Here is a 115,343-nt window from a genome sequence, read left to right on the forward strand (position 1 = left end):
AGCGTCAAGGACTACCTCGGTGATGTCCCGATAGACCTGCTGCCCGTTCGGATGGAAGACCTCCCCGCCGACCTTGAAACCTTCGACACCACCTTTTCCATGGGGGTTCTCTATCATCGGCGCTCACCGCTCGATCATCTGCTTGAACTGAAGGGGACGCTTCGCAGGGGCGGGGAACTGGTGCTGGAAACACTTGTCGTTGAGGGCCCTGAGGGCTTCAGCCTGATGCCCGAGGATCGCTATGGGCAGATGCGGAACGTCTGGTTCCTCCCCTCCTCCGACACACTGCTGCGCTGGCTGGACCGCACCGGCTTCCGGAATGCCCGGGTGGTCGATGTCACCCCTACAACCACAGAAGAACAGCGAAGCACCGACTGGATGCGTTTCAACTCCCTCCAGGATTTTCTGGATCCGTTCGACCCCACAAAAACCGTGGAAGGATACCCGGGGCCGTTGCGTGCTACCGTGATTGCCGAGAAGCCCTGAACACAAAAAAACCGCCGTGCCTTTTGGGCAGGGCGGTTTTTTTAACGCTGGCGATTACTCGCCGAACGGGTGACGCAATGTAATCGTCTCGATACGATCCGGACCAGTGGATATCACATCGATCGGCGCCTCGATCTGCTCTTCCAGGAAACGGATGTAGGCCTTGGCGTTCTCCGGCAACTGATCAACGCTGGTCAGGCCAACGGTGCTTTCGCTCCAGCCGGGCAGTTCCTCATAAACCGGCTCGATGTCCTTGTAGCTGTCGCAGCCGATGGGCGGCCGGAAAATCTCGCCGTTAGGCGTCTTGTAGCCTACACACACCTTCACGGTTTCCAGTCCGTCCAGCACATCCAGCTTGGTCAGACAGATACCGGACACACTGTTGATCTGGATAGCGTGGCGCAGAGCCACCGCATCGAACCAGCCACAACGGCGGGCGCGCCCAGTTGTAGTGCCGACTTCGTTGCCCTTCACTGCAAGGTGGTTGCCCATATCGTCGAACAGTTCGGTCGGGAACGGTCCGGAGCCTACACGGGTGGTATACGCCTTGGTGATCCCCAGCACATAGTCGAGGAACAACGGGCCGAAGCCGGAACCGGTGGCCGTGCCGCCAGCGGTGGTGTTGGAAGAAGTCACGTACGGATAGGTGCCAAGATCGATATCCAGAAGCGAGCCCTGGGCACCCTCGAACAGGATATTCTCTCCACGCTTACGGAAATCATGCAGCATGTCAGTCACGTCTGCCGCCATGGGCAAAATTTCCTCGCCCATCTGCTTCAGCTCTTCCAGTGCGGCATCAATGTCCTCAGCCTCTTCCTTGAAGTACTCGGTCAGGATGAAGTTGTGGTACGACATGATCTCCCGGAGCTTCATTTCGAAGTCGGCGGGATTGCACAGATCGCCCAGGCGCAGGCCACGACGGGAAACCTTGTCTTCATAGGCCGGGCCAATACCGCGACCGGTTGTGCCGATCTTGTCGACGCCACGAGCCCTTTCACGGGCCTGATCAATTCGAACATGAGTACGCAAAATGATCGGGCACGCCAGGCTGATACGCAGGCGATCGCGAACCGCCACATCATTGGCTTCCAGCTCGCGCACTTCTTTCAGCAGAGCCTCGGGCGACAGGACAACACCGTTGCCGATGAGGCAATAGACGTGTTGCCGCAGAATGCCGGAAGGAATCAGGTGAAGCGCTGTTTTCTTGCTGTCAATTACCAGGGTATGACCGGCATTGTGCCCGCCCTGGAAGCGGACAACCGCTGCAACCTTGTCGGTCAGCAGGTCAACAATCTTACCCTTGCCTTCATCACCCCACTGGGTGCCCAGCACAACAACATTTTTACCCATGATTCTCTCTCAATGCGGCTGCCCCGCAGGACAGGCGTTTCGCAAATTTACCTGTAAATGAATTCACCGAGGCCCCGGGGGCATCAGCCCAGCTTCTGCACAACCCATTGGCCACCCTGTTTGACCAGCTCACGGTCACAGCCTCTGGCGGCAGGGTTAACGCCCTCGTCTTCGGGAAGGGCACGAACAACGGTTTCCGTCATTCTCAGACCGGAGATCACGCCTTCCAGGGCGGGGTCGTCATCCGCCGGCGCCCAGACAGCGCCGGCACTGCGAGTCACGCGCTCGCCAAGAGAGACGAGCGAGCGAATATCAAGACTGAATCCCGTTGCCGGGCGGGCGCGGCCAAAGTCACTTCCGATGGCATCATAACGGCCACCCTTGGCCACGGAATCGCCGTGGCCCGGCACGTAGGCTGCGAACACCAGGCCCGTGTGGTAGTTGTAGCCACGAAGCTCACAGAAATCGAATCCGAAGCTGATATCCGGGTAATCTCTTCCCAGCATGTCAGACACACGCCCAAGCTGGTCGAGTGCCGCGTCCAGGCTGTCAGAGGCACCCTGCAGGATCCGACGGGCCTCGTTCAAGGCTTCCGGGCCACCACTGACCCGGGCAAGCTCACGCAAACGAGCACCCGCAGAGCCTGGAGGGCAATGACCGAGCAGTTGATCAAGCTCCGGCACCGATTTACGGGCCATGGCATCAAAAATGGCGCTCTCCGTATCCCGATCAAAGTCCGCCTCGCCGATCAGACTCTCATAGATGGCAACGTGAGCCAGATCCAGATGGATACGGGGCAAGCCGGCAACCCTGAGGGTTTCCAGCATCAGGCTGATCACTTCCATATCCGCTGCTTCGGAGCCACTGCCAAACAGTTCGCAGCCGGCCTGAATCGGTGTTCGACCTGTCAGCATGTGCCTTGGGCGGGTGTGGAGTACGTGCCCGGCATAGCAAAGACGGGTGATCCCTTCCTGGCCCAGGGTATGAGCATCAATGCGCGCCGCCTGAGGCGTCATATCGGCGCGAACACCCATCATCCGCCCGGTCAACTGATCGGTGAGCTTGAAAGTCTGAAGCTCCAGATCGTTTCCGGTTCCGGTAAACAGGGATTCGAGATATTCAATGAGCGGTGGGATTACCAGCTGGTAGCCCCAGCGCTGGCAGGTATCCATTACATCCCGACGCAGGGATTCGATCCGTCCGGCCAGTGGGGGAAGAATGTCCTCTACCCCGTCTGGCAGTAACCAGCGATCAGATACTGTCATGAGATTCCGTTGTCCGTTATATCCGCTCCGGCACAGTCGGCTGGGGGATCACACAGGATTTAAGGCGGCACTCGGCAAAAGCCCGACACAAAACCGGCAGAATTTTACACGGTTGCCGGGCACAAAAAAACCGGAATACAGAGGTATTCCGGTTTTTGGTCTCAACGTGCAGGGTTAACGGGCACCCTGCGGATCGTTCAGGAACTTCATGAACGCGCTGTTGGAATCAATCACCATGATGTCATCCTTGCTCATGAAGGTATTGCGGTAAGCCTGCAGGCTTCGGTAGAAGCTGTAGAATTCCGCGTCGGAGCCGTAGGCATCGGCGTAAATTCTGGCCGCTTGACCGTCACCTTCACCCCGGGTTTCTTCTGACTGGGCAAAGGCTTCAGCCAAAATAACGGTTCTCTGACGATCCGCATCGGCCCGAATACCTTCGGCCAACTCCCTACCCCGCGAACGGAATTCCTGAGCCAGTTTCTCACGCTCGGTCGCCATCCGACGGTAGACGTTTTCGCTCACCTGACCCGGGAATTCGATAGCCTTGACACGAATGTCCAGGACCTCGATCCCGAATTCATTCTGGGCGGTCTGGTTTACGCGATCCCGCAGAGTGTGCATCAGCTCATCCCGCTGGCCCGAGACCACTTCGACCATGGTCCGGATACCAAACTCGTCCCGCAGGCCGTTATCAACACGGGAGGACAACAGAGACTGAGCGCGGAACTCGTCACCGCCGGTCGCCCGATAAAACTGGTCCACATCACGGATCTTCCAGGCAATATACGAATCCACATCCAGCGGTTTCTTCTCCACGGTCAGATACTGCCGTGAGGGCAGATCCATGGTGAGAACCCGGATGTCGAATTCACGAACCTGGTCGATAACCGGAACCTTGAAATGGATACCGGCCTGGATATCGGTCTCTACCAGCTCACCGAACCGGAGCAGAACACCCCGATGGGTTTCCGGAATGATGTACACACTGGACAGTACCAGCAGGACAACGATCAGGGCGCCTGCAAGGCCCACTACACCTTTAGGTCCCATAATTATCTGCTCCTCCGAACGGTAGTATCCTGCCTGCTTCGCAGTTCCTGAAGAACCTGATCAGTCAGGGTCTGGATGTCCACGTTGCCCTGGTTGTTGCCGGAGGATGATCCACCGGTATGGGGCAGCGAGCCCCGGGTCAGTCGATCAAGCGGCAGGTACATCATGTTGCCACTGCTCTCCGTGTCAACCAGGATCTTGCTGCTGTTAGCAAGGACTTCTTCGACCGTCTGTAGGTACAAACGTTCGCGAGTGACTGTCGGAGACATCTGATAGACGGCCAGAAGCTCAAGGAAACGCGAGGTCTCACCACGTGCCCGCTCGATCACCTCTTCCTTGTAGGCGTTGGCTTCTTCGATCATGCGCTGGGCCTCACCACGAGCCTCCGGAACGATCCGGTTGCGGTAGGTTTCAGCTTCTTCCTTCACCCGCTGCTCGTCCTCACGGGCCCTCTGGACTTCACGGAAGGCATCCTGGACCGCTGGTGGTGGCTGGGTGCTTTCAACGTTAACCCGCACCAATTCCAGGCCGGTGCCGTATTCCCGCAGGAACATCTGGAGCCTTTGCTCGACCCGCACGGCCAGTTCTGCACGACCTTCGGTCAGTACGTCGTCGAGTGTCGAGCTACCGACCTCGTGACGGATCGCACTATCCGTTGCAAAGGCCAGTGCCTGGTTGGAGTCACGCACATTCAGCACGTAGGCTTCTGCGTCGCCAACGCGGTACTGCACCTGGAGGTCAACCGTTACCAGGTTTTCGTCCTGGGTCAGCATCTGGCCACTGGACTCAGCGGTACGCACGTTAGTCACGCGGACCTTGGTGACGCTATCGATCAGCGGCACCTTGAATCTCAGGCCAGGATTCTCGGTCTGGTGGTATTCACCGAAACGGAGAACCACCGCCCGCTCCTGTTCGTCCACGGTATAGAAGGACTGGAAGATGACATAGCCGACCACCAGTATGGCTGCCAGTGCGAGAATCGCACCAAAACCACCGGCGCTGCCGCCGCTACTGCCACCGCTGCCGCCGGACTTGCCACCCTTGCCGCCCAGCATCTTGTTGAGCTTGTCGAGACCTTTTTTCAGCGCCTCATCGAGGTCTGGCGGCCCCTGATCATTGCCGCGTCGACCACCACCGGTACCCCAGGGGTCATTGTCGTTACGGTTTCCACCCGGTTCGTTCCAGGCCATAGTGCTCTCCGTTACTGACTTATAAATAGAATGGCTGCAAATACTAGGGATTTATCTCCGCCCCGGCAATAGCCGCTGCGGTTTCAGGCGTGACCCACGTCCAGCCTGACTGACTTTTCATTCACACCGGCGCGGCTCAACAGCTGATGCCAATCCCGGTTCTGCAGACGCACCTCAACCACCGTGTCGCCGGTATCCCGGTATTCCTCGCTGATCACCGATCCTGCCTCATGCAAAAGTGCACGCAGTTTGCCATCCGCGGGACCCAGCAGGACAAAGTGGTGAACGACGTCTTCGGCCACACGCTCCACGATCGCATCGAACAAGCCGTCCAGGCCTTCGCCAGTAACCGCGGAAACCCACGCTCTCACCGGGATACCCTCTTCGTTGCGCTCAACCCGAGGCGTGAAATTTTCAAGCAGATCAATCTTGTTGAACACCTGCAGCATGGGAATGTCGTCCGCCCCGATCTCCGCAAGCACTTCCTCAACCTGCTCAATGTTCTCCTCGCGGCGCGGGTCATGGCTGTCGATGATGTGAAGCAGCAGCGTCGCCTGTGTTGTTTCCTCAAGCGTCGCCCGGAACGCCTCAACCAGCTTGTGCGGCAGATGCCGGATGAAGCCCACGGTGTCGGCCATTACGACCGGCCCGACATCCGGAAGTTCCAGCCGCCGCAACGTCGGATCCAGCGTGGCGAACAGCTGGTCTGCAGCATATACGGAGGAAGTGGTAATACGGTTGAATAAAGTGGATTTACCGGCGTTGGTATATCCAACCAGCGATACGGTGGGAATGTCAGCCCGCTGTCGGGCCCTGCGGCCCTGGTTGCGCTGGCGACGAACCTTTTCCAGACGCTTGTGGATAGACTTGATGCGCTCCCGCAAGAGCCGGCGGTCGGTTTCCAGCTGGGTTTCACCAGGCCCGCGCAGCCCGATACCACCTTTCTGTCGCTCAAGGTGGGTCCAGCCCCGAACCAGTCGCGTGGACATATGCTCGAGCTGCGCCAACTCTACCTGAAGCTTACCTTCGTGAGTCCGTGCCCGCTGAGCGAAGATATCAAGAATCACACCGGTGCGGTCCAGCACACGGCACTTGAGCTCGTGCTCAATGTTGCGCTCCTGGCGTGGGCTCAGGGCATGGTTGAACAACACCACATCCGCTTCGTTCGCCGCTACTGCATCACGAATTTCTTCCAGCTTGCCCTCACCAACGAAAAATCTGGGGCTGGGCTGCTTGCGGGACCCGGTAACGGTTGAGACAGGCTCGACACCGGCAGAGGTGACCAGTTCCCGGAACTCACCGGGGTCTTCGGTACCATCGTGGGCAGTAAAATCGATGTGGACGAGGACCGCGCGCTCACCGACATCAGGACGTTCAAACAATTGGCATCAACTCCGGGGTAAACCCATGATGAGGGTCATAAAAACAAACACCCGCGGCCACAAGACCCCTTGTCGGGATCCTCTGGAACGCGGGTGGCAAGATCGGGAAACGGATGGATCAGTCTTCAGACTCGCCCTCTCCTCCCGGAGCCTGCTGCGGAATGCGGACATTTCGGGCAGGAACCACAGTGGAAATAGCGTGCTTGTAGACCATCTGGCTGACAGTATTTTTCAGCAAAATCACGAACTGGTCGAAAGACTCAATCTGGCCCTGAAGCTTGATACCGTTGACCAGAAAGATGGAAACCGGAATGCGTTCCTTGCGCAATGCATTGAGGTAAGGGTCTTGTAACGAATGCCCTTTTGACATGTGTTTTCTCCTGTTTTTAGTAAATGCAGATCGTCATTTGTCAAAATTAAATGTGGTGCGAAGTCGGATTTTTTCAAGGCTACCTCAGCGATATGTTTGTCGCCGCTGTCCAGCCAGTCCACATCTGACCACTTGCGCAACCAGGTCAACTGCCGCTTCGCCAGTTGGCGTGTTGCTGCCACTCCCTTGCTGACAAATGTCTCGTAGTCGTCTTCCCCGGACAAATAGCTCCAGGCCTGGCGATATCCGACACAACGCATGGAAGGGAGATCAGGGTGCAGGTCGTCCCGGATCATCAGAGCCCGAACTTCATCAACGAACCCCGACTCCAGCATTTTCAGAAACCGCAGGCGAATCCGCTCATGAAGCACCCGCCGCTCAGGCGGCGTCATGGCAAGTTGAATTACAGTATACGGAAGCAAAGATGTTTCGTCTGCCTGCCAGCGAGTGAAATAGGTGTAATCCTCAATGTCGCCGACCTGCGCCACTGCCGTCGTTTGCTCACAGGCACCCTGATCGGCTCGCCAGAACTCCGAAATCGGCTTGCCGGTAAGGCGCAATACCTCCAGGGCCCGCATCAGACGCTGCCGGTTGTTCGGATGGATCCGCTCGGCTGCCACCGGATCACTGGCCCGCAGCTCTTCATGCAAAGCCTCCCAACCCCGCTCCTCTGCCTCCTGCTCCAGCGCCCGTCGTACGTCGGGGCTGGCGGATGGCAGACCGGACATTCCATGCAGCAACGCTTTGAAATACATCATGGTGCCGCCGACTAGAAGCGGGATCCTGCCTGCGGCCGTTATTTCGGCCATGGCGGTCAGCGCGTCCCGACGGAAATCCGCAGCGGAGTATGTTTCCGCCGGATCGCAGATATCAATCAGCCTGTGGGGCGCCCGCGCGAGCTCTGCGGCCGTGGGTTTGGCCGTTCCGATATCCATACCCCGATAGATCATTGCGGAATCTACGCTGATGATGTCGCAAGGCAGGTGGTCGCAGAGCGCCATGGCCAGGTCGGTCTTTCCGGAAGCCGTGGGCCCCATCAGAAAGATGGCAGGAGGCAGTGGCACCTCAGCGCCCCCGGAGAAACAGCTTGTCCAGCTCAGACATGGTCACCAGGGTCCATGTCGGCCGGCCATGGTTGCACTGGCCACTGCGCTCGGTCGCCTCCATGTCCCTGAGCAGCGAATTCATCTCGGGAATGGTCAACTGCCGGTTGGCACGCACCGAACCATGGCATGCCATGGTGCCGAGCAGCTCATGCGTCACCGCCTCGACGCGATCACTCTGACCGTGCTCAATGAGATCCGCCAGAACGTCACGCACCAGCTGTTCTGTGTCAGCACCCCGCAGAAGCGCGGGCACCTGCCGCACGGCGAGGGTTTCCGGACCAATCCGCTCAATCTGGAGACCCAGCTTCTGCAGTTCTTCACCGTGACTCTCGGTCAGGGCGGCTTCTTTTGGCTGACCGCCAGCGACAGCGGCACCAGCAACGGCTGGCTTTTAAGGTCCTGCTCGGCAAGCGCCCGCTTCATTCGCTCATAGGTAATGCGCTCGTGGGCCGCGTGCATGTCCACAACAATGAGCCCCGCACGACCCTGGGCAAGAATATAGATCCCGTGCAGCTGGGCGATGGCATATCCGAGCGGCGGCTCCTGGTCACTGTCTGCAGGCGGTGTTGGCATTGGCGTGGCGGCGCGATCGCTTACGGGCATGGCCTGCTGTCCGTCGCTCCCGCCACCGGCATTCAGGGACTGATAAAACGCCATCTGATCGCTGGCGCGCCACTCCTGTTGGGGCTGCGACTGTCCGCCAAAGCCAGCGCCTGAGCCGCCGGGGTAACCATAGCTGGATACCGATGGCTGGCCGTTCCAGCCCGCCTCTGCAGAGGCACCGGTGGCCGGAACGGCTTCCTGACCCTGGGTGACTGCTTCGCGACCAAAGGACTGCGCCACCGCGCCGCGGAAATGATCGTCCGGCCGGACATCGGCCAGCGCCTTGTGCAGGGTTCTGAAGATGAAATCGTGAACCAGCCGACCATCCCGGAACCGGACCTCGTGCTTGGTCGGGTGGACGTTTACATCGACGGTGGCGGGGTCGACTTCCAGATACAATACAAACGCCGGGTGCCGGTTATTGTAGAGCACATCCCGATAGGCCTGGCGCACGGCATGAGCTACCAGGCGGTCACGAATAACGCGGCCGTTGACGAAGAAATACTGAAGATCGGCCTGGCTGCGCGAAAATGTGGGAAGAGCGACCCAACCCCACAGGCGCAGCCCGGTGGCCTCCGCATCAATAACCACCGCGTTATCGATAAACTGCTGGCCGCACAGGGATCCAATCCGACGCTCGCGATCGAGGGCCGATTCCGCTGGCCTGAGGCTTTGAACGACACGCTGGTTATGGCGCAACGTGAAGCCGGCATCGAAACGGCTCAGCGCTTGGCGCCGCACACATTCTTCGACGTGATTGAATTCTGTCTTTTCAGTACGCAGGAATTTGCGGCGAGCCGGGGTGTTAAAAAACAGGTCGCGCACTTCAACGGTCGTTCCGACAGGGTGCGCTGCCGGCGAAATTCTCGCGTCCATTTCCCGGCCCTCGACCTCGACCCGAGAGGCCGCTTCCTGCGACTCGGTCCTTGAGGTCAGGGTAAGACGAGAGACAGAGCTGATACTGGCAAGCGCTTCTCCCCGGAAACCCAGGGACGCCACGGCTTCCAGATCGTCCAGACTGGCAATCTTGCTGGTCGCATGGCGGCTTAGCGCCAGGGGAAGATCGTCTTCCTCAATACCACTGCCGTCATCCCGAACTCGAATCAGCTTGACGCCGCCCTGCTCCACCTCAACATCGACGCGGTTGGCGCCGGCATCCAGGGCATTTTCAACCAGTTCTTTGACGACAGACGCGGGGCGCTCAACCACCTCACCCGCGGCAATCTGGTTCGCGAGCCGTGGTGACAGCAATCGAATGGGGGGCATGTTACAGAAAAACCTCTTGATCAGGACGCGGGAATACGAATGGTTTGCCCTACCATAACACGGTCGTCCCGAAGGTCGTTAAACTGCATCAGCTCACTGACGGTCGTCTGATTTTTCCGGGCCACGCCGGATAGCGTGTCTCCACGCTGTATCCGGTAGTGACTGATGCTGTTTTCACCCTGGCGATTCTGTTTTTGCCACGCCAGCAGGGTTCCAGGCGGCGGCGTTTTCTGGAAGTAGTCATCAATGCCTTTCATGATGGCGCCGGCCAGCTTGTTGCGATACCACTCAGTGGCCAGGTTTTTCTCTTCCTGGGGATTCGATATGAAGCCCGCTTCCACGAGGATGGAGGGAATATCCGGTGATTTCAGAACCGCAAAAGCGGCCTGCTCCACGCCAGGCTTGTGCAACTTCGCCACGCCGCCCAATTTGCCCAGGACCGAACTGCCAACCCCCAGACTGGCGTTGATACTGGCCGTCATGGAGAGGTCCAGCAGAACACCGGCAAGCATGTCGTCACGGCCATCAAGGGACAGCCCGCCGGCACCGCCGATCAGATCCGACCGGTTCTCACTATTGGCCAGCCAACGGGCAGTTTCACTGGTGGCGCCGCGTTGGGAAAGGGCGAAGACCGAGGCACCTTTGGGTTGTGGTGTACGGAAGGCGTCGGCATGGACCGAGACGAACAGGTCAGCGCTGTATTTCCTGGCCAGAATCGTGCGATTGCGAAGGCCAATGTAGTAGTCCCCGGTTCTGGTCAGCTTGGCGGTATAACCCGGCCGATCATTGATGAGGTTGGCCAGGGTTTTCGCCATTTTCAGAACCACGTCCTTTTCACGGGTTCCCCGCGGACCAATAGCACCCGGATCTTCCCCGCCGTGCCCGGCATCAATGACCACAATAACGTCCCGCTTCCCGGATGAATCCTGGGTCACGGTGGGCGTTGTCGCCTTTTCCAGCCGGCTACCGCTTTCATCAATCAGGTCGACCACCAGTCTGTGGCCGTACTGCTGATTCGGCTCGAGCTGAAAACTCCGCGGTTTGATGTCAGCCTTGAGATCCAGAACGACGCGCAAATCGGTGCCGTTTCTGGGGGCACTGCGGATTCTCTTGATCGGACTGCCGGAAAGGTCCAGACCGGAAAAATCGGTCTTCAGGTTGGCATTCTTGAGATCGATCACCAGCCGCGCCGGGCCGCTCAGGGAGAAAATGTTGTGCTCCACCTGCCCGCCAGTGTCCAGCACCAGCCGGGTATGATCGGGCGCGGGCCAGATACGGGCACTCTCGACCTGTGTCGCCGCCGAACCGTGAAACGCCAATGTCACAAGCAATAGCGCAATCGGCCAAACCAGTTGTTTACTCAGCTTTGCACAATTCATAAAGCTTACCTGCCAGTTTATTCCCGGTTCCGAGCTCACTATGACGCCGGACCAATCAACTCCAGTTCGTTCAGCACCCCGGCGCCCAGCTCTGAGCGGGCCCTGAGGACTACAGAGCGCCCCTCTCCCCGGGTTTCGAGATGAACCTCCAGGTCCGGCTCGGGCAATATGCCCTTGCCTCTCTCGGGCCACTCGATCAGGCACAGGTTTTCGGCGGAAAAATAATCGCGGATGCCCATGTATTCCAGTTCTTCGGCGTCGCCCAGGCGATAAAGATCAAAATGGTATGTCGGTGGATTCAGAGTCTCGTAGGGCTCTACCAGGGTATAGGTCGGGCTCTTTACGGCCCCCTCATGACCCAATCCGCGCATGACGCCCCGACTGATGGTGGTTTTACCCATGCCAAGCTCACCATCCAGATAAACAACCAGGCCATGGCCAGACTCCACGACGGTCCTGGCCAGCTCCCGACCGAGATGCTCGGTTTCGGCCTCGTTCTCCAGAAAAACCCGACGCTCGTTACCCATTATGCTCATAACGATTCAGCCCCCGGACTCCTTTCAGATTCCCGAAACACCGACGGCAGCGCATCGATGACATCGGTCGGTATCAGCCCGATAAACCCCGTGGTTCTCGCAGCACGGTCAGCCGCAGCAAGGTGCACGGATGCGCCCAGCACGGCCGCTTTCTGTCCGTCGCCAATCTGAGCCAGAACAGCCGCAACAATACCTGAGAGCACATCTCCCATTCCGCCAGTCGCCATTCCGGGATTGCTGCCACTGATGATATCCAGGCCGCCGTCCTCAGACGCGACAACGGTGCCGGCGCCTTTCAAAAGCACCGTGCCGCCGTAAAGCGCCTGCAGCATTCTGGCGGCGGCCATCCTGTCTGCCTCAACCTCGGGTACCAGGCAATTCAGCAACCTGGCCGCCTCGCCCGGATGAGGAGTCAGGATGTGATTATCTGCCGGGATGGCTACCCGACCAGACAAAAGGTTCAGCGCATCCGCATCCAGCACCCTCGGCTTGCCGCTGGCAACCACCTGCTCGAGCATCTGCTGGCCCCAGGCGCTTCGCCCGATACCCGGGCCACACACGACAACCGAGGCAGCATCAAGCAACGTCGGCAACTCCGAGCCATGAATCAGTCCATGAACCATGACGGATGGACATCTTGCCAGGGCCGCTGTCACATGCTCGGGGCGGGTTGCCAACGACACGAGCCCGGCACCCGATCGCGCCGCAGCCTCTGCCGCCAGCAGACCTGCCCCGCCGAATCCGCGATCACCCGCAACCACCAGCACATGCCCGAATCTTCCCTTGTGAGCGTTGGCAGGCCGGGGTGGTAGCCAGGGCATCACAGAACCCCAGTCACGACGGCGGGCGATAGGCTTCTGGCCGCTATCGGCGATACCCTCGTCTGTATCCAGAGATTCGAAAACCACCTCGCCGCACGCTGCTGCACCTTGCCCCGTGAACAAGCCAGCCTTGAGCCCGATAAAGGTCACTGTCCTGGCCGCATTAACCACATCCCCCTCGGCCGCTCCCGTGGTCGCATTAAGCCCGGAGGGCAGATCCACCGCAAGGACAGGCGCTGAAGCGCTGTTACACCGGCTTATCAGAGTCGCAAAGGGTTCCCGGGGGGCACCGGACACGCCAGTACCGAGCATAGCATCAACAATCAGGCCCGCGCTGGCAAACAGATCACCCAGCGATGACTCGCCGAGAGCCTCGAGGTCAAGAACATCGACACCGTCCGCCAGGGCCTTTTGCCAGGCTTTACGGGCGTCGCCGGACAATTTGCCGGTTGGCGCAACCGCGACACAGCTGACGTCCAGACCGTGCCTTTTCGCACTTGCCGCGACCAGGTAACCGTCACCACCGTTGTTACCCGCACCGCACAGGACCAGCACCGAGCCGCAGTTTGGCCAATGCCGTACCAGGCAGCGAAAAACGGCGTGGGCGGCGGACTGCATCAGTTCAAAACCATCAACACCTTGCTGATCAATCACATAGCGATCGATCTGCCTCACCGCATCGGCGGAAAACAGTGCGTCTGGTAGACTGTGCCCAGCGGACGGCGGCATGAACCTTTGCTCCCGTTACAGAAACCGGTTTAAGAAAATTGGCCAGATACCTGTAAAGCATAGCAAAACAGTAGAAAAGGTCATAACTTAATCAGATTAAATATCCGTACACGGGTTCAGCACCGAATTCCAGCATCGGCAGTCACTATGAGCACCACAGCAACCTGTACCACGACACACCCGGAACTTGCGGATCTGCCGTCGCTCATCCGCCAGTGGGCAGCTGAATTCGGGTTTGCCGATGTGGGCATTACCAACGCGGACACGGGCGAGCACGCCGACCATCTGAAGGACTGGCTTGCGGCAGGTTACCAGGGCGAAATGGATTACATGGCCCACCACGGTGACAAGCGCTATACGCCTGCCTCTCTGGTGCCGGGCACCACGCGGGTTATATCCGTGAGAATGGACTATTTGCCCTCACCAGACAGTCCGAAAGAAGCGCTTACTAACCGTGAGAGTGCTTATGTCACCCGTTATGCGCTGGGTCGGGATTACCACAAACTGATCCGCAAGCGTCTTGCACAGCTGGCAGCCAAGATTGATGAGGCCGTTAGCGGATACGATTACCGGGCTTTTGTAGACAGCGCTCCGGTGCTGGAACGCGCACTGGCGCAGAGAGCGGGTCTCGGCTGGATCGGCAAGAACAATATGCTGATTCACCCGAAGGCCGGCTCGTTCTTTTTCCTCGGGGAAATCTTCACCAGCGCCCCCCTGCCCATTGATGAACCCTTTGAAACGGATCATTGCGGCAGCTGTTCGGCCTGCCTCGACCTTTGCCCGACGGACGCCTTTGTTGGCTCGCACAAGCTTGATGCCCGACGTTGCATCAGCTATCTCACCATCGAGCTGAAAGGGAGTATCCCAGAGGAGCTGCGACCGCTTATGGGCAACCGGGTTTTCGGTTGCGATGACTGCCAGCTGGTGTGTCCATGGCAGAAGTTCAGCAAACCGACCAGCGAAAAGGACTTTCAACCGAGGCACGGGCTGGACAACAGTTCCCTGGCAGAGCTTTTTCTCTGGACCGAGGAGCAGTTCCTTAAACGCACCGAGGGCTCTGCGATTCGGCGAACAGGCTACGAGGGCTGGCTCCGCAACCTGGCGGTCGGGCTGGGCAATGCGCCGTCAACCATTCCGGTAATTGAGGCCCTGAAAAAGCGCGCGGACCACCCTTCCGAGATGGTCCGCGAGCACGTCCAGTGGGCCCTGAAGCGGCATGGCCTATAGCTTGAAGAATTGTTCCCGGTAATGACGCAGTTCGTTGATGGAGTCCCGGATGTCGTCGAGTGCAAGGTGGCTACCTTTCTTTTTTACGCCGGCGAGGACATCCGGGCGCCAGCGGCGAGCAAGTTCTTTCACTGTGGATACGTCGAGATTCCGGTAATGGAAGAAGCCCTCCAGCTCGGGCATGTATTTGACGAGGAACCGGCGATCCTGGCCAATGCTGTTGCCGCACAGGGGTGACTGGCCTTTCTCTACGTGTTTTTTCAGGAATTCGATGGTCTGCTGTTCGGCTTGAGACTCGGAGATATCGCTTTCCTGAACGCGTTTGGTCAGTCCGCTTTCACCATGGGTACGGGTGCACCATTCGTCCATAGAGTCCAGAAAGGATTGTGGCTGATGGACGGCAATAACCGGTCCTTCCGCGACAATATTGAGTTCCGAATCGGTGATGATTGTGGCCATTTCGATGATCCGTTCTTTTTCCGGATCCAGGCCTGTCATTTCCAGATCGATCCATACGAGGCGATTGCTTTCTGCCATTTTGTTACCAGCCTTCTGAGTGCGGTGGTAGTGGTGCTGGGTCCGGCTTTCCGGAAACCGCTACGAGCACATCCATGTGCGCTTGGCGTCGGCCATCCATGGCCGCCGACATTTCCGGAAAGCCGGACCCAGCCCCACTGCGAAATCAGGTGATATACCCTCGACGTCTCGGCATTGCCCAAGCCGAGTAGCTACGATTGCAGTATGATGGCACATCAAAGGCGAAACTTTCATCTGGTTATCCGGGACATAAATGGCAAAACGGCGACTGAACAAACAGCAACAATTCCGTATCAAGAAAGTCCAGGAAGAGCGTGCGGCCCGGGCGGCGCGCAAGGAGAAGAAGGTTCAGGAGCAGGCCGACGCCGGCGAGCTCGGGCCAGAGCAGGAAGGGTTGGTCATCGCTCACTATGGGCAACAGCTGGATGTCGAAGCGCTTGAAGGCGACCAGGAAGGCGATGTGGTTCGCTGCTTTGTTCGGGCCAATATCGATAGCCTGGTAACTGGCGACAAGGTTGTCTGGCGGCCGGGTAAGAATGAGACGGGGGTTATCGTTGCCCGCAGTGAGCGCCGCAATCTGCTGCAGCGGCCGGATAATTTTGGTGCCCTGAAGCCGGTGGCCGCAAACATTGATCATATTATTCTTGTGATTGCGCCGGAGCCGGAACCTCACGATAACCTGATTGACCGGTATCTGGTTGCATCCGAGATCACAGACATTCCGGCAGTGATTCTGTTGAACAAGACCGATCTGATCACCGACAGCAACCGGGAGTACATCGACGCGCTTCTGGGCCGGTATGAGGCTCTGGGCTATGAGGTGGTTCGAACGTCTGCGGCTGAGTCCGGTGATAAACCTTCGCCAGAGGTTGAGGCACTGGTGAAGGATCAGACCAGTGTGTTTGTGGGGCAATCCGGGGTGGGCAAGTCATCCATAATCCAGACCCTGATGCCCGATGAGGCCATTCGCGTGGGGGCTGTGTCGGAGAGCACCGGCAAGGGGATTCACACGACAACCACGGCTAAACTGTTCCACCTGCCGCTCGGAGGCGATCTGATTGACTCGCCGGGGATCCGTGAGTTCGGGCTCTGGCATATGACAGCGCAGGAGATCGAGTATGGCTTTCGGGAAATTCGGGAGGTGATCGGCACCTGCAAGTTCCGCAACTGCCGGCACATGGGTGACCCCGGTTGCGCCATCGACAGAGCTGCAGAGGAAGGGAAAATCAGCCCGGAGCGGCTGAAAAGCTTCCACCGGATTCTTCAGGATATGACGGAGCAGCAGGCCCGCGGGCTGAAGCTGGACTGACGGACCCGAACGGCCTTACCAGTTGAGCTCGCCAGGGGCCGGCTCTTCTTTTTCCTGCAACCATTCCCCGCTTTCCAGACGCTCACGGGCCGCCTCCCGCTCCGCCTCGGTCGGCTGGGTCAGATCAATCAGGGGCTCATCTGACTGGCCGGCAGTGCTCTGAATATTATCGACGGTCTTCTTGTTCAGAACGATAATGGAGATGCGTCGATTCACCGGCGCGTTCGGATCTTCCTTGTCGAACAGTACGGAATCGCTCAGGCCAACCACGCGGGCAATCTGCTGCTGACGAACACCCCCTGCAACCAGCGCTCTTCGGGCGGTATTTGCCCGGTCTGCCGATAATTCCCAGTTCGTGTAACCCGGCCGGCCGCTAAATGGCGTGGAGTCGGTGTGCCCGGTAATACTGAGCTTGTTGTTCACTGAACCCAGAGTTTTCGCAAGCTCAAACAGAATATCCTGAGAGTAGTACTTCAGCTCGGCCCGGCCGCTGTCGAACATGGGGCGGCCGGAGCGATCGACGATCTGGATGCGCAGGCCCTCGTCGGTTATATCGATCAGCAACTGATCCTTGAACTCCTGCAAAGTCTCATCCTGCTTGATTTGCTCCTTCAGCTCCTGAAACAACTCCTGCATACGTCGCTGTTCAAGAGTTTCAGAGAGCTCATCCACCACTTCGTCTTCAATCTGGATCTGGCTCGATTCGATATCCGGACTCGCCTCATTGACGACCGAGGCACTGCCCTCAAGATCCACAGGGTTTGGAGAACCACCCTCGGTGAAGCCAACGGGATCCCGGAAGTAACCCTCAACCGCTTTTTTTGCTCCGGCGATGCCGTAGCGGTTAACCAGAGAACCAGAAAGAAAGCCATCATGGCGGTGGCGAAATCGGCAAACGCGACCTTCCAGGAGCCACCGTGATGGCCACCTGCAACAACCTTTTTCCGTTTGATGATGATCGGCTGTTCTTCCACGAATCGGCTCCGGGTTCAGATGAGGGCGGTATTACTTGGAACGAACGTGATCATTAAGCTCCTGGAACCCAGGACGCTTATCCGTGGGCAACGCCTTGCGGCCAAACTCAATGGCCATTTGCGGCGCTTGCCCGGAAACCGTCGCCACAATCGCTGATTTGACGCACTCGTAAGCCTTCAATTCGTACTTCGCAGCGTGCTCCATGGCGATAGAAGCAGGACCCACAAAACCATACCCCATGAAAATACCCAGAAAAGTACCCACCAGTGCTGCAGCCACACTGAGACCAATTTTTTCCGGGCCTTCAGTGAGAAAGTTCATGGTAATTACGATACCCAGCACCGCAGCGACAATACCAAGCCCCGGCAGCGCATCGGCAATTTTGTTGACCGCGTGAGCAGGCTCCTCAAGCTCGTGCTGACGACTGTCGATCTCATTCTCCATCATGCCTTCCAGCTCGTGGGTCGCCATATTTCCGGAACTGATGATGCGGAGATAGTCCGTGATGAACGCAAGCAGTTCCTTGGACTTCATGACAGCTGGGTATCGACTGAAAATCTGGCTTGCCTCGGGATTATCGATGTCCTCCTCGATCGCCATGACGCCTTGTTTACGGGATTTATCGAAGATCTCGTAAAGCAGACTCAACAGATCCATGTAGAAAGCCTTTTTGTAGGGTGAGCCTGTCAGTAACTGGACTCCCTTACCAAAGACCTCTTTGAGCGTATGGACGGGGTTAGCAATGATGAACGAGCCCAGAGCTGCCCCGAAAATGATTAACACTTCGGTTGGCTGCCAGAGCACCATCAGATTGCCGCCGTGGAGAACATAGCCAGTCAGTACGCTGGCCAGAACAATAATCGAACCGACGATCAGTAACATAGAATCTACGCACGCCTTATTTTATTGGTTATCGGCCGGAGCCGGAAGCTGTCACGCAAAAGGTGACACGATAATAGCAAGGCCGCGTCATAACCGCGAAGCCATGAAACAATTTCTATACAGGTAGCAGTCTTTGGTAAACTTCGCGCCTTTGAGCGCAAAGGATCACATCTAATGTTCGACAAGCTTTTTGTTCTTAGCCAGTACATCACGCCGCAACTGGGGGTATCCAACCTCGCCGGCCGTCTGGCGGACAATGACCGCTCCCCTGCGCTCAAGAACCGGGTTATAAAATGGTTTATCGGCCGCTATGGCGTTGACATGAGCGAAGCCGCCGAGCCTAACCCTGAAGCCTACGCCACGTTCAACGATTTCTTCACCCGGGAGCTGAAGCCTGGCATCCGCCCCCTGGCGGACGGCGAAAAAACCCTGGTCAGCCCCGTTGACGGAGCCATCAGCCAGCTCGGCCAGGTCACCGGAGACCGGGTTTTCCAGGCAAAGGGCCAGTCGTTCAGCCTGAGCGAGCTGCTCGGTGGCGAAGAGGCGACCACCGCCCCGTTTGCCGATGGCGAATTTTCTACAATCTACCTCTCGCCCAAGGACTATCACCGGATCCACATGCCGATGGCCGGCACGCTTCGACAGATGATCCATGTTCCCGGCAAGCTTTTTTCGGTCAACCCGGTAACCGCCGAAAATGTCCCGAATCTGTTCGCCCGCAATGAGCGGGTTGTCTGCATCTTCGACACCGCTTCCGGCCCCATGGCCCTGGTACTGGTTGGCGCCATGATTGTCGGCAGCGTGGAAACCCGCTGGGCAGGCGTTGTTGTGCCCGGCAGTCGGCAGGTCACATCAACACGGTACGAAGGCGAGCAGGCCATCAGCTTCGATAAGGGTGAAGAAATGGGCCGGTTCCGCCTGGGCTCCACTGTGATTATGGTTATGCCAAAAGGCTCCGTCAGTTGGAACAGCGATCAGGTGGCCGGCAAAACCGTTCGCATGGGCGAGGCGTTCGGCGCCCTGGCGTGATCACGTTCGGCAGGCTCAAGCCCGCTCGAACGGAAACGCCAAGACCTCACGGATGTCCTGCACTCCCAGCTTGAGCATCAGCAGCCTGTCCAGCCCGAGTGCGACACCGGAGCACTCGGGCAAGCCCTGATCAAGCGCAGCGAGAAAAGCCTCATCCAGCCCCATTTCAGGCTTCCCAGATCGCCTGCGCAGCTCGTTATCGGCCTCAAAGCGCAGCCTCTGTTCTCCTGGATCGGTCAATTCCCAGTAACCGTTACAAAGCTCCAGACCATCAACATAGAGCTCAAAACGATGCGCGGTCTCATAGCCGTCAGACTTCGAAACTCTGGCCAGTGAAGCCTGCGAGGCCGGATATCCCGTTATAAACACGGGCCTGCGACGTCCCAGATTCGGCTCCACGGCAAAACTCATCAGCAGATCGAGGCAGCCATCCCGACCAAGGTCAGCCAATTGCTCTGGTTCCAGCCACTCCTCACAGCGGCGCATCAGTTCACGGTCCGTCGCTGCGAACGGGTCAATGTGCGCCCATCGCCTGAGTGCATCGCGATACTGAATGATTTCCGGCCGCTCGCAGCCCAGCCAGCCACAGACAAGGTCCGACACCTCAGCCATGAGCGTCACATCGTCAAAGCCTGTCCGATACCATTCGAGCATGGAGAATTCGGGGTTGTGACGACGCCCCTGTTCGCCATTGCGGAACACCCTGGAGATCTGAAAAATGGATCCACAGCCGGCCGCAAGCAAGCGCTTCATGTGGTACTCGGGAGACGTCTGGAGCCACCCGCCTGTGCGTGTGCCGGCAGAAACCTGCGCGGGGATGCCGTCAAGATTGACATCGGTAACGCCACATCGCCCAAGCACTGGGGTTTCGACTTCCAGCACTCCTCGCTTCGCAAAAAAGCCGCGCACAAACGACAGTTGTTGTGCGCGGCTTTTCAGGGCAGCCTGCGAGGCAGAGGGCTGCCAGACAGGTTCGCGGGTCATGACCGGATCAACTGCTCTTTACCCGGCTCACGTACTCGCCAGAGCGGGTATCCACCTTCAGGACTTCTCCGATGGTGATGAAGAGGGGTACGTTGACAACCGCACCGGTAGAAAGAGTTGCCGGCTTGGAACCACCCTGGGCGGTGTCACCCTTCATGCCCGGATCGGTATCAACCACCTCAAGTTCAACGAAGTTGGGGGGCGTTACGGACAGCGGCGAGCCGTTGTAAAGCGTTACCGTATAAACGTCCTGCTCTTTCAGCCACTTCAGCGCGTCGCCAACCGCCTTGGCATCGGCCGGGTACTGCTCGAAGGAGCCGTCAGTCAGCATGAAGTGCCAGAATTCACCGTCGGTATAGAGGTATTCCATGTCCTGATCAATGACATCTGCGGCTTCCAGACTTTCGCCGGACTTGAACGTGCGCTCCCAGACCCGGTTGGTCATGAGGTTACGCAGCTTGACGCGGTTGAAGGCCTGCCCCTTACCGGGCTTTACAAACTCGTTCTCGAGAATGATGCAGGGGTCGCCATCCAGCAAAACCTTAAGACCGCCGCGAAATTCGTTGGTAGAATATGAAGCCATGAAATGTCCACCTGACAAAATGCTGTTTAGAATTCGAGGGGCGTTATGATACAGCGAACCCCCGCCCGTATAGAAGCCCACCTTTCCGACCACGAACAACGCAGCTGGCAGCAACTGCTGTCGGGCGCTGTTACGTCGCCGAAGGAGCTGCTCCGCCGCCTGGAGTTGCCCGAGGAACCGTGGCTTGCAGGGGCAGAACAAGGCCACCGGCTTTTTCAGATCCGGGTACCTGAACCCTTCCTCAACCGGATGGAGAAGGGCAATCCGGCCGACCCTTTGCTTAGACAGGTGCTTCCGCTGGCCGACGAAGCCGGCCACGCGCCCGGTTTTGTCAGCGATCCTCTCGAAGAATCCGGCGCCATCGCCACCACCGGGCTCATCCGCAAGTACCGCAGCCGGGCCCTGCTCATGGTAACCGGACAGTGCGCGATCAACTGCCGGTACTGCTTCCGCAGGCACTTTCCCTACGACGAGCAACGCCTGAGCCCTCACGACCGGCAGCGGGTAATTGATGTCCTTGGCGCCAGCCCGGAAATCAACGAAGTCATCTTCAGCGGCGGCGATCCCCTGGCCGTCAATGATCGCCTGCTCAGTCAGTGGGCAAGCGCTATCAGCGGCATACCCCACATTCGCCGGCTGCGCCTGCATACCCGCTTGCCAGTTGTGATTCCCCAGAGGGTTTGCGACGAGTTACTGAAGTGGCTGTCGACGACTCCGCTCCAGGTAGTGATTGTCCTGCACATCAACCACCCGGCAGAGATCGACGGCCCCACTCGCCGTGCGCTCGGATACCTCCGGGCCGCAGGCGCAACGCTCCTGAACCAGAGCGTGATCCTCAGGGGTGTAAATGATCGAACGGCGGTGCTTGAAGAGTTGAGCGAGACCCTGTTTGATGCGGGCGTCCTGCCCTATTACCTGCACGCATTTGATCCGGTGACAGGCGCTCACCATTTCGACGTATCCGATGATGAGGCCCGAAATTTGGTGCGTGAGCTGCTGGCGCGCCTGCCCGGTTTTCTGGTGCCGAAGCTGGTGAGAGAAGAGCCTGGCAAGGAAAGCAAGACCCCGATCAACCTGTTACCGTGACCGGTTTCGCAAAAAACGGCCCAAATTCACTTGTCAAAGATTGTCAACTCATGATCTTCTCGCTTTTTACGACTGGTTTGCTACTTTAAAGTCCAGTACCGTTAACGATAAAAACATGTATTTACGGCGTTTTCCTGACAGGCCGGCGGACAACCGGTAACCGCCAGCCAGGCAGGGCCAACCCCGGAATACCACCTGTGGTCCAGACATTGGCATGCATTCATGGAAGGTAAGACCCTGAAACCTGATCTCCGCGTTCCCGAACAGAAAACGGCCAGCCTGTCGTTCTGTGACACGACGCCCAAGGCGTTCCGGGTCTGGATAGACCAATTGCCGATGGCCAATATCGGCGAGGTGTCACGACAGCTTTACCACGCCATTATCGAACTGAATCACCTTTTCCTGGCGCCCCAGCAGCGCATGCAGTTCCTGGAATTGATTCGGGAAAAGATTCATTTTGTCTGTAATGAGCTCTCCCGCCACTACCTCGGTCTTGCCGTGGCGCTGCCCGAAAAACAAAGGAAGATCGCCAATCTGTCCCAGGCGCTCCAATTACATCTGGCCGGCGGCTACAAGCTGTGCGTTCTGGAGTTTATCGACAACGGGGGACTGGACAAGAATCGGCGCCAGATTGCCACAGCCGCACACCGGGCCATTTCCGAGCTGTCGGCAACTATTCTGAGATCGCACCAGCTCTACTGCCCGAGCCCCGCCCAGAGCTGGCTGGAGTGCCACCGTCTATTCCGGTTTGCACACCGCAACAAGCTCTCAGTAGTACAGGTGGAGGACGACACACTTCAGCATCGCCGCACCAGCTCGGTCGCCGACAGCTACAAGCGTATCCTCCTGCTGGGCTGTGCGCGCCCGAATCAGCTGCGACAGGCTGAGCTTCTGCACGTCTATGAACTCTTCGAATCCTGGACGGACCATACCCGGTGCGGACCGGATGTTGAGGACGACAGCCTGTTTGTAATCAACATGGAACGGGACAACCCGCCGGTTTACCGCAGCCTTCTCGAACAGAAACCAGGTGACGACAGCTTCGGCTTTGATACCCGGGATCTCTCGGCGATGCTGTCGGAGACGCTCCATGCCCGTCGCGAGCACAAAGATACCGATCACGAACTTCAGGTGCCGGCAAAGGTAAGCGACACCCTGCTCACCCACCTCAGCCAGGCCCTCGGCATTCTCGCGAAGCGGAACTTCAACCGTATCGCGAGCCAGGGGTCCCTTGAAGTCTGCGTGGGCCTCACAGCCGCGCACTACTTCATTGCCGGTGAGAAAACCTTTACGGAATTCGTGAATGGCAACGACAACGGCCATCATGAAGAAGAAAACCTGTTCGTAAGATCGTCGCGCCAGAAGCAGGACGCCTGGTCAGGCGCCCACGACGCCAGTCCCAGCGACGAACGGCTTCACGCCGGCGACACGCCGATCAACTTCAAGGGTTCCTACGGCAACTCCCAGGCCCCGTCGACCGACCGGAACCGGCCAAAGTCACACCACTCTTTCCTGATCAACACCAGCCCCGGTGGCTACTGCGTTGCCTGGGAAAGCAATGTGCCTCCGTCATTGCAGGCCGGCGAGGTTCTGGGCGTTCGTGAGCAAAGCTCACATCCCTGGAGCGTGGCGGTGGTGCGCTGGATTCGACAGATCAAGAACCAGGGCACCCAGGTGGGCATTGAGCTGCTCGCACCGAGCGCTTCACCCTGCGGTGTGCGCCTGATCCAGAAAGTGGGCAACAGCAGTGAATACCTGCGCGGCCTGCTGTTACCGGAAATCAGCGTGGTCAACCAGTCAGCCACACTGATCACGCCTCGCCTGCCATTCCAGTCGGGGAGCCGCATCTCCCTGCTCCATGATGGCCGGGAAGATCAGGGTCAGTTGTCTCGCAAGGTGTCCTCCACTGGCAGCATCAGCCAGTTCGAGCTCAAGCTGCAGAACGCGGCAACGCTGAATGCTGGCGCACCGCCTGCATCCTCCGGAGCCAGCGAGGACGAATTCGACTCGCTCTGGCCATCTCTATAAGGTCTCCAAACTGAGACACCGGAAGCCCGCAGAGGGTTGTTATTGATCGGCAACCCCTGCATCATTCAGCGTTAGTGAATGAACCGTGTATCACGAGATGCCCTTCGAATGCAGAAAAAGAACGCGACCGTACACCTGCTGATTCTGGATCCATCGCAAAACGATGCCGAATCGCTGGTCAGCCTGCTCCGCAATTCCGGCAAGGCTACCCGAGCCCACAGAATCACCTCGGAAGAGGATCTGGAAGAAACGCTCAAGGCCGGAAACTGGGATCTGCTTCTGGCCCGCGACCTGGAGCAGGAATTTTCGGCCGACGACGCCCTCGCCATGATCCGCCGGATGGACAAGGACATTCCGTTCATTCTCCTGACGGAACAAGAAAGCCGGGAGCGCACAGTAGGTATGATGAAGGCAGGCGCCCAGGATACGGTGTCGTTCGAGCACACCGATCTTATTGTGCTGAAGGTCAATCGTGAGCTGGCAGCTCTAGACGAACGTCGCCGGCGCCGTGTTCTGGAGTCCCATCTGCGGGAAGCGGAACAGCGGTGCCAGTTGCTGCTGGAAAGCTCCAAGGATGCGATTGCCTACATCAATGATGGCATGCACATCTACGCCAACCAGTCGTACATGGAGTTTCTCGGGTACGATGACATCGACGATCTCATCTGCGTTCCGGTGCTGGACACCCTCACCCCGGAAAGCCAGGAGAAGTACAAGGAATTCATGAAGTCGTTTGCCGAAAAGGGCGAAGACGGCATGACCATGAATTGCACGGCTCGACGCAGCGACGACCACGAACTGAACGTGACCATGTCGGTCTCGGCCGCTACCTACGACGGTGAGGAATGCACGCAGATCGTTCTGCAGCCAGAGCACAGCGATGCAGAGCTGGAAGAAAAGCTGCGCCAGATCAGCAGCCAGGACCTTCTGACCGGGCTGTACAATCGTCAGTACCTGATGGATGCACTCGCTGAAGCAATTGCCAACGCCGGCAAGAAGAATGAAACCGGTGCACTCGCCTATATCGCCCTCGATAACTTCATGAGCATGAAGGGCCAGGTGGGCATTTCCGGCGCCGACCTGCTGCTTGGAGATCTGGCAAACCTGCTCAAGGAGCAGGCCGGTGACGACCTTGCCCTGGCCCGATTGAGCGACGATGCCTTCAGTCTGCTGAGCCAGCCCTGCGATGAATCTACCATGGCAGGACACGCCGAGCGCATCCGCAAGGCGGTTGAGGACCATCTGTTTGATATCAATGGCCGCACGGTCCAGCTGACCGTGAGCATCGGTGTCGCCGCGATTACCGAGAATTCGCCGAAGGCCGAGGAACTCATGGCCAGGGCGCATACGGCATCGGCGGAAGTGCGCAAGCTAGAGGGTCATGCCGAGGGCAACGGTGTGGTGGTCTACAACCCTGCCGACTTCGAAACTCTGGATCAAAGCAATTCAGTGGAGGCGATTCAGAAGGCTCTGGAAGAAAACCGCTTCCGGCTGCTGTTCCAGCCAATCATCAACCTGCGTGGCGAAGGCGAGGAACATTACGAGGCCTTCGTGCGCATGCTCGACAAGGACGATGAGGAAGTCTCACCCTATGACTTCCTGCCGCCAACAGGTCCGAGCGACACCGCGATCAAGATTGACCGCTGGGTTATTCTGCAGACCATCAAACAGCTGTCCAGCCATCGCTCACGGGGCCACGACACCCGCCTGTTCCTCAATGTGACGGCCGAAACCCTGCAGGATAAAACCTTCACTCCCTGGCTGAGCGTTGCCCTGAAAGCCGCACGGCTGCCGGGCGATTCCCTGATCTTCCAGATCCGGGAAGGCGATGCCAACAATTACATGAAGCAGGCGAAAGACTTCACCAAGGCGGTTCACGAGCTTCACTGCAAGGTATCCATCTCCCAGTTCGGCTGCGCCCTCAATCCGTTCAACACCCTGAAACACATCGATACGGACTATGTGAAGATCGATGGCTCCTTCACGGAAGAAATCCAGAAGAGCGACGAGGCCAAAGAACAGGTCAAGGAAATGGTCAAGAGCCTGCAGTCCAGCGGCAAACTCACCATCATCCCGCTGGTGGAGAATGCCGGCGTTCTCGCCACCCTGTGGCAGGCTGGCGTGAACTATATTCAGGGCTACTACCTGCAGGCACCAGTACCTGAAATGAACTACGACTTCGGCGACAACTGAGCCTGAACGGCTCAGAAGTCGGCGTTTTCCAGACTCTGATTGGTTTCGCTCTCACGGAAACCAATCAGATACAGGATCGCATCCAGCCCCAGCGTCGAAATCGCGTGACGCGCTGATTCCTTGACCAGGGGCTTGGCGCGGAAAGCCACACCCAGGCCTGCCTGGCTCAGCATCGGAAGGTCGTTGGCGCCATCACCGACGGCAATAACCTGTTCCCGGGAAATATGCTCTTTCTCGGCGATTTCCAAAAGCAGTTCCGCCTTTCGCTTGCCGTCGACAATCTGCCCGGAAACCTTGCCTGTGACCTTGCCACCCTCAATCTCGAGTTCATTGGCGTAGATGTAATCGATACCGAGTTTGCGCTGAAGGTGGCGCGCAAAGTAGGTGAAGCCGCCCGACAGGATTGCAGTGCGATATCCCAGCGCCTTGAGACTGAGGATCAGGTGCTCTGCACCCTCGGTCATCCGCAACCGCGAGGCGATTCCCTCGAGGACCGATTCATCCAGGCCTTTCAGAAGTGCCAGGCGCTCGGCAAAACTTTGGCTGAAATCCAGCTCGCCCTGCATGGCCCTTTCAGTAATCTCTGCCACCTGCTCCCCGACTCCGGCCTCCGCAGCCAGCTCGTCGATCACTTCGGCTTCGATCAACGTGGAATCCATGTCAAAGACCACCAGCCGGCGATTGCGGCGGAAGATGGAATCTTCCTGGAAGGCGATATCCACATTCATTTCGCCAGCGATGTGCAAGAAATCCGCACGAAGTTTCTCAAGATCTGATGGTGTGCCTCTTACCGAGAACTCGACACAGGCGATACGATTGTCTGCGGCATTCAGCGAGGGCCTGGCAGACAGGCGTGAGATGTTATCGATGTTCAGACCATGACGCGCCGTGATGGCGGAAACCCGGGCAATCTGTTCCGCTTTGATATCCCGGGCAAGCAGCGTCACGATGTAGCAGGCCCGATTCCGGGCCGCGGCCCAGGATTGGTACTCCTCGACGGTGATCGGCGCGAACCTGACCTGCAGATCCAGAGCGTGTAGCCGGAACAGCAGGTCACGAATGACGGGCGAGGATTTGGACTCATCCGGAATCTCGATCAGGATGCCCCACGTCAGGTGGTCGTGGATTACCGCCTGGCCGATATCCAGGATACGCACATCGTAGCGCCCCATGATGCCGGTGATTTCCGACGTCAGACCAGGCTTGTCACGCCCTGAGACGTTAATCAGTACGAGCTCACTCACTATCGGTACCCTCGCTGTCAGAGCCCGCTTCTTCCTGCGCTCGGGCGGCGGAAGGAATCACGTCAATGCCATCCACCCGCTGCAGCCCCCTGGGCAGTTTGTGGCCGCGACGGCCTCGTTCACCGAGGTAGTGTTCGAGATCACTGAACTGTAGCCCCATCTTGCGCTTACCAGCGCGTATCTCCAGCTGGTCATCCTCGGCAAAGACTGCTACTGCCACCACATATTCTTCACGGCTCTGAACCCTGGCCGAGGGAATGCTGATGATCTTGTTGCCTTTACCCTTGGCCAGTTCCGGCAATTCGCTCAGCGGGAACACCAGCATCCGTCCCTCGTTGGACACCGCCCCCAGATACAGCGTTTTCTCGGTCGTCGGTATGGTCAGTGGAGGCATGATCCTCGCGCCCTTGGGGACACTGACTACTGCCTTGCCATTGCGGTTCTTGCTGATCATGTCGTTCAGCGACGTAACAAACCCGTAGCCACCGTCGGTAACCAGCAACGCCTTACGGGACGGATCTCCCATCAACAGGCCTGAGAAGCTGGCACCGGAGGGCGGGTTGATGCGCCCCGTCAGCGGCTCACCCTGACCTCTGGCAGATGGAAAACTGTGAGCCATCAAGGAATAGGCCCGCCCGGTAGAATCCAGGAATATCGTCTGCTGGTTGTTCCGTCCCCGAGCCGCGAGGGAGAAACGGTCACCGGCTTTATAACTCAGACCTTCCGGCTCAATGTCATGCCCCTTGGCGGCGCGAACCCAGCCTTTTTCAGACAGCACCACCGTCACGGGGTCGTTCGAGATCAGGTCCACTTCACTGAATGCCTTGGCCTCCTCACGCTCAACTATCGGTGAGCGACGATCATCGCCAAAGGTCTCGGCATCGGCTTGCATCTCGCTCTTGATAAGCTCTCGCAGGCGATCCTCGGAACCCAGAATGGATTGGAGCTCATCCCGTTCAGCCGCGAGCTCATCCTGCTCGCCCCGGATTTTCATTTCCTCAAGCTTGGCCAGGTGACGCAGCTTCAGTTCGAGGATGGCTTCGGCCTGATCGGCGGACAACCCGAAACGGGCCATCAGCTCGGCCTTGGGTTTGTCTTCGGTACGGATGATCTCGATCACTTCATCAATATTGAGATAAGCAATCAGCAAGCCTTCCAGGATATGCAGGCGAGCGAGAACCTTGTCCAGACGATGCTGGAGCCGGCGGATCACGGTGGTTCGACGGAAGGTCAGCCATTCGGTGAGGATCTGGTGCAAACCCTTCACGCCAGGCCTGCCATCGTTACCGATCACATTGATGTTCACCCGATAGGTTTTCTCCAGATCGGTACTGGCAAACAGGTGCGCCATCAAACCATCCAGATCAACCCGGTTGGATCGGGGCACGATCACCAGGCGAGTCGGGTTTTCATGATCGGATTCGTCACGAAGGTCCGCCACCATCGGTAGCTTCTTGGTCTGCATCTGATGGGCAATCTGCTCCAGAACCCGGTTGCCAGAGACCTGGTGCGGCAGATCCGTAACCACGATCTCACCACTCTCGCGGATCCAGCGGGCCCGCATCCGCAGCGACCCGCGACCGGTTTCGTACATCTGACGGATGTCCTTGCGGGGGGTAATGATTTCCGCCTGGGTCGGAAAATCCGGGCCCTTGATGTGCTCGCAGAGTTCATCAACCGTCGACTCCGGCTGGTCCAGCAGACGTATGCAAGCTGCGGTGACTTCCCGAACGTTATGCGGCGGGATATCCGTGGCCATACCAACGGCGATACCGGTGGTGCCATTAAGCAGAACATGGGGCAACCGGGCCGGAAGCACTGACGGCTCATCCATGGTGCCATCAAAGTTGGGCACCCAGTCCACCGTTCCCTGCCCCAGCTCTCCCAGCAGAACTTCTGCAAACGGCGCCAGGCGGGATTCGGTATAGCGCATGGCAGCAAAGGACTTGGGATCGTCCGGGGAGCCCCAGTTACCCTGCCCGTCTACAAGAGGGTAGCGGTAGGAAAAAGGCTGGGCCATGAGCACCATGGCCTCGTAACAGGCGCTGTCGCCATGGGGATGAAATTTACCCAGCACATCACCCACGGTACGGGCAGACTTCTTGTACTTCGAGGTGGATTTAAGTCCCAACTCGGACATGGCATAGACGATTCGCCGCTGAACCGGTTTCAGGCCATCGCCGACATTCGGAAGTGCCCGGTCGAGAATGACGTACATGGAATAATCGAGATAGGCCTTTTCCGTGTAATCCCGGAGCGAAACCCGCTCGAAGCCTTCATCCGTTGTCTGAAACTCTGGCATGGATGCCTCTTTGATTGCCTGTATTGCCTGATTTGAATAGTGTCCGTGATCCTGCTTCCCGGGCCGGGAATAATCAACGCAGAAACGGGAGCGGACATTATATGGAGCACGGCGCCGATACACCAACAACCGGCGAATTTATTGGCCAAAACCGTCACACCCTTGCACAGGCATCTGATTCCAATAGCGGAATTCCCGCATGGAGTGTCCTCAAGGTGAGCCGTATTCTGCTCTTCAGTGAATAGAAGACCGTTTTACTTCTCTAACAAGCGGAACACTATGAAACCCAACATCAAAGCCTGCGGGCAAGCCATGGTGACAGCCCTGGTAAATGCGGTTCTGGCGGTGACGCTGATGCTTCTGGTTGAGTTTGCAATCAGCGGCAGTTTCCAGGTTCCGGAGACCTATCTCTGGGCAGGATTACTGATCTGGGTCGTTATTTTCGCGGGACAGTTCTGGCGCCAGAGGCACCTTTGCCAATCCGGTGACACTCACCGGGAATCACCAGACCCTTCCAGATAACCTGTCCATGCTCCCGGCAAGTCACTTCTAACTGATCGGGAGCAATTTCTCTACTGTTTCTCAAATCAACCGTCTTCCCGGTGCTATATTTGGCAATAAGCCATTCTGGCAATGCGGGAGAGACGTATGGATTTTGGTAAGCGCCTGGGACTCCGGGTAAAAATTGCTTTGCCTTTTGTTATCACGGCTGTCGCCCTGGTTGTTATCGGACTGTTTGCCGTCAGCACTGTCCGAAACCTGGTATCCGACACTGACAATATTGCCGACACCTATCTGCCTTCCGTCAGCGAAATCCTCAACGGCGACCGGGATCTCTACCAGGCGCTGGTTGCCCAGATGGCCTATGTGGACGCCCAGTCCAACGATGAAGATGGCGAGAATTACCTGGCCAGTTTTGACGAGAATGCCGGCCAGGCCCTGGACCGCTTCAAAACAGCAGTTGGCAGGCTTGAGGGTACGGGCGTCTCCGACGTTGCTCGAGGATTCGATGCTGCCTATGAGCGCTGGCTGGGATCCGCCCAACGGGTTCTTGAGCTGGCAGAAACAGGGGACCCGGAGCAGGCAAGAGCCCTGGCAGCCAGCGAAACCAACAACCTCTTCGACAATCTCAGAAATTACTTCGACGAGGTCGGCGCTCACGCTGACGCACGTGCCCAGATTCGCGCGGGTGAAGCCTCTTCAGAGGGCCAGAGCAGCTCGGTCACCATCCTGCTAATCACAGCCGTCGCTATCCTGATCAGTATTGGGCTGTTTGCCGTGTTCCTGAAATTGATCATCAGCTCTATCGCGGCGCTTCGGGATCAACTGGACAATATTGCCCAGGGTGAAGGCGATCTGACCCAGCGGATCCCTGTGGAGATGGATGATGATCTGGGCAAACTCGCAAAAAGCTTCAACCTGGTTCTCGAGAACCTGCAATCCATGATTGGTTCCATCCAGCAGTTGACCCGGGAGCTTGGCACTGGAGCCACAGATCTCGCCCGGGCGGCGAAGGACAATAATGATGGCGTGACTCGACAGACCGACTCTATTTCCATGGTCGCCACAGCCATCAACGAAATGCAGAGTGCGATCGAAGAGGTTGCCGGTAATGCCTCAAGAGCGGCCGAGATTACCCGCGATGCCGAAGAAAAGGGCAAGAACGGCGCACGAATTATCCGCAACTCCTCAGAGCAGGTGCATCGTTTGGCCGCACAGATTTCAAAAGCTGTGGAGGTTATCCGCAAGCTATCTGACGATTCCGACAACATCACATCCGTGCTGGACGTTATCAGGGGCATCGCAGAACAAACCAACCTGCTGGCGTTGAATGCGGCCATTGAGGCGGCGCGAGCCGGTGAGCAGGGACGCGGCTTTGCTGTGGTTGCCGATGAAGTGAGGACCCTGGCGCAACGGACCGGTCAGTCGACGGAAGATATCCAGAAAATGATCACAACTTTGCAGGCTGGCGTTGCCGACATCGTGTCGGTGATGGAAACGGGTAGCAAAGAGGCGAGCGAAACCGAGAAGCTGGCCACCGATGCGGAGTCTGAGCTCAAGGCCATTCTTGAAGCCATGGCCAATATTGCAGACGTGAATACCAGTGTCGCGTCGGCCACCGAGGAGCAGACTCAGGTTGTGGATGAGATCAACCGCAGTATTACCGAGATCAACGATCTGGCTACGGAGAGCGCAAGCCGGTCGAGGGATATCGACGGAATCAGTGAGTCCCTGGAAGGCTATGCGAGAGAACTGGAAAGTCAGACCGGCAGATTCCGGGTCTAGGCCCGGAATCTGACAGTGGCAGGGGTCGGCCAGTATTACTGCCGGATACCCTCGACAGAAATGATGATCTCGACGGTCTCGGAGGCCTTTCCGAGATCCATCGGGATGCCGAAGTCCTTGAGGCGAAGCTCAGTTTCAGCTTCAAAACCCATGCGGTAGCCACCCCACGGGTCTTCCCCGTGGCCCAGCATTTCCGCGTCAAGGGTCACTTCTTTGGTCACACCACGGAGGGTCAGGTCGCCGATAATGTCGGCCTCGCCTTCTTCATCCAGAACAACGCGCTTGCTCTTGAAGGAAGCCTCAGGAAACTCGTCGACGTACAGGAAATCTTCACTACGAAGATGCTTGTCCCGCTCGGCGTGATTGGAATCCACGCTCGCGGTGTCAATGGTGACGTTAACGGTGCTGTTTTCCGGGTTCTCGGCGTCGTAAACGAATTCGCCGTCGAAATCGTTGAATCGACCGTAAAGCCAGCTGTAGCCAAGATGAGAAATCTTGAAGGTTATGAACTGATGGGCGCCCTTTTTATCAAACGCATAGGTGCCACTGTGTTCGTTAGCATTGACTGCACCTACAAGCGCCATCGACACGGCCGAGGCAAGCAGAACTTTTTTCATGGTTATCTCCCTTGTTGCATTGGTGCCCGACTTCCGGGCGTTAAACGATAACTAAACGGCCGGCCAGTCACTTTCCTAACATACGCCGTAATGTGCGGTCGCGATCAAGCAAATGATGTTTGAAGGCGCCAGCCGCGTGAATGGCAGCAAGACCGACAATGGCCCAGGTGGACCAGTAATGAACGGTTCCGGCGGTGTCCTCCATTCCCTTTATCTGGCCAGTGACCGATGGCACTTCAAACCAGCCGAACACGCTGATCGAAGACCCGTCGGCGGTCGATATCAGGTAGCCGCTGACCATGGCGACGAAAATCAGCACGTACAGGAGAAGGTGGGCCGCATGGGCGCTTCGAATCTCCCAGCGCTTGTGCCCATCCAGCGGATCCGGCGAAACATTCACCGCTCTCCAGACCACCCGGAAAAGCATCAATAAAAACAGAAGTATGCCAACGCTGCGATGAACATCCGGACCGCGGCGATACCAGTCGTCGTAATAGGACAAATCCACCATCCAGAAGCCGAGCCCGAACAGGCCGAAAACAGCCAGAGCAACGACCCAGTGATTCACGATGGTTACAAGACCGTAGTCGGCTGAGGTATTCCTGATTTGCATGATGAAAATTCACCCTGTTCCCTGGTTACATCGTTGAAGCCAAGTCTAGAAACTTGGTTGTATGAAAAAAATCAAAATCTTTTGCAGCGCTACATCAGAAATTCTGACCATTCGCCCGGGCGTTTGCCTTTGGTCGCATAGGGGTTTTACGGATTGTTCAAAATTATAGCAACGATAAACTTGGCCCATACTTAAACGCCCCGTCTGGGGCCTCATTGACCGAGAGGACAGGACATGGAACTCGAATTCGACGAAAGCGTGGTTGTACCCAGTAATAACTGATTCTCTGGCGGTCCGTCCGGACCGCTGGGCTCCCCTCTCTTCTTTTCTCTTGCAGACCCTCAAAGATACAAACCGTTTCCAGTTTCTACATGAAACAGTGGTAATAAACGCGTTTTTTTGGCAATCTTCCTTCCAACTATCAGTAACTTCCCGATTTTTCTGGCGAAACCTGTACTGATAAAAGACAGTTCAGGCGCCAAACTGGGGCGACTGATGCGTTCGTTAAATCAACCAGAATCATCTATGTCGAGACGCCTCCCTGAAAAGCTGACAGCTCCGGAAGTGGACCTGTTGTCTCCTATGCTGAACAGGGACGGTGACACATGGACCGCAGATTTTCGCGGACTGACGTTGAGAACAGCGCTCCAGCCGATTTACAGCATTTCACACAAGCGTATCGTCGGCTATGAGGCCCTGATCCGGGCCTTTGATACGGATAACTCCGCGGTACTGCCGCTGCACCTGTTCCAGCTACCGGCCTCCGAGGCGGAGAATCTTCTCCTTGACCGCCTGTGCCGCTATCTGCACATACGCAATTACAGCGGCATCCGCGATCAGCTGAACTGGCTGTTCCTCAACGTTTCGCCCCAGGTGGTAACCAGCGGCAGCCAGGCCGATTCGTTCTTCGGACAGCTTCTGGCCAAAACCGGCCTACCTCCACACCGGATTGTCATGGAAATTGTTGAGCAACCCACAGACGACGCCGAAAGGCTTCGGGAAACGGTTGCCTATTACAAGAAACTGGGCTGTCTGACGGCCATTGATGATTTCGGTGCCGGCCACTCCAATTTCGAGCGAATCTGGAACCTGTCACCCGACATCGTGAAACTGGATCGAAAACTGCTTACCCGTGCGACAGACGATCACAAGGCACGCCAGATTCTGAACGGCATCGTGTCACTGCTGCACCAGTCCGGCTGCCTGGTTCTTCTGGAAGGCGTGGAAACCCGTGATCAGGCAATGATTGCGATCGATGCGGGCGTGGATTTCGTTCAGGGCTTCTATTTCCGCAGACCGAGCACAGACCTCGACCAACTGACCCACTCACCCGCCGATTTCGATCATCTGTTGCAGGAATACAAGACCCGCAACCAGGTTACCCTGGACCCGACCCGGCAACTGGTGGAGTTTTTCAGTGGCTTCTTCGATCATGCAATCACGAAGCTTCGCAGCGGGATGAGCATGCAGCAATCCTGTCTGGAATTGTTGAACCACCCAGCCGTTTCCCGCTGCTACCTGGTCGACGACAAAGGCGTTCAGATGGACGACACCCTGGTTTCCGACGCGGGCACACGCAGTATGGACCCGCGTTTCAAACCCCTGGAGAGCACCAGCAGCGCCGACTGGTTTCGCCAGCAGTACCTTCGCCAGGCGCTGGCTCAACCGGAAAGCCTGCACGTAACCGCCCCCTACCTTTGCGTTACCGGAGCCTATATGTGCGTGACCCTTTCACTGGGGTACTATCAGGACGGCAAGCTTCAGGTGCTGTGCTGCGACATTCTCGCCAACCCGACCGAACAGCGCTCATAAACCGGGAGTGATGTCGTAGACCACGGCAATAACCACAACGGTAACGGCACCAACAAACACGTTCATGGGTAAACCAACCCGCACGAAATCACTGAACCGGTAACCACCAGGCCCGAATACCATCATGTTGGTCTGATACCCAAGCGGCGTGGCAAAACTGGCGGACGCGGCCATCATCACCGCAATCACAAACGGCTCGGCGGCCACGCCCATACTGTTCGTCATCGACAGAACGATGGGAATGACCAGGACCGCCGCCGCATTGTTGGTAATAACCTCGGTCAGGACCGACACCACGAGATAAACCAGCAGGATCGTTAAAAGTACGTCGCCCTGACTGAATTCAAGGATGCCTGCAGCCACAAAGCCTGCCGCGCCGGTCTGTTCCAGAGCCGCACCCATGGCAAAGGAGGCCGCAATGGTAAGGATCACCGGCACATCCACGGACTTCTGGGCCTGGCCCACCGAGCAGCAGCCAGTCAGAATCATTCCTGCGGCGCCCAGCAGGGCCGCGTTAAGCATGCTCAGGGTGCCACAGGCAGCGAGACCCACCAGCACCAACAGGATTCCCCAGGACAGCCACGCCCGGTCATGCCGGGGTGTCTCGGTTTCCAGGTCATTAATGAGCAGGAAGTCCTTGTTATAGCGCTGTCGGCTGACAAACGCGGGGCGGGCCTCGAGAAGCAGCACATCGCCAGGTTTGAGGCGGATATTCCCCAGGTTGCCGGAAACACGCTCCCCACCCCTGGCAACGGCCAGCACAACCGCACCGTAACGGTCCCGGAACCGGGCGTCGCGAATGGTCAGCCCCAACACATCGGACTGGGGCGACAATGCCGCTTCAACCAGACGCCGTTCCGCCCGATCCTTGCTCAGACTCGGCTCGTCTTCATGGACTGACGGGACGATACCGTTTATCCGCAGGAGGTCAGAAATGGCCTGGGTATCACCGGCAAACACCAGACGATCGCCACCCCTGAGTCGCTCCTCCGAAGGCACCGCCGTAACCACGCTGCCATCGCGTTCGATCTCAACCAGATACAATCGTTCAAGCTCCCGGAGCCCGGCTTCACCAACAGTCTTGCCGACCAGCGGCCCGTCAAACGACACCGCGACCTCCAGGGTAAACTCCCTCATGGAGCCAAATTTCTGCTGATCCTTACGATCCGGAAGCACACGGGGCATAACCAGCAGCAAAGCGGCCACGCCGATCACCGCCACCGGCAGCCCGACCGCCGTGATCGAGAAAATGGAGAAGCCCTCTTCGCCGGTTAGCTGCTGGTACTGGCCGTTGACGACCAGATTCGTGCTGGTGCCGATCAGTGTCAGGGTACCCCCGAGAATGGCGGAGTAGCTCAGGGGAATCATCAATTTGGACGGTGAGATACCGATCTTGCGGGACCACGCATGCACCGCCGGGATCATGGTGGCGACAACCGGGGTGTTGTTGAGAAAACCACTGAGAAGGGATACCGGGAGCGCAATCCGTGCCTGGGCAGAACGGACAGTCTTGGGATTGCGAAGCAGGTGATGCACCAGCAGATCGACACCGCCGGAATGATGAATGCCCGCAGCCACCACAAACATGGCAACCACGGTGATCAGACCACTGTTGCTGAACCCGGCGAGCGCCTGGTCCGCGGACACAATCCCGCTGGCACTGAGCACCACGAGCACACCCATCATCACCAGATGGGGCGCAAATCGCCCTGCACTCATCAGTATCAACGCGGTGCCTGCGAGGCCCAGCGCAAACCAGCCCTGCCAGTCCATCAACGGTTCTTCCCGATCAGAAAACTGGCAGGATAACGACTTTGCAGAAGACAGAGAAAGAATAAAGGATGCTTTTTATAGCATCTTATAGAATATTAAACTTCGATGTCCGCCATGTTGCCGTAGGTCTCGAGCCACGCCCTTCGATCGGATGCGCGCTTCTTGCCCAGCAACATGTCCATCCGGCTATCGGTATCATCCCCGTCTTCGATGGTCAGCATGACCAGGCGACGGGTGTCCGGGGCCATGGTGGTCTCCCGCAGCTGAAGCGGGTTCATCTCACCCAGACCCTTGAAGCGGGTCACCGAAATCTTGCCCTTGCGCTTCTCCGCGGCAATACGGTCGATAATGCCCTGCTTTTCATGTTCATCCAGGGCGTAGAAGGTTTCCTTGCCCAGATCTACCCGATACAGCGGCGGCATGGCAACGAACACATGGCCGGCGGCAACCACAGGGCGGAAGTGTTTGACGAACAACGCGCACAGCAGCGTGGCAATGTGAAGGCCATCCGAGTCCGCATCAGCAAGGATGCAGATCTTGTTGTACCGAAGGCCATCCAGCTGGTCAGAACCGGGATCTACACCAATGGCAACGGCAATATCGTGAACTTCCTGGGACGCCAGGATCTCGCCCGAATCAACCTCCCAGGTATTGAGGATTTTCCCCCGAAGCGGCATCACCGCCTGGAACTCCCGGTCCCGGGCCTGCTTGGCGGAACCGCCTGCAGAATCACCTTCTACGAGGAACAGCTCGGACCGGGCGGTATCCCCACCAGAACAGTCCGCCAGCTTACCCGGGAGTGCGGGGCCAGAGGTGACTTTCTTGCGGGCCACCTTTTTGCTGGCTCGCAGCCGACGCTGGGCATTGCTGATGAAGAGCTCGGCTAGTGCTTCTGCCACATCGGTGTGCTGGTTGAGCCAAAGGCTGAAGGCATCCTTGACCACGCCGGAGATGAAGGCCGCGGCCTCACGGGAAGACAGACGCTCCTTGGTCTGACCCGAGAACTGGGGCTCCTGCATCTTGAAGGACAGGACATAGGCTGCCCGTTCCCAGATATCTTCCGGAGAGAGCTTAACGCCACGGGGTAGCAGGTTGCGGAACTCGCAGAACTCGCGCATCGCTTCAAGCAGGCCGGTACGCAGCCCGTTCACATGGGTGCCGCCCTGGGCCGTGGGAATCAGGTTTACGTAGCTCTCCATGATCGCTTCGCCGCCCTCGGGCAGCCACTGGATGGCCCAGTCCACCGCTTCCTTGTTTCCGGAAAAGCTGCCGGTAAACGGCTCAAGCGGCACAACCTCGATATCGGCCAGGGCCGTGCGCAGGTAGTCCCGCAACCCGTCCTCGTAAAACCATTCGTCTTTTTCGCCGGTTTTTTCCTGGAGGAAGGTAACCGTCAGGCCCGGACACAGAACCGCCTTTGCCCTCAGGTTATGGCGGAGCCGGCTAACGGAAAAATTGGGGCTGTCGAAATAGGTTATGTCGGGCTTGAACTTCAGGCGGGTACCGGTGTTGCGCTTGCCCACGGTATCGATCACTTCAAGCTCGGACGCTTTGTCGCCATTGGCGAACGTCATCCGGTGCAATTGGCCATCGCGCTTGATGGTTACTTCCAGATGGGTGGACAGTGCGTTGACTACGGATACACCGACACCGTGGAGACCACCGGAAAAGTTGTAGTTGCCCTGAGAGAATTTGCCGCCGGCGTGCAGGCGGGTAAGGATCAGTTCAACGCCAGGCAGGCCTTCCTCTTTGTGCAAATCCACGGGCATGCCGCGGCCGTCATCTTCAACGCTCAGCGAGCCATCGCTGTACAACACCACGTCGATGCGTTTGGCGTGCCCTGCCAGCGCCTCATCCACACTGTTGTCGATAACTTCCTGCGCCAGGTGATTGGGCCGACTGGTGTCTGTATACATGCCCGGCCGCTTGCGCACCGGATCCAGGCCGCTCAGTACTTCAATAGCATCGGCGTTATATTGTTGCTGGCTCATGGGCAGGAACTGACTCCGCGATTGATATGAAAAGCTGAGCCATAGCTTAGGGATTCGTGAGGAAAGATCAACGGTTGTTTTCGGCGCGGGTGATCTGGATATCATCCCAGCCTTCAGCGGTCACCGCGATGACCGCGCAGGGGGTGGTGAGCGCCTGTGTGACGATGGTGCCAGGGGCGGGTTCAGCCACTCTGACCCTCAGCTCCAGGGTTCCGCCACGGATCTCAGAGGAGTCAAGGGTGACACTGTAGCCGCCGGTTGGCTTCTGGCCAATTGAAGCCAAAACGATGTGCTCTCTTTCAAACTCAATAGTTTTGAGCGCCTCGAGAGAGAGGTTTCGCCCGGGCAACGCTTCCAGCTTCTGAACGTCCTGACGGCTTGCCAGATGAACATGGCCGGGGGCCGTAAGGCCACAGTGCGCCGACTGCGTGATCTGGCGAGCTAGCGGCCCACCTTCTGCGGTTTCTGAACGACTGCTTGCACATCCGGATAGCATCAGCGTTGCTGCCAGAAGACAGACAGCGCGAAAGTGAATGGGCATCAACGATTGACCTCCAGGTTTCTCACCGGCTCAGCAGCTGTGCTCCCAGGATTTTTTAAACGATAGCCCTCGAAGCCGGTGCGGGGCAAACCCATGGAAGCAATGGTCGGGCGCCGGAAGCTCGTGCTCAGAGTAACGCCGGTGACCCGCTCTTCCCCGATGACGATCTTCTCTGGCAAGCCATTTACCGGGTACTCGGCACAGGCCTCACCGCTCTCACAAATAAAGCCATTGTTGTCCATGTCCGTTCCGGCCACCAGGAAATACTCCCCGGGTTCTATGTCGTCGAAGGAGAAGCTGTAACTTCCATCGCGGGCCGTCACCACGCGCTGTTCGATGGTTTCGCGGCTTTCATCAGGGCTTACCAGCAGTACATAATGGCGACCTGCGTCTCGCTCATCAGCCAATTCCCTGAGGTCTATCGAAACTGGAACCTTCAGGGTTCCGGTTTCGCCACCAGCACTGTAGTCAATCTGAATCGTCGTCGCATAACTCTGCCCGTCAACGACATTTTCCTCCAATACCGAGACGGCTACCGAGCTCGGCAGAGAGCTGCCAGCTGAAAGCGCCGGATCGAGAGAGATCAAATTTGAATCGAAGGCAACGTTATCAACTAAGACCGATTCGCCTTCGGGATAAACGGTAAAATCAAGCTCGCTATTGAAGCGTGCCCGGTCAAACTCGATAGCAGAAGGCGAAGAAAGGACTATCGTGCTCACGGATCCGTCCAGAGCCGCGTCAACTGACTTGAGCGCATTTATCAGACCAGCACCATATTCGGTACTGTTGCCTACGTTCTCTGTCAGCACACCACTGACCATCCAGGCCCGAAACTGGCCAGGAGTAACTCCCTCAGGATTTGCCCCTTTCATCAAGGCATAAACGCCTGCAACGTGCGGAGCAGCCATTGAGGTACCCTGTAATCCTGCATAGGAGCGGATAAAGTCACCACCATCATCAACCCCCCAAGTGCTGATGACCAGGTCGGCGTTACCATCCAGATTCGCGTCTCTGGTCGCATCCCCGCCCGGCGCAACAAGATCCACTGAACCACCAAAATTGGAGTATGAGGCGCGCACCTTCCCCGCATCGACTGCGCCAACGCCAATAACTCGCTCAAAGGCCGCTGGATAGGTCAACTCATCTGTACCCTGATTGCCAGCCGCAGCGACAACCAGCTTTCCATTTTCATCAGCCCGGTTTATGGCTGCTTCCAATACTGTGCTCGGACCAACGCCTCCGAGGCTCAGGTTTATGACATCGATATCGGGGTTGTCGGCAGCCCAATTTACCGCTGCGACAAGGTCATCCAGCGTGCCCGCCCCATCACGCCCAAGCACTCTGACAGGCCAGAGTGTTGCCGCCGGCGCAACGCCGTCCACGCCGGCAGAATCCTGAAGCGCAGCCACAATGCCCGCAACATGGGTTCCATGGAAGTTACTGCTCTGAGGTTTACCGTCACCCGGATCAGCCGGGTTGTTGTCATAGCCCAAGGGGTCACTGAACTGTGGATCGATATCCACTTCAGCAGACACATAATCGAGAATTCGTCCGGAATTGAACGGAATGACATTGGTGTCCAGGTCCAGGTGCCAATCGCCATAGGTTTGCGGAGTGGAAGTGAACAGGCCGGTGTCCATCACAGCCACTCCAACCGAGTTACCAAGGGTCGGCGCTGCTTGCCAGGCAAGGGGCGTACTGATGAGAGGCAGATTCCATTGCAAAGATGACAGATCGCGGTCCGCCTGAGCCCGGTAGATATAGTTTGGCTCTGCCACCTGCACGCCCGGCTGCGACTTCAGACTGGTAATCCAACGAAGGGTCTGGTCCCGCAGGGCCCCGGAAGCGCCGGACGACTGGGAAGCGACGACACCAACAGGCTCACGCCTTACTAACCAGGCCCCCTGCCCCAGTGATTTCGCAGAGGAGGCCGACAAAGCTCCTGCGAGGCCCTGCGGATCCAGGCGCCCCTGCTCTTGCGGCGACATCACCACAATGGCCTCGTCCGGAACAAACTCCGGCTGGCTGTAATAGGAGCTCGAAAAATTGGTGACGCCGGTTGTCGAAACAGACAGCACGTACCGGAATGGACCGCCACCGGCGGTTCGGAGACTTATTTCCGCGGGCCCTTCTGCGGGTGCAGTGACCATCAAGGCTGTATCGCCGGCACCGGAATCTAAGTCCGAGGCGCCGCTCTGATCAACCGACAGGCTAATCGAGGGGGCTAAAAAATCAGAATCCCTGAAAACCTGAACGGTAATCGTGCTGCCCGCTGCAAGATCCGCGCGGAATGTATCCTGCTCGTCAGCGAAATACTCGAAGATAAACTCGCCTGAATCGGGGTAGATGCCTGACGTAGCGCTTAAATAGCCACCAAGAATACCTGTTGAAGGCACTAACTGGGCGGTACTGAAAGAATCGTTGGACACTGCTTCATTGACCCGACTGTCATCAGCCGTATCCGAATCCACTCGCGTTCCACTTTCGATAGAAATAGTTCCGCCGAGCCCGGGCTCCTGCGAATCGAGGCTGTCGCCACCGCCGCCACCTCCGCAACCCACGAGGAGAAATAGAGCTGAAAAAACTGAGATCAATTTTGATGAGACACCAAAAGACATAAGTCAGGCCACTGGCAGAAGATCGATTTTATTTCCTAGGGTATAACAAACACGTTCCTTGCGAGTGTTCGGTTTCGTTCAAACTACGTTTCCTCTTGCATTCCAGATGCAAGAAAGCCGCCTGGAGTTTCCCTCAGGCGGCCTTCTTTATCTCACTTCAACATTACAACCCGTAGAACAGCATCGGCACAAAGGCCACGAACAACAGTGTGGGGCCCATCACAGCTAGGGGCAGCAGCAACCGCTCATAGCGATGCCAGAAGGAACCTGTGCGCTCTGCCGCCAGCACTTCGGTCTCGCCCACCACCTGGCGGGTGAGCAAGTGGTTCAGCGCCACTGGCGGGCTCAGGTAGCCGAGCTCGAATGCCACCAGACACACAATCCAGAAGTGCAGCGGATCAATACCCAGCTGGATCGCCGGCTGGGCAATGGTCGCCGACACCAGGATTACCGCGCCGAACGGGTCCATGACCATGCCTATTACTGTGAGCATCACGACGATCACCAGCATGGCGATCCAGGGACTGGTCAGCTCCTCCGGGAAGAGCGCGTGAACGATATCGGAGCGCTCCAGGATTCCCCCCAGGCAGATGGAAAACCCGATCAACGCCAGCAGCGCGCCAATGTGCACTGCCGAATCGCTGGCAGCGGCCGAGCTGCGTGTCCAGAACACCTGGGAACGGGTCTGGCCCTGCTCACCACTACTCCGGCCGGAATCCAGCAACACCAGCGCGAGCATCACCAGCGGCAGTATCAAAGGAGCGCTGTACTCGTTGAACTTCAAGCCGAGAACAACCCAGATCGACAGGATAACCAGAGCTGCCACGGCCACATAAGGCAGCAGGGCCCGGCTTTCCGAGAGAGCCGCACGGAAAGCGCCGGGCGCCGGACGGGGCTTCCAGTTCCCCTGGGTCTTGCAGACAATCAGTGAAAACAGCGTTGCCGACATGATGAAGACCCAGAAACCCCAGCTGTACATCTCAGTGGTTGTCACTTCCTTATTGAGAGCCGCCACAACAACGATCAGCAGGCACGGGTTGAGCACCACGCCGAGGCTTCCGGACATGGCAGTCGTTGCCAGGGAAAGCTGCCGCCCTGCCCCGGCTCGGCGCAGCTCGTCATACACAACACCACCCACAGCCAGGATGAAAATGCCCGATGCGCCGGTGAACGCGGTGGGAAACGCCGTTGCGAAGATAATCACCGAAGCCAGCATCGGCGCTGGCAGATTAAAAGGTTTGATGAGATTGAGCAGGAGCTCGGGAATCCTGGTCTGCTTCAGCATCATGCCCACCAGAACATAAAGGCCGATATTGATGAACATGGATGATAGGTTGGACATCATTCCGAAGTAGATCGCCAGGCCCGAGGCATACCCGTCTACCAGGAAGAAATAACTCATGGCGATCAGGCCCATGGCACAGTACAGAGGAATCACCAGACCGGACGAGGCGGAAAGACCGCCGGGGCGGATACGTTCCGGAACGTTCAGGAAGCGCACGGCATTGATCACCATAAAGAGGCCGAAGACCCCGCCCCAGGCATATTGAAGGCTCATCGTACCGTCCGAACCCGGCGACGTGGCCAGCTTGCCCAGGTAAGCGTTCAGCGACAGCACCATCAGGCCATTGACCACAAACTGCACACCCTGGCTCAACCGCCATTCGGCACGGTTTCGGGGCAGGCGCAACGCTATGTGGTCGGTGTCCAGCGCAGCAATCGCCGCAGCCATCGCGAACATCGCGATAAACAGGTACTTGGTAAGCTCGATGTTCTCCAACAGGAAATTCGCGAGACCCTGCTCTACCGTTTTGAAGATCCCCAGGGCCGGCGTGGCATGCGCAAGGTTCTGCTCATAGACATCGTATTGCTGCTGGCAGAGTTCCAGATTGCTCTGTAGCGATTTGCGGATGGCATCAGGATTGGGCGGTGAGCTGAACAGGTCGTCCGGGTCCGGCTTGTAATTGGCCACCCGGCGAGCCACCTCGGCGTCGATATCCATCTCCAGTTGGCACGAGGGCTCCGTGGCATCCGGGTTCAGCAAATAGTAGTTTGGCCAAGTCTGTTCGCCGACCCAGAGCAGTCGGGAATGCAGCGAATTGCCCATCCCCAACATCAAAGTAAACAACAGCAAAAGCAGCAGAACGGCCCCGTACATACGATGCACGGGGTAGAGAGTCCTAGCTGCCGGAGCGGTAATGGCTCGCCAGTTCATGTTGGTTCCGCCCCGTTATTCGCGGTTGTCCGCAGTGCACTCGGCAGCAGCGGGGTTACTGGCACAGCGGATCTTGCTGAGCAGCCCCATCATTTTCGGGTGATACACATCCGGCGCCCCGTTCAGGCCATCGCGCATCTCTATGCGGTTCTCCCGGAACATTTCCTGATAGCCGCGGATGTCTTTTTCAGGAATGCGCACCCATTTGTCTTCGGGAATGGCTGCTTCCTGGCCTTCAATCAGCCCCATGGCCTGAGGAAACATATTCCAGGCAACCTCACGGGCTTTCTGGGCGGTGTCGTCGTCCAGCACGTCATCACGGGCAACCATCTGAAGCGTCAGCTGTGCCAGCGGATAGTCCACAACCCCGCCGCTTTCGCCGATGCCCTTATAGAGTTCCAGAGCTTCGTAAGCAAAGGCCGGCGCATAGGCGGTATCCACCGAACCGTTGTTAAACTTGCCGGCGAAGTTGGTGATGTCAGAGGGCACGACCGTGGCCTTGACGAAGTTCACCATGTGAATCGCGTCTTTCTGATAGTCGAGGGTTGCCATTCGCTTGCCCGCCAGCTCGCCGGCAGTATCAATACTGCGATCATTTACAAACAGGTAACCGGCACCCACCGGTATGATCCCGAGCACTTCGTACCCGTTATCCTTCATCAATGGCGCAGCTTTCGGTTGTGCCAGTGTGGCCAACAAGGTTTTCAGGTTGTCGTAGGTGGGCAGCGCTCCCACAGCGCTGATGCTGCCAGTGAACTTGTTGAATGGACGAATCCGGATATCCGTGGCGGCAACGGCATCGCATTGTCCGGCGTTAAAATCACCGATCGCCACGCCCTCATCGGTGTAGGGTTTCAGCTCGAAATCCACGCCGTGGCCCTTCATCTCTAGCGCATAGTCTTTGACGAAGTTGTAGAAGTCGCCATTGGCGCCGATCACATCGAACACGCACATGGAAACAGACTGTGCCGATGCCAGCGGAGCGGCGGCCACAAGGGCCATGGCAGCGAGGGATTTGCGGATCATATCGACCTCCGGGTCATTCTTGTGTTTGTCAGTTTTCAGAGGATGTCGGCAACCTGCCTTAGAGCAGGTCGTCCAGATTCATGGTTTCGACGTTGTCGGTTTGCCGCTCGGGGCTCATCCTGCCGAAGAAGGATTGCGGCGTTCGATAGCCGTAATTGGCGGTCCAGTGTTTGTCAGAAGAGAAACGCACCACGCCCGCCGCGACTTCATCCACCAGACGATACTCGTCCCAGACCTCCATAGTTGCATCGGCCGCGGCAAAACTGGCGATGGCTTGCTCAAGCTTTTCCGGGCGACCAAAGGTTTCGGCGGCGACCGCTTGAAGCGCGTGCGGAACCCGCATGCCTTTTTCAACCCCCAGTTCCCGGCTGTGCTCAAGCACCTGCCAGGGGTCCGGCGCCAGAGCCGGACGAGTGTCGGGCAGGAGCAGCCAGACCAGGGCCCGGATGGCGTTTGGCATACCGCCCCACTTCTCATTGTCCAGACAGGTAGCGGCACGCTCGGCTTGGGGAGCGATGTTCCTGGGGACTCCGGCCATGGCGCCGGAATTGGCATCGTTTACGATTGCCTGCATACCGGTCAGCAAGCCCAGCAGGAAGGTGATTTCGTCCTGTTCGGTGAACAGAAAGGGGCACTCGAGGGGCTCAGCAGCGGGATCAAACTCGTAGGCGGCCATTGCTCGTTTGAAGGAGGCATACCGGCGTTTCGCGGTCAGCGCATTCAATCGCTTTGCCACTTCCCTGGCGTCCTTTGCCGCTTCCACATCTCCCTCATAATCCGCTCTGAGATAGGCGAGCTCAGCTTCCCAGGCCTTGTACTCGGCACAGTTGCCTGCCAGAAGCATCAACAGGGAGCCGGTGGTGTCAGGTGCATCGGTGACCCGCGAGAAGGAATAGAGCAGCGGATCCACGCCCTCGCCCAGCGCACACGCCATCTGGGTGTCGGACATCTGCAACACGTAGGGCGTGGCTTCGCCCTCCGAATAATTGGAGAGCACAACGCCGGTGGTGGTGTAGATGGGGTTGGCCGAGCAACCTGTGAGTATGGCAACGGCTGCCAGCGAGAGAGCTTTGAGGCGAGCCGCAAAGACATGCGGTCCGAGCTTTGCCAGAGAGGAGATCATATTTCACCCTGCATCACGTTGTTTTTGTTTGCCCGATCTGAAGTCGGTTTTTGTCAACGGGTGCAAGAATGCGGTGAAAACTGTCCTACAAAAATGGCTCGAATGCCGATTTTGTTATGCCGATCGGGCCAATGGCCCAGAAGGAAAGGAATTTGCCAGAATATTATTGATATAAAACAATGACTTTTGAAAACGCCAATCCGCTTACAGAGCCATCATTGCCATTACCTGATCGGTCAGGCCATCCAGTGTCAGCCCTCCCCGCTCAGGCTTGTACCAGGTTACTGTCCAGCTGAGAGCGCCAGTCAACATCCGTCGAACAACGAAGGGATCCGCCTCCAGCGCGCCCTCGCGCTTCAATGATTCCAGCACATCCAGCCAAAGTTTCTCGTAGATGTCCCGAAGCTCCAGCACTTCGCCCTGGGACGGGGCCGACAGACTCCGCCATTCAAATACCAGGACCGCCATCGCTTCGCCGGTCTGGCCATTGATAGATTCAAGTTCCGCGCGGATCAGTCCACGAAGCTTCTGCCTGCTGGTATCGGCGGCCTCCAGAGCCGCCTGCATCAGCGCGGTGTTCAGCCGGATGGTTTCTACCATCACTGCCTTGAGGATCTCTTCCTTGGTTCGAAAGTGGTGGAACAGGCTGCCGGACTGAATACCCACGGCAGCGGCAAGATCACGAACTGTAGTGCGCTCGTAGCCTTTTTCCCGGAAAAGCCGTGCCGCTTCAGTGAGCAGACGGCCGCGAGCGCCTTTGGGGTCTGACACAAGGTTTTCTGCGATCAGGGACTGGAGGATCTGGTTCTGGCTCACTACGGCTACCCGGTTGGCATAAGAGGCCTTTAATTCTACCTGAAACATGCCTGTTTACAAACCAAGCGCTTGCTTGGTATTGTCATCTCCATCGTGTGGCAAAACCGCCACCGCTCCCGTTTTCAATCAGCAATCATTTACAGGGCACAGGAAGATGGCTGAATCCCCCAACACTGTTCGCATCGGATGCTCCGCCGCCTTCTGGGGCGACACGGAAACGGCTGCCGCGCAGCTGGTCCACAAGGGCAATATCGACTATCTGGTGGCCGATTATCTGGCCGAAATCACCATGTCGATCATGGCGGGCCAGAAAATGAAGGACCCGTCCCAGGGGTATGCACGGGATTTCGTACAGACGGTCATGGGCCCCTTGCTCGGAGACATCAAGGAAAAGGGCATTCGGGTGCTGGCCAACGCCGGCGGCGTCAACCCGGTGGCCTGTCGTGACGCCCTTCAGGCTCTCTGTGAAAAAGCCGGCGTGGACATGAAGATCGCCCTGGTTCTGGGCGACGACCTTCTGATGAAAAAGAAAAATCTCGCAGATATGGGCGTCAAGGAGATGGGTTCCGGCCAACCGATGCCCGCAATGATGGTCAGCCTGAATGCCTATCTGGGAGCGCCAGGTCTGGTTGCGGCTCTGGAACAGGGCGCGGACATCGTTATTACCGGCCGGGTGGCAGACAGTGCCCTGGTATTGGCACCGCTGGTGCACGAGTTCGGCTGGAGCTGGCAAGACTACGACAAACTGGCGCAGGGCAGCCTGGCCGGGCATCTGCTCGAGTGCGGTGCCCAGGCCACCGGCGGCAACTTCACCGACTGGGAAGCGGTAGCTGGCGGCTACGCCAACATGGGATTCCCGATAGCCGAAGTGAGTGCCAACGGCGACTTTTTTATCACCAAGCCCGAAGACACCGGCGGGCTGGTTAGTCGTGGCACAGTTGCGGAACAGCTGGTCTACGAAATCGGTGACCCAAGGGCCTACCTGCTGCCTGACGTTACCTGCGATTTCACAGGTGTAGAGCTGGAGGAAACCGGTAAAGACCGTGTACAGGTGCGAGGCGCACGGGGGCTACCACCCACCGACAGTTACAAGGTATCGGGCACCTGGCCGGATGGTTTCAAGTGCACGGTTACCTTCCTGCTGGCAGGCATGAATGCCAGGGCCAAGGCTCAGACTGTCGCACAGGCCATTCTGGCCAAGACCTCACGCATGTTCAGCGAACGTGGCCTGCCTGATTACAGCGAAACCAGTATTGAGCTTCTGGGTACGGAAACGACCTACGGTGCTCATGGCCGTGGCGAGGATTGCCGCGAAGTAGTGGTCAAGATCAGCACCGCCCATGCCAAGAAAGAGGCCCTTGTACTGTTTTCCCGCGAGATTGCCCAGGCAGCCACGGGTATGGCACCGGGCATCACCGGGATTGTGGGTGGCCGACCGACCGTGTGGCCGAAGATCCGGTTGTATTCCTGCCTGGTGCCGAAAACGGAAGTCGATGTGTCCGTGGATCTGGGCGGCGAGCGGCAAACCGTTGGAGTCGAAACCAGCGGCGGTTTCGATAACAGCGACCTCCAGCCCCAGTCGTTCACACACGAGACAGACGACACAGATACCACTGTGCCGCTGGTGAAGCTTGCCTGGGCCCGCAGCGGCGACAAGGGCGACCACACCAACATTGGCGTGATCGCCCGCAAACCGGAATTTCTGCCGTTCATTGAAACCGCGCTGACGGAAGCGGCGGTTGCGGACTGGATGGCCCATACCCTGAATCCGGAAACCGGCCGGGTGACCCGCTGGGCCATGCCCGGACTGCAGGCCATCAATTTCCTGCTGGAGCACAGCCTTGGCGGCGGTGGCGTGGCCAGCCTGCGGATTGATCCCCAGGGAAAGGCGTTTGCCCAGCAGCTATTGGAGTTTCCAGTGCCTGTTCCTTCTGGCCTGGTTAAAGATTGATTTATTGGTGCATGCACTCTGGTTGGAAGCGCGTCCCGGGACACGCCGTAAATACATCCATGTAGGCTTGATCGCAGCATCCATGCTGCTCACAGTCCCGAAACGCGCTTCCAACCAGAGCGCCCGAACTTTGAAAGGGTCTTCATTACTATGAGCTATCAGTCTGTTTATTGTCCGGACCTGTTTAAAGGCCAGGTTTTTATTGTTACCGGCGGCGGTTCTGGCATTGGCCGGTGTACGGCCCATGAACTCGCTGCCCTGGGCGCGCGGGTTGCCCTGGTGGGCCGCAAGGCCGAGAAAGTGGAATCTGTGAAAGCAGAGATCACCGAGGACGGCGGCATTGCTTCCGCCCATGTCTGTGACATCCGTGAAGAGGACTCGGTCAAGGCGACGGTGAAGGCGATCATTGCCGAACACGGAGGCCTGAATGGTTTGGTGAACAATGCCGGCGGGCAGTTCCAGGCGCCGCTGACCGGGATCAACCAGAAGGGCTGGGAGACGGTGGTTCGAACCAATCTGACCGGCGGCTTCCTGATGGCACGGGAATCCTACACCCAGGCGCTGTCAAAAACCGGGGGCGCTATTGTAAATATCGTGGCCGATATGTGGGGTGGTATGCCCGGCATGGGACACTCCGGCGCCGCCAGGGCCGGCATGGTGAATTTTACCCAGACAGCTGCCGTTGAGTGGGGCGCGTCCGGGGTTCGAGTAAACGCAGTCGCTCCGGGCTGGATTGCTTCCAGTGGCATGGATAACTACCCCGAGCACATGAAGCAGTGGATCCGCAGTCTCGGCGATAACGTGCCCATCAAGCGAATGGGCACCGAATCCGAAGTCAGTTCGGCCATCTGCTTTTTGCTCAGCCCGGGCGCAGCGTTTATCAGCGGGGATTGTCTGCGGATCGACGGTGCTGCGTCACAGGGAGGTCGGGTCTGGCCGTTACCGAAAGCCAAGAACAACGAACCCTACAACGGCTTTCACCGGGCCATCACCCCGAAAGTTCTGAGCGACGACTGAGGAGCTGACCATGCAGGTACTTGAATCCACGGTAAGCTCGACGTCCGAGGACTTCCGCACCAACGCCGAAGCCATGGACGCCCACATCACCACGTTTCGGGACGTTGAGCAAAAGGTTCTGGATTTGGCGGAAGCCGCCCGGGAGAAGTTCACCAAACGGGGCAAGCTGCTCCCGAGGGACCGTATTAACCGGTTGCTGGACCGCGGCACGCCCTTTCTGGAGCTCTGCTCCCTGGCCGGCTATAAGATGCACGACGACAAGGACGGCAGCCTCGCCGGCGGCGGGATCATCGCCGGCATCGGTTATGTAAGCGGCATCCGCTGTCTGGTGGTGGCCAGCAACAGCGCCATCAAAGGCGGCACCATTACCCCTGCCGGCCTGGACAAGACGCTGCGCCTGCAGCAGATCGCCATGGAAAACAAACTGCCGGTGGTATCCCTTTCCGAGAGCGGCGGCGCCAACCTGAACTACGCCACCGATATTTTCGTGCTCGGCGCCCGGGGCTTTGCCAATCAGGCGCGGATGTCCGCTGCCGGGATTCCTCAGGTCACCGTTGTCCACGGCAACGCCACCGCCGGCGGCGCCTATCAGCCGGGTCTGTCCGACTACGTGATCGTGGTGCGCGAACAAGCCAAGATGTTCCTGGCCGGCCCACCACTGCTGAAGGCAGCAACCGGCGAAGTTGCCACCGATGAGGAACTTGGCGGCGCGGAGATGCATGCGACCGTGGCAGGAACGGCAGAATACCTGGCCGAAGACGACGCCGACGGCATCCGCCAGGCCAGAAACATCCTCGAAGCCCTGCCCTGGAACGAGCAGCTGCAACCCTGGCGCGAGCTTCAATGGGAGGAACCGCTCTACCCGGCCGATGAGCTGTTGGGTGTCATCCCGGCGGATTCCAAAAAGCCCTACGATGTGCGCGAAATCCTCGCCCGCATTGCCGACGGTTCAAAGTTCATGGACTTCAAGAACGAGTTCGACGACCAGACCGTCTGCGGCACCATCCGAATTGAAGGTCATTCAGTCGGCATCATCGGCAACAACGGCCCGATCACCCCGGCTGGATCCGCCAAGGCCGCCCAGTTCATCCAGCTCTGCGACCAGGCCGGAACGCCCCTTTTGTTCCTGCACAACACCACCGGTTTCATGGTGGGCACTCACTCAGAGCAGAACGGCATCATCAAACACGGCTCGAAAATGATCCAGGCTGTGGCCAATTGTCGAGTGCCAAAGGTCGCAATTGTCATCGGCGGTTCCTATGGTGCAGGTAACTACGCCATGTGCGGCCGTGGCCTGGACCCGAGGTTCATCTTCGCCTGGCCCAACAGCCGAACCGCGGTTATGGGGCCGGCGCAGGCAGGCAAGGTGATGCGTATCGTGGCTGAAGACAAGCAGCGCCGCGGCGGCATGGAGCCGGATCCGAAGACACTGGATTTCCTGGAGCAGGCCACGGCGAAGAAGCTGGAGGAAGGTTCAACGGCGCTGTTCGGAACGGCCAGATTGTGGGACGACGGGCTAATCGATCCGCGGGATACGCGGCGCGTTCTTGCCCTGGTTCTGGACGTTTGCCGGGAAGCCGAGGCTCGGCAGTTGCGGCCCAATACCTTTGGTGTGGCCCGCCTGTAGGCCTTCGAGCTTTGGGGCTGGAACCGGGGCGGAGGGCTTCCCAAAAAACGCCCGTAAATACGTCCCTGTAGGGCTCGGTCGCGCCATCCCTGGCGCTCCACGTTTTTGGGAAGCCCTCCGCCCCGGTTCGGGTCAACCACGAGTTATCGTTTTGGAAGAACAAAACTGCCAGCAGGCAGCATCAAATTTACAGACATAGGCAGGTGTGTGGGGCCGCTTCCAGAAAATGTCGGCGGCCAGGGATGGCCGATGCCAAGCGCACATGGATGTGCTCGTAGCGGTTTTCTGGAAGCGGCCCCACACACCTGCCGCCAAGCTAAAGAACGTGCACCAAAACAAATACGGCACGAACTCTCTACCAGCAGGAGAACAAGAACGTGAAATTCACAGCCGAACACGAAGCCCTCAGAAAAACCGTCCGCGATTTCGTGGAGAAGGAAATCAATCCCCACTGCGACGAATGGGAAGCCGCCGGGGAATTCCCGATTCATGAACTGTTCAAAAAGCTCGGAAACCTCGGAATCCTCGGCATCCAGAAGCCGGAGGAGTACGGCGGTATGGGGCTGGATTACAGCTACAACCTGGTGGCTGCGGAGGAGCTTGGCATGGCCCATTGTGGTGGTGTGCCGCTGGCCATCGGGGTTCAGACCGATATGTGTACCCCGGCCATTTCCCGGTTTGGATCTGATGAACTGAAACGCAGTTTCCTCGCGCCGGCCATTGCCGGCGACATGGTGGGATGTATTGGCGTCAGTGAAGTTGGCGCAGGTTCTGATGTGGCGGGGATGAAAACAACCGCCAGGAAAGATGGCGACGACTACATCATCAACGGCTCCAAGATGTGGATTACCAACAGCCCCAAATCCGACTTCATCTGCTTGCTGGCCAACACCTCGGACGACAAGCCCCACAAGAACAAGTCTTTGATCATCGTGCCCACGAAAACGCCGGGCATCTCCTTCAGCCCGCATCTGAACAAGCTCGGCATGCGCTCTTCCGAAACCGCCCAGATTTTCTTTGACGACGTCCGTGTGCCCCAGCGCTACCGGATCGGCGCTGAGGGCACCGGTTTCATGATGCAGATGCTGCAGTTCCAGGAGGAGCGGATCTGGGGTGCGGCGAACGTGATCAAGGCGCTGGAGAACTGCATCACCAAGACCATCGAGTACTGTCGCGAGCGGAAGACCTTCGGCCAGCCACTGATCGACAACCAGGTAATCCACTTCCGCCTGGCCGAACTGCAAACCGAAGTCGAGGCCCTGCGCGCCCTCACCTACCAGGCCTGCGAGCTGCACGTTGAAGGCAAGGATGTCACCCGCCTGGCCTCCATGGCCAAACTCAAGGCCGGACGTCTTGGGCGTGAGGTTACAGATAGCTGCCTGCAGTACTGGGGCGGTAACGGTTACATGTGGGACAACCCGATTTCCCGGGCACACCGGGATGTTCGACTGGTCTCCATCGGCGGTGGTGCCGACGAAATCATGCTCGGAATTATCTGCAAGATGATGGGCACCCTTCCGGGCAAGAAGCGCGACTAACAAACGGACGGTGGAGTCACTTATGGACCAGGTACCGCATTGCGAAACACTGCTTCTGGAAAAACAGGGCCCAACCCTGTTTATCACCATCAACCGACCGGACGTGCGCAACGCCATGAGCCTCGAGATGGTGGCGGAACTGTCCGCGGTGTTCACCCAGATTGAAAACGACCTGCACATTCGCGCCGTCGTCATTCGGGGCGCCGGTGGGCACTTCTGCGCCGGCGGCGATATCAAAGACATGGCCGGTGCCCGCGGCCAGAAAGCGGCCGAGGGTGAGGCGGACCCGTTCTATCGTCTGAACCGTGCCTTCGGCCAGATGATTCAACAGGTCAACGAATCCTCGAAAGTGGTCATCGCGATCACCGAAGGCGCTGTCATGGGCGGTGGATTCGGTTTGGCCTGCGTTTCCGACGTTGCCATCGCCGGGCCGAGCGCCAAGTTCGGCATGCCGGAAACCTCCCTCGGCGTGATTCCCGCCCAGATTGCGCCGTTTGTGGTTGAACGAATCGGCCTCACCCAGGCCCGGCGGCTGGCCCTGCTGGGTTTGAGAATCGATGCAAACGAAGCATGCAGTCTTGGCATCGTTCACCAGGCGGCTTCTTCAGACGATGAACTGGAGGAGATGCTGACAAGCGCTCTGGATCGTGTCCGCCACTGCGCACCGGTAGCCACGGCAGAAACCAAAGCGTTGCTACACAGGGTTGGCCATGAACCCATAAGCGGTTTGCTGGACAGCGCGGCTGAAAAATTTGCGGAAGCCATCCGGGGAAGCGAAGGAACGGAGGGCACCATGGCCTTCATGCAAAAACGTCCACCAGCCTGGGCAGAATCCAACGACTGAGTTACGGGGGAGCGAGCGGGTGTGGGGTGGCTTTCAGGAAACGTCGGCGGCCACGGATGGCCGACGCCAAGCGCACAGGGATGTGCTCGTAGCGGTTTCCTGAAAGCCACCCCACAGCCGCTCGCGGACTGGCACCAATAGATGAGACCAGCACCATGTTAAGAAAACTGTTAATAGCCAACCGCGGCGAAATCGCAGTCCGGGTGATCCGCACTGCGAAAGCCCTGGGTTACCGCACCGTGGCCGTCTACTCCGAGGCTGACGCCAAAGCCATGCACGTGGAACTCGCCGACGAGGCCGTCTGCATTGGCCCGGCACAGGTATCCGCCTCCTACCTGAACAGCGATGCAATTCTTGAAGCCGCCCGCAAAACCGGCGCCGACTGCATCCACCCGGGTTACGGCTTCCTCTCCGAGAATGCCGCCTTCGCCAACGCCTGCAAAGACGCCGGATTGGTGTTTGTTGGCCCTCCCGCCTCGGCCATCGAACTCATGGGCAGCAAGCGCCGATCCAAAATCGCCATGCAGGAAGCCGGCGTGCCAGTGGTGCCTGGCTATGAAGGCAACAACGCCAACGACGACGAACTGATCGCCGCCGCCAAAGACATCGGCTACCCCCTCATGATCAAAGCCTCTGCCGGCGGTGGTGGTCGCGGCATGCGCCTGGTTGAGAGTGAATCCGAACTGGCCGACAACATCAAACGGGCCCGTTCCGAATCAAAACAGGCCTTCGGCGACGACGAACTGATCCTGGAAAAAGCCGTGATCGAGCCCCGCCACGTGGAAATCCAGGTGTTTGCGGATCGCCACGGCAATGCGGTCTATCTCGGCGAACGGGACTGCTCAGTACAGCGCCGACACCAGAAAGTAGTGGAAGAAGCACCCTCCCCCTTTGTCACGCCGGAACTACGACAGGCCATGGGTGAGGCTGCAGTCAAAGCGGCTCTGGCCTGCAACTACGAAGGCGCCGGCACCGTCGAGTTCCTGGTCGACAAGCACCGAAACTTCTACTTTCTGGAAATGAACACCCGCCTGCAGGTAGAGCATCCGGTCACCGAACTCATTACCGGCCAGGACCTGGTCGCCTGGCAGCTCAACGTGGCCGAAGGACGCCCGCTGCCGCTCAGCCAGGACGATATTCACCTGAATGGCCATGCCATTGAGGTTCGACTCTATGCAGAGGACCCTGCCCACGGATTCACACCCCAGACCGGATCGCTATACGCCTTTGAACCAGCCGAAGGCGAAGGTTTACGGTTTGATACCGGGGTACGATCTGGAGATGCTATCACTCCCCACTACGACCCGATGCTGGCAAAAGTAATTGCCTGGGGCCAAAACCGAGATGAAGCCCGCCGGCGGCTGATCCGCTCGCTTGAGGACACAACCGTGTTCGGCGTGACCACCAACCGCCATTTCCTGAGCCGGATTATCGCAGACGAGACTTTCGGGGCCGGCGGGGCGACCACGGCCTTCCTTCAGCAGGCCTTCAAGGACGATCCGTCCCTTCAGCCGCAAAACCTGACCATTCGCCAGTTGGCCCTGGCCGCCTGCGTGCTCGACCATGGCATTTCGGGCCAGAGCGCCTGGAGCAATGCGCCGGCCACCATGACGCCCATCAAACTGGAAACCGGCGACACCACTGTCGAGTTACTGGTGACCCGCAGCGGCAGCCGGTTGTCTGTCAGTATGGGCGAAACCCGGCATTCCCTGGTACTTGAAAGCCAGAGGGATGGCCATTTGTGCATTATCGACAACGGCGTTCGTCAGGCCTGCCAATATCACCGCCAGGGCGATTCCCTATATTTGCAGGCGTTCGGGCAATCCTGGTCGGTGCGCGATGTTACCCACCAACCAGCCAGGACTGCTGGCGGCGCGGGCAGCGGTCGCATCCAGGCGACCATGGATGGCGCCATCATTGATGTGTTGGTTGAAGCTGGTCAGAGCGTTCACCAGGGCGATACGCTGGTGATACTGGAAGCCATGAAGATGGAGCATCCGGTAAAAGCAGACCGCGACGGCAGAGTCGCCGAGATTCTTGCGAGCAAGGGCGATCAGGTGAAACGCAGTCAGTTACTGGTCCAGATAACCGCCAACGAGACGGCCGAACAGGAGAACGAGGCATGAGTACCATGCGTGATCGTACCGTTTTTATCACCGGCGCCAGCCGTGGCATCGGCCGGGCCATCGCCCTCGCCGCGGCCCGTCAGGGCGCGAACGTAGTGATTGCCGCCAAATCAGACACGCCTCATCCGAAGCTGCCAGGCACGATCCATACGGTGGCGGAGGAAGTTCGGGATGCTGGAGGCAAAGCGCTACCGCTGGTTCTGGATGTCCGGGATGAAAAACAGATCCGCCAGCGCATTGATGAGGCCGGCGAGCATTTTGGCGGCATCGACGCACTGGTAAACAACGCAGGCGCCATTCGGCTAACCGGTGTGGAAAACCTCAAGGTCAGCCGGTACGACCTGATGCATCAGGTCAATGCCCGGGCAGTCATGGCCTGCAGCCAGGCCGCACTGCCCTGGCTGAAACAGTCGGACCGGGCTCATATCCTGAGCCTGTCGCCGCCTCTGAATCTGAATACCCGGTGGTTCGCCCAATATGGCCCCTATACCACCACAAAATACGCCATGACCATGCTGAGCCTGGGCATGGCGGAGGAGTTCAGGCGGTACGGCATTGCGGTTAACACGCTGTGGCCAAAAACGCTGATTGCCACGGCAGCCATCGAATTTGAGGTTGGCGGGCCCCAGATGATGGCCCAGGGCAGGAAGCCGGACATCATGGCCGATGCTGCTGTCAGCATCCTCAACCGGTCGTCTGAGACTATGACTGGTCAGACCCTGATCGACGAGGACCTGCTACGGCAGGACGGTATCACCGACTTCGAGCATTACCGGTATGAGCCGGGCGATAAGCCCCTGATGCCGGACCTGTTTCTGGACTGAACCCGAGGCATGCATTGTTCCGGGCTCAATGTCCACACAATAAAAGGGACCAATGGAAAAACCATGAGCCAAGACAACGTATCCGCATTAGACATTGCCCGCAGCCTGCCCGGAATATTCCGGCGCTTGCCGGCCATAACCCGGGGGCTGTATTACTATGCCCTGAAAAACGAGAACCGTGAGCTTACGCTCGGCACTCTTATCGAGAGCAACGCCCGGAACCTGGGAAGCCGGCCCGCCATTCTGTTTGAAGACCGTTCGATTACATGGAGCGAATTGGATGGCTGGGCCAACCGCATTGCCCGCTATCTGCAGGACCAAGGGCTTGCCAAAGGGGATGCCATTGCGATCTCCCTTGAAAACCGCCCCGAATTGCTGGCCGTGGTAGCCGGCGCAGCCAAACTCGGCGTTGCCTGCGCCATGCTCAATACCTCCCAGAGAGGCAAGGTACTCGAACACAGCATCAACCTGATCGAGCCCAAAATGATGGTGGTTGGCGAGGAACTGGTCGAGGCGTTCGACGGCATAAAAACAGATCTCAAGACCGCCCATCCCCAGCCATTCCAGTTTCTGGCAGACACCAACACGCTGAACGCCTTTGGGGACGCACCAACCGGTTACGCCAACATGGCCGAGCAGGTCAGCACCTTCAACAGCGACGCCCCGGATCTCAGCGATGCGCCGAAAATGGGCGATACCGCCATCTACCTGTTCACCTCGGGCACCACCGGCCTGCCCAAGGCCGCCCCGGGCTCACACCGCAAATTTATAATGGCCTACGGCGGGTTTGGCCTAATGTCTCTGGCCATGAAGCCGGAGGACGTTCTTTACTGCACGCTCCCCCTTTATCACGGCACCGCACTGCTGGTCTGCTGGGGCTCCGTCCTGGCCGGTGGCTCCGCCATTGTCCTGCGCCGCAAGTTCTCCGCCAGCGCCTTCTGGGACGACGTTCGCTATTACCACGCCACCACCTTCGGCTACGTCGGCGAACTCTGCCGCTACCTGCTGAACCAGCCACCCAGCGAACAGGACCGGAACCACAGCCTCACCAAAATGATCGGCAACGGCCTCCGCCCGTCCATCTGGAAGGAATTCAAGCAGCGCTTCGGGATAGAAACAGTCGCAGAGCTCTACGCCTCCAGCGAAGGCAACATCGGCTTCAGCAACTTTTTCAATATGGACAACACCGTGGGCTTTTCCACCGCCCCCTACAAGCTGGTGAAATTCCACGACGGCACACGGGATCCAGTTCGTAACGAAAAAGGCTTCATGCAGGAAGTGGCTAAAGGCGAGCCCGGCCTCTTGATCGGCGAGATCACCAAAAAAATGGTCGTTCGAGGGCTACACCCAGAAAGAGGCCACGGAAAAATCGATCCTCCGCAACGCTTTCAAGAAGGGCGACGCCTGGTTCAACACTGGCGATGTCCTGAAGGAAATCGGGTGCGGCCACCTGCAGTTCGTCGACCGTATGGGCGATACCTACCGCTGGAAGGGCGAAAACGTCTCAACAACGGAAGTGGAAAACATCATCGACGGCTCGGGGATGGTTGAGGAAGCCATCGTCTACGGCGTCGAGATTCCGGGCACCAACGGCAAGGCCGGCATGGTGACCCTGGTTCCCCACAGCAATGGCCGAGAGTTCGACGTGAACAGTTTGTTCGCCTATCTGAGGGACAATCTGCCGGCCTATGCAGTACCGGTGTTTGTGCGCATCACCCACGCCATCGAGAAAACCGGAACCTTCAAATACCGCAAGGTGGATATCCAGAAGCTGGGCTATTCGCTTAGGGACGGCGAGGAAGTCTATGCCTGGTTGCCCGGGACTGATGGGTATACCCTGCTGTCGCCGGAGCTGGTTTCGGAGATTGACTCGGGTGGAGTTCGGTTCTGACTCTTTTGACCGGTTTCTAGTCCTGCCCTAGCCTTCGCCTATTTCTCCAATGTTGGACGGCGAGGATGGGTGGCCCCTCCCAAAAATGTCGGCGGCCATGGATGGCCGACGTCAAGCGCACATGGATGTGCTCGTAGCGGTTTTTGGGAGGGGCCACCCATCCTTGCCATCTATAACCTTAAAGGCTAGGGCCCAACCAGAATCGCAAACTCAAGATCCGACTTTGAGCACAACCTTGCCAGTCGCCTTGCGCTCGGTCAAAGCCCCCAAGGCCTGTGCGTAATCCTCAAAGTCATAGACAGCACTGATCTTCGGATCAATCTTGCCCTCTGCATAGAGCTTCATCAGCTCCATCATGTTCTGGGCGCTGGCTTCCGGCTCGCGTTGAGTGAAACTGCCCCAGAATACGCCAACAACGGAACAACCTTTCAGAAGAGTCAAATTTGCCGGGATTTTCGGAATCTCGCCGGCCGCGAAGCCGATGATCAGGTGGCGGCCATTCCAACCCATTGCACGGAGAGCCTGTTCGGTGAAGTCACCGCCAACGGGGTCGTAGATGACATCCACGCCTTTGCTGTGAGTAAGCTTCTTCACCGCGTCTTTAAGAGGCTCTTCGGCATAATTGATCAGCTCATCTGCGCCTGCTTCCTTGGCAACCGCAAGCTTTTCGGCCGAACTGGCGGCTGCAATAACCTTCGCGCCCATGGCCTTGCCGAGCTCAACCGTTGCCAGGCCCACGCCACCGCTGGCGCCCAGAACCAGAAGCGATTCGCCAGGCTGAAGGTTGCCGCGCTGCTTAAGGGCGTAATAGGAAGTTCCATAAACCATGGTGAAGGCCGCTGCCTTCTCGTCGGACATGCCATCAGGGACGGGGAGAAGATTCTGCTCCGGCACGATGACTTCTTCGGCAAAGGCGCCATAACCTGTCAGCCCAGCAACACGGTCGCCTACCTTGAAGCGGGTTACCTTGTCGCCAACCTCGATAACCTCACCCGCCATTTCGCCACCCGGGGAAAAAGGCAGGCTTGGCTTCAACTGATATTTGTTCTCGATGATGAGGGTGTCCGGAAAATTCAGGCCGGCGGCTTTAACGCGCACTTTGACACCGCGGCCTTTCACTTCGGGGCTGGGAACTTCTTCGATGACCAGCTTCTCGGCCGGACCATATTCCTTGCAGAGGATGGCTTTCATGAGTGCTCCGTTTTTGTTTGATCGGATTCCAGGCGACAGGCGCCTGTGATTGTTATCCGTCAAGCTAAACAGAGTCTTAACATGAAGCAAATAAAGTTCTTTTATCTAAGCGCATAAGCGGCGCTTATTTCTCAGAGCGAGTCCATTCAGAGCATGGTCCCGCCGATCACGAGAGCGCCAACCAAAACCACCCCGGCCACAATCAGGCCAGTTTTCATTCCTGAGGACAGCACCTGAGGCGCGTCGCCGACAGATTTAGGATCATCACGGGTAGACAGATTCTGTTCCTGGCTGGAGTTGCGAACGAGCTCGATCATTTTCTCACACTGTTCAGAGGTGAAAGCGGCCGGATCAAAGGATTCAAGTCCCTGATCATCCAGAAATGCCCGAACGTCCCTCGAAAGCGGCACGTATTTCATGGACCAGTTACTGAACGTTCGGCTCTTCAGGGGCTCTTCTATCAAGGTGACGATGTTGCGGTGGCGGTCATCCTTCAGGATCCTGTCATACGTGCGACGGACGGCGTCCTCTTCACCTTCCAGATACTGGAAAAACCGGTCGTTTCCGTAGTAGAGGCCACCGACCAACTGGTCTTTGGCATTGTTCTTACGGGAGGTCATCAGAATTCGTGCAACGTGGGGTTCAACACCCTTTTCCACCGGTTTGGCTTCGAACGTGGCTTCACTGGCATAGGCCAGACGCATCAAGGACATAGCAACTCCGTACAACAGGATACAGGTAAGTTGAATGCAAGATACGTTCAGAACTGTCGCTATGGATCACAGTCCGGAGGCCCGCGCTTTCTAACACCTATCTGGCCTCAGGTGAAAGCCATCCGCTTTTTCGCTATCCTGCGCGCTTTGACTTTAGGCATCCGGCCACTCCTGGCCTATCTCGGGGCTCGCCATGATCGACATCATCTACGTGCTTGAAATGGTTGGAATCGTCGCGTTTGCGATTTCCGGCATGATCGTGGCGCGCTCCAAAAATATGGATCCTGTGGGCGTATTTACCATCGGCTTCATCACGGCACTCGGTGGTGGCACCCTGCGCGATCTGATCATGGACAACCACCCTCTTTACTGGATCAAGCACGAAGAGCAACCGATGCTGATTCTGGCCATGGCGGTTGTCTTCAGCTATTGGAAAAAAGCAGAGCGGCTGCGGGAGTCAAGAATTGTGTTCCCCGACGCCATCGGACTCGGCGTTTTTTCCATCCTTGGCGCCCAACTGGCCCTGGATCTGGGACATTCCTGGTTTGTCGCTTCCCTGCTAGGAGTGATGACGGGCACCTTTGGCGGCGCCCTGCGGGACACCCTCTGTAACGAGGTCCCCTATATCTTTCGCAAAGACCAGATCTACGCCTCGATCTCATTCGCCGGATGCTGGCTGTACTTTGTCTGCCAGTGGTTCCTCGACAACGAGGTCCTGCCGCTGACCATTGGCCTGCTTTTTATCGTCATCGTGCGGATGCTGGCGGTCCGCTTCGATATCCGGCTCCAGCGTGACTCTCACAGCAACTAACCCCACATTCGCTTTGACGAACTGTCAATCATCCCTTGGCCTCAGGAGGCTGAGCCGGTAATATTGCCGTTTTTTCACGCAATTCAAGAATTCCGTCCAGACCAGACCCCCAAACACAAACTTTCAGCATCCTGTGAGGCAGACACCCGTCATGCTTGAACGACTGTTCCAACTCCAGGCCCACGGCACCACTGTTCGTAAAGAAGTGGTTGCGGGCATTACCACCTTCCTGACCATGGCGTACATCATCGTGGTCAACCCGAGCATCCTGTCATCGACCGGCATGGATTTCGGGGCTGTCTTTGTTGCTACCTGTCTTGCAGCCGTGATCGGCACCCTGATCATGGGGCTTTGGGCCAATTACCCGATCGCCATGGCACCAGGCATGGGGCTCAACGCCTTTTTCTCCTTCACGGTCGTCGGCAGCATGGGCTACAGCTGGCAGATAGCACTCGGAGCGGTGTTCATCTCCGGCTTCCTGTTCTTCATGCTGAGCATCTTCAAGGTGCGCGAATGGATCATCAACAGCATTCCCATGTCCCTGCGTTTCGGCATCTCCGCGGGCATTGGGTTCTTCCTGGCCCTGATCGCCCTGAAGAATGCCGGCATTGTTGTGGATCACCCCGCCACGCTTGTGGGGCTTGGCGAAGTGAAAGTGGCAGAGAGCCTGCTGTTTTTCGGCGGCTTCGTGCTGATTTGCGCACTGTCCTTCCGCCAGGTAACCGGCGCGGTCATGATTGGTATTATTGCGGTTACCGGCGTAGCCATGGCACTGGGAATGGTGGAGTACAACGGTCTGGTTTCAGCACCCCCGAGCATAGCGCCGACGTTCATGCAGCTGGACCTGGCGGGCGCCCTGAATATCGGCATGATCAGCGTGATCTTTGCGTTTCTGTTCGTCGATCTGTTTGATACATCCGGCACCCTGATCGGCGCCGCACAGCGCGGTGGTCTCCTCGACAAGGACGGCAAACTGCCGCGCCTTGGCCGGGCCCTGATGTCGGACTCGGTTGCGACCATGTCCGGTGCTGCCCTCGGTACCTCAACCACCACCAGCTACATCGAATCCACCGCGGGCATCTCCGCCGGCGGCCGAACCGGCCTGACCGCTGTCGTGGTTGCCGCGCTATTTCTTGCTTGTTTGCTGCTGTCACCGATCGCCAGCATCATCCCTGCCTACGCCACCGCACCGGCACTGCTTTACGTGGCGATTCTGATGGCCAGCGGCCTCAAACTGATTGATTGGGAGGATGTCACTGATGCAGCCCCGGCTGTTGTCACTGCCCTGATGATGCCTTTGACCTTCTCCATTGCCAACGGCATCGCCCTGGGATTCATCACTTACGCCATTCTGAAGGCACTCAGTGGCCGCTGGGCAGATCTGAACGCCAGTGTTGTTATCATTGCGGTTGTGTTTGTTCTGAAATTCATTTTCCTGGATGCGGCCTGATCCGCCTCCAGGGCATTAACCGGAACGTTTATGGATTATTTTTCTGAAAGCATCAAAAAGGCCATTCGCACGGTCCCGGACTGGCCAAAACCGGGCGTGGCCTTTCGCGATATAACCACGGTACTGCAGGACAAGACTGCCTTCCGTAAACTGATTGATGCCTTCGTACACCGCTACCACGGCCACAAGATTGATGCCGTGGCAGCGGTGGATGCGCGCGGCTTTATCATTGGCTCGGCACTGGCCTATGAGCTCAACGCGTCCCTGGTACTTGTCCGCAAGAAAGGCAAGCTGCCGTTCGATACGCTGGTGGAGGACTACGAGCTTGAATACGGTACTGCCTCCGTAGAGCTGCACAAGGACGCGTTCAAGCCGGGCGACAACGTGGTTCTGGTGGATGATCTGATTGCCACTGGCGGCACGATGCTCGCCGCGACCCGTCTGATCCGCAGGATTGGCGCGGAAATTGTGGAAGTGGCAGCCATGATTGATCTGCCCGATCTCGGCGGCTCCCGCAAGCTGCAGGACGAAGGCCTTCAGGTTTATACTGTTTGCTCGTTTGAAGGGGAATAATCAACAGCAATCAGGAGGCGACCATGCCGGATTACCAACACCACTGGAAGGATGGCACACCCGTCCATCTGCCACTGGGAAAGATCGTCTGCATTGGTCGCAACTACGCCGAGCATGCCCGGGAGCTCAATAACCCGGTGCCGGATGAACCGCTGCTGTTCATCAAACCCGCAACCTCGGCGGTGCATATCACTCGTCCCCTGGATTTTCCAAGAGACCAGGGGGCGGTTCACTTCGAGACCGAACTGGCGGTTCTGATCGGTCGACCCTTGACCCGGGCTTCAGCCAGCGAAGCCAAATCCGCGATACTGGGCTACGGTCTGGCACTGGACCTGACTCTGCGGGATCTCCAGGGCAAACTCAAAGAAAAGGGCCAGCCATGGGAAAGAGCGAAGGGGTTCGATGGTGCCTGTCCGCTTTCGCCGTTTGTCGCGGCCGATAAGTTTCCCGATGCCCCCATTCACTTCACAATGGACATTGATGGCAACCGCCAGCAAACCGGCGATACCGGCGATATGCTCAACCCCATCATTCCCCTGATCGCTCACATCAGCAGCCAGTTCACTCTGCTGCCCGGCGATGTGGTGCTGACAGGAACACCAAAAGGCGTGGGCCCGCTGGTTTCTGGCCAGACCCTGTCGCTTGAACTGGAAGACCTGCTGTTCGTGGAGACCAAAGTGGTTTAACGTGCAGGGCCGGCTAAACCCAAATCCGGTCAAAGGCGTACATCTGTTTATGGCAAAGAAACCGGTAACCTCCCGACGTGGTCGCTTCTTCAAACTCGCTGGCATGACTGCCTCTGTAGCAGGGCAATATGCCGGCCAGCGTGCGCGCCGCCTGTTCCGCTCAGAAAATGACGAGGGCGCGCAGAGCGAAAGCTACACACGCATGGCCGACCAGATCGCCGATACCCTGGGCGAGCTGAAAGGGGCGGTCATGAAAGTCGGGCAAATCGCTTCCCAGACCCAGGACTTTCTGCCCAAGGAATTCTCGGACGCGCTCGAGAAGCTTCAGAAAGAAGCCCCGCCCATGCCTTTTGAAGTCATCGTGGGGCAGATCGAATCGGAACTGGGCAAACCGGTCTCCGAGCTTTTCGAGTACCTGCAGGAGACACCCTACGCTGCGGCTTCCATCGGCCAGGTGCATCGCGCCAGACTCCACGATGGCACCGATGTCATTGTGAAAATCCAGTACCCCGGCGTGGACGAATCCTGCGATTCAGATCTCAAGCAACTGCGCATGGCACTGAGATTGGGCGGCCTGCTGAAAATGCCCAAGGAGTCGGTCGACCGGCTGTTCGCCGAAATCCGGGAGCGACTGAAAGAAGAACTGGATTACGAGAACGAAGCACGAAATATCGAACTCTTTCGGGAGTTTCACAAGGATCAGCCCTGGGTGCTCATCCCTTCCGTGGCGAAGAGCCACTCAACCCGACGTGTCCTGACGATGGAACTGGTTGAGGGAGATCACGTCAGCAAGGTTACGAGAGACCTGTACGACCAGGACACCATCAACCTGATAGGTCACCGGATCTTCATGCTCATGGCGGACCAGCTTTTCCGTTTCCAGTGCATCCATGGCGATCCCCACGCCGGCAACTTCGCCTACCGGCCTGATGGCTCCATCGTGATGTACGACTTCGGCTGCGTAAAGAAGCTGAAACCGGAAATCATCGCCGCCTACCGCAACGCCCTGGTTTCTGCCCTCGAGGAAGACTACGAAGCGCTTGACCGTCATCTGATTGACCTGGGCGCGCGTGTCGGAAGCCAGCCAGCCGTGGATGAAGCCTACTACGCTATGTGGCGGGACATTCTGGTGGTGCCCTTCGAGGATCGGGAGGTGCCCTATAACTTCGCAGAAGCCGACATCCACAAGCGCGTGGCCGAGAAAACCAGCACCGTGTTCAAATACCTCGACTACTTCAAGCCGCCGGTGGAAAGCATCTTTATCGACCGGATGATTGCCGGTCATTACTGGATGCTGAAGCGGCTGGGTGTTCAGGCCGCGTTCAGGGAAGAACTGGAAAGGTACCTGAAAGCCTGAACCCTACAGGTAATGGGCAACCCATTCGGCAACCCCCTCGACGGCACCCTTGCGAATAAACCGGGCCCGTGACACTGACGCCGGCTCGCCCGGGTCAATCACGGTGATGGGGACATCTCTGTCCACTTCGTAAACCAGTCCTGCAGCCGGGTATACCTGCAGAGACGTTCCCACGATCAGCAGGTGATCGGCCGTGCGGACAACTTCGGCAGCCTTGTCCAGCATGGGCACTTCCTCGCCAAACCAGACAATATGAGGACGAAGCTGGGCGCCACGGTCGCAGGTGTCGCCCGCGTTAATATCACGATAACCGATGTCATAAACCAGCTCCGGATATTTTGAACTGCGCGCCTTGGTAAGCTCACCGTGAAGGTGAATGACGTTGCTCGCGCCACCCCGTTCGTGAAGATCGTCCACGTTCTGGGTGACCACGGTGACCCGGTAGCGCTGCTCAAGCTCCGCCAGCAGCTGATGGGCCCGGTTCGGCTGGGCAGAGGCGAGCTGGCGGCGTCGGTCATTGTAGAACCGCAGCACCAGCTCCTGATTGCGCGCAAACGCCTCGGGCGTAGCCACATCGTAGACGCTGTGCTGCTCCCACAACCCACCGTTGTCCCGGAAGGTGGAGAGACCGCTTTCGGCGCTTATGCCCGCGCCTGTCAGCACTACGATATGATCCTGCATCAGTCGAAAATCTTGCCCGGGTTCATGATTCCGTTGGGATCGAATACCTGCTTGATTCCCCTCAGGTAAGCGATTTCTGCCTCGCTACGGGTGTACTGCAGATACGGCTTCTTGGTCATACCCACGCCGTGCTCGGCAGACACGCTGCCCTGGTAGCGCTCGACAATCTCGAACACCCATTTGTTGACCTGTTGGCACTTCTCGAAGAAATCCTCGTTGGCCATGTCCTCTGGCTTGAGGATATTCAGGTGCAGGTTGCCATCGCCGATGTGCCCGAACCAGATAATCTCGAAATCCGGATAGTGCTCGGTGACCACGGCATCAATTTCCTGCAGGAAGCCCGGCACCTTGGATACGACCACGGAAATATCATTCTTGTAGGGCGTGCGGGGCGCGATGGACTCGGAAATGCGCTCGCGCAGCTGCCAGAGGTTCTGGGCCTGGGTTTCGCTCTGGCTGATCACGCCATCCAGCACCCACCCGTTCTCCACGCATTGTTCAAACAGAGCCATGGCATCGTCCATCACCTGATCGGAGACAGATTCGAACTCCAGCAGCGCATAATACGGCGCCTCGGTTTCAAACGGCGCCTGAACCTGACCGTGGGCCAGCACGTGTCCCATGGCTTGATGGGAGAAAAACTCGTAGGCGGTGAGATCAATCTTTTTCTGGAAAGTCTGCAGCACATCCATGGTGTTGGTCAGGTCATTCAGACCCAGCACCAGCACCGTCAGGTTATCCGGCTTCCGGGACAATTTCATGGTGGCTTCGGTAATAAAGCCAAGTGTGCCCTCAGCGCCGATGAACAGATGACGCAGATCGTAACCCGTGTTGTTCTTCTCAAGATCCTTGTTCAGATCCAGAATATCGCCCTTGCCGGTCACGACCTTGAGGCCGGCAACCCAGTCCCGGCTCATACCATAGCGAATTACCTTGATACCGCCGGCGTTGGTGGAGAGGTTGCCACCGAGCTGGCTGGAACCGGCGGAGGCAAAATCAACCGGATAGTAAAGACCGTTGTCTTCAGCACAATTCTGCAACTGCTCGGTCACAACACCGGCCTGACACCGAACCGTCCTGTCGCTGGCATTGAAGTCCAGAATCTGGTTCATGTTGTCGAACGCCACAACCACCTCACCATTGGCGGCCACAGCACCGGCACTCAGACCTGTCCGGCCGCCAGAGGGCACCAGTGCCACCTGATTCTCGTTGGCGAACTTCACCAGCGCCTGCACCTGCTCGGTGGTCTTGGGCAACGCGATCGCCAGGGGCTTGGGCGGGTAGATCTTGGTCCAGTCCTTGCCGTAGGTATCCAGATCTGCCGGGTCGGTCAGCACCTTGCCGGGCGCGTCGCCGGTGGCCATCAGGTCTTTGAGAGAAGCAATGATCTGTTCAGAATTCATGAATTTTTCGGTCTCGTCAGGTTTGGGCCGGAGCATCCTGCAACAGGAATCACAGACAGTTGATTCAGGCAAACCGGCGCGCTGTGAAAATCTTTGTTTATGGTATCATACCGCCCCTGTTCTGTGAGCCAGCCCTGACGATCACTGGCCACGGGTCATTTCACGTGACGAAAGGTTCGGAAGCAAGCCCATGTCAAATACGTCTCTTGAGAAGAGCAAAATCCGTATCCTGCTGCTGGAAGGCGTGCATCAATCTGCCATTGATACGCTGAATGCTGCGGGCTATACCAACATTGAGTACCTGTCTCACTCGCTGGCCGAGGAAGAGCTGATCGAGAAGATTGCCGATGCGCACTTCGTCGGCATCCGTTCCCGCACCCAGCTGACCGAGAAAGTATTTGAAGCCGCCAAGAAGCTGGTGGCTGTGGGTTGCTTCTGTATTGGCACAAACCAGGTGGATCTGCAGGCGGCCACCCGACGCGGTATTGCCGTTTTCAATGCGCCTTTCTCCAACACCCGGAGCGTCGCGGAACTCGTTCTCGCCCAGGCCATTCTGCTCCTGCGCGGTGTCCCGGAGAAAAACGCCAAGGCCCATCGCGGCGAGTGGCTGAAATCCGCCAAGGACAGCTATGAAATCCGTGGCAAAAAACTGGGCATTATCGGCTACGGCAACATCGGCACCCAGTTCAGCGTCCTGGCCGAGGGCCTGGGCATGGATGTGTACTTCTACGATGTCGTCTCAAAACTGTCGATCGGCAACGCCACCCAGGTAGGTACGCTCCAGGAGCTGCTCAACATTGCCGATGTGGTCAGCCTGCACGTACCGGAAACCCCGGCCACCAAGTACATGTTCAAGGCCGAGCAGTTCGCCCAGATGAAACCCGGCAGCATTCTAATGAATGCTTCCCGCGGCACCGTGGTGGACATCGACGCCCTGGCCGATGCTCTGGGCAGCGGTAAACTGCTGGGTGCTGCCATTGACGTATTCCCGGTTGAGCCCAAATCCAACGACGAGGAATTTGTCTCTCCGCTGCGGGAGTTCGACAATGTCATCCTGACCCCGCATGTTGGCGGCTCCACCATCGAAGCCCAGGCAAACATCGGTCGGGAAGTGGCAGAAAAACTGGCCATGTACAGCGACAACGGCACGTCGGTTTCTTCCGTGAACTTCCCGGAAGTCGCTCTGCCGTCACACCCCAATCAGCACCGTCTGCTGCATATCCACGAGAACGTTCCCGGCGTGATGTCAGAGATCAACCAGGTGTTTTCAGAGAATGGCATCAACGTTTGCGGCCAGTATCTGCAGACCAAGGAAGACATCGGCTATGTTGTCGTCGACGTGAACAAAGAGTACGGCGAACTGGCGCAGGAAAAGCTGCTCAAAGTGAAAGGGACCATTCGCTGCCGCGTACTGTTCTGATTAACGGCCAGATATAAAAAAACCGGAGCCTGTGCTCCGGTTTTTTTATGGCTGCGAACGCCCTGCTTACTGCATGGGCACCAGCGTCAGCTCAACACGACGGTTCTGCTCACGGCCGGCCGCGGTATCATTTGAGGCAACCGGGTAGCGTTCGCCGTAGCCAACAGCACGGGTACGCTTCGGCTCAATACCCTGGTTCAGGAGGAAGTCACGCACAGATGAGGCGCGACGCTCACTGAGCAGCTGGTTGTAGCTGTCAGAGCCGGAGCTGTCGGTATGCCCCTCAATCTGGATGATGGTCTTGTCATACTCCTTCAGTACCAGAGCCACGGATTCCAGTGTTCCGCTGAATGACGGCTTGATGCTCGATTCATTCAGATCAAAGGTGATATTGCCTGGCATCACCAGTTCAATCTCATCGCCGTTGCGCACCACGCGAACACCAGTGCCCTCCAGCTTGCGACGCAGCTCGGCTTCCTGTTTGTCCATGTAGTAACCAACGCCACCGCCAATGGCCGCGCCGCTGGCCGCACCAATCAGGGCACCTTTTCCGCGGTCACTCTTGCTGGAGGTTGCCGCACCGATAGCCGCACCGCCAATAGCGCCGATGATGCTTCCCTTGGTCGCATTCGAAGTTTTCTCTTCACCGGTGTAGGGGTCGTAGGTCATACAACCGCCGAGACCGAAAGTTGCCACCATAAATACAAGAATCATCTTCTTCACAGCTTTCTCCTGTGCCTGGTTTCTTCAGCCAACCCGGTTTAACGGGTCTTTTCCGCCGAGTTCGTGAATGTATCAATAATGGTATTGAATACGGTTGCCTGCAAATCCTGAGCTTCGTTCACAAGATGATGACGTCCGTCAGGGATTTTCCGTTCCTCAACCGAGGAAAATTTATTCCGGATAATACGCAAATTGTGTTGCCAGTCGACGGTCAGATCCTTCTCACCTTGCACGACGGTCACCGGAAAGTCGACCGGCCGCGCAGATTCGATATGGGGGACCCATTTTCGGAGTGCACTCACCCAGTCGACATGCACTGCCCTCGCCTGAAGCGGGTCGTACTCCCGCAAGAACCTGAGGAAACGACCGTTGCCACTGTTCTCTGCAAATACCCTGCGCCAGCGGGAAATAAACGGCTTCACCATGCTATGCAGTATTTTTGCGCCCAACCAGCCGGCCGGCCTCACCAGGGGCGCCAGAAGCACCACTTTCCGGAAGTCGGAGGTTTTCTGGCTGTGCTGGTTGGACAACAGATAATCAATCAGGATCGCTCCACCGGTGCTCTGCCCAACCGCGAACCAGGGCTGACGCAACTTGTCCCTGACCTGAGCCATCACGTCTGACAGAACGCCCTGATACTCAAGAAAACTGCCAATGGCTGCGGGCGTGCCGCTGGAAAGGCCATGGCCGGGCTGATCGTAGGCCAGCACATCAAACCCGGCTCCCAGGCACCGATCGATCAACTGACTGTACAACCCGACGTGGTCGAAATAGCCGTGCAGAATGAACACCGTTCCACGCTCTGTTGACTGGTCCGGCAATCGGAAATAATGCACCATGACTTCATGACCGCAGGCTTTGACGTAACCCTGATGATAAGCAACGTCCGGATGTTCCACCCAGAGATCCAGCCCATAAAAACGACAATAGGCCACCATTTCATCACTAAGATCACGCGAGCAGGTCGGGTCGAAGGGTTCGAGTCTGTCCAGAAGTGAGTGCCTGTCCCAATCCGGTATTTCTATGGTATCCGTTTTCCAGTACACGTAGAGTTAAACGCCTGTCATGAATGAGTTATCTATTTCGGGGTTTCAATCCTAACCTATAGCGGGCCTAACCCATAGCAGGGGAAAGACACAGATGTTGCAACACGTTTTAGAGAGTGCGTTGCGCCAGACCATGAACCGGCTGGTCAGACCGGTTCTCAACCCGGCGGTACCGGTGCCACTTCAGCGACGCATTGTGCGCCAGGCTTTTCGGAGTTCGACACCACCGAGAGGCGCGAAATTCGAGAACATAACCATTGGGGGAGTGCCAGCAACCCGGACAACCTTCGGCAATGATCCCCGGGGCGCCGTTCTCTATCTCCACGGCGGAGGCTACATCATCGGGTCCTCAAGTACCCACCGTGGCATAACCGGGCATCTGGCGAAAACAACCGGCTGCGCCATCGTTACGCCGGATTACCGGCTGGCGCCCGAGTTTCCGTTTCCCGCTGCGCTGGATGATGCCGAAGCCTGTTGGAACGGGCTTCTGGAGGCTGGCCTGAAACCGGACCAGATTGCCGTCGCCGGCGATTCCGCTGGCGGGGGGCTCTCTGTTGCCCTGGCGATGCGACTGCGAGATAAGGGCCTGCAGCTTCCGGCTTCGCTGACGGCGTTTTCACCCTGGATAGACCTCACCCAGGAGCAGCTTTATGCGCCGGAAATTGAGCCGGTACTTCAGGCCAGCTGGACCAGCAAGGCCGCCAGGCTTTACGCCGGAAAGGAACCCCTTACCAACCCGTTGATCTCGCCGATCTTCGGGGATTTAAGCGGCCTGCCACCCTTGTTGATCCAGGTAGGCAGCCAGGAAATCCTGCTGAACGACGCCGAACGGCTGGCCGAGGCCGCAAGCCGGAACGATGTGGAAACCCGCCTTGAGGTCTATAACAGTCTTTGGCACGTTTTCCAGGTACACAGTGGTCAGCTTGATCGAGCCACTGCCGCGTTGGAAACCGCAGGCGAACACATCAAACGTCATCTGGCAGACTGAGCTCGCCCCGGGCCAGGGCCTCTTTCCTGGGCCGGGGCCATTGCTTGATGCGCCACTCCAACCGTGAAGCCCGGCTTCTGTCTCCGGCTGGCGCGCTGAACACCAGTTCCAGTGGCCCCTTCCCCCTCAGACTACGCGCGCCCCGGGGAGCGCCTCCCTGATGTTCATTGAAACGCCGCTCAACGTCAGTGGTTATGCCGGTATAGAGCGAACCTCTGGCGGTTCGAACCATGTAGACAAACCAGTCAGCCAAGGTTCAGGGCCTCTTCCCGATCCTTCACTTTTTTCTGCTGAATCCATAGCCCCATCATGATCAGAACCAGGCCAATGTATGTGGAGGGCAAGATATGCTCGCCCAGAATAAAGTAGATGAACACCAGCGAAAGGAACGGAGATATAAAAATCAGGTTGCTGACTTTCGAAGTATTCTCCGCTTTTTTCATGGCATAGGACCAGAGAACGAAAGCGATGCCCATCTCGAACACGCCTACATAGAGCGCTGCAGCCAGCGACGTGCCCGGAGCAAAACTGAGCCCCTCGGTCCACCAGCAAATCAGCAGAATCACCGGCAAACCGCATAGGAAATTCAGGAACAGTCCAACAACTGGGTCCCGGGTATCCCGTGTAGCAATGATCCAGTAAGACGCCCAGACCACCGTGCTACCGAGGGCGAGAGAAACCCCGAGCGGATCCTCGAAGCTCAGCGAAGTGACAGCCCCGCGGGTGGCAATCACCACGACCCCGGCATAACAGATCAGGCCCGCGACAATATCCAGTTTGCGTAGCCGGTGCCCCAGAAAGGGTACCGACATATAGGCCAGCACCAGAGCCCAGGTGTAGTTCAGCGGTTGCGCTTCCTGGGCGGGTAGTCGGTCAAAGGCACCGAACAACAGGAAATAGTACAGACAGGGATTGATCAGCCCCATGCCAAAAGACTGGGCATACTGTTTGCGACTGAGCGAGAACACCAGGTGCCAGCGCCCCTGAAGCATCAGGATGACGGCCATCACAACCACCGACGCACTGCACGCAATCAGCAGCATCTGAACGGGCGCGAGCTCTCTGAGCGAGAGCTTGAACGCGGTTGCCACAGTAGACCACAACAGCACCGTGCCAAGGCCATAGAGCATCGCCTGCTTCTGGTTTGTCATTCCCGGCCTCCTGCCCAACACTGAAACTCCATGAACTGTCTCCTATATGCACTTGATCGTCTGGGTCGACAGTGTAATTCAATCCAACCCCGTAACCCACGGCAGTGCGCATTCTTGTGTTACCTTGTATGGCAATATCAACCAAGGATCGAGAAAACTGGAGTTCCCGTTATGCCCACCGTCCGTTTCAGGTTCTGGCCATTGAGCCTGGCATTGGCCATTGCACTGACCGGTTGTTCAGACAGCCGGACCAGCGGTGAGGACGAGACCGCCGATGTCCCGGAACCCCCCGATTACCCGGTTACCTGGCGTTTTGCCCTTGAGGAGATCGAGGGTAGCGTTCAGCATGCTTATGCCGAAGCGTTGAAGGAACGGATTGAGGAGCGTTCCGACGGCAGGATTGAAATCGATATTTTTCCCTACGGTTCTCTGGGAACCTCGGCACAGCTTACTGAACTGGTTCGCAATGGTTCCATAAGCCTGGCGTTCGCCTCCCCCGGGCATCTTGCCAACACCATCCCCGAAGTCGGTCTCTTCACGCTGCACTATGTTCTTCCGGACGACGCCGACGTTACACGAGAGATTCTGGCCAGTGCAGAATTGCTCGAATTGTTTGAATCACTCTATGCCAACCAGAACATGAAACTGCTGGGTTTCGTACCTGAAGGCTGGATGGCCTGGACAGCTAACAAGGCGCTGCGGTCGCCGGAAGACTTCACCGGACAGCGAATCCGAACCATGACCTCCGACATGGCGGAAGAAACCTTCCGGGCCTATGGTGCCGAGCCCAGCCAGATCCCCTATTCCCAGGTATACAGTGACCTGCAGCTGCGCAAGATCGATGGCCAGAGCAATCCGGTTTTCGCCATCGAGGAAATGGATTTCTACGAAGTTCAGACCACCATGACCCTGGCGCGACCGGCCCAGTTCGTCGCTTCAGTGGTCTCGAATCTTGAGTGGTACGACGCCTTGCCCGAAAACCAGCAACAATGGCTCGACAACGGACTCAAGGACGTCGCGCAGATCGCCTGGGAGACTCAGGAGGAGCTGAATCAGACCCGGCTCGCGCAGATGCTGGAAGGGGGCCACATGAAAGTGGTCCGCCTGACCGATTCAGAACGCGAGGCGTTTCGGGAAGCCAGCATGCCGGTGCGTGACATTTACCTCGAGCGCACCGGTGAAAGCGGGCAGCGTATTCTCGGCAGGTTGAATCAATTGATTGAGCAAACAGAAACCCGCAAGCAAAGCTCAGGGGTTTCCGGTGACGGGGACTGAGACAAACCTGACGCCCTCTGAAGCCAACGCACTTGCGCCCTTTGCAGTGAGCTCGGAAATAAACCGGAACTGATCCTTCAACTCGATCGGGTATGCCTTCAGCCGATAACACATGCCCCAGGGTTTGTTGGAGACCACCACCACGACAGGCCGGAACGTGCGGGTAAGAGGACAGGTGTAGGCCACATCCCGCAAGAGCGCCATAACCCGGCTGACGTCATGGTGGGGCTCAAGGTTGAACTCCGCCACGCACATCAGGTTATCCGTTCCGTTGTTGGCGTTGGCAATGAGGGACGCCCAGAGTTTGCCGTGGGGTATCACCACCACGGTATCATCCGGCGTAACAAGTTCCGCGGCTCTGGTGCCAATCGAACGGACCTCTCCGTACTGCCCGTCCACCTCGATCCAGTCGCCGGGCCGATACGGCATTTCGTAGAGGGTTACGATTCCGGCAATCAGGCTGTTCGCGTAATCCTTGAAGGCAAACCCGAGAGCCAGTCCCAGGGCTCCGAAAATGGCAACCATGTTCTCGAACGAAGGTTCCACCAGGATCGGAACCACAACGATGATGGTCACCACGATAATGATCAATCGCAGCAAGGGCACCGACGCCAGGATATAAAACCGGGGCTTGCCCCCGAGTTTCACTGCGATTCTCGGAAACAGCTTCTGTATTACGATGATCAGGCCCGTCGCCAGCAGCACAACCATCAACGATTCCAGCAGCGCTTCCGACGTGATCGCTGAAAACGCCTCCCGAATGCCAAGATCACCCATCACTCATCTCCTAGAAAGTGTCGACCGGAAATCCCCAGCTCTGCAAATGCCGACGAATCGAGGGGTATCCCTGAGCGGTGACTTGCCAGCGACCACCAGATGACTGCTGCTCAATCAGATCCGCGCGGGCCAGACGTGCCAGCACAAACCCTGCCTCATGTTCCGCGACCCCAGTTACCAACTGCAGATGAGAGGCGTCCAGTCCATCGTGCAACAGCAGGGCGTGCAATAGCAGGCCAATGTTGTCGCCCTGGCTCTGGGGGACCGCTGGCAAACCCAGTTGATCAAAAGGGATAACCCAGGCCCGGGTGACTGAACCGCCGTCTGAAGAACCCGGGCCGGATTCCTCCGTGCCCGCCTCCTCTTCAGGGCGGGCTCTCAGCGCGCGTCGCCATATAGCCAGCGCAACACCGGGATTACCTCTTGCTACTGAGGCGAGATCCCGGAGAAAGCCACTGTGTTTGCGCTTTTTCCCGTCATTTCCTTCCGTCATCGGCAATACCCATAGGCCATCGTCTGCCATTCGGGCCGTGATTGAGTAATCACTATCACCGGCAGCAAGGGATTCGAACCATTCACCAAGTTCGACTGCTGCCATCGGCGAAGGTGTCATCGGCGAAAAGTGCGCATCCCTGAAGTAAGAGGACCAGAATTGCCAACACCAGCTCGAGCAACCAATAGCGCCAGGAGCAGTGCCTCCCGCGGCAACCCGACGGAGTAATTCCCGAACCAGAGCCAGTCCGGACAGATGGCGCAGCCAGAAATCAGCCAGTTCCGGAATCACCCACGGCCTGGAAAGATCCTGCGTGTCCCACCACTCCCTGGCGCCTTGTTCATCAAGAAGCAGATTCTCGGGTGGCAGGATCAGCGACCACCGGCCCGCCTCGCCCTCTTGCTGAAATTCAAGCTCGGGAAAACACTCAAGGGCAGAACGAATACCCGAGAACGGTGGAGCCACCAGTAACGCAACTCTCTTGCCGGAATCATGGTTTAGCCCAAGCTCTTCAAGGGCCCTTGATAGCACTTCCGCCAGCACGCTTGGATCTGGCCGCGGTGCAAAGGATTCGAGCCGGGCGGCTGAAAGTTCGGGAAGGTTATCGAGGCTTTCGAACACTTCCTTTTCTGCAACCACGCCCGCCCGAATCTGGGCCAGGGCATGGCGCAATGCATCTTTGAGTGAACGTCTCACGGACGTTTCAGGCACTTTCCACTGCTCGACCGGAATCAGGCCGCCGGGCATCCACACGGATCCTGCCTTGTTTACTGGCTTATCCTTCAACCTCATTGCTCCCTTGCTTGCCGTCCTTTCAATTACTCAGGAACCAGCCAACCAATATCGTGAGACAAATTCAAAACGTCCGACCCGGCAACATCGCTCATCATTGCGCCAAACCGGGAGTCAAAACCCCAGGGTGGGTTTACCACCAGCATCCCCGATCCGACCATGCCTCGCTCCGGCGGATTATTCAGATGCACCTCACTGCAGAGTATCTTGCGCGCATCAGTGCCCCTGACCGCATCTTTCAACTGTTCCTGCAGGTCACTGGTCAGTATCGGGTACCAGACAAGAAAAATGCCATGACGACACTTATGCCATGCTTTCCCCAAAGTGTGCGCCACGTCAATGTAGTCGGTTTTGACCTCGTAAGAGGGATCAATCAGCGTCAGCAGGCGCGGCTGTCTGGGAGGCAACTGTCTTAGCAGACCTGCCAGGCCGTCCTGTCTGAGCACGCGAATGGGAGCCTCGGAAGCCCAGTCCGCCAGTTGCTCGCCCTCAGACGGATGCAGTTCAAACAGCGTCAGCGCATCTCCATCCCGTAGAAAATGCTGAAACCACGCAGGAGAACCGGGATAAACGGACAGCTCACCACCGCCGGCATTGAATCCTGTCAGCACGTCCAGAAACGGCTTCCAGTCCCCGGACAGCAACCGATCTCTGGCACCCCAAAGTCTCTGAACTCCGTGGTCGGCCTCTCCAGTCTTGCGGGCCCGCTCACTTCGCAGGTCGTATATGGCACTGCCGGCATGGGTATCGAAACAGGCAATACCGGAGGCCTTCGCCCGCATCATGGTCTGGACCAGTGCCAGGGCTCCATGTTTCTGGACATCGGCGAAATTGCCGGCGTGGAAGGCGTGCAAATAACTCAACATACAAGAATAGCTCCCTGGTGACGGGGCCATTAAGCCCGATCACGGTTGCCTGGGGCAAGAGCACAATCGTCAAACCTGATCGATCGAGCCCGTTTCCCGCTTGCGTTTCGACAAAACGGAACTCATAATATTTAACGCGAATATTTATCATTAACACTACTATTAACAGAACTTGGTAAAAGGAATGACGTCCATGTTTCGTCCAGCACCCCTGGCATTGACAGTAACCGCTCTGCTCACTGCAGGCTGCGCTAATCATCCCTGGTCCACCAAGGACCATCAGCCAGCAACCAAAAACTCAGTGGTCGATCACTACGCCGATCTGGCTCATGCCAACTACGAAGATGCCCTGATCACCGCCCGCGCGCTGGACGAAGCAACTGACCGCTTGATCGCCAATCCGACCGAAGCCAATCTGGCGACCGCAAAAGAAGCCTGGCTGGCAGCGCGGGTTCCTTATCAGCAAACAGAAGTGTTCCGGTTCGGCAATGCTATTGTCGATGACTGGGAAGGCCAGCTGAACGCCTGGCCGCTCGATGAAGGCCTGATCGATTATGTGAAGGCAGACGGGTACCAGCACGAGCTGGGCAACGCCGGTGCCACCGCAAACATCATCGCAAGCAACAGGATCAATGTGGGTGGTGAGACACTGAATGTGGCATCTCTTTCCCCTGCACTGCTCGCAGATCTGAACGAAGTTGGCGGCTCTGAAGCCAACGTTGCTACCGGCTACCACGCGGTTGAATTCCTGCTTTGGGGTCAGGATCTCCACGGTTTTGAAAGCGGCGCCGGTGAGCGTCCGGTCACGGATTACGCGAAGGGCGCTGATTGCACCAATGGCAATTGTGAGCGTCGTGGCGAATACCTGGATGCGGTAACAGACCTTCTGGTATCCGACCTCGAGTGGATGGTGGCCCAGTGGGCGCCGGGCGCCAGTGACAACTACCGGGCGCAATTGACCGCTGCAGACGCCAATCAGGGTGTTCAGAAAATGCTGTTCGGCATGGGTTCACTGTCTCTGGGCGAGCTGGCCGGCGAGCGAATGAAGGTTGCTCTGGAAGCCAACTCCTATGAGGACGAGCACGACTGCTTCAGCGACAATACCCACAATTCGCACTACTACAACGGCCAAGGTATCCAGAACGTCTACACGGGTACCTATCGTCGCGTGGATGGCAGCCTGGTGACCGGCCCTTCCCTGTCTGATCTGGTTCAGCAGAGCGACCCAGAGCTGGACGCCCGTCTTAACAACCAGCTGGACGCCTCCATGGAAGCCCTGGCGCTAATGAAGGCCCGCGCGGAGAGCAGCGAAAATCCCATGGCTTTTGACACCATGATTGCACCCGGGAATGCCGAGGGCACTCGTATCGTCAACGGCGCTATCATGGCGCTGGTCGCACAGACCGGTTCCATTGAGCAGGCTGCGCGCGACCTGGGCATTGAAGCCCTGTCTCCCGATGATGCCGGCCACGCGTTCTGAGCATGATGAAACCGCTTGCCTTAATCGGGGCACTGGCGATCGCCAGCGCCCACGTTTGCGCCGAGACTCACGCGGGCTATCCGATCCAGACATCTCCGGCCTCCGGTGGTGAGGGCACCGTACAACAGTCAGATACCAATGCCTACTCGCTTCCCCAGGGCAATCTGTCCATGACCAAACGTCTGGACTTCAGTGTCGGCAACAGTTTCTTCCGGAACCCCTGGGTCGAAGCCCCGGCAAGCACTGACGCCCGTGACGGCCTGGGCCCGCTGTTCAATACCAACTCCTGCCAGGGATGTCATATCAAGGATGGTCGCGGACACCCACCCGGTGTCGACGAGTCGCCGGTCTCCCTGTTTTTGAGACTGGCAGTCCCTGCTGATCCGGAGCTGGACGCAGACATTCTGCGCAAACACGGTTTTAAACCGGCGCCAGTATATGGCAGCCAGCTCCAGACAGCCGCGCTTCCTGCAGCGAAACCAGAGGCTGATTTGATCGTCGAATGGACGTCAGTGAAGGAAACTCTTGCGGATGGGACGGTGGTGGAACTGCGCAAGCCTGTATACCGCATTGAGAACCCAAATTATGGGCCACTGCCGGAAAACCTGCTGGTGTCACCCCGGGTAGCACCCCAGATGATCGGAATGGGTTTGCTGGAAGCCATCCCCATCGAAGATTTGCAAGCCCTCCAAGACACTGATGATGCGGACGGAAACGGCATCTCCGGAAAGCTTAACCAGGTCTGGGATCTGGCAACGGAACAGACAGTGCCCGGTCGATTCGGCTGGAAGGCAGCCGAGCCCGATGTCCACCAGCAAAGCATGGGAGCGTTCGCCGGAGATATGGGGCTGACCTCTACTCTGAAACCTAAAACCGACTGCATGCCCGAGCAGAATTGTGAGCGGTTTACCCATGGCGGTGAACCGGAGGTAAGCGACAAGGTCGCCAACTTCGTGACCTTCTACGCCAAGAGTCTGGCAATACCCGCGCGTCGAGATATTGGGTCTGAATCCGTCCGGCAGGGAGCAAGGCTGTTCAACGAAAGTGGCTGCGGTGGCTGCCATACGCCGAGACATCAGACCGGCGAGGTTGCCGATCGCCCGGACCTTAGCAACCAGACTATCTGGCCCTATTCGGATCTGTTGCTGCACGACATGGGTCCTGCCCTGGCCGACGGCCGCGATGAATTCCAGGCCAACGGCAACGAATGGCGAACCCCGCCGCTCTGGGGCATTGGCCTGGCCCAGGTGGTGAATCCACAAGCCGGGTTCCTGCACGACGGCCGCGCCCGCACTCTGGAAGAAGCCGTGCTCTGGCACGGTGGCGAGGCTCAGGCGGCCGCCGACCGATACCGCCAGATGTCGCCCGAAGATCGTTCCGCTCTGATCGATTTCCTGAATTCACTCTGAGGATCAGTCATGCAAGGGATCACCAGACTGCTGTGCACATCTATCCTGGCTCTAACCTCGCCCCTGGCGTGGACAAGCGATGCCAACACCCAGGCCCGCCAGCAGTGGTATGAAGGCATTGCGACCGGCTATCAATCGTTGACCACAGAAGCGGGAGAGCTGGCTGAATCCGCCCGTGACTACTGCCAGAATCCAGCCGAGGGAAGCCGGGAACACGTGGAAGCCGCCTGGCTGAATGCCTTCCTGGCCTGGCAGAAGGTGCGCTTAGTCGATTTCGGCCCGGTCGAAAACAACAACCTTTCCTGGCAGTTCCAGTTCTGGCCGGATCCGAAGAATCTGATCGCACGGAAAGCGGCTTACCTGATCGGAAACGACGAACCGATCACCCCGAGCGTGATCAATCAGTCCGGTGTCGCTGTGCAAGGCTTCCCGATGATCGAATATCTGCTGTTCGACCAAGAGTTCAATGCCGGGGAAACTTCACTCCCAGTCGCCCGGACCTGCGAGCTGCTAACGAACGTCGCGGGACACGTGAAAGGCAACAGTGACGCATTGATGGCTGGCTGGCAGGCTTTCAGACCGCACTATCTGGAGACCGAGCAGTACTTCGACACCACTATCCGAGCGGGTATGGCAACACTGGAAATTCTGGAAGAAAGAAGGCTGGCCCAACCCATGGGTCTTCGCGGCAGTAACAAACGCAATCCTTACATCGCGGACGCCTGGCGCAGCGGCAAAAGCCTGCAGACTGTCGCGGCGACTGTCGACGGCCTGAACCGGTACTTTTTACCAGGGCTCGAAATTTCGCTGGAAGCAAAGGGGGCGTCCGACCTGGCAGACCGCATTCGCAAACAATTCAACGAGGTTCAACAGAACTTTCCCGGTGCCCACCTACCCCTGGCAACGGCTTTGAAAGAAGAAGACCAGTTCCGGGCTCTGCAGAGCCTTTACGTTGATATTTCCCAGTTGACCACGCTGGTGAATGACCAGGCGGCAGTGGCACTTGGCGTAGTACGAGGCTTCAACTCGAGCGATGGCGACTGAGGAACCTGATCCTATGCTTTTGAACCGGAGAGCCCTTCTCAAGGTGTCCATTGCCGGCGGCGTTGCCGTGGGCCTGACCGGCTGTTCCCTGCTGCCCCGAAAAGCGTCAGTCCAACCTGATGGCTATGCCGGCGCCGTCGGGTTCCCGGATGGCAGTTTTGGAGTCAGCGCATTCAACCGCAACGGCCGGATAGTGTGGCAGGCGCCTGTCGATTCCCGCTGCCATAGCGGCTGCAACCGACCGCACCAGCAAGAGACCCTGTTTTTCGAGCGCCGCCCGGGTTGGTCATTCTACGTTTTCGATAGCACTACAGGTGCCCGGAAACACCATATTTCAGCCGAGCCGGGCGAACACTTTGTTGGCCACGGTGTGTTCTCGACCGATGGCCGACGCCTCTACGTCACCGCCAGCCGGTACGATCAGGGCGCGGGGATCATCGCAGTCTACGATGCCGAAAAGGGTTATCGGCGGACAAAAACCTTTGATCTGGCGGGAATCGGCCCCCATGAGCTGACCTTGCACCCCGACGGCGAAACCCTGGTGATCGGTCTCGGAGGCATCCTCACTCACCCGGATTACGACCGCATGAAACTGAATCTGGACACCATGGATCCAGCCCTGGTACTTATGAATCGTCACTCCGGCAAAATCGTTGGCCGTTTCAGGCCGCCCCACCACCAGCAAAGCGCCCGCCATGTCAGCGTCAGCGGCGATGGCCGCGTGTATGTGGCCTATCAGCACCAGGGCCCACTCTACGAAACGCCGCCTTTGTTGGCACGTCTTGAAGAGGGAACTTTGCGGGAATACCGGTTCGATGAGGACACCCGGACAGCGTTGGCCAACTACATTTCCAGCGTGATTGCGCATCCGGAAAACGACCTCGTGGCTGCGGCTTCGCCGATTGGTGGAACGGCCATTATCTTTCGGGGCAAGACCGGTGAGCTGGTCAGCCGCGCACACATCGCCGATTGCGCGGGCATCCAGACCCTTGCCGGAGGGGATTTTCTTGTTTCCTCTGGACGGGGAAAACTTATCCGGCTCGGCGCCGGCAAACCCGCCAGAGAACTCGCAGATCTATCCGTTCACTGGGACCACCATCTGGTCTGATCGCTCGCAGTTGCCGTAATCCGGACTTAAGGATACCGCGCCACACTGGTATCCTTTCGACACATTTTCCGGAGGATAGCGGTTTGCCTGAAAGCAGAAAGGACACCATCGAACAACTTTATGGCCTGATTGCCAACGAAGAAGATGCCCGGGTCTGCAAGGATATTCCTGAAGAGGCCTGTCGCGAGGTACCCCGCAATTTTTTCCTCATTCTCGCCAGTAACGTACTGACCAAGCTGGGCGATCTGCTGATCAGCCCGAAAACCTTGCTGGCCTGGTTGATGAGTGCCATAGGTGCTCCCGCCCTGGTGGCCTGGCTGGTTCCGATCCGCGAATCCGGCTCTCTCGTTCCACAAATGGTCATCGCGGCCTGGGTGCGCCGCAAACCGGTTCGCAAGTGGTTCTGGACGCTGGGCAGTTTCGGACAGGCCGCCAGCGTGGTGGCGATGGCAGCCAGTGTCTGGTTCTTCGAGGGTTATGCAGCCGGCTTCGGGATCATTGCCGCTCTCATTGTGTTTTCCCTGGCCCGCGGCTTTTGCTCCGTCTCCATGAAAGACGTTCAGGGCAAATGCATTCCCAAGACCCGCCGGGGAAGGCTTGGCGGACTGGCGTCCACCATCGGTGGCACGGCAACCGTCGTTTTAACCAGCCTTTTATTCTGGGAACGTGGCGACCCCACGATTGCCTTCTACACCGTGTTGCTGCTTCTGGCAGGGGCACTCTGGGTAATTGCCGGTTTTCTGTTTGCCGGAGTTCAGGAGCATGAAGGCGAAACCGGTGGCGGTGGAAACGCCATCAACGAGGCGTTCCGCAGCCTGTCCCTGCTCCGTGATGACGTCCCCTTTCGTAATTTCGTGATCACCCGGGCCCTGCTTCTCTGCTCTGCCCTGGCATCTCCCTATTTCGTGGTCCTGGCACAAAAGGAGTCGGATATCGGCTGGATGCTGGGCATTTTCCTGCTCGCCAGCAGTCTCGCCAGTTCCCTGAGTGCCAGTTTCTGGGGCTGGGCGGCGGACACGTCCAGCCGGAGGGTAATGATCCGTGGCGCGGCAATGGCCAGTGGCACCTGCCTGATCGTCGGCACTGCAGCACTTACCCTGGGACAAGACCTGGGCAGCGTGTGGTTTTATCCGGTGGCATTCTTCGTGCTCAGCATCGCACATGCGGGCGTCAGGCTGGGGCGAAAAACCTATCTGGTGGATATGGCCGGGGGCAACAAGCGCACCGATTACACTGCAGTGAGCAACACGGTCATTGGCGTTTTGCTGCTTGTAACCGGCGGCCTGACCGCTCTGGTATCGATGATCTCCCCAGTCGCGGTCATTATGGTTCTCGGCCTGATGGGCCTGGCCGGGATGTTCAGTGCGATACGACTCAAAGAAGTTACGGAGGATTGATCGAGGCGCGCAGTCAGGAGGGCGCCTTGCCATCGTTCAGAGCGAGCGCCCCCTTTACAATCCGGTAGATAATCCAGATCGAAATACCGAGAAGAATAAACCAGCCTATGATCAGTGGCGTGGTAACAATACCGATCACCGTCCAGAGCAGGCCTATCCAGAACGTACGAATCTGCCAGCGGAAATGCCTCTCCACCCAGGTGTTACGCACGTCATCCAGTTTGACGTAATTAATGATCACGCCCACCAGACCGGTAATGCCTCCCACAAAGAATGAAAGCGCCTGAAGGATGTAGACCACTACCGCCAGGTTCCGGGCAGGATCTGAGCGCCGGGACGCGGGGTCCGCGTCGGCAGGAATAAACTCCGGTTCAGTCAAAGCTGGTCTCCTATTCGACGATTAACCGGAGTCTACCACAGCGCCCATCGCCGGAAATCCGCGGGCGGTCAGTGATTGTCCGGACGATAACCCAAACGGAACCCACCCCAGTGTTTGCCATTCACATAGATTGGTACGGAGAGGTCGTGCATGATTTCGCCGGTATCCCGACGGTAGGTTTGCAAGAGCATGGTCTCGGTATGCTGGCCACAGCGAATACCGGTACGGTCGTTGAACAGCCGCTTGCTCCTGCTCTTGACCAGATCCACCTTGGGATCGCCTGTTGGCGCGTGGGCGAAATCGCGGTTGTGGGTGGGCACGTATCCGTCGGGGGCAGCGGCAATGGCAAAGACAATGGCCTCGTGAGCATTTTTCACCTGCTCCTGAATAGCAGGCAGATATTGGTCGGTAAAGTTGTCAAAGGTGCTGGAGTACTTTGGCGGATGAGTATTCGGGATCGGCGTACGGGACTTGTCGAACAGCGCGCTTTCGGAGAGTTTGCCGTCGCGGATGGCCTGCTCGAACATCTGACCAATCTGGTCCGCGCCGGCCCGGGCCTGATCGAAGAACGGCCGGTGATAACTGGCTTCGCTGTTCAATGCGAATGACGCGTTAGCTTTCTCTGCAAGCTCCATCAGCGTAGCCGCCTGCTCCGCAAGCGATGAAACGCTGGTATCACTCTCGGAGATCTGGTCGCGCACGGTTTCAATCGCGGAGAAAACCTGGGCCAGACTCTGCTCGTTGTTCTGGTCAATCTCGGCTATCCGTGCAACCTGCTGCTGTACACGTTCCGACTGATCGCTGATCTGTTCCAACCTCTCTCCAACGCTCTCCACAGAAGTCAGCCCCGCCTCGATGCTGCGGGCCAGGTCTTCAATACGGGAAACGATCAGCGTAGTGTCCGAGCGTATTTCCTCCAGGGTTTCTGCAACTTCACCGGTTGCCTGGGCAGTCCGACCAGCGAGCTGGCGTACTTCATCGGCGACGACCGCGAACCCGCGCCCCTGGTCACCAGCCCTCGCCGCCTCAATGGCGGCATTGAGTGCAAGCAGATTGGTCTGTTCAGCGATACCCTGGATGGTGGTGGTCACACCCTGGATCTTGTTGGACTTCTCGTTCAGCTCCTGGATCAGCCGCAGGTTTTCCCCGGACTGCTGGTGCACCTCCCTAACACTGTCGATGGCGGAGATCAGGGCTTCACGACCCTCGGTGCTTACCTGTTTGTTCTGCAGCGCCATGGTGGCTGCATCGGTGGCCTGCTCCGAGGATTCCCGCACGGTTTCGGTAATCTGCCCCGCGTAATCGGCCATTTGTGCAGTTTCTTCAACCTGGCGATCCAGCCGCAGCTTCAACTGGTCGGCCGCGAAAGACACCTGGGCGGCGGAAATCGCGTTCCTGTCAGCGCTACCGGAAAGCGTTTCGACGAGCGCGCGCCCCGCCCTCGCATCAGCTAGCAACTGATGACATTGCGCATGCAGTGGATGATCTTCAGCCAGGGTGCCGTTATTCAAGGCCTTGAGGCCACGCTCAGTCGGCTCCAGGACACGAACAATCATGAACCCGCCGGCAGCAACGAGACCTACGACAAGCCCGATGAGCATTGAGGTAATTTCAAGACCTAGCAACGGCGCCACCGCTGCGCAGACGACTGCAAGAAGTCCGGCAACCGCCATCCCCCATAAAACTGAAGCCCTATCCAGTAACCCCATGGAAACCTCTTCTTTTTTGTTGTTTCTGCAAGCATCTTGTTATTAAAGGCCATTGTGGAGACTAAAGAATTGACATGAGTTTATAACTCATACTTTAGTGTATTTAATAACCATATCGGCGGGGAATAGCGTTTCTGAAACAAAAAACCGCAAACCCGACTCACTCTGTAACCGAGTGGGCCGGGTTTGCGGTGTTCAGATGACTACTTTGGCGTTGGCTCAGGCGCCGATCACGCCACCGTCGTCCTTGGTAACGATCACGGTTGCATCGCGGGGGCGAGGATCACTGGAGTCCGGCCAGTTACCTTCCGGATGCTGGATGTTGACGAACATGGTTTTCACATCCGGCGTGGAAACAACCCCCGTCACCTCACAACCCTGGGGACCTACGAAGAAACGCTTGATTTCGCGAGTCTCCGGATTGGCAGCCAGCATCATGTTGTTCTGGTAGGGTGCAGCGTCGGAGCCATCGGTCTGGATCCAGAGACGACCGTTGTAGTCGAACCAGAGGCCATCCGGGCTGTTGAAGATATTGTCGTCGGTCAGCGAAACGATAACTTCGTCACCCACTACGGTTTCCGTACCCTGCTCACCGGCAAAGACGAAAATGTCCCAGTCGAAACTGGTCGCGGTGTGATCATTACCCTCCTCGCTCCAGCGGATGATATGACCTGTACGGTTATTCGCGTTGGGGTTGGCCGCGTTAACCTGATCTTCAGTACGACGGGAATTGTTGGTCAGGGTGAAATAAACCTGGCCTGAATTCGGGTCAACCGCACCCCATTCCGGACGGTCCATCGGGGTTGCACCCGCGATATCGGCAGCCAGGCGTGTATTCAGGAGAACGTCAGCCTGGTTCTCGAAGCCGTCGAAGGCAATGTCGCCAACGGTCGTACCCACGGCAGCATCAACCTTGGCCTTGAATTCAGCATCATTGAGGTCCAGCGACAACCAGTCGCCGGAGCCGTCGTCATTGAAGCGGGCTACATACAGAGTGCCTTCGTCGAGGAGGTATCCACCGGCTGTGGCGGCATAGTAAGGCTTCGACGATACAAACTTGTAGATGTACTCGAAACGGGAGTCATCGCCCGAGTAACATACCACCGGCTCGCCTTCCTTGGCCGGCGCGAAGATGACACCCTCATGACCGAAACGACCCAGGGCAGTGCGCTTCTGCGGCTTGCTTTCCGGGGTAAAGGGATCAATCTCGACCATGTAGCCATAGGTATTGGCTTCATTTCGGTAATCATCGGCAGCGGATGCGCCGATAGAGCTTACATTGAGTCGAACGTACTGATCCTCACCACTATCAGCCAGTTCCCAGTCATAACGGCTGGAGCTTCCAACACCATGGCGGGTCTGCTCCCGGGGCTGCGTGGCGTCGCTGTTTGCAAAGTAGCCGTGCCAGTTTTCCTCAGCAGCCAGGTAAGTGCCCCAGGGTGTCGGCCCCATCGCACAGTTGTTAAGCGTGCCGCGGGTCTCGGTGGCGTCCGGGCTGTATTTGGTGATCAGCTTGCTGTAGCCGCGAACCGGCCCACGAATGTCCATTTCGGTGTTGCCGGTGATGCGACGGTTGAACGGGCTGCCAAAGACAATGTCCCACTTTCCGCTGGTGTCGCGTTTGATGTGCACCACAGAAACACCGTGCGCTGCGATTTCCTTACGGACTTCATCCGCCGGACGTACGCCACCGTTATCCGATGCCTTGGTGGCACCATTGGCATGCAGAGCGCCCTGATTGATGTACTCATGGTTCATCACCAGAAGGCCTTCGCTTGAGCTATTGCCGCCGGCCTTCTGGTCAATCGGGAAGAAGTGCACGCCGTCGTGGTGCATGCCCATCTGTTGTTCCTGCTCCGCACCGGTGTTCGTGCCATCCGGCTTGTACTCCGGGTAGGAGCCGGTAATCGGAGTGCCCCACGGCAGGAACGCCTCAGTAGAGTACCCTTCGGGAACAACCACCTCGTTGGCTGTTGATGTCGGTACCGCCTTGAAGCCGATATCGGTACTTGAAACATTGCTGCTGGTGGTGCCGTCGTTACTGTCGCTGCCACAACCTGCGAGGCCCAGGCCCATCACACTGGCAAGGGCAGCTCCAACGCTGCCTTTCATCACTGTACGGCGCTGCATGCGTGCGGCCAGAACCTGGTGGAAAGGGTTGTTGTCAGTGTGGTTGACTACCGGCTCGTAGTTGGGATCCAGATAGTTGGGATCAAGGTCGTGCTTAGCCATGTTTTTGCCTCTCTCAAAGAACAGCGGGTCGGTGTTGTTGAGAGGCCAGTTTCGGCGGGAAATATGACAGTAAGGGTAAGTTTAAAAGACAAATTCGTTAACATTGCTTTACAAGGGCGGCCACCGGAACACCGACCGCCTCGCAAAGACTGTTGCTGCGAAGCGGTCAGCCCACCCGGTTACTGCTGGGTGGCTTCTTCGTAGCCTTCTTCAATGGAATCGCCAGCTTCTTCGGCGGCATCAGTCATGGCATCACCAGCTTCCTCTGCGCCTTCCTGCAACTCGCCCATGGCACTTTCATCCTGGCCGGTGGCTTCTTCCAGGGTTTCCTCGGTGGAATCCGCAGCGTCGTCCATCATCTCTCCGGCGTTATCCGCAGCCTGCTCGACATCCACGCCTTCGTTGTCTTCCGAACTGCAGGCTGCAAGGCCGAGCGTCAGAACCATCAAAAGTGCACTCAGTGTGAGCTTGTTCATACCATATCCTTCTGTTGGTAAGCATTTACAACGGTGCACAGAGTACGGGGCGGTTGGCCCCGGGGCAATTACCGGCCCATTACCCTTTCGTTAACCGGCACTGTCCGAGAGCAACTGGCCATCGATGGTAATAACATGATCGAACGGGAGCATGGTTCCGCGCCCGAGCAGCAGAAAATCCTGCCCGGCGCGACTGAAGAGATCGCGAATAACATCATGAACCAGACAAATCTGACCGGCGCTGTCACGGTAAACAACTTCGGTAAGCCTGCCGGAAGACAAGTACTCCCGAATGATTCCCTGAACAGAATATGAGGCGGTCGCAGACGACGGATTGGGCATGGCTGATTCTTCCTTGTGATCAGACTCTTGTTGTTCAGATGAGTTTGGTCCAGAAACCGGCTTTCTGCCAAAGAAATGGTAATTGTCATTTTGAGCCAAGGTTCCAGACAGCTGTCGGCGCCCGTTGCATTGTTGGATTGTCCGACATAAATTGCAGGTACGCGCACTGCAAGGGAGACAACAATGAACGCCAAAACCCCGGATAACCTGCAATCACACAAAATCTCGGCGCCCGCTGAAAAAGACGCCTCTGGCAACTGGAAAGACCCGAAGCGTTACATGTGGCTACTCGGTCCCGCACTGCCAGGAATCGGACTGGCCGCACTGACCGGCTATGCCCTGGCTCCAAAAAAACTGAAAGCCCTGGCATGGACTGGCCCGGCGCTGGTACACGGCATCATCCCTGCCCTGGATCGGGCTATCGGCGAGGATAAGAGCAATCCACCGGAATCGGCGGTGAAGACACTGGAGCAGGACAAGTACTACGACCGGATTGTGAAAGCATTTATTCCGACCCAGTACGCCATGACCTTCATGGGTGCCTGGCTTGCCAGCCGCAAAAACACACCTCTGGATGACAAGATAGGGCTCACGCTGACGGTTGGCGCTATCAATGGCGTCGGGATCAATACCGCCCATGAGCTCGGCCACAAATCCAACAGACTGAACAAGCTGCTGGCCATGGCAGCCCTGGCACCCACCGGCTACACCCACTTCGTTGTTGAGCACAACTTTGGTCATCACAAGCGGGTAGCCACGCCGGAGGATCCTGCCAGCAGCCGTATGGGCGAGAGTTTCTGGAAGTTCCTGCCACGCACGGTGCTCGGTGGTATCAAATCATCCATCAAGATCGAGAAGGCGAGGCTTGCCCGCAAGGGCAAGAACTTCTGGAGCCTGGACAACGAACTGCTGCAGGGATGGGCCATGAGCGCCGGGTTCTTTGGCGCCACAACGCTGGTTTGCGGCCCGAGGGCGGTTCCGTTCCTGGCGGCCCAGGCGGTTTACGGTGCCAGTTTGCTCGAGAGTGTGAACTACATCGAGCACTACGGTCTGCTGCGCCAGAAAGACAAAAACGGCAAGTATGAGCGCACCCAACCAGAGCACAGCTGGAACAGCAATCACATTGTGACCAATCTGTTCCTGTATCAGCTCCAGCGGCATTCAGACCATCACGCGCATCCACAGCGCAGTTATCAGGCTTTGCGGCATTTCGAGAAGGCTCCACAATTACCCGGTGGTTATGCCTCAATGCTTCTGCCGGCCTATCTGCCCCAGTGGTGGTACGAAACCATGGATAAGCGGGTGATTGATCACTACGAGGGAGATCTGAGCAAAATCAACTGGGATCCGGACCGGAAAGAGGAGCTGATGGCCAGGTATGCGGACTACGCTGCTGAGGTAGCTGCTGAAGCGAAGGCTCGCCGCGAATCCGCGAATTCCGAGGCTGCCTGAATATAGCCACCTGCCAGCTCGGGCCCCAACCTTCAGGCTCGAGTGCAGGCGGCCGACCGGGGTCTTCCTTCCGGGAGACGCCGTGAACCCATCCATGGGGGCTTGATCGCAGCATCCTTGCTGCTCACACTCCCGGAAGGAAGACCCCGGTCAGCTGCCCTGAGCTCTGGCGATATAGTCAGGTTTCTTTATAAGCGCTGAAACCCGTGATTTCTGGCCAAGTTGAGCCGTTACTTACCTTTGAAAGCGGCCTCTCGACGTTCCAGGAATGACTGAATTCCCTCCTTTACATCCTCACTGGCCATAACCGGCTGAAGGTCCGGGAACAATCGCTGCTTCGCAGCCTCCTGCCCTTCGCTGACAGCAATTTTTGAGGATTTAAGACTGCCCTGGACACCCAGTGGCGCCGCCCTGGCAATTTTCTCGGCAATTTCCAACGCGACGTTGAACTGCTCGCCGGGTTCCACCAGTTCCTGAATCAACCCCCACTGATACGCCTGATCGGCGGTCCACTCATCGCCAGTCAGCAGGTAACGCTGGGCATTGCCCCAGCCGATTTCCCGTTGCAGGCGGATGGTGGCACCACCACAGGCGAAGATGCCCCGCTTCACTTCCAGTTGGGCAAAGCGGGTTCCTTTAGCAGCAACGCGCACGTCGGTGTTGAGCATCATCTCAACGCCGCAGGTGAAGCAGATGCCCTGGGCGGCGAAGACCACGGGTTTGGTCAGCGCCTGACCGGTAATGTGGAAGGGATCCAGTTCGCCTTCACCCGGTTCAATGCCCTTTCCATTGGCAAACACACCCGCCCAGTCGTCCAGTTGCAGGCCGCTGGTGAAGTGGTCGCCCTCGGCGTACATCAGCCCGACCCGTAGCTCCGGGTCGTTTTCCAGCTGGTGGTAGGCCGCCGCAATCTGGTGGTACATCTCGCGGTTCATGGCGTTCATTTTTTCCGGGCGGTTCAGCCCGATCAGCAAGATGTGATTTTTCTTCTCAACATTTACCAGAGCCATCAGAACCACTCCGATTTCATGTTCAGACAGGTATCGTCCTGATTGCGCAGCAGCACCAGATCCTGAGCCACGGTTGGCAATTCCCAGTGGAAGAAGTACTGGGCCGCCTGCAGTTTGCCCTGGTAGAAATTGCCTTCATCATCGGTATTCGCGGAACCCAGGGCATGGGAGGCCGCATTGGCCTGACGCAGCCACATCCAGGCCACCATAATGTGCCCGAACAGGTGCAGGTAGCAGGAGGCATTGGCCAGGGTTTTGTCGGGATCGCCTTCCATCAGGGATTTACCCAGGCTTTGGGTAACCTTCACTGCCTGCTGCAGGGTTTCACTCAGGGACAGGGCCCATTGCTGGCAACGATCGGTGGTGGCTGCCTGCAGGTCCACCTGCATTTCCTGCATGAGCAGCTGCAAACCGTGGCTTTGATCCTGCCAGATCTTACGGCCCAGCAGGTCCATGGCCTGGATACCATTGGTGCCTTCGTGAATCGGGTTAAGGCGGTTGTCACGCCAGCACTGCTCTACCGGGTACTCCCGGGTGTAACCTGCGCCACCGTATACCTGAATGGCCAGGTCGTTAGCCTTGGGGCCGTATTCGGAAGGCCATGCTTTGATCACCGGAGTGAGCAGGTCCAGCAGCTTTCCGGCTTCCTGGCGTTTCTGTTCGTCCGGATGGGTGTGCTGGTCATCCATCAGTCGTGCGCCATAGAGGCAGAGAGCCAGGCCACCTTCACTGTAGGCTTTCTGGGCCAGCAGCATGCGACGGACATCGGCGTGATCAATAATCGGCACCTGCGGGCTTTCCGGGTTCTTCTCGCTGGCCTTGCGCCCCTGAAGACGGTCTTTGGCGTATTCGAGGCTGTGCATGTAACCCCGATAGCCGATCACGGCAGCGCCGAAACCGACACCGACCCGCGCTTCGTTCATCATCTGGAACATGTATTTCAGGCCCTGATGGGGCTCGCCCACCAGATAGCCGTGGCAGGGGGCATCGTCGCCGAAACTCAGTGCAGTAGACGTGGTTCCCCGGTAGCCCAGCTTGTGAATCAGGCCAGCGAGGCTGACGCCGTTGCGTTCAGTGGGATTGCCTTCATCATCCACCAGAAACTTGGGCACGATGAACAGGGAGATACCTTTCACGCCCGCCGGCGCGCCTTTGATCTTGGCCAGCACCATGTGAACGATGTTGTCAGTGATGGACTGCTCGCCGCCGGAGATATAAATCTTCGCGCCCTTGATCAGATAGTGCCCCTCATCTGTGGGCGACGCCGATGTCCGAATATCCGCAAGGGAGGAACCAGCGTGGGGCTCGGTCAGGGCCATGGTGCCGCTGAAACGACCGCTGAGCATGTTCGGAAGAAAGGTGGTTTTCTGCTGTTCGTTGCCGAAAACCCGGATGAGGTTGGCGGCAGCTGTGGTCAGAAACGGGTAACCCGCGGTGCCGGGGTTGGCAGCTGTGAAGAAACCATTGCAGGCGGCCATGACCGATTCAGGCAACTGCATGCCACCCAGTTCATAGTCGTAACGTCCTGCGATAAAGCCGGCTTGCGCATAGGCGTCGAAGGCTTCCTTCACCTGCGGCAGCATCTCGACCTGGCCGTTGACGAACTTTGGTTCGTCCTTGTCGGCGGCGCTGTTATGGGTGGCAAACTTTTCCCGTGCCATCTTGTCGGCGGTTTCAATGACGGCATCGAAGGTGTCGCGGTTGTGTTCGCTGAAGCGCTCGCGGGTGGTGAGGTTTTCGGTATCGAGAACTTCGTAGAGCTGGAACGCCAGGTCGCGGCGGTCGATCAGGGTGTCGGTCATGCTTGGTCTCCTGTTTGATGTCGTTAGCCTCTCACAACTGGTTTTTCCTGGAAACCGGCGTTTATGACATAATTATGGTCAATATTGCCACTCATGGCCTAATTTGGAGTTTGCATGCGAACGGTCTCTGTTATCGGTTTTGATGGCGCTTTAGCCAGCGCCATCACTGGCATTATTGATCTTTTCCGTCTTGCCGGCGTTACCTGGGCGCGAATTAACGATGAAGCGCCGACACCCCGATTCACAACCCGGCTTCTGACGAAGGACGGAGCGCCCTGCCGCTGCATTAACGGACTGACCATTCAGCCAGACGGAGCCTGGAACGATTTGTTACCGGGTGGCGACGACAGCGATCTGGTGGTGATACCGACTATTGGTGGTCCTATCGAAGTCGTTCTGGCCGGGAATTCGGAGCTTATTGAATGGCTGAGCGCATTTCGGTCTTCAGACGCCGGGCAGGTGCGGGTAGCCAGTAACTGTACCGGTGCGTTCATGCTGGCCGAGGCGGGGCTGCTGGATGGTCGTCAGGCGACGACGCATTGGGGCTTCAGCCATCAGTTCCGCCAGCGCTTTCCGGCGGTGAACCTTCAGCCGGACAAGCTGGTAACGGTGGACGGCGACATTGCCTGTGCCGGGGGCGGCATGGCCTGGTGGGATCTGGGGATCTATCTGGTCGAACGTTACGCGGGGGCTCAGGTGGCGCGGGAGCTGGCGAAGGCGTTTGTGATTGATGCGGGGCGGACCAGTCAGGCGCCTTACAGCGCCCTGCAGGCTCGCCGTTACCATTCTGATGCCGCCATTCTGAAGCTGCAGGACTGGCTGGACAGTCATTACCGCGAACCTGTTTCCCTGCAACGCCTGGCTTCACTCAGCGGACTCACCGAGCGTTCTCTGATTCGCCGATTCAAGGCAGCCACTGGTGACACGCCCACCGGGTATCTGCAACTTCTACGGATTGAGGTGGCACGTCAGCATTTGGAGAAATCGCGGTTACCGATTGATGAAATCACCCAGTTGGTGGGCTACGAAGACGTGAGTTCGTTCACGCGTCTGTTCCGCAAACATACTGGGCTTTCACCCGGTGCTTACCGCTCTCGCTTTGTCAGGTAATGTCTGGTCGGTCCTGCCTGGCCCGGGTTATGCATCGGTTTCCAATGAAGGCCAATGTTCGGCCTGAAACGTAAAGAATACCGACAGGTGTCACTATGGGGAGGTCCGCCATGAATGCACCGATCAGACAAAGCCAGGCAGAGATTCTGAGCAGGCTGTACGACATGAAGCGCAAGCAGATCGAGCAGGCACTGCAGCAGGGAAACAGCCTTCGAAGTCAGGTACTTGAAGCTGAAGCCGAGGCGATTTCAAATGCCTTGAAAGCCGCCCGCTAACCAAACCAAACCCTTCTATCCGGAGCCATACTTCTTCAGACGCCGGCTCCAGCGCTGCTTCGCATACCGGCGGAGGTTCGAGACATTATCGGTTTCATCCATGATTTCCGTGCCCAAAAGTGTCTCCAGTATGTCCTCCAGCGTCACTATTCCCAGCCAGGTTCCCAATTCGTCATAGACGACGGCCAGGTGTTGCCGCTCTCGCAGCATGTCCGAAAACAGGAATTCGATGTTGGTGTTGCCTTTCACTCGCTTGATCTTGCGCATGTGATCGAGCAGGTCGACATCGGAATCGAGGTTGATCAGGTCTGCCCGATGCAGGTACCCGAGCGCCTCGCCTTCCTCATCGATTACCGGGTATCGGGAGAACGGTGATTTGCTGACCTGCTCCCGGAACTGGTCGTAAGTGATGTCCGGATCAACGTACTTGCAGACCGTCCTTGGTGTCATCACGGAACTGACCTTGATCTCGTGGAATCGCAGGACGTTGTGAATCATGCGCCGTTCGTCTTCGTCCAGGGCCTGCTGATCCTTGCCGATCTCCGCCAGGGCGCTGATCTCCGCACGGATATCAACGTCGGCCTCACCAGACCCAATTCGGCGGGTGACCTGTTTGGACAACCAGATGAACGGCAGCAGCGCCTTGATCATGAACCCCAGAATAGCTGGCAGCCGTGGCGCAATACTCCGCCAGTATTTGGCGCCAATGGTTTTGGGAATAATTTCCGAGAATATCAGGATAGCCAGGGTCATTACCGCAGAGGCAATGCCGAGCCAGGCTTCCCCAAAAACCACCGTTACCTGGGCGCCAACGCCAGTTGCGCCCACGGTGTGGGCAACCGTGTTCAGTGTAAGGATTGCAGACAGGGGATCGTCCACATCGTCTTTCAGTTTTCGCAACCGGGCGAAAAGCTTCGGCTTCTCTTTTTTCAGTGAGGCGATGTAGCTCGGAGTCACCGAAAGCAAGGCCGCCTCTAGAATGGAGCATAAAAAGGAGAAGCCAATCGAGAGCACTGCGAAGGCAATTAGTAATGTCATAATTTGGCTGCGACTTCCGTTCCCTGCCGGATGGCCCGTTTGGCGTCCAGTTCTTCGGCGACGTCTGCACCGCCGATCAGATGCGCGGTCACCCCAGAGTCCGATAACTCGTCGAAAAGTTCCCGATAAGGTTCCTGGCCTGCACAAATAATCACATTGTCCACGGCCAACACCCGACTCTCCGTGACCTTGCCATCTTTGTCGGTCAGTGAGATATGCAGACCCTGGTCGTCAATCCGCTCATAGCGACAGCCCCTCAGCATCTCGACTTCACGGTGCTTCAGGCTGTTGCGGTGCACCCAACCCGACGTCTTGCCCAGACCGCCGCCGACCTTGCCGGTTTTTCGCTGCATCAGGTAAATCTTTCGGGGCGACGGTGTTGGCTGGCGCTCGGCCAGGCCTCCGGGGCCATCGAAGTCCGGGTTGACGCCCCATTCCGCCTGCCAGTCGGCAACGCTGACCTGCTCGCCTTCGGGATGGTGGCTGAAGTCGTGTGTCAGGAACTCGCTGACATCGAAGCCTATACCGCCGGCACCAATAACCGCCACAGTCTCACCAACCGGTTTGTTGTGACGAAGCACATCGAGGTACCCGAGCACCTTGGGATGATCGATGCCTTCAATTGCCGGTGTTCTCGGCTTCACGCCAGTGGCGATCACCACGTCATCAAAGCCCTGGGCCTTGAGTGAGTCCGCGTCCACGCGCGTGCCCAGCTTCAGGTCGATCTCCAACAGCTCTATCTGGCGCTGGTAATAACGAAGGGTTTCGTAGAATTCTTCCTTGCCCGGGATGCGTTTGGCGTAGTTGAACTGACCGCCAATCCGATCGTCCGCGTCGAAAAGGGTCACCTTGTGGCCCCGTTTCGCGGCGGTGGTCGCTGCTGCCAGCCCCGCAGGTCCGGCCCCCACCACTGCGACCCGGCGCACAACCGGCGCTACCGTCAACACCAGCTCGGTTTCGTGGCAGGCCCTCGGGTTTACAAGGCACGATGCCCGCTTGGCCTGGAAGGCATGGTCAAGACACGCCTGGTTGCAGGCAATGCAGGTGTTGATTTCGTCACTGCGCCCCTGCTCGGCTTTGCGAACAAACTCGCTGTCCGCCAACAGAGGCCGGGCCATCGACACCATATCCGCCTTTCCGGCGGCGAGAATCTCTTCTCCTTTTTCGGGGGTGTTGATGCGGTTGGTGGTACACACCGGGATATCCACTTCTCCATAGAACTTGGCGGTGACATCGGCGAAGCCGCCCCGGGGAACCGAGGTAACGATGGTGGGCACACGGGCTTCATGCCAGCCAATCCCGGTATTGATGATGGTGGCGCCTGCCTGCTCAATGGCCTTGCCCAGCGTCACGATCTGATCCCAGGTCTGGCCACCCTCGACCAGGTCCAGCATGGACAACCGGTAGATAATGATAAATTCAGGCCCAACAGCCTCGCGCATACGGCGGACAATCTCCACGGGCAGGCGCATACGGTTCTCGTAAGGGCCACCCCACTTGTCCGTTCTCTTGTTGGTCCGCTCACACAAAAACTGGTTGATGAAATAGCCTTCGGAGCCCATCACCTCGACGCCATCATAACCCGCAAATTTCGCGAGCTTCGCGGCACTGACGAAATCGTTGATCTGACGTTCAACTCCTTTCGAGGAAAGGGCGCGGGCCTTGAACGGGCTGATCGGCGCTTTGGTTGCCGACGCCGAGACAATCAGAGGCTGGTAGCCATAACGCCCTGCGTGCAGGATCTGCATACAGATCTTGCCGCCGGCCTCATGCACCGCGCCGGTCACATGACGATGCAAAAGAGCCGTTGCCCGATTGTTCATGGTCGAGGCAAGCGGGGCCAGCTGCCCAACCAGATTGGGCGAGAAACCGCCCGTCACCATGAGCCCCACGCCACCTTCTGCGCGCTCGGCAAAGTACCGCGCAAACTTGTGGATGTTCCAGAACCGATCTTCCAGGCCCGTGTGCATGGACCCCATCAGCACTCGGTTCTTAAGTTCAGTGAAGCCGAGATCCAGGGGTTTCAGAAGGTTGGGATAGGTGTCGCTCATGGGACTCTCTCAATAAATATTTATCGCGAGTATACACTTGATCAATGGCAAGTTGACTTGACCTTCCAGACGGGGCACGTATCATCGGCAATCAAGTTTCATTGACGGAGCAACCATGACCGCAAGGTCCTTCGGCTGCACAAGAGTTACCCGCCCACCTGTTACCGCTGACATCGCGCGGCACCGGGGACGTCTTCCGTACTTCCCGGACCCGCCTGCCTTCTGCTGATCCACCCCACCCGCCATGCCGTAAAGGGATCGTTGCCCGATGTGCAGGGTGGCCGGCCGGAGACTAGACTCAGGCAAACATGCCTTCAATACTCACGTAAAAGAAAACCAATAACGAGGTTGCGATGTCGCTACCGCTGGTTGTTTTACTGCCTTTTCTGGGTGCCATAGCCGCACCCCTGTTCGCCCAGGGCGGCAGAACGGCGATTGCCGTTGCATCTTCTGTACCCGCGTTGATCGCACTCGCAGCCCTTTTCCCGCATTGGGAAACCCTTGCTGACGGCGGCGTTGTGCTGCACAGCTACGAATGGCTCCCTGCGCTCGGCCTCTCCTTCAGTTTTCGTCTGGACGGGCTGTCCCTGCTATTCGCTCTGCTGATCCTGATTATCGGGCTGCTGATCATTCTTTACGCCCGCTACTACCTGAAAGCCCATGAAAACGTCGGCAAGTTCTACGCCCTGCTGCTGTGCTTCAAGGGATCGATGCTCGGCATCGTGCTCTCAAGCAACCTGCTCCTGATGATGATTTTCTGGGAACTGACCAGCCTGACCTCGTTCCTGCTGATCAGTTTCTGGACCCATAAACAGGACGCCCGCCGTGGCGCCCGGATGGCACTCGCGGTAACCGGCGGCGGCGGCCTTGCACTGCTCGCCGGCATCCTGATCATCGGCAACATTGTTGGCAGCTTCGAGCTTGATGACGTTCTGGCAGCCGGAGACCAGATAAAGGCTCATGCCATGTATCCGGTCGCCCTGACCCTGGTTCTGCTGGGCGCGTTCACCAAATCGGCCCAGTTCCCGTTCCATTTCTGGCTGCCTCACGCCATGCAGGCACCGACACCGGTATCTGCCTACCTGCACTCGGCTACCATGGTCAAAGCCGGCATCTTTCTCATGGCCCGGCTGTATCCGGCCCTGGCAGGCACTGAACAGTGGTTTTACATGGTCAGTTTTACCGGCATGGCCACCCTGCTCATTGGTGCCTATGTGGCCATGTTCAAGCACGACCTGAAAGGCCTGCTTGCCCACTCGACGGTCAGTCACCTGGGCCTGATCACCCTGCTGTTCGGCATGGGCACCCAGCTTGCCGCCGTGGCTGCGGTTTTCCACGTCATCAACCACGCCACGTTCAAAGCCTCCCTGTTTATGGCCGCCGGTATCATCGACCATGAAACCGGCACCCGGGACATGCGGCGCATCAATGGCCTTTGGCGTTACATGCCGCACACCGCAACCCTGGCCATGGTGGCCGCCTCATCCATGGCAGGCGTACCTTTGCTGAATGGCTTCCTGAGCAAGGAGATGTTCTTTGCCGAATCCCTGGAGCTGAACCTGCCGGGGCTCTGGGCCTGGCTACCTCCGATCGTTGCCACACTCGCGGGTATTTTCGCGGTGGCGTACTCAGCACGTTTTGTCCACGATGTGTTCTTCAACGGCAAGCCCGTCGATCTCCCGATCTACCCACCGCATGAGCCTCCACGCTACATGAAGTTTCCGGTGGAGATCCTGGTATTTGCCTGCATCATGGTCGGCGTGTTCCCTGCTGTTTCCGTTGGCCCGCTGCTCCAGATTGCAGCGTCCGCCACGCTTGGCGGCGATGTGCCGGACTACACGCTTTCTGTTTACCACGGCTTTAACCTGCCGCTGGTCATGAGCTTCGTCGCTTTCTTCGGTGGACTGTTGATGTACAGCCAGCGTCAACGCTTCTTCGACTTCCACGCCCGGTTCAAGGAAATTGATGAGAAGGCGGTATTTGAAGCGGTGGTGCTGAGGGTTGTCGATCTGGCCAACAGATTTACCACGCGCATCGAAAATGGCTCGCTTCAGCGATACGCCATGCTTCTTCTGGTAAGCGCTATCGCGGTCGCAGCCATGCCGCTTCTCGGGCTTGGCATTTTTGTCGGCGAAAACGGACTGAGCCCGGTGGATTTACCAACAGGGATCGCGGCCGTTCTGTTGATCTTCTGTGCTCTGACAACGGCCATCCTGCACCGTCAAAGGTTCTATGCCCTTGTTTTGCTGAGCGTCGTCGGTCTGATCGTGGCTCTGGCTTTCGCCCGTTTCTCAGCACCAGATCTGGCAATGACACAACTTTCCGTTGAGGTCGTCACCATTGTTCTCCTGATGCTGGCAATCTTTTACATGCCTGCATGGACGCCTATCGAGACACCACTGAAACGCCGGTTGCGGGATATTGCCATTGCGGCGGTTGCCGGCATTGGCATGACGCTGGTCACACTGGCGATGCTGACCCAACCGTTCAGTTCGATTTCTGATTTCTTCCTCGAAAACAGCAAAACCGGTGGCGGCGGCACCAACGTGGTCAACGTGATCCTGGTGGACTTCCGGGGCTTCGATACCCTGGGTGAGATTACCGTCCTTGCCATTGCTGCCCTTGGCATCTACGCCATGCTGAAGGACACGGCCCTGACGCCACCTCCCAGCGACGGCGAGGGACATGCATGGACCCGGGATTCCCACCCGCTGATGCTGAGGTTGATTGCCCGGCCCATGCTGCCACTGGCACTGATGGTATCCGCCTTCATTTTTCTGCGGGGTCACAATTTGCCCGGGGGCGGCTTTATCGCCGGCCTAGTGACTTCGGTTGCCCTTATTCTCCAGTACATTGCCAGCGGTATGGACTGGACCGAAGACCGAATCACTGTCCGTTACCACAACGTGATCGGCCTGGGCCTGCTCTTCGCAACGGTTGCGGGCGCCGGAAGCCTCGCCTTTGGCTATCCGTTCCTGACCTCCACGTTCGATTACATAACCTGGCCTGTGGTTGGCAAATTCGAGGTCGCGTCTGCACTGATTTTTGATCTGGGCGTCTATCTCACTGTGATCGGCGCTACCCTGCTTGCGCTGGTCAGTATCGGCCGGATATCTCCCCACTCCGCCATAAAGAGTAAAAAGGAGGGTGCATAATGGAGCTTGTTTTTGCGCTGGTCATTGGTGCCCTGACGGCATCCGGCGTTTATCTGATTCTGCGGGCTCGCACCTTTCCTGTCGTGGTGGGACTGACCATGCTGTCCTACGGGGTGAATCTCTTTCTCTTCTCCAGCGGTCGCCTGGCGACCGGCCAGCAACCGGTCCTCGGAACGGCTGCGAGCTATTCCGACCCGCTGCCACAGGCACTGGTACTGACTGCTATCGTGATTGGTTTCGCCATGACCGCGTTCGTTGTCGTCCTGTCACTGCGCAACCTGGCGGACAACGAGGACGACCACGTGGATGGTAAACAGCCCTACAAATCGCCTGCTCCGGAACAGGAAGAGGAGGTAAACGGTAAATGAACCACTGGCTTACCGCTCCTGTTCTGATTCCGCTGCTAGGTGGCATTCTTCAGGCTTTCATGGGCTATGCACCCATCAGTCTTCGCCGCACCCTGGCACTGGCTACAACCGTTTTGATGCTGGTTTCCGCCATCGTGCTTCTGGTACTGGCAGACGACGGCAGCTATCGCATCTATGCGTTCGGCAACTGGCAGCCACCGTTCGGGATCGTACTGGTCCTGGACCGTCTCGCAGCACTGATGCTGGTCATGACGGCCGTGCTGGCCCTGTTCTGTCACATCTATTCGATTGGCGGTGCCGACGAGGGCAACCGCCAGTTCCATGCACTTTTCCTGTTCCAGCTGATGGGGCTGAACATCGCCTTCCTGACCGGTGACCTGTTCAACCTGTTTGTTGCCTTCGAGGTGCTGCTCATTGCCTCCTACGGGTTGCTGATGCATGGCGGTGGCACGGTAAGGACCGTTCCGGGCCTGCACTATGTCGTGCTGAACCTGATAGGCTCCGCCGTGTTCCTTATCAGTGTTGGCATGATCTACAGCGTCACCGGCACCCTCAATATGGCAGACCTGGCCGTCAAGATTCCGCAGGTGTCCGGGGAAGGTCTGAACATCGTTAAAGCCGGCGGCATGATGTTGCTGGTGGTGTTCGGTCTCAAGGCCGCGATTCTCCCCCTATGCTTCTGGTTACCCCGTGCCTACTCCAAAGCCACGGCGCCCGTGGCCGCGCTGTTTGCGGTGATGACCAAGGTTGGCATATACGCCATTCTGCGGGTGTATCTGCTGATCTTCGGCGACGACGCCGGCGAACTCGCCAATCTGGGCATGGACTGGCTGTTCCCGATTGCCCTGGCCACCCTCGCCATGGGGGTTATTGGTGCGCTGGGGTCCGGCAGCCTGAAAACCCTGGTCGCCTGGCAGGTCATCATTTCCGTGGGCACTTTGCTGGCACCGATTTCGCTCGGGTCCGAAGCCGGTCTGTCTGCTGCCCTGTTCTATCTTTTGAGCACCACCTGGACGGTTGGCGGCCTGTTCCTGGTATCGGAGCTGGTGGCCAACCAGAGGGGCTCGGCCAAGGATCGAATCGTTACCGCCCCCAAAATGCAGAACCGTACTTTCCTGAGCGTGCTGTTCCTGGTCGGAGCCGTAGCTGCGGCTGGCCTTCCGCCATTGAGTGGCTTTTTCGGCAAGGTCCTGATTCTGCAATCTGTTCAGTCGGGAACCGAAATGGCATGGCTCTGGTCAGTACTTCTGATCGGCAGTTTCCTGACCGTTATCGCGTACAGCCGCGCTGGCAGTATCGTTTTCTGGCGCACGGTGGATGGTCATCTGGAAAAGCCAGATCCGCTCAACGGCCGGATTTCTGTCGCAGCCGGTGCCCTGACTGCACTGGCAGTGGTGATCGTTGTGCTGGCTGGCCCGATTACCCGCTACACCGATGCCACGGCCGAACAGTTGCACAACAAGGATGCCTATATTGAGATCCTGCAAACCAAGATGGTCAGGGAGGACAGCTGATGCTTGATCGCCTGAGTTTTCCCCAGCCCTGGCTGAGCCTTACCCTTTTTATCACCTGGCAGTTTCTGAGTGACGGAATAAGCGGTGGCAGCGCAGTACTGGGCCTGATCCTGGCATGGGCGATACCGCAGATAACCCAGGGCTTCTGGCCGGATCCGCCGGCATTCATCAAAGCCTGGAGGGTGCCCGCCTACCTCCTGCGCGTTGTCTGGGATATTGTTATCGCGAGTGTTGAAGTGGCACGGCTCATCCTCAGCCCGAGGCCGGCACGTCCTGCATTTGTCTGTTATCCCCTGGAGCTGGAGCACCCTCTGGCCATCACAATTCTGGCCAGCACTATCTCGTTGACGCCCGGCACTGTGAGCGCTGACGTCAGCGATGACAACAAGCTGCTGCTGATTCACGCGCTTGACGCCGAGGACGACCAGACAGTTATCGATACGATCAAAACCCGCTACGAGAAGCCTCTGCTGGAGATGTTCCAATGATAGCCATCGCCCTCTACATCACCATTGCCATGGTCACTGTGGCGGCGCTTCTGAATGTATACCGTCTGATCAAGGGACCGGATGCACCCGATAGAGTGCTGGCACTCGACACGCTCTATATCAACGCCATTGCCTTGATTATTCTGCTCGGCCTCACACTCGGAACACGCATGTACCTTGAGGCGGCTCTTCTGATTGCTGTCATGGGCTTTGTTGGAACCGTCGCCATGGCCAAATATCTGAAGCGGGGCAGCGTCATTGAGTAAGCCCACACCCGGCACACAAATGCTCCTGGAGGAAACATCCGATGAATCCCTACGCTGAATTCGCCATCTGCCTGCTTTTGATCATCGGGGGCGCATTTACCCTGATCGGCGCTATTGGCCTGGCTCGCCTACCGGACTTCTTTACTCGCCTTCATGGCCCCACCAAAGCAACCACGGTTGGAGTGGGCGCCATCGTCATCAGCTCTGTGATCTACTTCAGCACACTTGGACAGGGCATCGGTATTGAGGAATTCCTGATCACGGCCTTTCTGTTCATGACGGCCCCTGTGAGTGCCAACTTCCTGGCAAAAGCTGCCATGCATTTGAAGGTTAACACCACAGAAAACACCCGGGGCCATCCCTGGGACCAGTAATTCAATCGACAAGTCCAAGAACTTTTTGTGAGAAGGAATCGTATTAAATACTGATTATAAAAACCGCCGTTAACTGCAGGACGTTTTAACTTGGGTCTTAAAGGAGCACCCTTGAATGATGTTACTGGCTGTGCTTTCGGGCTTTTTGCTGGCTGTGGCGGTTCCCGCGCTTTATCGCGTGGCAGGCAAACACATTGGCTGGGTGCTGGCCCTTCTCCCCGCATTGCTCACGGCCTATTTTGTCAGCCTCATCCCGGCGGTCAGCGGCGGTGAAACTCTTCTGATTCGTAACCAGTGGATGCCCGGACTCGGTGTCTCGCTGGATTTCATGGTTGATGGCCTGGCACTGGTCTTCGCGCTTCTGATCAGCGGTATCGGAACCTTTATCCTGATCTATGCCGGTTCCTACCTCCAGGGCCACAAGGATCTCGGCCGATTCTACGTCATCATGATGTCGTTCATGGCGTCGATGCTTGGGCTGGTATTATCCGATAACCTCATCACTTTTTTCGTGTTCTGGGAACTGACCAGCATTACGTCCTACATGCTGATCGGCTTCAACCATGAAGATGCAGAAGCCAGGAAATGCGCACTGCAGGGGCTCTTCGTCACAGCGGGAGGCGGCCTGGTACTGATGGCCGGCCTGATTCTCCTGATCTTCATCACCGGGAGCTATTCGTTCTCCGAGATACTGGCATCCGATCTGGCCATTCACGACCATGGTTACTACACCGCGGCGGCGGTTTGCATACTCATCGGAGCCTTCACCAAGTCTGCGCAGGTACCATTTCACTTCTGGTTACCCAATGCCATGGCTGCGCCCACCCCCGTTTCTGCCTACCTGCACTCGGCGACCATGGTCAAGGCCGGCGTCTATCTGCTGGCGCGCCTGAATTCATCCATGGACGGGGATGCGCTGTGGAGCAACTCCCTGATGTTTTTCGGCGCTGCGACCATGCTCACTGGCGCCTACCTGGCCTTCAGTAGCACCGGCATCAAGAAGGTGCTGGCATACTCGACGGTCATGGCGCTGGGCACCCTCACCATGCTCATCGGGATCGGCACGGAAAAGGCGATCATCGCTTTCGTCTGCGTTCTGGTGGCGCACTCGCTGTATAAGGGCGCCCTGTTCATGCTGGCGGGCGCACTGGACCACGAAACAGGCGCCAAAGACATCACGAAAATGGGCGGGCTCTGGCGCAGCATGCCGAGGACTGCGGTTATCACCGGGCTGGCTGCATTGTCGCTGGCAGGGCTTCCGCCACTCTTCGGCTTCGTTGCCAAGGAATTGATGTTCGAGTCGGTTATCAACTCGCCGGTATGGCCATGGGGGCTCCTGACAGCAGCTGTCGCTTCGTCGATTCTGGTCGTGGCCGTAGCGGGACTGGTTTTCCTGAAGCCGTTCTTCGGTCCCGTTCGCACCACTCCAAAACAGCCCCACGACGCGCCCGTCGCCATGTTGATTGGCCCAGCCGTATTGACCCTTCTGGCGCTGATTTTTGGCGTGGTGCCATTTGTGCCCGCAATCTTCGTACTGGATGCCACAGTCTCATCCGTCTATGGCACTGGGGTGACGACGGCTCTGGCCCTGTGGCACGGAGTGAATGTTCCACTGATGCTGTCTGGCGCCAGCCTCCTCGCAGGCTCCCTGCTTTTCATAACCTGGCAGCGACTGCATCCGACGCTTTATGCCGTCAACACGGCCGCCAGCCGCTTTGGTCCGGAGGCGGGCTATTTCCGATTCATGCTCGGGATCACCCAGGTTGCCAGCTGGCAAACCCGGGTGCTGCAGAACGGGGTTCTGGGCATCTATCTGCTGATCCTCGTTCTGGTCACTTTCGGTCTGACAGGCTACACGCTGTTCACCCGCCACGGTTTCCAGCTGGATTTCGATTTCAGCAATGGCTACTTCTACGAGTTTGGCATCGCTCTTCTTATTGTCGCAGCCACCGTGTTTGCCAGTGTCACCCGGTCCCGGCTGGGTTCCGTTGCGTCAGTCGGCGTGCTGGGTTTCGGGGTGGCCCTTATATTCATCCATTTCAGCGCGCCGGATCTTGGCATCACGCAGCTCCTCGTGGAGACCCTGACTGTGATACTGCTGGTCCTGGTGCTCTTCAAACTGCCGCCTTTCGTCAACCTTTCATCGCCGTGGGAACGTTATCGGGACCTGTCCGTGGCTATCTTTGCCGGCGCGACCATGACCCTGCTGATGCTTGCGGTGCTGGATATCCAGTACTTCGACAGTATCTCCAGCTATTACATTGAAAACAGTTATGGCCTGGCCTTCGGCAAAAACATCGTCAATGTAATTCTGGTGGATTTCAGGCAGCTGGACACCCTGGGGGAAATCTTTGTTCTGGGCCTTGCGGCGATGGGGGTTTACTCGATGGTCAAACTCAGGGCGGAGGACCAGCACAAGCCATGAAAACCAATACGCTCATACTCCACACCGCCGCTCTCGCGATTATGCCGCTACAACTGATGTTTTCGGTGTTCCTGCTTTTGCGCGGGCACGACGAACCCGGTGGCGGTTTTATCGGTGGACTGGTGGCGGCAAGTGCGTTTGTGCTCTATGCCTTCGCGTTTGGCGCCGAATCAACACGCAAGCTGCTGCGTGTCAGCCCCCGGGATATTCTGGCGGCCGGGCTGCTCTTCGGTCTCGCCTCAACAATCCCTGCCTTCTGGACTGGCCAGGCCATGCTTACCGCACTCTGGTGGGAGGTTCCACTCCCCGGTGAAGGCTACCTGAAACTATCAACCGTTCTGATTTTCGACATTGGCGTGTACCTGGCCGTCCTGGGCACGCTGATGACCTTTGTGATCAGCCTGATGGAGTCGGACGAATGAACCGTGCATTCATTGCCAGGGAGGGGGCTCAGTTATGGAAACCTTGATGGCCTATGTCGTTGGGCTGCTTTTTACAGCCAGCATATACATGATGCTGCGCCGCTCTATCGTCAAACTCGTCATTGGCCTGATCATTCTGAGCAACGCGGCCAACCTTCTGATTTTCGTGGTCGCGGGTTTGACCCGGGGCGCACCACCGCTGATTCCCGAGGGGGCGAGTGAAGTCGTTGGAGCAGTGGCCGATCCCCTGCCGCAGGCCCTTATTCTCACCGCCATTGTGATTGCTTTCAGCGTCCTGGCGTTCGCCGTGGTTCTGATCCGTCGTGCCTACGAAGTGGTTGGAACCGATGACCTGGACAAGATGAAGGATACGGATACTTGAACCCGGAACTCGTTCTCCCGATCCTGATACCCCTGACAGCCGGAGCTCTGTCCCTGGCATTCTGGCGCTCCATCACGCTTCAGCGGGTCCTTGCAGTTGTTGCCACCGGGCTGTTGCTGGCAGCCGGCATCTGGCTCATGAGTTCAACCATTGAGCAGGGCTTTCTGGTGGTTGAAATGGGCAGTTGGCCTGCGCCCTTCAGCATCGTGCTGGTGTCCGATGTTCTTGGCGCCATCATGATTGTGCTAACCGGCATTATCGGCCTTGCCATCGCAATCTATTCGCTGGCCTCAACACCGAAAGGTCATGAAAAATTCGGTTATTACCCCCTGATGCACCTGCTGCTCGCCGGCGTAGCCGGAGCCTTTCTGACTGGCGATATATTCAACCTGTTTGTCTGGTTCGAGGTGATGCTGCTGGCATCGTTTGCCCTCCTGACCCTGGGCGGGGAGCGAGCCCAGATGGAAGGCGCCATCAAGTACGTGACCCTGAACCTGTTCTCGTCGGCCATTTTTCTCTCCGCCGTGGGCCTGCTCTACGGGATGGTGGGCACCCTGAACATGGCGGACATCGCCCAGAAACTGAACAGCGTGGAAGACCCTGGCATGGTGACGGTGGTCTCGCTGATGTTCATGGTATCGTTCGGCATCAAGGCGGCGGCGTTCCCCCTGTTTTTCTGGCTCCCTGCCTCCTATCACACGCCGCAAGTCGCCGTCTCAGCGCTGTTTGCAGGGCTCCTGACCAAGGTAGGGGTTTACGCACTCTATCGGGTGTTTACGCTGATCTTCACGCAGGACGTCGCCTACACACACACCATATTACTCTGGGCCGCGGCCCTGACAATGCTGACCGGCGTTCTCGGCGCGGCGGCGCAGTTCGAATTCCGGCGAATCCTTTCTTTCCACATTGTCAGCCAGATCGGCTACATGCTGCTCGGGCTGGCGCTATTCACGCCTCTGGCCCTGATTGGCGGCGTGTTTTACATCATGCACCACATCATTGTGAAGACGAATCTGTTCCTGGTGAGCGGCATCACCTACCGTCTGCTTGGGAGCTATGAGCTGAAGAACCTGGGCGGTGTGTACCGTCAGCGCCCGTACCTCGCTCTGTTGTTTTTGATTCCGGCGCTCTCGCTCGCCGGTATTCCGCCTTTGTCCGGTTTTTTCGCCAAGTTCATTGTGGTGAAAGCCAGCCTGGAGGCCAGTGAATATGTGATCTCTGCCATCGCTCTGCTGGTTGGCTTGCTGACCCTGTACTCAATGATCAAGATCTGGGCGGAAGTCTTCTGGAAAAAGGTTCCCGACCATGTGACCGATGTCGGCAGGCTCAACGGCGAGATTAAAAATACGCACAACTGGGCCTACTATGTGCCGGTGGTCGGGCTTGCGGCTTGCACGCTCATTATTGGCCTGTACGGCCAGCCGATTTACGTTCTGGCCGAGACGGCCGCAGACCAGTTGATGAACCCGCAGCTATACATAGAAGCGGTTCTTGGAGGGACGCCGAAATGATTGGCCTGTTCTGGAACCTGCTGCTTGCAATCGCCTGGGTGGTTCTCAGTGGCAGCGTCACTGCCATGAACCTGCTGGCCGGCTTCTGCTTTGGCTACATTGCGCTCATGGTTCTACAAAACCAGGTGCCCGCGTTGAAGGGCTACTCCCGGAGAATTCCGAGATTAATCGCCTTCCTCGCCTTTTTCCTGAAAGAGCTGGTGAAATCCAACCTGCGGGTTGCCTACGATGTCGCCACGCCGGTTTGGCACATGAAGCCCGGTGTGATCGCATTTCCGCTACAGGCACGTACCGATATGGAGATCATGTTCGTCAGTAGTGTGATCTCACTGACACCGGGGACCCTCAGCCTGGACGTTTCCGATGATCGACGGGTGCTGTTCATCCACGCCATGTTTCTTCAGGACGAGGAACAGCTCAGAAATGACCTGAGAGAACTGGAACACCGAATCCTCAAGGTTATGCGCTAGGAGCCCACCATGCTTGGAATCGCCATTAATATTGTGTATCTCATGCTGTCCCTGGCGTTACTTTTTGCCTTCATCCGTTTAACCCGAGGCCCTTCCCTGGCAGACCGCGTGGTTGCACTTGAGCTGATTGCTTCCGTGGTGGTTGGCTACGTTGGGGTTCACGCCATTGATACCGGTGTCTCCAGTTTTCTTGATGTGGCGATCGTGATATCCCTCACCGCTTTCCTCGCGGCAATAGGGTTCGCCAGGTTCCTGGAACGTGGAGGCGTCAAGGATGAGTGAAATTTTCGTTTCCATCCTGTTGCTGGCAGGGGCCTCATTCATGGTGCTTGCGGCCATCGGCATTGTCAGGCTGCCAGACCTGCCAACACGCATGCACGCATCCACCAAAGCAGGCGCGATGGGCGCGATACTCACGATGGCCGGGGTAGCACTGCACTTTTCAGACAGCGCTGTCGCGGCAAGGGCAATCGCCTTCATCGTGTTTATACTTTTGACCGCTCCGATCGCTGCTCATGTCATCGGGCGGGCAGGTTACTTCACCGGAATTTCGCTCTGGAGCGGTACCACCAAGGACGAACTGCGGGAACGATACGATCCGGACACCCACAAGCTTTACAGCGGACTTGAAACCAAAACAGACCGAGCAGTGCCCGACAATAACAAGGACGGCTCAGGCTGATTATTTTGTCATTGGAAGTGCACGAAATTCCCGTATAGTAGGCTGCCCACATCATTCGAGGAGCCAGCACATGCTGCAAGTAAATGAATATTTCGAAGGCCAGGCCAAGTCCATTTCCTTCCAGACCTCGACTCTGCCAGCCACCGTTGGCGTGATCAGCCCGGGCGAGTACGAGTTTGGTACCAGCAAGAAAGAAACCATGACCGTCATCAGCGGCGCCCTCACTGTGCTGCTCCCCGGCATGGAAGAGTGGATGACCTACGGTGCCGGCGAGAGTTTTGACGTAGCGGGTCAGGCCAGCTTCAAGGCAAAGACCGACATCGACACGGCTTACCTCTGCACCTACGAGTAATTCCGCACCTACGAGTAATATCGCTGCCCCTGAGGGGCGCGTCCGCAGAGCGAAACGGATTTCGCACCTAAGCCACCGTTCGCTCTGCATTTTTTCACCCTTTTCGGTTCCTGTTTCAGCCAATCTGTGTCAGATTTATTCCTGTTTCTCGCGATAACACCAACAACTGGGAAAGAGGACACACGTAATGGCACAGACACGCATTCTACCCCCGGCTGAAAACGCCTATGAGTACCCGCTGCTGATCAAACGACTCCTGCTCTCGGGCCCCAGGTACAATCCAGACCAGGAAATTGTCTACTCCAACCGCAGCAAGTACACCTATACGGATCTCGTCGAGCGCATTCACCGTCTGGCAAACGCATTGACCGATGCCGGCGTGAAACCGGGCGATACCGTTGCGGTCATGGACTGGGATACCCCCCGGTACCTGGAGTGCTTCTTTGCCATTCCGATGATTGGCGCCATTCTGCACACGGTCAACATCCGGTTGTCGCCGGACCAGATCGTTTACACCATGAACCACGCCGAAGACGATGTGGTTCTGGTTCACGACGACTTCCTCCCGATCATTGAGGCCGTCAAAGACGAGATCAAAACGGTCAAGACCTGGATTCAGCTCACCGACAGCGATAACGCACAACAGGCACCTGTTGAGGCTGTCGGGGAGTATGAGGACCTTCTCGCAAGAGCCAATGACAAGTTCGACTTCCCCGATTTCGACGAAAACAGTGTAGCGACCACCTTCTACACCACGGGCACCACCGGCAATCCCAAAGGTGTCTACTTCAGCCACCGCCAGCTGGTACTGCACACGCTGGCCATGACGGGCACCGTGGCGTCATTCGACGAGATGCCGCTGATGCGTTCCTCATCGGTCTACATGCCAGTGACGCCCATGTTCCATGTGCATGCCTGGGGCGTGCCCTATGCCGCCACTATGATGGGCATCAAACAGGTATATCCGGGCCGCTATGAGCCGGAGCTACTGGTGGATCTGCTCAAGGAACACAAAGTGACTTTCTCTCACTGCGTGCCCACGATCATGCAGATGATGATGGCCACCGAATCCATCAAGACGGCCGACCTGAGCAACTGGCACGTCTTGATCGGCGGCAGCGCACTCACCAAAGGGCTTTGCGACGCCGGGGCCAAGCTCGGCATCAAACTTTACACCGCCTACGGCATGTCTGAGACCTGTCCGCTGCTCTGCGCGTCGCACCTGAAGCCCGAAGACCTGGAACTGCCTCTTGAGCAGCAAACTGCGATCCGGGTGAAGACCGGTATTGCGACGCCCATGGTTGAGCTGGAAATTGTGGACCCCGAAGGCAACCCGGTCCCCCATGATGGCGAGGCCAAGGGAGAGATCGTGGCCCGCGCGCCATGGCTGACCCAGGGTTACTTCAAGGAGCCCGAGAAAGGCGAACAGCTCTGGGAAGGTGGCTGGCTTCACACCGGCGACGTGGCTTCCATGGAGCCGGACAACACCATCACCATCAAGGATCGCATCAAGGACGTGATCAAGACCGGTGGCGAGTGGCTGTCTTCACTGGATCTGGAAAACCTGATCAGCCAGCATTCCGCTGTCGCCGGTGCTGCGGTGGTTGGCGTGCCTGATGAAAAATGGGGCGAACGCCCGCATGCTCTGGTCACCTTGAAGCCGGGCGAGCAAGCCAGTGCAGAGGATATCCAGAACCATCTGAAGCAGTTTGTGGAAAGCGGCGAGATCAATAAATGGGCGATCCCGGAGCATATTGATTTCGTGGAAGATATTCCGAAGACCAGTGTTGGCAAGATCAACAAGAAACTGATTCGGGATCAGTTGCAGTAAACCCACGCATTGCCACCCGGTTAGGGCCGGGTGGCAATCACATCCAGCTCAACCATCAATTCTGGCAGGGCCAGTGCGGACACACCGACCGTCGTATCTGCAGGCCAGGGTTTGTCAAAGTAGCGTTCCCGCATCTTTATAACGCTTTCAAAGTTATTCATGTCTGTAAGGTATACAGTGATCTTGAAAATGCGATCGACGCCCGACCCTACGGCATTCAGTGCCCGCTCAATATTCGCCATTGCCTGATCAATCTGGGCATCAATATCCCCCGGGCCAACGACGCCCCCAATCTGATCAATCGCTGCTTGGCCCGACAGAAATATCAGATTTCCCACACAGTGGCCTTGGCCAATGAAGAAATGTTCAAAGGGGTCGGGGTCAAGGTGGACCGGTTCTGTACCTATTGCCATATTATTCTCCGGATTGATCGTTACCCACTGCCCGGGGATCGGCACTCATCTGTTTCAATCGACGCCAGAGTGTGGTCTGGCTGATGCCGAGGTACTCCGCAGCTTTGGTCTTGTTGCCCCCGAAGCGACCAAGCACCTTAAGGATTTCCTCCTGCTCGACGGACTGCAGGTGACAGCCCTCGGTTAACCCGGATTGGCCCAGATCTGTCAACTCGAACAACTCCGGGGCCAAGCTTTGAAGATGGGACGCGAACTGTTCCGTTGATGAATAAAGCGTGGACGACACCAGCAAACGCTCCATCAGATTTTCCAGCTGGCGAACATTGCCAGGCCAACCATATCGCCTGAATCGGGGAACCAAGACCTCGGCCAAGGCATTTTCATCGGCATCAATTCCGTACTGCCTGCCGAGTGACTGGATAAAGTGGCGGGTCAGGGGTTCAATATCGTCTGGCCTCTCACGTAGTGGCGGCAGATTCACTATGAACACGTTGAGCCGGTAGTAAAGATCTTCCCGAAACCGACCAGCTCGAACCTCCTCCAGCAGATCGTGGTTACATGCAGCGACAAACTTGATGTTGAGAGCTATGGACCTTCGCGAGCCGACCGGCCGGACTTCCCGCTCTTGCAGCACCCTCAGAAGTTTAGCCTGCTGCGGCAAAGGCAAAGAGTTGATTTCGTCCATGAAAAAGGTGCCGTTGTTGGCGGTTTCCAGCAACCCGGATTTGCCACCACTACGCGAGCTTGTAAAAGCGCCATCGGCATAACCAAACAATTCTGACTCAAAGAGCTCACTGGGAATAGCGGCACAGTTGATAGCAACAAAAGGTCCCTCTTTGTTGGCGCTGGAGTCGTGAATCATTCTCGCCGCAAGCTCCTTACCAGTCCCGGTTTCACCTCTAAGCAAAACTGCGCCCGGAGTAGCGCCGTAAACTTGAAGAAAGTGCGCGACCTCCGCCATGCGACCAGACTCATAAATAAGCCCGCTGGTCTTACCTTCAGATCCAGACTTGCTCTGCGGCGCCGCGGTTAAGGCATAAAGGTGCCCCACTCGCACACCATCGACTTCAAAGGCGCTCTTCTGAACCCGACACAGCCGATCTCCCACTTGAATGCCCTCGGCAACCGTATCTGGTGTTTGCAGAAACCGGCTATCCAAAAACCGATCAATGCGTTTGTTGCGAGCTAGTCCCTTCACCAGACCCAGAGCACTTCGATTAAATCCAATGATCTGTTCGTCCCGGTTGGTGATGATGGTTGGACTGCTTGCGCTATCCATAAGGAACTGCACAAACGCTCGGCGTTCGCCTTCGCGCTTGTGCTCTCCGGCCACAGAGATCGCCTTTCGGACCATGTAACGGCAGGATTCCCTCGAATACACCATGACAAACGGCAGGCCTTCCTGCTCAGCCAGGTCACAGATAAAGCTGGAGCCGATCACCACACCAATACCGTCTTTCTCTACACCGTGGAAGGTTTCCCGGGCCTCTTCTGCAGTCTTATAGGTGCGATGAACAATGTCGACACCTTCCACGTAATCGAGAAACTCAGTCCAGGTGCTCTGGTGTTCATAGGTCAGCAGAAGAATCTTGTTGCTGATCTGGCGGGCCTTGAGTACGGCATTGACCAAATCGGATTGCCTGAGCTCCAGTGCCACGACCGGCACCGGCAAGGTGTCCTTCAGATAGTGCGCATTCGCTCCGGCGCTAATGAACACATCCACCGCGTCATGCTCGACCAGACGCCGCGCAGACATGAGGGCATCGTTGAAGATGCTGTCGATGATGACGATCTCAGCGATGGATTGGAATTCCGGAATCAGGGAGTGAACCATCTTGCTGAGCTTGGAGTTGCCGATCAGGCACAACTTAACTCGATCTGCTTCGGCGTTATTGAACTCCATCATCCCCTCCTCAATCCGGTTCTACTCAAAAAGCCAGGGTTCCAGGGTTCTTCGGTTCGCCTCGTAGGCCTGAATGGAGCCTGAAAAAGTCAGGGTACGACCTATCTCATCCAGACCGCTGAGGAGGTTCTCCCGCCGACCCGACTCAACCACGAAACGCCAGGTCTTCTTCGGACTGCGAATCTCGCATTGCTCCAAATCCACCGTCAGTTCCAGACCGTCCGTGTCACTGGCCAAATTGAACAATTCGTCAATGGTTGACTCGTCGAGTATTACCGGAAGCAGGCCATTGTTAAAGCAGTTGTTAAAGAAAATATCCCCAAAACTGCTGGCAATAACCGCTCGAACGCCAAAGTCCTTCAGGGCCCAGACCGCGTGTTCCCGGGATGACCCACAGCCAAAGTTTGCCCTGGCCAGCAGGATGGAAGCACGGTCGTAGGGCGCCCGGTTCAGAATGAAGTCGGGATCCGGTCTGCGCTCCGACACGGGGATGTCCACATCACCGGGGTCCAGATATCGCTCATCATCAAAGAGGAAGTCTGCAAACCCGGTTTTCTCCAGCATTTTAAGATACTGCTTGGGCAGAATTGCGTCGGTGTCCACATTCGACCGGTCGAAAGGAACGACCAGACCGGTGTGTGTTTTGAATGCCTCCATCCTATACCTCCCTCACATCGGTGATTTCGCCCGCCAACGCAGCCGCAGCGGCCATCAGCGGACTCATCAGATGAGTCCGACCACCCTTGCCCTGCCTGCCTTCAAAGTTCCTGTTAGAAGTGGAGGCACAGCGCTCGCCAGGGTTAAGCCGATCATCATTCATACCGAGGCACATTGAGCATCCCGCCGCCCGCCACTCGAAACCAGCATTTCGAAAAATCATATCCAGACCTTCCCGCTCTGCCTGCAGGCGAACCTG

99 protein-coding genes and 3 pseudogenes (2 of these 102 running past the window's edge) are annotated in these 115,343 nt (G+C 57.6%); 49 read left to right on the plus strand and 53 right to left on the minus strand.

The genetic code is table 11. From position 1 onward, the window contains the following. Positions 1–486: the end of a tRNA 5-methoxyuridine(34)/uridine 5-oxyacetic acid(34) synthase CmoB gene (gene cmoB / locus HP15_RS12430; RefSeq protein WP_169702161.1), read on the plus strand. 507 nt of this gene lie to the left of the window's left edge; the window shows 486 of its 993 coding nt (coding positions 508–993); its start codon lies beyond the left edge, outside the window; it ends in the stop codon at positions 484–486. A gap of 54 nt (positions 487–540) precedes the next feature. Here cmoB and HP15_RS12435 read toward each other — a convergent pair whose 3' ends face one another. The 11 genes and pseudogenes from HP15_RS12435 to HP15_RS12480 all read right to left on the minus strand — a co-directional run bounded on the left by HP15_RS12435 (position 541) and on the right by HP15_RS12480 (position 13,533). After that, the gene (locus HP15_RS12435; RefSeq protein WP_014577788.1) at positions 541–1,836 is read right to left on the minus strand and encodes an adenylosuccinate synthase; all 1,296 of its coding nucleotides are present in this window, start codon (positions 1,834–1,836) and stop codon (positions 541–543) included. A gap of 83 nt (positions 1,837–1,919) precedes the next feature. Then, positions 1,920–3,101: an ATP phosphoribosyltransferase regulatory subunit gene (locus tag HP15_RS12440; RefSeq protein ID WP_014577789.1), complete on the minus strand. Its 1,182-nt coding sequence runs from the start codon at positions 3,099–3,101 to the stop codon at positions 1,920–1,922. Between the two features lie 174 nt (positions 3,102–3,275). Next, complete coding sequence (gene hflC, locus HP15_RS12445; RefSeq protein ID WP_008170064.1) at positions 3,276–4,151, minus strand: protease modulator HflC; 876 nt, start codon at positions 4,149–4,151, stop codon at positions 3,276–3,278. Positions 4,152–4,153: 2 nt separating this feature from the next. Further along, positions 4,154–5,341: an FtsH protease activity modulator HflK gene (gene hflK / locus HP15_RS12450; RefSeq protein ID WP_014577791.1), complete on the minus strand. Its 1,188-nt coding sequence runs from the start codon at positions 5,339–5,341 to the stop codon at positions 4,154–4,156. A gap of 83 nt (positions 5,342–5,424) precedes the next feature. Further along, on the minus strand, positions 5,425–6,723 hold the full coding sequence (hflX, locus tag HP15_RS12455) for a ribosome rescue GTPase HflX (protein WP_008170060.1): 1,299 nt from the start codon (positions 6,721–6,723) through the stop codon (positions 5,425–5,427). Positions 6,724–6,841: 118 nt separating this feature from the next. After that, on the minus strand, positions 6,842–7,093 hold the full coding sequence (gene hfq / locus HP15_RS21705; RefSeq protein ID WP_008170056.1) for an RNA chaperone Hfq: 252 nt from the start codon (positions 7,091–7,093) through the stop codon (positions 6,842–6,844). A gap of 33 nt (positions 7,094–7,126) precedes the next feature. Then, positions 7,127–8,130, minus strand: a pseudogene (gene miaA / locus HP15_RS12460) (tRNA (adenosine(37)-N6)-dimethylallyltransferase MiaA). A 28-nt stretch (positions 8,131–8,158) separates the two neighbouring features. Then, a pseudogene (gene mutL / locus HP15_RS12465) lies at positions 8,159–10,068 on the minus strand (DNA mismatch repair endonuclease MutL). Positions 10,069–10,088: 20 nt separating this feature from the next. Continuing rightward, positions 10,089–11,447 (minus strand): N-acetylmuramoyl-L-alanine amidase, encoded by a 1,359-nt coding sequence (locus HP15_RS12470; RefSeq protein ID WP_014577795.1) that lies wholly within the window; start codon positions 11,445–11,447, stop codon positions 10,089–10,091. Positions 11,448–11,485: 38 nt separating this feature from the next. Next, positions 11,486–11,983, minus strand: a complete 498-nt coding sequence (tsaE, locus tag HP15_RS12475; RefSeq protein ID WP_041645383.1) for a tRNA (adenosine(37)-N6)-threonylcarbamoyltransferase complex ATPase subunit type 1 TsaE — start codon at positions 11,981–11,983, stop codon at positions 11,486–11,488. Further along, positions 11,980–13,533, minus strand: a complete 1,554-nt coding sequence (locus tag HP15_RS12480; RefSeq protein WP_041645385.1) for a bifunctional ADP-dependent NAD(P)H-hydrate dehydratase/NAD(P)H-hydrate epimerase — start codon at positions 13,531–13,533, stop codon at positions 11,980–11,982. Before HP15_RS12480 ends, tsaE begins: the two co-directional genes overlap by 4 nt. Before the next feature lie 147 nt (positions 13,534–13,680). Here HP15_RS12480 and queG point away from each other — a divergent pair, with 147 nt between their 5' ends. After that, entirely contained in the window at positions 13,681–14,760 is a 1,080-nt protein-coding gene (gene queG / locus HP15_RS12485; protein WP_014577798.1) for a tRNA epoxyqueuosine(34) reductase QueG, read from the plus strand. On the opposite strand, the gene orn is transcribed toward queG, so the two are convergent. Then, the gene (gene orn, locus HP15_RS12490) at positions 14,755–15,297 is read right to left on the minus strand and encodes an oligoribonuclease (protein WP_014577799.1); all 543 of its coding nucleotides are present in this window, start codon (positions 15,295–15,297) and stop codon (positions 14,755–14,757) included. The two genes, queG and orn, sit on opposite strands and share 6 nt — an antisense overlap. A 253-nt stretch (positions 15,298–15,550) precedes the next feature. Between orn and rsgA the strand changes: the two genes are divergently transcribed. Continuing rightward, positions 15,551–16,606, plus strand: a complete 1,056-nt coding sequence (rsgA, locus tag HP15_RS12495) for a small ribosomal subunit biogenesis GTPase RsgA (RefSeq protein ID WP_014577800.1) — start codon at positions 15,551–15,553, stop codon at positions 16,604–16,606. 15 nt (positions 16,607–16,621) lie between these two features. Here rsgA and HP15_RS12500 read toward each other — a convergent pair whose 3' ends face one another. The 3 genes from HP15_RS12500 to motA are packed head-to-tail and all read right to left on the minus strand — an operon-like array spanning position 16,622 to position 18,463. Then, positions 16,622–17,314 (minus strand): OmpA family protein, encoded by a 693-nt coding sequence (locus tag HP15_RS12500; protein ID WP_406564832.1) that lies wholly within the window; start codon positions 17,312–17,314, stop codon positions 16,622–16,624. Beyond that, the gene (locus HP15_RS23070; protein ID WP_406564830.1) at positions 17,218–17,580 is read right to left on the minus strand and encodes a flagellar motor protein MotB; all 363 of its coding nucleotides are present in this window, start codon (positions 17,578–17,580) and stop codon (positions 17,218–17,220) included. Before HP15_RS23070 ends, HP15_RS12500 begins: the two co-directional genes overlap by 97 nt. Before the next feature lie 31 nt (positions 17,581–17,611). Then, positions 17,612–18,463 (minus strand): flagellar motor stator protein MotA, encoded by an 852-nt coding sequence (gene motA, locus HP15_RS12505; protein ID WP_008174118.1) that lies wholly within the window; start codon positions 18,461–18,463, stop codon positions 17,612–17,614. A gap of 174 nt (positions 18,464–18,637) precedes the next feature. On the opposite strand from motA, the gene asd reads away from it, so the two are divergent. Then, the gene (asd, locus tag HP15_RS12510; RefSeq protein ID WP_014577803.1) at positions 18,638–19,492 is read left to right on the plus strand and encodes an archaetidylserine decarboxylase; all 855 of its coding nucleotides are present in this window, start codon (positions 18,638–18,640) and stop codon (positions 19,490–19,492) included. A 15-nt stretch (positions 19,493–19,507) separates the two neighbouring features. Here the strand turns inward: asd and epmA are convergent, their stop codons facing one another. Together epmA and efp are read right to left on the minus strand one after the other, a co-directional pair. Continuing rightward, positions 19,508–20,476: an EF-P lysine aminoacylase EpmA gene (gene epmA, locus HP15_RS12515; protein WP_014577804.1), complete on the minus strand. Its 969-nt coding sequence runs from the start codon at positions 20,474–20,476 to the stop codon at positions 19,508–19,510. Positions 20,477–20,483: 7 nt separating this feature from the next. Continuing rightward, complete coding sequence (gene efp, locus HP15_RS12520) at positions 20,484–21,059, minus strand: elongation factor P (RefSeq protein WP_041645387.1); 576 nt, start codon at positions 21,057–21,059, stop codon at positions 20,484–20,486. A gap of 45 nt (positions 21,060–21,104) precedes the next feature. Here efp and epmB point away from each other — a divergent pair, with 45 nt between their 5' ends. From epmB to HP15_RS12535, 3 genes are all read left to right on the plus strand, one after another. Beyond that, positions 21,105–22,145: an EF-P beta-lysylation protein EpmB gene (gene epmB / locus HP15_RS12525; protein ID WP_014577806.1), complete on the plus strand. Its 1,041-nt coding sequence runs from the start codon at positions 21,105–21,107 to the stop codon at positions 22,143–22,145. 222 nt (positions 22,146–22,367) lie between these two features. Continuing rightward, positions 22,368–24,173: a hypothetical protein gene (locus HP15_RS12530; RefSeq protein WP_014577808.1), complete on the plus strand. Its 1,806-nt coding sequence runs from the start codon at positions 22,368–22,370 to the stop codon at positions 24,171–24,173. A 108-nt stretch (positions 24,174–24,281) separates the two neighbouring features. After that, positions 24,282–26,366 carry an EAL domain-containing response regulator gene (locus HP15_RS12535; protein WP_014577809.1) on the plus strand — a complete coding sequence of 695 codons (2,085 nt, stop codon included), beginning with the start codon at positions 24,282–24,284 and terminating at the stop codon, positions 26,364–26,366. 11 nt (positions 26,367–26,377) lie between these two features. Here HP15_RS12535 and serB read toward each other — a convergent pair whose 3' ends face one another. Both serB and parC read right to left on the minus strand, forming a co-directional pair. Further along, complete coding sequence (gene serB, locus HP15_RS12540; protein ID WP_014577810.1) at positions 26,378–27,610, minus strand: phosphoserine phosphatase SerB; 1,233 nt, start codon at positions 27,608–27,610, stop codon at positions 26,378–26,380. Beyond that, positions 27,603–29,912, minus strand: a complete 2,310-nt coding sequence (gene parC / locus HP15_RS12545) for a DNA topoisomerase IV subunit A (protein ID WP_014577811.1) — start codon at positions 29,910–29,912, stop codon at positions 27,603–27,605. Before parC ends, serB begins: the two co-directional genes overlap by 8 nt. 279 nt (positions 29,913–30,191) lie before the next feature. Here parC and HP15_RS12550 point away from each other — a divergent pair, with 279 nt between their 5' ends. After that, complete coding sequence (locus HP15_RS12550) at positions 30,192–30,434, plus strand: hypothetical protein (RefSeq protein WP_014577813.1); 243 nt, start codon at positions 30,192–30,194, stop codon at positions 30,432–30,434. A 126-nt stretch (positions 30,435–30,560) separates the two neighbouring features. Next, on the plus strand, positions 30,561–32,198 hold the full coding sequence (locus HP15_RS12555; protein ID WP_014577814.1) for a methyl-accepting chemotaxis protein: 1,638 nt from the start codon (positions 30,561–30,563) through the stop codon (positions 32,196–32,198). Between the two features lie 35 nt (positions 32,199–32,233). Here HP15_RS12555 and HP15_RS12560 read toward each other — a convergent pair whose 3' ends face one another. Next, positions 32,234–32,815 (minus strand): YceI family protein, encoded by a 582-nt coding sequence (locus HP15_RS12560; protein WP_014577815.1) that lies wholly within the window; start codon positions 32,813–32,815, stop codon positions 32,234–32,236. A gap of 67 nt (positions 32,816–32,882) precedes the next feature. Continuing rightward, positions 32,883–33,428: a cytochrome b gene (locus HP15_RS12565; protein ID WP_014577816.1), complete on the minus strand. Its 546-nt coding sequence runs from the start codon at positions 33,426–33,428 to the stop codon at positions 32,883–32,885. A 525-nt stretch (positions 33,429–33,953) separates the two neighbouring features. Between HP15_RS12565 and HP15_RS12570 the strand changes: the two genes are divergently transcribed. Beyond that, a complete protein-coding gene (locus HP15_RS12570; RefSeq protein WP_041645390.1) occupies positions 33,954–35,240 on the plus strand; it encodes an EAL domain-containing protein in 1,287 nt (428 codons plus the stop codon). On the opposite strand, the gene HP15_RS12575 is transcribed toward HP15_RS12570, so the two are convergent. From HP15_RS12575 to HP15_RS12610, 8 genes are all read right to left on the minus strand, one after another. Further along, positions 35,235–37,013, minus strand: a complete 1,779-nt coding sequence (locus HP15_RS12575; protein ID WP_008174090.1) for an SLC13 family permease — start codon at positions 37,011–37,013, stop codon at positions 35,235–35,237. The genes HP15_RS12570 and HP15_RS12575 overlap by 6 nt on opposite strands. 95 nt (positions 37,014–37,108) lie before the next feature. Further along, the gene (parE, locus tag HP15_RS12580; RefSeq protein ID WP_014577818.1) at positions 37,109–39,004 is read right to left on the minus strand and encodes a DNA topoisomerase IV subunit B; all 1,896 of its coding nucleotides are present in this window, start codon (positions 39,002–39,004) and stop codon (positions 37,109–37,111) included. A gap of 67 nt (positions 39,005–39,071) precedes the next feature. Continuing rightward, on the minus strand, positions 39,072–39,545 hold the full coding sequence (locus tag HP15_RS12585) for a protease complex subunit PrcB family protein (RefSeq protein WP_041645392.1): 474 nt from the start codon (positions 39,543–39,545) through the stop codon (positions 39,072–39,074). Continuing rightward, positions 39,545–42,016, minus strand: coding sequence for a S8 family serine peptidase (locus HP15_RS12590; protein WP_041645395.1), 2,472 nt, complete (start codon positions 42,014–42,016; stop codon positions 39,545–39,547). Before HP15_RS12590 ends, HP15_RS12585 begins: the two co-directional genes overlap by 1 nt. Before the next feature lie 310 nt (positions 42,017–42,326). Further along, positions 42,327–44,378 (minus strand): TRAP transporter large permease subunit, encoded by a 2,052-nt coding sequence (locus HP15_RS12595; RefSeq protein WP_041645398.1) that lies wholly within the window; start codon positions 44,376–44,378, stop codon positions 42,327–42,329. A gap of 15 nt (positions 44,379–44,393) precedes the next feature. Next, positions 44,394–45,404, minus strand: coding sequence for a putative solute-binding protein (locus HP15_RS12600; protein WP_014577823.1), 1,011 nt, complete (start codon positions 45,402–45,404; stop codon positions 44,394–44,396). A gap of 58 nt (positions 45,405–45,462) precedes the next feature. Next, positions 45,463–46,527: a hypothetical protein gene (locus HP15_RS12605; RefSeq protein ID WP_008174078.1), complete on the minus strand. Its 1,065-nt coding sequence runs from the start codon at positions 46,525–46,527 to the stop codon at positions 45,463–45,465. Between the two features lie 204 nt (positions 46,528–46,731). After that, positions 46,732–47,391 carry a TetR/AcrR family transcriptional regulator gene (locus HP15_RS12610; protein WP_014577825.1) on the minus strand — a complete coding sequence of 220 codons (660 nt, stop codon included), beginning with the start codon at positions 47,389–47,391 and terminating at the stop codon, positions 46,732–46,734. A 106-nt stretch (positions 47,392–47,497) separates the two neighbouring features. Here HP15_RS12610 and HP15_RS12615 point away from each other — a divergent pair, with 106 nt between their 5' ends. The 8 genes and pseudogenes from HP15_RS12615 to HP15_RS12650 all read left to right on the plus strand — a co-directional run bounded on the left by HP15_RS12615 (position 47,498) and on the right by HP15_RS12650 (position 59,161). After that, positions 47,498–49,294, plus strand: a complete 1,797-nt coding sequence (locus HP15_RS12615) for an acyclic terpene utilization AtuA family protein (RefSeq protein WP_014577826.1) — start codon at positions 47,498–47,500, stop codon at positions 49,292–49,294. Between the two features lie 150 nt (positions 49,295–49,444). Further along, the gene (locus HP15_RS12620) at positions 49,445–50,311 is read left to right on the plus strand and encodes an SDR family oxidoreductase (protein WP_014577827.1); all 867 of its coding nucleotides are present in this window, start codon (positions 49,445–49,447) and stop codon (positions 50,309–50,311) included. 10 nt (positions 50,312–50,321) lie between these two features. After that, a complete protein-coding gene (locus HP15_RS12625; protein WP_014577828.1) occupies positions 50,322–51,938 on the plus strand; it encodes an acyl-CoA carboxylase subunit beta in 1,617 nt (538 codons plus the stop codon). A 377-nt stretch (positions 51,939–52,315) separates the two neighbouring features. Further along, entirely contained in the window at positions 52,316–53,476 is a 1,161-nt protein-coding gene (gene atuD / locus HP15_RS12630) for a citronellyl-CoA dehydrogenase (RefSeq protein WP_014577830.1), read from the plus strand. 22 nt (positions 53,477–53,498) lie between these two features. Then, complete coding sequence (locus tag HP15_RS12635; RefSeq protein ID WP_014577831.1) at positions 53,499–54,320, plus strand: enoyl-CoA hydratase/isomerase family protein; 822 nt, start codon at positions 53,499–53,501, stop codon at positions 54,318–54,320. 155 nt (positions 54,321–54,475) lie between these two features. Next, positions 54,476–56,446 carry an acetyl/propionyl/methylcrotonyl-CoA carboxylase subunit alpha gene (locus HP15_RS12640; RefSeq protein WP_014577832.1) on the plus strand — a complete coding sequence of 657 codons (1,971 nt, stop codon included), beginning with the start codon at positions 54,476–54,478 and terminating at the stop codon, positions 56,444–56,446. Further along, the gene (locus tag HP15_RS12645) at positions 56,443–57,270 is read left to right on the plus strand and encodes an SDR family oxidoreductase (RefSeq protein ID WP_008174063.1); all 828 of its coding nucleotides are present in this window, start codon (positions 56,443–56,445) and stop codon (positions 57,268–57,270) included. Before HP15_RS12640 ends, HP15_RS12645 begins: the two co-directional genes overlap by 4 nt. A 63-nt stretch (positions 57,271–57,333) precedes the next feature. Continuing rightward, positions 57,334–59,161, plus strand: a pseudogene (locus HP15_RS12650) (long-chain-acyl-CoA synthetase). A 210-nt stretch (positions 59,162–59,371) separates the two neighbouring features. Here HP15_RS12650 and HP15_RS12655 read toward each other — a convergent pair. Continuing rightward, positions 59,372–60,352 carry an NADPH:quinone oxidoreductase family protein gene (locus HP15_RS12655; RefSeq protein ID WP_014577835.1) on the minus strand — a complete coding sequence of 327 codons (981 nt, stop codon included), beginning with the start codon at positions 60,350–60,352 and terminating at the stop codon, positions 59,372–59,374. 146 nt (positions 60,353–60,498) lie between these two features. Continuing rightward, on the minus strand, positions 60,499–61,065 hold the full coding sequence (locus tag HP15_RS12660; RefSeq protein ID WP_008174059.1) for a BLUF domain-containing protein: 567 nt from the start codon (positions 61,063–61,065) through the stop codon (positions 60,499–60,501). 193 nt (positions 61,066–61,258) lie between these two features. On the opposite strand from HP15_RS12660, the gene HP15_RS12665 reads away from it, so the two are divergent. The 5 genes from HP15_RS12665 to HP15_RS12685 all read left to right on the plus strand — a co-directional run bounded on the left by HP15_RS12665 (position 61,259) and on the right by HP15_RS12685 (position 65,942). Then, complete coding sequence (locus HP15_RS12665) at positions 61,259–61,876, plus strand: trimeric intracellular cation channel family protein (RefSeq protein ID WP_008174057.1); 618 nt, start codon at positions 61,259–61,261, stop codon at positions 61,874–61,876. A gap of 151 nt (positions 61,877–62,027) precedes the next feature. Further along, complete coding sequence (locus HP15_RS12670) at positions 62,028–63,326, plus strand: NCS2 family permease (RefSeq protein ID WP_014577837.1); 1,299 nt, start codon at positions 62,028–62,030, stop codon at positions 63,324–63,326. A gap of 30 nt (positions 63,327–63,356) precedes the next feature. Further along, the gene (locus HP15_RS12675; protein WP_008174054.1) at positions 63,357–63,899 is read left to right on the plus strand and encodes an adenine phosphoribosyltransferase; all 543 of its coding nucleotides are present in this window, start codon (positions 63,357–63,359) and stop codon (positions 63,897–63,899) included. Positions 63,900–63,922: 23 nt separating this feature from the next. Continuing rightward, entirely contained in the window at positions 63,923–64,585 is a 663-nt protein-coding gene (locus tag HP15_RS12680) for a fumarylacetoacetate hydrolase family protein (RefSeq protein ID WP_008174051.1), read from the plus strand. Between the two features lie 49 nt (positions 64,586–64,634). Next, entirely contained in the window at positions 64,635–65,942 is a 1,308-nt protein-coding gene (locus HP15_RS12685) for an ABC1 kinase family protein (RefSeq protein WP_041646294.1), read from the plus strand. Positions 65,943–65,945: 3 nt separating this feature from the next. On the opposite strand, the gene HP15_RS12690 is transcribed toward HP15_RS12685, so the two are convergent. Together HP15_RS12690 and HP15_RS12695 are read right to left on the minus strand one after the other, a co-directional pair. Continuing rightward, positions 65,946–66,623 (minus strand): SIR2 family NAD-dependent protein deacylase, encoded by a 678-nt coding sequence (locus HP15_RS12690; RefSeq protein ID WP_014577839.1) that lies wholly within the window; start codon positions 66,621–66,623, stop codon positions 65,946–65,948. After that, positions 66,623–68,026, minus strand: coding sequence for an FAD-binding oxidoreductase (locus tag HP15_RS12695; RefSeq protein ID WP_041646296.1), 1,404 nt, complete (start codon positions 68,024–68,026; stop codon positions 66,623–66,625). Before HP15_RS12695 ends, HP15_RS12690 begins: the two co-directional genes overlap by 1 nt. A 190-nt stretch (positions 68,027–68,216) precedes the next feature. Between HP15_RS12695 and serA the strand changes: the two genes are divergently transcribed. Beyond that, positions 68,217–69,446 (plus strand): phosphoglycerate dehydrogenase, encoded by a 1,230-nt coding sequence (serA, locus tag HP15_RS12700; protein ID WP_008174043.1) that lies wholly within the window; start codon positions 68,217–68,219, stop codon positions 69,444–69,446. Positions 69,447–69,512: 66 nt separating this feature from the next. Here serA and HP15_RS12705 read toward each other — a convergent pair whose 3' ends face one another. Further along, positions 69,513–70,160 (minus strand): OmpA family protein, encoded by a 648-nt coding sequence (locus HP15_RS12705; protein WP_227497835.1) that lies wholly within the window; start codon positions 70,158–70,160, stop codon positions 69,513–69,515. 47 nt (positions 70,161–70,207) lie between these two features. After that, positions 70,208–71,215, minus strand: a complete 1,008-nt coding sequence (locus HP15_RS12710; protein ID WP_014577841.1) for an alpha/beta hydrolase — start codon at positions 71,213–71,215, stop codon at positions 70,208–70,210. 94 nt (positions 71,216–71,309) lie between these two features. On the opposite strand from HP15_RS12710, the gene HP15_RS12715 reads away from it, so the two are divergent. Then, positions 71,310–72,203 carry an alpha/beta hydrolase gene (locus HP15_RS12715; RefSeq protein WP_014577842.1) on the plus strand — a complete coding sequence of 298 codons (894 nt, stop codon included), beginning with the start codon at positions 71,310–71,312 and terminating at the stop codon, positions 72,201–72,203. Here HP15_RS12715 and HP15_RS21950 read toward each other — a convergent pair. Together HP15_RS21950 and HP15_RS12720 are read right to left on the minus strand one after the other, a co-directional pair. Beyond that, a complete protein-coding gene (locus HP15_RS21950) occupies positions 72,181–72,435 on the minus strand; it encodes a GIY-YIG nuclease family protein (RefSeq protein WP_014577843.1) in 255 nt (84 codons plus the stop codon). The two genes, HP15_RS12715 and HP15_RS21950, sit on opposite strands and share 23 nt — an antisense overlap. Positions 72,436–72,448: 13 nt before the next feature. Then, complete coding sequence (locus HP15_RS12720) at positions 72,449–73,354, minus strand: DMT family transporter (protein ID WP_008174034.1); 906 nt, start codon at positions 73,352–73,354, stop codon at positions 72,449–72,451. Positions 73,355–73,525: 171 nt separating this feature from the next. Here HP15_RS12720 and HP15_RS12725 point away from each other — a divergent pair, with 171 nt between their 5' ends. Continuing rightward, the gene (locus HP15_RS12725; protein WP_014577844.1) at positions 73,526–74,629 is read left to right on the plus strand and encodes a TRAP transporter substrate-binding protein; all 1,104 of its coding nucleotides are present in this window, start codon (positions 73,526–73,528) and stop codon (positions 74,627–74,629) included. Here the strand turns inward: HP15_RS12725 and HP15_RS12730 are convergent. The 3 genes from HP15_RS12730 to HP15_RS12740 are packed head-to-tail and all read right to left on the minus strand — an operon-like array spanning position 74,603 to position 77,557. Beyond that, the gene (locus HP15_RS12730; protein ID WP_008174028.1) at positions 74,603–75,406 is read right to left on the minus strand and encodes a mechanosensitive ion channel family protein; all 804 of its coding nucleotides are present in this window, start codon (positions 75,404–75,406) and stop codon (positions 74,603–74,605) included. The genes HP15_RS12725 and HP15_RS12730 overlap by 27 nt on opposite strands. Before the next feature lie 10 nt (positions 75,407–75,416). Next, the gene (locus HP15_RS12735) at positions 75,417–76,691 is read right to left on the minus strand and encodes a hypothetical protein (protein ID WP_227499632.1); all 1,275 of its coding nucleotides are present in this window, start codon (positions 76,689–76,691) and stop codon (positions 75,417–75,419) included. Between the two features lie 26 nt (positions 76,692–76,717). Next, entirely contained in the window at positions 76,718–77,557 is an 840-nt protein-coding gene (locus HP15_RS12740; RefSeq protein ID WP_014577846.1) for a 23S rRNA (adenine(2030)-N(6))-methyltransferase RlmJ, read from the minus strand. 193 nt (positions 77,558–77,750) lie between these two features. Between HP15_RS12740 and HP15_RS12745 the strand changes: the two genes are divergently transcribed. From HP15_RS12745 to HP15_RS12765, 5 genes are all read left to right on the plus strand, one after another. Beyond that, positions 77,751–79,037 carry an imelysin family protein gene (locus tag HP15_RS12745; RefSeq protein ID WP_014577847.1) on the plus strand — a complete coding sequence of 429 codons (1,287 nt, stop codon included), beginning with the start codon at positions 77,751–77,753 and terminating at the stop codon, positions 79,035–79,037. 2 nt (positions 79,038–79,039) lie between these two features. Next, a complete protein-coding gene (locus HP15_RS12750; RefSeq protein WP_014577848.1) occupies positions 79,040–80,446 on the plus strand; it encodes a di-heme oxidoreductase family protein in 1,407 nt (468 codons plus the stop codon). Positions 80,447–80,455: 9 nt separating this feature from the next. After that, the gene (locus HP15_RS12755; protein WP_014577849.1) at positions 80,456–81,490 is read left to right on the plus strand and encodes an imelysin family protein; all 1,035 of its coding nucleotides are present in this window, start codon (positions 80,456–80,458) and stop codon (positions 81,488–81,490) included. Positions 81,491–81,503: 13 nt separating this feature from the next. Next, entirely contained in the window at positions 81,504–82,598 is a 1,095-nt protein-coding gene (locus HP15_RS12760; RefSeq protein WP_014577850.1) for a DUF1513 domain-containing protein, read from the plus strand. Between the two features lie 83 nt (positions 82,599–82,681). Next, positions 82,682–83,995 (plus strand): hypothetical protein, encoded by a 1,314-nt coding sequence (locus HP15_RS12765; RefSeq protein ID WP_014577851.1) that lies wholly within the window; start codon positions 82,682–82,684, stop codon positions 83,993–83,995. A gap of 13 nt (positions 83,996–84,008) precedes the next feature. Here the strand turns inward: HP15_RS12765 and HP15_RS12770 are convergent, their stop codons facing one another. The 5 genes from HP15_RS12770 to HP15_RS12790 all read right to left on the minus strand — a co-directional run bounded on the left by HP15_RS12770 (position 84,009) and on the right by HP15_RS12790 (position 89,133). Continuing rightward, positions 84,009–84,374 carry a DUF4870 family protein gene (locus HP15_RS12770; protein ID WP_041645407.1) on the minus strand — a complete coding sequence of 122 codons (366 nt, stop codon included), beginning with the start codon at positions 84,372–84,374 and terminating at the stop codon, positions 84,009–84,011. A 68-nt stretch (positions 84,375–84,442) separates the two neighbouring features. Beyond that, a complete protein-coding gene (locus tag HP15_RS12775; protein ID WP_041645410.1) occupies positions 84,443–86,083 on the minus strand; it encodes a methyl-accepting chemotaxis protein in 1,641 nt (546 codons plus the stop codon). A gap of 219 nt (positions 86,084–86,302) precedes the next feature. Continuing rightward, complete coding sequence (locus HP15_RS12780) at positions 86,303–88,315, minus strand: PhoX family protein (protein WP_014577854.1); 2,013 nt, start codon at positions 88,313–88,315, stop codon at positions 86,303–86,305. A 179-nt stretch (positions 88,316–88,494) separates the two neighbouring features. Continuing rightward, positions 88,495–88,791, minus strand: a complete 297-nt coding sequence (locus HP15_RS12785; RefSeq protein WP_014577855.1) for a hypothetical protein — start codon at positions 88,789–88,791, stop codon at positions 88,495–88,497. Between the two features lie 90 nt (positions 88,792–88,881). Further along, positions 88,882–89,133 carry a hypothetical protein gene (locus HP15_RS12790; RefSeq protein ID WP_041645413.1) on the minus strand — a complete coding sequence of 84 codons (252 nt, stop codon included), beginning with the start codon at positions 89,131–89,133 and terminating at the stop codon, positions 88,882–88,884. A gap of 183 nt (positions 89,134–89,316) precedes the next feature. On the opposite strand from HP15_RS12790, the gene HP15_RS12795 reads away from it, so the two are divergent. Continuing rightward, the gene (locus tag HP15_RS12795; RefSeq protein ID WP_014577857.1) at positions 89,317–90,585 is read left to right on the plus strand and encodes an alkane 1-monooxygenase; all 1,269 of its coding nucleotides are present in this window, start codon (positions 89,317–89,319) and stop codon (positions 90,583–90,585) included. A gap of 230 nt (positions 90,586–90,815) precedes the next feature. Here HP15_RS12795 and HP15_RS12800 read toward each other — a convergent pair whose 3' ends face one another. Beyond that, on the minus strand, positions 90,816–91,595 hold the full coding sequence (locus tag HP15_RS12800) for a crotonase/enoyl-CoA hydratase family protein (protein ID WP_041645415.1): 780 nt from the start codon (positions 91,593–91,595) through the stop codon (positions 90,816–90,818). Continuing rightward, the gene (locus HP15_RS12805; protein ID WP_014577859.1) at positions 91,595–93,397 is read right to left on the minus strand and encodes an acyl-CoA dehydrogenase; all 1,803 of its coding nucleotides are present in this window, start codon (positions 93,395–93,397) and stop codon (positions 91,595–91,597) included. The genes HP15_RS12800 and HP15_RS12805 overlap by 1 nt, the downstream gene beginning before the upstream one ends. A 114-nt stretch (positions 93,398–93,511) precedes the next feature. On the opposite strand from HP15_RS12805, the gene HP15_RS12810 reads away from it, so the two are divergent. Continuing rightward, positions 93,512–94,507 carry a GlxA family transcriptional regulator gene (locus tag HP15_RS12810; RefSeq protein ID WP_014577860.1) on the plus strand — a complete coding sequence of 332 codons (996 nt, stop codon included), beginning with the start codon at positions 93,512–93,514 and terminating at the stop codon, positions 94,505–94,507. A 110-nt stretch (positions 94,508–94,617) separates the two neighbouring features. Continuing rightward, on the plus strand, positions 94,618–94,782 hold the full coding sequence (locus tag HP15_RS22370; protein WP_014577861.1) for a hypothetical protein: 165 nt from the start codon (positions 94,618–94,620) through the stop codon (positions 94,780–94,782). A gap of 15 nt (positions 94,783–94,797) precedes the next feature. On the opposite strand, the gene HP15_RS12815 is transcribed toward HP15_RS22370, so the two are convergent. Both HP15_RS12815 and HP15_RS12820 read right to left on the minus strand, forming a co-directional pair. Continuing rightward, the gene (locus HP15_RS12815; protein ID WP_014577862.1) at positions 94,798–95,820 is read right to left on the minus strand and encodes a CNNM domain-containing protein; all 1,023 of its coding nucleotides are present in this window, start codon (positions 95,818–95,820) and stop codon (positions 94,798–94,800) included. Beyond that, positions 95,817–97,871, minus strand: coding sequence for an NADPH-dependent 2,4-dienoyl-CoA reductase (locus tag HP15_RS12820; protein ID WP_014577863.1), 2,055 nt, complete (start codon positions 97,869–97,871; stop codon positions 95,817–95,819). Before HP15_RS12820 ends, HP15_RS12815 begins: the two co-directional genes overlap by 4 nt. Before the next feature lie 353 nt (positions 97,872–98,224). Between HP15_RS12820 and HP15_RS12825 the strand changes: the two genes are divergently transcribed. From HP15_RS12825 to HP15_RS12895, 15 genes are all read left to right on the plus strand, one after another. Beyond that, positions 98,225–101,026, plus strand: a complete 2,802-nt coding sequence (locus tag HP15_RS12825) for a monovalent cation/H+ antiporter subunit A (protein WP_014577864.1) — start codon at positions 98,225–98,227, stop codon at positions 101,024–101,026. Then, a complete protein-coding gene (locus HP15_RS12830; RefSeq protein ID WP_014577865.1) occupies positions 101,026–101,394 on the plus strand; it encodes a Na+/H+ antiporter subunit C in 369 nt (122 codons plus the stop codon). The genes HP15_RS12825 and HP15_RS12830 overlap by 1 nt, the downstream gene beginning before the upstream one ends. Beyond that, positions 101,391–102,908 (plus strand): monovalent cation/H+ antiporter subunit D, encoded by a 1,518-nt coding sequence (locus HP15_RS12835; RefSeq protein ID WP_014577866.1) that lies wholly within the window; start codon positions 101,391–101,393, stop codon positions 102,906–102,908. Before HP15_RS12830 ends, HP15_RS12835 begins: the two co-directional genes overlap by 4 nt. Then, a complete protein-coding gene (locus HP15_RS12840; protein ID WP_014577867.1) occupies positions 102,908–103,396 on the plus strand; it encodes a Na+/H+ antiporter subunit E in 489 nt (162 codons plus the stop codon). The genes HP15_RS12835 and HP15_RS12840 overlap by 1 nt, the downstream gene beginning before the upstream one ends. Continuing rightward, positions 103,393–103,662, plus strand: a complete 270-nt coding sequence (locus tag HP15_RS12845) for a K+/H+ antiporter subunit F (protein ID WP_014577868.1) — start codon at positions 103,393–103,395, stop codon at positions 103,660–103,662. Before HP15_RS12840 ends, HP15_RS12845 begins: the two co-directional genes overlap by 4 nt. 41 nt (positions 103,663–103,703) lie before the next feature. After that, positions 103,704–104,036, plus strand: coding sequence for a Na+/H+ antiporter subunit G (locus HP15_RS12850; RefSeq protein WP_014577869.1), 333 nt, complete (start codon positions 103,704–103,706; stop codon positions 104,034–104,036). A gap of 115 nt (positions 104,037–104,151) precedes the next feature. Beyond that, entirely contained in the window at positions 104,152–106,461 is a 2,310-nt protein-coding gene (locus HP15_RS12855) for a putative monovalent cation/H+ antiporter subunit A (RefSeq protein ID WP_014577870.1), read from the plus strand. Further along, entirely contained in the window at positions 106,458–106,883 is a 426-nt protein-coding gene (locus HP15_RS12860) for a Na+/H+ antiporter subunit B (protein ID WP_041645418.1), read from the plus strand. The genes HP15_RS12855 and HP15_RS12860 overlap by 4 nt, the downstream gene beginning before the upstream one ends. A gap of 34 nt (positions 106,884–106,917) precedes the next feature. Next, positions 106,918–107,265 carry a Na+/H+ antiporter subunit C gene (locus HP15_RS12865; protein WP_014577872.1) on the plus strand — a complete coding sequence of 116 codons (348 nt, stop codon included), beginning with the start codon at positions 106,918–106,920 and terminating at the stop codon, positions 107,263–107,265. After that, positions 107,262–108,776, plus strand: coding sequence for a Na+/H+ antiporter subunit D (locus tag HP15_RS12870; RefSeq protein ID WP_014577873.1), 1,515 nt, complete (start codon positions 107,262–107,264; stop codon positions 108,774–108,776). The genes HP15_RS12865 and HP15_RS12870 overlap by 4 nt, the downstream gene beginning before the upstream one ends. Next, positions 108,773–109,246 (plus strand): Na+/H+ antiporter subunit E, encoded by a 474-nt coding sequence (locus HP15_RS12875; RefSeq protein WP_014577874.1) that lies wholly within the window; start codon positions 108,773–108,775, stop codon positions 109,244–109,246. Before HP15_RS12870 ends, HP15_RS12875 begins: the two co-directional genes overlap by 4 nt. Before the next feature lie 9 nt (positions 109,247–109,255). Further along, positions 109,256–109,528, plus strand: a complete 273-nt coding sequence (locus HP15_RS12880) for a monovalent cation/H+ antiporter complex subunit F (RefSeq protein ID WP_014577875.1) — start codon at positions 109,256–109,258, stop codon at positions 109,526–109,528. Beyond that, positions 109,521–109,928, plus strand: coding sequence for a monovalent cation/H(+) antiporter subunit G (gene mnhG / locus HP15_RS12885; protein ID WP_014577876.1), 408 nt, complete (start codon positions 109,521–109,523; stop codon positions 109,926–109,928). Before HP15_RS12880 ends, mnhG begins: the two co-directional genes overlap by 8 nt. A gap of 70 nt (positions 109,929–109,998) precedes the next feature. Beyond that, positions 109,999–110,280 (plus strand): pyrimidine/purine nucleoside phosphorylase, encoded by a 282-nt coding sequence (gene ppnP / locus HP15_RS12890; protein ID WP_014577877.1) that lies wholly within the window; start codon positions 109,999–110,001, stop codon positions 110,278–110,280. Positions 110,281–110,467: 187 nt separating this feature from the next. Further along, a complete protein-coding gene (locus tag HP15_RS12895; RefSeq protein ID WP_014577878.1) occupies positions 110,468–112,111 on the plus strand; it encodes a fatty acid--CoA ligase in 1,644 nt (547 codons plus the stop codon). 20 nt (positions 112,112–112,131) lie between these two features. Here HP15_RS12895 and HP15_RS12900 read toward each other — a convergent pair whose 3' ends face one another. The 4 genes in view from HP15_RS12900 to leuC are tightly spaced (at most 21 nt apart) and all read right to left on the minus strand, a layout consistent with a single transcriptional unit that may run on beyond the window. Further along, complete coding sequence (locus HP15_RS12900; protein ID WP_041645421.1) at positions 112,132–112,524, minus strand: RidA family protein; 393 nt, start codon at positions 112,522–112,524, stop codon at positions 112,132–112,134. 1 nt (position 112,525) lies between these two features. Beyond that, the gene (locus HP15_RS12905) at positions 112,526–114,427 is read right to left on the minus strand and encodes a sigma-54-dependent Fis family transcriptional regulator (RefSeq protein ID WP_041645423.1); all 1,902 of its coding nucleotides are present in this window, start codon (positions 114,425–114,427) and stop codon (positions 112,526–112,528) included. 21 nt (positions 114,428–114,448) lie between these two features. Then, on the minus strand, positions 114,449–115,084 hold the full coding sequence (gene leuD, locus HP15_RS12910; protein ID WP_014577881.1) for a 3-isopropylmalate dehydratase small subunit: 636 nt from the start codon (positions 115,082–115,084) through the stop codon (positions 114,449–114,451). A 1-nt stretch (position 115,085) separates the two neighbouring features. Then, positions 115,086–115,343, minus strand: partial view of a 3-isopropylmalate dehydratase large subunit gene (gene leuC, locus HP15_RS12915; protein WP_014577882.1) — the final stretch only. The gene runs 1,152 nt beyond the window's last position; the window shows 258 of its 1,410 coding nt (coding positions 1,153–1,410); its start codon lies beyond the right edge, outside the window; it ends in the stop codon at positions 115,086–115,088.

The sequence above is a fragment of the Marinobacter adhaerens HP15 genome, assembly GCF_000166295.1.
Classification (GTDB): domain Bacteria; phylum Pseudomonadota; class Gammaproteobacteria; order Pseudomonadales; family Oleiphilaceae; genus Marinobacter; species Marinobacter adhaerens.

What these genes read in the sequence shown, in the direction of transcription:
- HP15_RS12740 (WP_014577846.1), bottom strand. Translation starts at nt 77,557, where the DNA reads ATGTTGAGTTATTTGCACGCCTTCCACGCCGGCAATTTCGCCGATGTC.
- HP15_RS12760 (WP_014577850.1), top strand. Translation starts at nt 81,504, where the DNA reads ATGCTTTTGAACCGGAGAGCCCTTCTCAAGGTGTCCATTGCCGGCGGC.
- HP15_RS12620 (WP_014577827.1), top strand. Translation starts at nt 49,445, where the DNA reads ATGAGCTATCAGTCTGTTTATTGTCCGGACCTGTTTAAAGGCCAGGTT.
- HP15_RS12835 (WP_014577866.1), top strand. Translation starts at nt 101,391, where the DNA reads ATGAACCACTGGCTTACCGCTCCTGTTCTGATTCCGCTGCTAGGTGGC.
- HP15_RS12565 (WP_014577816.1), bottom strand. Translation starts at nt 33,428, where the DNA reads ATGCAAATCAGGAATACCTCAGCCGACTACGGTCTTGTAACCATCGTG.
- HP15_RS12435 (WP_014577788.1), bottom strand. Translation starts at nt 1,836, where the DNA reads ATGGGTAAAAATGTTGTTGTGCTGGGCACCCAGTGGGGTGATGAAGGC.
- HP15_RS12595 (WP_041645398.1), bottom strand. Translation starts at nt 44,378, where the DNA reads ATGAACTGGCGAGCCATTACCGCTCCGGCAGCTAGGACTCTCTACCCC.
- HP15_RS12825 (WP_014577864.1), top strand. Translation starts at nt 98,225, where the DNA reads ATGTCGCTACCGCTGGTTGTTTTACTGCCTTTTCTGGGTGCCATAGCC.
- HP15_RS12845 (WP_014577868.1), top strand. Translation starts at nt 103,393, where the DNA reads ATGATAGCCATCGCCCTCTACATCACCATTGCCATGGTCACTGTGGCG.
- HP15_RS12480 (WP_041645385.1), bottom strand. Translation starts at nt 13,533, where the DNA reads ATGCCGCCGTCCGCTGGGCACAGTCTACCAGACGCACTGTTTTCCGCC.
- HP15_RS12575 (WP_008174090.1), bottom strand. Translation starts at nt 37,013, where the DNA reads ATGGACTGGCAGGGCTGGTTTGCGCTGGGCCTCGCAGGCACCGCGTTG.
- HP15_RS12830 (WP_014577865.1), top strand. Translation starts at nt 101,026, where the DNA reads ATGGAGCTTGTTTTTGCGCTGGTCATTGGTGCCCTGACGGCATCCGGC.
- HP15_RS12875 (WP_014577874.1), top strand. Translation starts at nt 108,773, where the DNA reads ATGATTGGCCTGTTCTGGAACCTGCTGCTTGCAATCGCCTGGGTGGTT.
- HP15_RS12555 (WP_014577814.1), top strand. Translation starts at nt 30,561, where the DNA reads ATGGATTTTGGTAAGCGCCTGGGACTCCGGGTAAAAATTGCTTTGCCT.
- tsaE (WP_041645383.1), bottom strand. Translation starts at nt 11,983, where the DNA reads ATGAGCATAATGGGTAACGAGCGTCGGGTTTTTCTGGAGAACGAGGCC.
- HP15_RS12805 (WP_014577859.1), bottom strand. Translation starts at nt 93,397, where the DNA reads ATGACCGACACCCTGATCGACCGCCGCGACCTGGCGTTCCAGCTCTAC.
- HP15_RS12745 (WP_014577847.1), top strand. Translation starts at nt 77,751, where the DNA reads ATGTTTCGTCCAGCACCCCTGGCATTGACAGTAACCGCTCTGCTCACT.
- HP15_RS12850 (WP_014577869.1), top strand. Translation starts at nt 103,704, where the DNA reads ATGAATCCCTACGCTGAATTCGCCATCTGCCTGCTTTTGATCATCGGG.
- HP15_RS12625 (WP_014577828.1), top strand. Translation starts at nt 50,322, where the DNA reads ATGCAGGTACTTGAATCCACGGTAAGCTCGACGTCCGAGGACTTCCGC.
- HP15_RS12660 (WP_008174059.1), bottom strand. Translation starts at nt 61,065, where the DNA reads ATGTCCTTGATGCGTCTGGCCTATGCCAGTGAAGCCACGTTCGAAGCC.
- HP15_RS12615 (WP_014577826.1), top strand. Translation starts at nt 47,498, where the DNA reads ATGGCTGAATCCCCCAACACTGTTCGCATCGGATGCTCCGCCGCCTTC.
- HP15_RS12585 (WP_041645392.1), bottom strand. Translation starts at nt 39,545, where the DNA reads ATGCCCATTCACTTTCGCGCTGTCTGTCTTCTGGCAGCAACGCTGATG.
- serA (WP_008174043.1), top strand. Translation starts at nt 68,217, where the DNA reads ATGTCAAATACGTCTCTTGAGAAGAGCAAAATCCGTATCCTGCTGCTG.
- HP15_RS12840 (WP_014577867.1), top strand. Translation starts at nt 102,908, where the DNA reads ATGCTTGATCGCCTGAGTTTTCCCCAGCCCTGGCTGAGCCTTACCCTT.
- mnhG (WP_014577876.1), top strand. Translation starts at nt 109,521, where the DNA reads ATGAGTGAAATTTTCGTTTCCATCCTGTTGCTGGCAGGGGCCTCATTC.
- HP15_RS12905 (WP_041645423.1), bottom strand. Translation starts at nt 114,427, where the DNA reads ATGGAGTTCAATAACGCCGAAGCAGATCGAGTTAAGTTGTGCCTGATC.
- HP15_RS12530 (WP_014577808.1), top strand. Translation starts at nt 22,368, where the DNA reads ATGGAAGGTAAGACCCTGAAACCTGATCTCCGCGTTCCCGAACAGAAA.
- HP15_RS12535 (WP_014577809.1), top strand. Translation starts at nt 24,282, where the DNA reads ATGCAGAAAAAGAACGCGACCGTACACCTGCTGATTCTGGATCCATCG.
- HP15_RS12570 (WP_041645390.1), top strand. Translation starts at nt 33,954, where the DNA reads ATGTCGAGACGCCTCCCTGAAAAGCTGACAGCTCCGGAAGTGGACCTG.
- HP15_RS21950 (WP_014577843.1), bottom strand. Translation starts at nt 72,435, where the DNA reads ATGGTTCGAACCGCCAGAGGTTCGCTCTATACCGGCATAACCACTGAC.
- parE (WP_014577818.1), bottom strand. Translation starts at nt 39,004, where the DNA reads ATGAGCCAGCAACAATATAACGCCGATGCTATTGAAGTACTGAGCGGC.
- HP15_RS12635 (WP_014577831.1), top strand. Translation starts at nt 53,499, where the DNA reads ATGGACCAGGTACCGCATTGCGAAACACTGCTTCTGGAAAAACAGGGC.
- orn (WP_014577799.1), bottom strand. Translation starts at nt 15,297, where the DNA reads ATGGCAGAAAGCAATCGCCTCGTATGGATCGATCTGGAAATGACAGGC.
- HP15_RS12880 (WP_014577875.1), top strand. Translation starts at nt 109,256, where the DNA reads ATGCTTGGAATCGCCATTAATATTGTGTATCTCATGCTGTCCCTGGCG.
- HP15_RS12640 (WP_014577832.1), top strand. Translation starts at nt 54,476, where the DNA reads ATGTTAAGAAAACTGTTAATAGCCAACCGCGGCGAAATCGCAGTCCGG.
- HP15_RS22370 (WP_014577861.1), top strand. Translation starts at nt 94,618, where the DNA reads ATGAATGCACCGATCAGACAAAGCCAGGCAGAGATTCTGAGCAGGCTG.
- HP15_RS12470 (WP_014577795.1), bottom strand. Translation starts at nt 11,447, where the DNA reads ATGAATTGTGCAAAGCTGAGTAAACAACTGGTTTGGCCGATTGCGCTA.
- hflK (WP_014577791.1), bottom strand. Translation starts at nt 5,341, where the DNA reads ATGGCCTGGAACGAACCGGGTGGAAACCGTAACGACAATGACCCCTGG.
- HP15_RS12820 (WP_014577863.1), bottom strand. Translation starts at nt 97,871, where the DNA reads ATGAGCGACACCTATCCCAACCTTCTGAAACCCCTGGATCTCGGCTTC.
- HP15_RS12720 (WP_008174034.1), bottom strand. Translation starts at nt 73,354, where the DNA reads ATGACAAACCAGAAGCAGGCGATGCTCTATGGCCTTGGCACGGTGCTG.
- HP15_RS12780 (WP_014577854.1), bottom strand. Translation starts at nt 88,315, where the DNA reads ATGGCTAAGCACGACCTTGATCCCAACTATCTGGATCCCAACTACGAG.
- HP15_RS12900 (WP_041645421.1), bottom strand. Translation starts at nt 112,524, where the DNA reads ATGGCAATAGGTACAGAACCGGTCCACCTTGACCCCGACCCCTTTGAA.
- rsgA (WP_014577800.1), top strand. Translation starts at nt 15,551, where the DNA reads ATGGCAAAACGGCGACTGAACAAACAGCAACAATTCCGTATCAAGAAA.
- HP15_RS12685 (WP_041646294.1), top strand. Translation starts at nt 64,635, where the DNA reads ATGGCAAAGAAACCGGTAACCTCCCGACGTGGTCGCTTCTTCAAACTC.
- ppnP (WP_014577877.1), top strand. Translation starts at nt 109,999, where the DNA reads ATGCTGCAAGTAAATGAATATTTCGAAGGCCAGGCCAAGTCCATTTCC.
- HP15_RS12680 (WP_008174051.1), top strand. Translation starts at nt 63,923, where the DNA reads ATGCCGGATTACCAACACCACTGGAAGGATGGCACACCCGTCCATCTG.
- HP15_RS12865 (WP_014577872.1), top strand. Translation starts at nt 106,918, where the DNA reads ATGGAAACCTTGATGGCCTATGTCGTTGGGCTGCTTTTTACAGCCAGC.
- hfq (WP_008170056.1), bottom strand. Translation starts at nt 7,093, where the DNA reads ATGTCAAAAGGGCATTCGTTACAAGACCCTTACCTCAATGCATTGCGC.
- HP15_RS12440 (WP_014577789.1), bottom strand. Translation starts at nt 3,101, where the DNA reads ATGACAGTATCTGATCGCTGGTTACTGCCAGACGGGGTAGAGGACATT.
- HP15_RS12560 (WP_014577815.1), bottom strand. Translation starts at nt 32,815, where the DNA reads ATGAAAAAAGTTCTGCTTGCCTCGGCCGTGTCGATGGCGCTTGTAGGT.
- HP15_RS12655 (WP_014577835.1), bottom strand. Translation starts at nt 60,352, where the DNA reads ATGAAAGCCATCCTCTGCAAGGAATATGGTCCGGCCGAGAAGCTGGTC.
- HP15_RS12550 (WP_014577813.1), top strand. Translation starts at nt 30,192, where the DNA reads ATGAAACCCAACATCAAAGCCTGCGGGCAAGCCATGGTGACAGCCCTG.
- asd (WP_014577803.1), top strand. Translation starts at nt 18,638, where the DNA reads ATGTTCGACAAGCTTTTTGTTCTTAGCCAGTACATCACGCCGCAACTG.
- HP15_RS12675 (WP_008174054.1), top strand. Translation starts at nt 63,357, where the DNA reads ATGGATTATTTTTCTGAAAGCATCAAAAAGGCCATTCGCACGGTCCCG.
- HP15_RS12735 (WP_227499632.1), bottom strand. Translation starts at nt 76,691, where the DNA reads ATGAGGTTGAAGGATAAGCCAGTAAACAAGGCAGGATCCGTGTGGATG.
- leuD (WP_014577881.1), bottom strand. Translation starts at nt 115,084, where the DNA reads ATGGAGGCATTCAAAACACACACCGGTCTGGTCGTTCCTTTCGACCGG.
- HP15_RS12810 (WP_014577860.1), top strand. Translation starts at nt 93,512, where the DNA reads ATGCGAACGGTCTCTGTTATCGGTTTTGATGGCGCTTTAGCCAGCGCC.
- HP15_RS12705 (WP_227497835.1), bottom strand. Translation starts at nt 70,160, where the DNA reads ATGATTCTTGTATTTATGGTGGCAACTTTCGGTCTCGGCGGTTGTATG.
- HP15_RS12800 (WP_041645415.1), bottom strand. Translation starts at nt 91,595, where the DNA reads ATGGCTCTGGTAAATGTTGAGAAGAAAAATCACATCTTGCTGATCGGG.
- HP15_RS12795 (WP_014577857.1), top strand. Translation starts at nt 89,317, where the DNA reads ATGAACGCCAAAACCCCGGATAACCTGCAATCACACAAAATCTCGGCG.
- HP15_RS12695 (WP_041646296.1), bottom strand. Translation starts at nt 68,026, where the DNA reads ATGAATTCTGAACAGATCATTGCTTCTCTCAAAGACCTGATGGCCACC.
- HP15_RS12790 (WP_041645413.1), bottom strand. Translation starts at nt 89,133, where the DNA reads ATGCCCAATCCGTCGTCTGCGACCGCCTCATATTCTGTTCAGGGAATC.
- HP15_RS12670 (WP_014577837.1), top strand. Translation starts at nt 62,028, where the DNA reads ATGCTTGAACGACTGTTCCAACTCCAGGCCCACGGCACCACTGTTCGT.
- HP15_RS12725 (WP_014577844.1), top strand. Translation starts at nt 73,526, where the DNA reads ATGCCCACCGTCCGTTTCAGGTTCTGGCCATTGAGCCTGGCATTGGCC.
- HP15_RS12605 (WP_008174078.1), bottom strand. Translation starts at nt 46,527, where the DNA reads ATGATCTCCTCTCTGGCAAAGCTCGGACCGCATGTCTTTGCGGCTCGC.
- HP15_RS12855 (WP_014577870.1), top strand. Translation starts at nt 104,152, where the DNA reads ATGATGTTACTGGCTGTGCTTTCGGGCTTTTTGCTGGCTGTGGCGGTT.
- HP15_RS12610 (WP_014577825.1), bottom strand. Translation starts at nt 47,391, where the DNA reads ATGTTTCAGGTAGAATTAAAGGCCTCTTATGCCAACCGGGTAGCCGTA.
- HP15_RS12690 (WP_014577839.1), bottom strand. Translation starts at nt 66,623, where the DNA reads ATGCAGGATCATATCGTAGTGCTGACAGGCGCGGGCATAAGCGCCGAA.
- HP15_RS12600 (WP_014577823.1), bottom strand. Translation starts at nt 45,404, where the DNA reads ATGATCCGCAAATCCCTCGCTGCCATGGCCCTTGTGGCCGCCGCTCCG.
- HP15_RS12715 (WP_014577842.1), top strand. Translation starts at nt 71,310, where the DNA reads ATGTTGCAACACGTTTTAGAGAGTGCGTTGCGCCAGACCATGAACCGG.
- epmB (WP_014577806.1), top strand. Translation starts at nt 21,105, where the DNA reads ATGATACAGCGAACCCCCGCCCGTATAGAAGCCCACCTTTCCGACCAC.
- HP15_RS12775 (WP_041645410.1), bottom strand. Translation starts at nt 86,083, where the DNA reads ATGGGGTTACTGGATAGGGCTTCAGTTTTATGGGGGATGGCGGTTGCC.
- HP15_RS12665 (WP_008174057.1), top strand. Translation starts at nt 61,259, where the DNA reads ATGATCGACATCATCTACGTGCTTGAAATGGTTGGAATCGTCGCGTTT.
- efp (WP_041645387.1), bottom strand. Translation starts at nt 21,059, where the DNA reads ATGGCTTCATATTCTACCAACGAATTTCGCGGCGGTCTTAAGGTTTTG.
- queG (WP_014577798.1), top strand. Translation starts at nt 13,681, where the DNA reads ATGAGCACCACAGCAACCTGTACCACGACACACCCGGAACTTGCGGAT.
- HP15_RS12785 (WP_014577855.1), bottom strand. Translation starts at nt 88,791, where the DNA reads ATGAACAAGCTCACACTGAGTGCACTTTTGATGGTTCTGACGCTCGGC.
- HP15_RS12895 (WP_014577878.1), top strand. Translation starts at nt 110,468, where the DNA reads ATGGCACAGACACGCATTCTACCCCCGGCTGAAAACGCCTATGAGTAC.
- epmA (WP_014577804.1), bottom strand. Translation starts at nt 20,476, where the DNA reads ATGACCCGCGAACCTGTCTGGCAGCCCTCTGCCTCGCAGGCTGCCCTG.
- HP15_RS12645 (WP_008174063.1), top strand. Translation starts at nt 56,443, where the DNA reads ATGAGTACCATGCGTGATCGTACCGTTTTTATCACCGGCGCCAGCCGT.
- HP15_RS12750 (WP_014577848.1), top strand. Translation starts at nt 79,040, where the DNA reads ATGATGAAACCGCTTGCCTTAATCGGGGCACTGGCGATCGCCAGCGCC.
- HP15_RS12815 (WP_014577862.1), bottom strand. Translation starts at nt 95,820, where the DNA reads ATGACATTACTAATTGCCTTCGCAGTGCTCTCGATTGGCTTCTCCTTT.
- parC (WP_014577811.1), bottom strand. Translation starts at nt 29,912, where the DNA reads ATGCCAGAGTTTCAGACAACGGATGAAGGCTTCGAGCGGGTTTCGCTC.
- HP15_RS12860 (WP_041645418.1), top strand. Translation starts at nt 106,458, where the DNA reads ATGAAAACCAATACGCTCATACTCCACACCGCCGCTCTCGCGATTATG.
- hflC (WP_008170064.1), bottom strand. Translation starts at nt 4,151, where the DNA reads ATGGGACCTAAAGGTGTAGTGGGCCTTGCAGGCGCCCTGATCGTTGTC.
- HP15_RS12730 (WP_008174028.1), bottom strand. Translation starts at nt 75,406, where the DNA reads ATGGGTGATCTTGGCATTCGGGAGGCGTTTTCAGCGATCACGTCGGAA.
- HP15_RS12755 (WP_014577849.1), top strand. Translation starts at nt 80,456, where the DNA reads ATGCAAGGGATCACCAGACTGCTGTGCACATCTATCCTGGCTCTAACC.
- motA (WP_008174118.1), bottom strand. Translation starts at nt 18,463, where the DNA reads ATGTTACTGATCGTCGGTTCGATTATTGTTCTGGCCAGCGTACTGACT.